Source organism: Streptomyces callyspongiae, from assembly GCF_047200695.1.
GTDB lineage: Bacteria > Actinomycetota > Actinomycetes > Streptomycetales > Streptomycetaceae > Streptomyces.
Window position 1 is genome coordinate 115344 of the sequence record NZ_JBJZOM010000007.1, and the last position, 115343, is coordinate 230686.

Consider the following 115343-nt stretch of genomic DNA (forward strand, 5'->3'; position numbering starts at 1 on the left):
ACCTCGCGCTGGCCGACCACATGGCCTTCCTGCGCTACAGCGACCGTCCGGGTGTCGTCGGCACCCTCGGCCGTATTCTCGGCGAGGCGGGCATCAACATCGCAGGCATGCAGGTTTCCCGTGCCACGGCGGGCGGCGAAGCCCTGGTGGCGCTCACGGTCGACGACACCGTGCCCCCGTCCGTCCTCACGGAGATCGCGGCCGAGATCGGTGCGACGTCCGCACGGGCTGTCAGCCTCGAGGAGTGACCAGACCCGGACGATCATCGCGGGCCCGGCGTGAGCGCCGGGCCCGCGATGCGTCTCAGCCCAACCGCGCGGCCTTCAGAGCGACATGGAGCAGCAGGCGGTCCGCACCGTCGTCGAGCCGCAGGCCTGTCAGCCGCTCCACCCGGCCCAGCCGGTAGTACAGCGTCTGCCGGTGGATGCCCAGATCGGCCGCGGTCCGTCCCGCTTGCCCCGCACGGTCCAGGAAGGCCTCGGCGGTCCGTGCCATTTCCCGCTGCCCCGGTTCGAACAGGTGCCGCACGGCCTCGTCCGGGGCGGCCGCCGCCGGGAGGCGGCCCAGAAGCCGGTACGGGCCGATGGCGTCCCACGCGACCACCCGGCCGAACCGCTCGGGCTCCGCTGCCGCGGCTCTCGCCGCGACCAGCGCCTCCTCCCAGGCGGCGGCCGCGGTGCCGGCCAGGTCGCCGCGGAGCGCGCTGACCCCGCCGAAGGCCTCCGCCGCGGTCCCCGCCGGTGACGCGGCTTCCGGTGTCCGCCCCGGTCCTCCGGCGCTCCCGGAGCCTCCACCACCGGACGGGGCCGCCAGGAGTCGCTTCGCCACCCCCTCCGCGGGAGCCAGCACCCCCGCCGCGCGCAGCCGCGTGAGCACGGCCAGCGCGGAGGACTCCGGCAGGGCGCACTGCGCGGCCACGCCGGGGATACCGGTGGGGCCGGCGGACGCGGACCCCCGCAGTTCGCCGACGTGCCACGGCCGGATCGCCACCATCGCCAGCGGAGCCGCGGCGACCGCTCCCGAGGTCGAGCGCAGCGCCTCCGCTGCCTCCGCCCGGCTGCCTGCCGGCCCGGTGAGCACTTCGCGGAGCAGTTCCCCTGCATGCGCACCGGCCCGGGCCTCCGCGGCCAGCAGCGCTCCGATGCGGGTGGCGGTCTGCTGCGCCCGCGCCACCCGCGGGTCGTCGAGCGCGGGTGCGCCGTCGTCGAGCAGCCACACGTAGCCGTACACGACACCTCCGTGCCGTACCGGAATGCAGAGCCGCCCGGTACGCACCCCCGCCGACGGGTCCGGCGGGATGCGGACCGGCGCCCGCGCCCGTGTGATGCCGAAGCTCTCGAACCACTTCCGCACCGCCGCGGTGGAGCGGCGCTGCAGGATCGACCGGGTGCGCACCGGGTCGAGGTCCGCGTCGGGCGCGCCTTCCTGGCCCTCGTGCGCTCCGAAGGCGATCAGGGTGAAGTCGCGGTCCTCCAGTGTCGCCGGGGTTCCCAGCGAGGCGGAGATGTCGTCGATCAGTGCCTGGTATTCCTCGCGCACCCGGCGCACCTCCTGTCCCTCGCGGTTCGGCACTGCTTCCCATTCTCATACATCTGTCTGAGATCGGGGACACGGATGCGTGACAGCTGTCGATGGCTCCCGTGCGGCGGGATCCTTAACTTTGCACGGTGGGCGACGCGGAACTGTCGCTCCCGGAAACACCGTGACACGTGGAGGTGCCCGTGCTGGGTCCCGTGCTTCTCGCCGCTGCGCGCAGCGACGCCATCCGTCGCGCCGTCTCGGCCGCGCCGGTCACCCGGCCGGTCGTCGACCGCTTCGTCGCAGGGGAACGGCTGGACCAGTCGCTCGCCGCGGTCCGTGCCCTGGCCGACAGCGGGCTCGAGATCACGCTGGACCATCTCGGCGAGGACATCACCGACCGTTCCGAGGCGGCCCGCAACCGTGACGCCTACCTCGCCCTCGCCGAAGCGCTGGCGGGCGAGGGGCTCGGCGAGCGCGCGGAGATGTCCGTCAAGCTCTCCGCCTTCGGACAGGCACTTCCCGGCGGGGAGGACATCGCGTACGGCAACGTCCTGCCGGTGGTGGAGGCGGCCGCCGAGGCGGGCACCACGGTCACTCTGGACATGGAGGACCACACCACGGTCGACTCGACGCTGCGCATCCTCGCCGAGCTCCGCACCCGCTTCCCGCAGACAGGTGCCGTGGTGCAGTCCTACCTTTTCCGCACCGAGGAGGACTGCCACGCGCTGGCAGGGGAAGGCTCCCGGGTGCGACTGGTGAAGGGCGCCTACCGGGAGCCCGCCGAGGTCGCGTACCAGGACAAGCACGAGGTGGACCGTGCGTACGTCCGGTGCCTGAAGATCCTCATGGCGGGGGACGGCTACCCGATGATCGGCTCGCACGACCCGCGGATGATCGCGATCACCCAGGAACTCGCCCGCGACGCGGGGCGCAAGAAGGACTCCTACGAGTTCCAGATGCTCTACGGGATCCGTGAGGCGGAGCAGGAGCGGTTGGCGGAAGCCGGGCACCGCATGCGGGTCTACGTCCCGTACGGCACCGACTGGTACGGCTACTTCATGCGCCGTCTCGCGGAGCGCCCGGCGAACCTCGCCTTCTTCCTCCGCTCGCTGGTGAGCCGCCGCTAGCCTCGGTGCGGGGCCGTCACCCCGGGCCCCGTACTCCGTCCTTGCCCCACGACAACATCGAACGCGAAGGAGCCCGCGACCCATGGACGCCGTGACCCACGTCCCCGCGCCGTACAACGAGCCGGTGCACACGTACGCCCCCGGCAGTGCCGAGCGCGCCCGGCTGGAGAAGAAGCTCAAGGAGCTCTCGGACAACCCGATCGACCTCCCCATGACCATCGACGGGCAGAAGCGCATGGGTGGCGGTGAGCGGGTCGAGGTGGTGCAGCCGCACAACCACAAGGCGGCCCTCGGCACCTACCGCAACGCCACGCGCCAGGACGCGCAGGAGGCGATCGACGCCGCGCTGGCGGCCGCGCCGGCCTGGCGTGCGATGTCCTTCGACGACCGTGCAGCCATCCTTCTGAAGGCCGCCGACCTGCTGTCCGGCCCGTGGCGCGAGACGATCGCCGCCTCCACCATGCTGGGACAGTCCAAGACCGCGCAGCAGGCAGAGATCGACGCGCCGTGCGAGCTGATCGACTTCTGGCGCTTCAACGTGCACTTCGCGCGGGAACTGCTCGCCGAGCAGCCGCCGATGCAGCCCAAGGGGATCTGGAACCGTCTGGACCACCGCCCGCTGGAGGGGTTCGTCTACGCGATCACCCCGTTCAACTTCACCGCGATCGCGGGCAACCTGCCGACCGCGCCGGCGCTGATGGGCAACGTCGTCGTGTGGAAGCCCTCGCCGACGCAGACGCACTCCGCCGTGCTGCTGATGGAGCTGCTGGAGGAGGCGGGCATGCCCAAGGGCGTGATCAACCTCGTGACCGGTGACGGCAAGGAGGTCTCCGAGGTCGCGCTCCCGCACCCGGACCTGGCGGGCGTCCACTTCACCGGCTCCACGGCCACCTTCCAGTACCTGTGGAAGGCCGTCGGCGAGAACATCGCCGGCTACAAGTCCTACCCGCGCCTGGTCGGCGAGACGGGCGGCAAGGACTTTATCGTCGCCCACCCCACCGTGGACCGCGCCATCCTCAAGACCGCCATCACCCGCGGTGCCTTCGAGTACCAGGGGCAGAAGTGCTCCGCCGCCTCGCGGGCCTACATCCCGCGGTCGCTGTGGGAGGACGGCTTCAAGGAGGAGCTGGCGGCCGAGGCGGACGAGCTCACGATGGGCGACGTCAGCGACCTGTCGAACTTCATGGGCGCCGTGATCGACGAGCGGGCGTTCGCGAAGAACAAGGCCGCGATCGACCGCGCCAAGGAGGACCCGAGCTGCGAGATCGTCGCGGGCGGGAGCTACGACGACTCGGTGGGCTACTTCGTGCGCCCGACGGTCATCGCCTGCTCCGACCCCGAGAACGAGCTGTTCTCCAAGGAGTACTTCGGGCCGATCGTCGCCGTGCACGTCTACGAGGACGGCGACTGGCACGCGATGCTCGACCAGATGGAGTCGGTCTCCTCCTACGCGCTCACCGGCGCGGTGCTCGGCCGGGACCGCCGTGCGGTCGCCGAGGCCTCCGACAGGCTGCGCTTCGCGGCGGGCAACTTCTACATCAACGACCGGCCCACCGGCTCCATCGTCGGGCAGCAGCCGTTCGGCGGCGCCCGCGCCTCGGGCACCAACGACAAGGCGGGCTCCAAGTTCAACCTGCTGCGCTGGATGTCGCCGCGGGCCATCAAGGAGACCATGGTCGCCCCGACCGACTACCGCTACCCGCACATGGACTGACCGTCCCGCGGTTCCGTGCGTGCGCCGGGCCCGTCCTCCCGCTTCCGGGAGGGCGGGCCCGGTCCGTTCGCCGGGTGCGTCCTCCGCCCGGCGAAGGCCGCTCCACGAACCCGCAGGTCACGGCACTCTCCGTCTCAGATAGTAGGAAGCCCGAGTAAAAACGAGACAGCACGGCTCCGGGCTTCTACCGTGGTGGAGAGCCGATACGCTTCGTCGCTCCACCAGCGACCGGCGGTCATGGCGCGGTGCTTCGAGCAGGTGACCCCTGCCGCACCCGGCGCCCCCGCCCCTTCCGGCGCGTTGCACTGCATTTCGCATCCCTCGCCCGAGGCACGCTGCCTCGACGCCCTGTGAAGGAGTTTCCCCATGGCTGAGACCGCACGCCGCCGCACCCGTCACGCCGCCGCCCGTCGGAGCACGCACGACAGCGACCGCAGGAACGCGGCCGCCGCCCTCCAGCGCGCCCTGGACCGCCGCGACAACGGCGGAGCGACCGGCCACTGATCGCGACGTCCGTCAGGAGCGTCGTCCTCCGACACGTCCGGTCCGGATCGTGGACAGTGCGTGTCGGAGGACGAGACGCCGCGTAGGGTCCCCGTCATGTCTCGCAGCATCAGCCTCGCAGCGATCCCCGGCGACGGGATCGGCCCGGAGGTCGTCGCGCAGGGCCTCAGGGTTCTCGACGCGGTCCTTCCGGCCGACACCAAGCTGGAGACCCGGTCCTACGATCTCGGTGCCGCCCGCTGGCACGCCACCGGGGAGACCCTCCCGGACGCCGAACTCGCCCGGCTCGCCGAGCACGACGCGATTCTGCTCGGTGCCGTCGGAGACCCGACGGTCCCCTCGGGCGTGCTGGAACGCGGGCTGCTGCTGAAGCTCCGCTTCGCCTTCGACCACTTCGTGAACCTGCGGCCCGCCCGCCTCTACCCGCGCTGCGACACCCCGCTGCAGGGGCGCCCGGACATCGACTTCGTGGTGGTCCGCGAGGGAACCGAGGGGCCCTACACCGGCAACGGCGGCAGCCTGCGGACCGGCACCGATGCCGAGGTCGCCACCGAGGTCAGCGTCAACACCGCCTACGGCGTCGAGCGCGTGGTCCGGGACGCCTACGAGCGGGCACGGTCCCGGCCGCGCAGGAAACTCACCCTGGTGCACAAGAACAATGTCCTGGTGCACGCCGGAGGCCTGTGGAAGGGCATCTTCGACCGGGTGGGTCAGGAGTACCCCGAGGTCACCACGGACTACCTGCACGTCGACGCCGCGACCATCTTCATCGTCACCGATCCCTCCCGGTTCGACGTGATCGTCACGGACAACCTCTTCGGCGACATCCTCACCGATCTGGCCGCCGCCGTGACGGGCGGCATCGGGCTCGCGGCCTCGGGGAACGTCAACCCCACCCGGACCTTCCCCTCCATGTTCGAGCCTGTGCACGGCTCCGCGCCCGACATCGCGGGGACCGGCAGGGCCGATCCGACCGCGACGGTCCTCTCCGTCGCCCTGCTTCTGCGCCACCTCGGGATGGATGCGGAGGCCGCCCGTGTCGAGGAGGCCGTCACGGCCGATCTGGGCGAACGGCCCACCGGGCGCAGCACCGAGGAGACGGGCGACGCGCTCCTCGCGCGCGTGACGGCCTGACGTGGTTCCGCCCGGCGCCTTGCCGGCGCTGGGCAACGGGGCGATCGGGTGCCACCATCTACGGCACGGCTCGCAGGGGCCGCGACACCCGGGTCCGCCCGAGGGCACCCCGCGCGCGATAATCGGATGCGGGGCCGCGCAGGGAGAGAAGCTCGGACGTCCTAGTACCGCAGGGCGACGGGGCCGCGGTCCGCCACGACACACACGAAGGACGCGCTCACATGACGACAACGCCCCGCATCGACTTCGACCTGAAGCCCTCAGCGCAGCCGCTGTCCGCCACGGAGCGCGAGGCCGTGCTCGCCGACCCCGGTTTCGGCCGGCACTTCACCGACCACATGGTCACCATCCGCTGGACCGAGGGCCGCGGATGGCACGATGCTCAGCTCGAACCGTACGCGTCGCTGTCGCTCGACCCGGCCAACGCCACCCTGCACTACGCGCAGACGATCTTCGAAGGCCTCAAGGCGTACCGCCAGGCCGACGGGTCCGTGGCCACGTTCCGCCCGGAGGCCAACGCCCGGCGCTTCCAGAACTCCGCGCGCCGGCTGGCCATGCCGGAGCTTCCGGTCGAGGCATTCGTGGAGGCCTGCGACATCCTGGTCCGGCAGGACCGCGACTGGGTTCCCAGCAAGAGCGAGCAGTCCCTCTACCTGCGCCCCTTCATGTTCGCCACCGAGGTCGGACTCGGCGTCCGTCCGGCCGGCGAGTACCTCTTCGTCATCATCGCCTCGCCCGCCGGCGCCTACTTCCCGCGCGGCGTGAAGCCGGTCTCGGTGTGGCTCTCCCAGGAGTACGTCCGTGCGGCCCCCGGCGGCATGGGCGAGGCCAAGACGGGCGGCAACTACGCCGCCTCCCTCGTGGCGCAGAAGGAGGCCGCCGCCCAGGGGTGCGACCAGGTCGTCTACCTCGACGCGCTGGAGCGCCGCTGGATCGAGGAGATGGGCGGCATGAACCTCTACTTCGTGTACGGCAGCGGCAGGGACGCGCGGATCGTCACCCCTGAGCTGACCGGCACCCTGCTGCCCGGCATCACCCGTGACTCGCTGCTCAGCATCGCCGAGGACCTGGGCTGCTCCACGGAGGAGGGGCGCATCTCCGCCGACGACTGGCGCCGCGGCAACGAGGACGGGACGCTGACCGAGGTCTTCGCCTGCGGTACGGCCGCCGTGATCACCCCGGTCGGTCAGGCGAAGTCCGCGGACGGCAGCTGGACCGTCGGGGACGGCGAACCCGGTGAGGTGACCATGAAGCTGCGCGAGCGGCTGCTCGCCCTCCAGACCGGCCGCGCCGAGGACCCGCACGGCTGGATGCACAGGATCGACTGACGCCCGTGGGTGGGACCGGTACGAGTGCGGCGGTCCCACCCTCGCCGCCCGTGCCGTTGCGCGGAACTGCCCACGAGCGCGTCCGTATCATGAGACCGCATGGAGAACCGGACAGACCTGTGCGAAGCTCACCCCGTGCTCTCGCTCACCATGATCATGGGTGACAGCGCGCCGGTCCGCCGTGGCTGCTGACCGCATCCGACCCGATGCGGCAGCGGGCACCGTGCCCTCCGACCCGCGCGCAGACCTCTCGCGACCGGCGAGGGGTCTTTTCGTTTCCGGCACCACCATGCCGGAGGACGTGGCGCGGAACGAGGGGCAGGTGGGGCCGAGCCATCCGGATCGCTTGTCCCGACAGGAGCCCGACCATCATGCCGAAGGACGTCCCCAGCGACGACTTCCACGTCTTCGACACCACGCTGCGCGACGGAGCCCAGCGCGAAGGCATCCATCTGAGCGTCGCCGACAAACTGACCATCGCCCGGCACCTGGACGACTTCGGCGTCGGATTCATCGAGGGAGGCTGGCCCGGGGCGAATCCGCGGGACACCGAGTTCTTCCGGCGCGCGGCGCGGGAGCTGGACCTCCGCCACTCCCTGCTCGTCGCCTTCGGCGCCACGCGCCGGCCCGGGGTGGCCGCCTCCGAGGACCCGCAGGTCACCGCGCTTCTCGATTCCGGAGCTCCGGTGGTCACCCTGGTCGCCAAGGCCCACAAGCGGCACGTCGAACTCGCCCTGCGCACCTCCCTGGAGGAGAACCTCGCGATGGTGCGGGACACTGTCGCCCACCTCCGCTCCCGAGGCCGGCGGGTCTTCGTCGACTGCGAGCACTTCTTCGACGGTCACCGCGCCGATCCGGCCTACGCCGAGCAGGTCGTGCGCGCGGCCCACGAGGCGGGCGCCGAGGTCGTCGTGCTGTGCGACACCAACGGGGGCATGCTCCCGGCCGACGTCCACGCGGTGGTGCGTGCGGTGGGCGCGGACACCGGTGCACGCCTGGGCATCCACGCCCAGGACGACACCGGCTGCGCGGTCGCCAACACGCTGGCCGCCGTCGACGCCGGTGCCACCCATGTGCAGTGCACCGCCAACGGCTACGGCGAGCGGGTCGGGAACGCCAACCTCTTCCCCGTCGTCGCCGCGCTCGAGCTCAAGTACGACCGCCGGGTACTCCCTCCCGGGGCGCTGACCGAGGCGACGCGCATCTCGCACGCCATCGCCGAAGTCGTCAATCTGACTCCGTCCACGCACCAGCCGTACGTCGGGACCTCCGCCTTCGCCCACAAGGCCGGCCTGCACGCCTCCGCCATCAAGGTCGACCCCGACCTCTACCAGCACATCGATCCCGAGTCGGTGGGGAACTCGATGCGGATGCTCGTCTCCGACATGGCGGGACGCGCCTCGGTCGAACTCAAGGGCAGGGAGCTGGGATACGACCTGGCGGGGGACCGCGATCTGGTGGGGCGCATCGTCGCGCGCGTCAAGGAGCAGGAGGCGCGCGGCTACACCTACGAGGCCGCGGACGCCTCGTTCGAGCTGCTGCTGCGCGACGAGGTCCACTCCGACGGGTCGGGCAGGGCCGCACGCTTCTTCCGTGTGGAGTCCTGGCGCGCCATCGTCGAGGACCGGCCGGACGGCACCCACGCCAACGAGGCCACGGTGCGCCTGTGGGCGAAGGGGGAGCGGCACGTGACCACGGGGGAGGGGAACGGCCCGGTCAACGCGCTGGACCGGGCACTCCGCAGTGGACTCGAGCGGATCTACCCGCAGCTGGCCCGGCTGGACCTCGTGGACTACAAGGTCCGCATCCTCGAGGGGCGGCACGGCACCGAGTCCACCACCCGCGTGCTCGTGACGACCTCCGACGGCACCGCGGAGTGGGCGACGGTCGGGGTGGCGGACAACGTGATCGCCGCGTCCTGGCAGGCACTGGAGGACGCCTACACCTACGGATTGCTGCGGGCCGGGGTCACCCCGCAGAGGTAGGGATCCGACAACCGGAACGTGTCACCGGCGCGTACGGGTGCAGCCGGGAAGGTGAACCGTGCGTGCCGGGTGTCCCTCCCGCGAGACTGTGAGGACTCCACAGAGGAAGCGCCTCGGAATGGGAGAGTTCAGTGGGTTGCCCGGTTCGGAGGGCATGGTTCTGTCCAGCACGGCCATGAAACACGCGCGGAGACTGTACGGATTGCACGACACCCGGAAGCGGTGTCGTTTCGTAGGGTCTGTACATGACCGATTTGCCTCAGGACTCCCGCGGCCGAGTGGCCGAACTGCACGCCATCCGCGAGGAGGCGCACCGTGGGCCGAGTGAGAAGGCGACCGAGGCGCAGCGCGCGAAGGGCAAGCTGACCGCGCGTGAGCGGATCGAACTGCTCATGGACGAGGGATCGTTCCGTGAGGTCGAGCAGCTGCGCCGGCACCGTGCCACCGGTTTCGGGCTCGAGGACAAGAAGCCGTACACCGACGGTGTGGTGACCGGCTGGGGAACCGTGGAGGGGCGGACGGTCTTCGTCTACGCCCACGATTTCCGCATCTTCGGCGGTGCGCTCGGAGAGGCGCACGCGACGAAGATCCACAAAATCATGGACATGGCCATCGCGGCGGGTGCGCCGCTGGTGTCGCTCAACGACGGTGCCGGCGCCCGGATCCAGGAGGGTGTCTCGGCGCTGGCCGGATACGGCGGGATCTTCCAGCGGAACACCAAGGCCTCCGGGGTCATTCCGCAGATCAGCGTCATGATGGGGCCCTGCGCCGGTGGCGCGGCCTACAGCCCGGCACTCACGGACTTCGTCTTCATGGTGCGGGACACCTCCCAGATGTTCATCACGGGTCCTGACGTGGTGCAGGCGGTCACCGGCGCGGAGGTCTCGCAGAACGGTCTGGGCGGCGCGGACGTGCACGCGGCGACCTCGGGCGTGTGCCACTTCGCGTACGACGACGAGCGGACCTGCCTGGAGGAGGTGCGCTACCTGCTCTCGCTGCTCCCGCAGAACAACCGGGAGAACCCGCCGGTGGTGGAGACCGAGGACGAGGTGGCCCGCCGCACGGAGATGCTGCTGGACCTCGTGCCGGTGGACGGGAACCGTCCGTACGACATGCGTGCGGTGATCGAGGAGCTCGTCGACGACGGCGAGTTGCTCGAGGTCCACGAGCGCTGGGCGGGGAACATCCTGTGCGTACTGGCGCGGATGGGCGGTCAGGTGGTCGGACTGGTCGCCAACCAGCCGCAGGTGCTGGCCGGGGTCCTGGACATCGAGGCCAGTGAGAAGGCGGCGCGCTTCGTGCAGATGTGCGACGCCTTCAACATCCCGATCGTCACGCTGCTGGACGTTCCGGGGTTCCTGCCGGGAGTGGACCAGGAACACGGCGGGATCATCCGGCACGGGGCGAAGCTGCTGTACGCCTACTGCAACGCGACGGTGCCGCGGATCTCGCTGGTGCTGCGCAAGGCGTACGGGGGCGCCTACATCGTCATGGACTCGCAGTCCATCGGGGCCGACCTGACGTTCGCGTGGCCGACCAACGAGATCGCGGTGATGGGCGCGGAGGGCGCGGCGAACGTGATCTTCCGTCGCCAGATCGCATCGGCCGACGACCCGGAGGCCATGCGGGCGCGCATGGTCAAGGAGTACAAGTCCGAGTTGATGCACCCCTACTACGCGGCGGAGCGCGGACTCGTCGACGACGTGATCGACCCCGCCGAGACCCGCCAGGTCCTGATCGACTCCCTCGCCATGCTGCGCACCAAGCACGCCGACCTGCCGTCGCGCAAGCACGGCAACCCGCCGCAGTGACGGCACCGACCTTCCCCGCCGCACCTCACCGAACGGAGACCGACGTGAGTACTGCATCCACGCCCCTGGTCCGTGTCGAGCGCGGACGCGCGAGCGACGAGGAGCTCGCCGCGGTCACCGCGCTGCTCATGGCCCGTGCGACCGCCCCGCGGCAGCCCGCCGGGGACCACGTGGCCGCTCCGGGACGCAGCAGGGCCGGCTGGCGGCGACTGGAGCGGAGCCCCGGGTTCCACGCCCCGCACAGCTGGCGTCACTGAGCGGCCCGCGCCCGCCGGGTGTGCGGTGGCGCACCCGGCACGGGTTCGACGCGCTCGGGCCCCGGACACGGAATCGTGTCCGGGGCCCGAGCGCGTTCGGTGCCGGGTCGGCCCTCGTCAGGCGTCCGAGGACTCGTTCAGCACGGTGCGGCGCGGATTGGCGGTCTGTGCGGGAAGCTCGCCGTCGGTGAGCTCTGCGGTGTTCCCGCGGGCGATCTCGTCCGCCGTGTCCAGGTGTGCGAGCGTGGTCCGGCGCGGGTTGGCAGTCGTCCGGTTGGCCATGGTGGTCTTCACGTCCTCGGTTCCCCAGCAGATCGCTTGTGATGGCGGCAGGATTGTTTCAGCACTGAGCGTAGGCCTGCTATTCCCCCGGGCTGTGCGCTTCAGACACCGCCCGGCTTGTGAGGTTGCTCACTTACTCACCCACAAAAGGGGCATATCGTGCCTCCCGTGGTGCCGAAGGAATCGGGGCAAACGTGGAGCACGCGGTCATTCGAGACTCAGTGCTCGCTACCGGGGCAGTGGAGCAGGTGGAGCTTCCCGTGTTGACAAGTCCGACATGGCGGGTGCTGTTCTCCACGGTGCGTGATCGTTTGCCTGCTTTGAGTCACCTGTGTCACGGGGCGGCCCGCAGCCCTTGTTGCTGGTCCGGCACTGTGCTGAAATTCCACGGACCGCCGCGGGAAGTCAGCCGGCGCGCAGGGGGCGCAGTGCAGCGCCGCGCGGCGGTGGAGCAAGGGGACGCGCCGGTCACTCACGATCGCCCAGGGGGCCCGGGAAACCCCCATGTCGATACCGTCCCGCTGCGCTGAGCGGAGGGACGCCTGGTCCAGAGGTTGCGACGCTAGTGCAGGGACGTTTCAAGAGGGATGGCAGCGCTGCGGGGGACCCGGAGCTGCGCGGTGTGACCGACCGCGGCTCGTCGCCCCGCCGCGGCCGGGAGAGCAGCTCCACGGCGGCCGTCCAGGACTCCGAAACCACCGAGACGCTCTCGGGCGGACGGCAGGCCGGTGACGGCAAGGCCGGTAGCAGGCCCAAGGGCCCCAGCGGTCCGGGCTCGCGGATGGCCCTGCGCAACTGGCACATCAGCACCCGGCTGGTCTCCCTGCTCGCGCTGCCCGTGGTCGCCGCCACCGCGCTCGGCGGCCTGCGTATCCAGGACTCCCGCGACAACGTCGAGCAGCTCGACAACATGCGGCTCCTCACGGAGATGACGGAGCACGCCACCGAGCTCGCCGCCGCGCTCCAGGAGGAGCGCGACAAGTCCGCCGGCCCGCTGGTCAGCACGGGCAACGAGAAGGACGATTCCGTCGTCGCCACCCGGGAGGCCACCGACCGGGCGCGCGAGGCCTTCACGGACGCCACCGGTGACCTCGACCCGAACGACGAGCGCCTGGCCGGCGTGAAGTCGACGGTGTACGTCATCAGCCGGCAGCTCGAGGAACTCCGCAGCATCCGCACGGGCGCGTACGAGAACCCGAAGTACGCCTCGCAGACCGTCGACCGCTACAGCCGTCTCATCAACTCCCTGCTCTCGCTCTCGCAGGACATGGCGCAGGCCACCAGCAATCCCGACATGATCCAGAGCACCCGGGCTCTGGCGTCCTTCTCCTCCGCCAAGGAGTACGCCTCGATCCAGCGCGCGATCATCAGCGCCGGACTCGCGCACAAGGGCGGCCCGGACCTCTCGGAGAACGACCGCCTCTACGCCAAGAGCGCCCTGGACTCCGAGGACGCGAACCTGCGGAGCTTCGAAGCCATCTACGGCTCGGAGGGCGCCCGCGAGCTGCTCGACCAGCTCGACGGCAGCACCATCAACACGGCGGCGGAGACCTACGCGAACCGCGTGCTCTCCTCCGAGACGGGGATCAAGCAGCGGCCCCGCTCCTACCTCGACTGGTACGACCAGGACACCAACAAGATCGAGGAAATGGAGAAGATCGAGTATTCGCTGCTGGACGAGATGGAGCAGCGGGCCCGTACGCTCCGTGCTCAGGCGCAGACCGATGCCTGGGTGAACGGTGTCCTCATCCTCCTCGTTCTCGGTATCTCCCTGGTCGGCGCCTTCGTGGTCGCCCGGTCCATGATCCGTTCGCTGCGCCGCCTCCAGGACACCGCACAGGACGTGGCGCGGCGGCGGCTTCCCGAGCTCGTCAAGCAGATGTCCGAGGCCGATCCGCAGGACGTCGACACCTCCGTCGACTCGGTCGGCGTCCACAGCCGCGACGAGATCGGCAAGGTCGCCTCGGCCTTCGACGACGTCCACCGGGAGGCCGTGCGGCTCGCCGGTGAACAGGCACTCCTGCGGGGCAACGTGAACGCGATGTTCACCAACCTCTCGCGCCGCAGCCAGGGCCTCATCCAGCGCCAGCTCTCGCTCATCTCGGAGCTGGAGTCGCGCGAGGCGGACCCGGACCAGCTGTCCTCGTTGTTCAAGCTCGACCACCTGGCGACCCGTATGCGGCGGAACGGCGAGAACCTGCTCGTCCTCGCGGGCGAGGAGCCGGGGCGCCGGTGGACCCGTCCGGTGCCGCTGGTCGACGTGCTCCGTGCTGCGGCCTCCGAGGTGGAGCAGTACGAGCGGATCGAGCTGAACGCCGTTCCCAGCACCGAGGTCGCGGGACGTGTCGTGAACGACCTCGTCCACCTGCTCGCCGAGCTGCTGGAGAACGCCACCTCCTTCTCCTCGCCGCAGACCAAGGTCAAGGTCACCGGTCACGCCCTGCCGGACGGCCGTGTGCTCGTGGAGATCCACGACACCGGCATCGGCCTCTCGCCCGAGGACCTCTCCGCGATCAACGACCGGCTGGCGAACCCGCCGACCGTGGACGTCTCCGTGTCGCGGCGGATGGGACTGTTCGTGGTGGGCCGCCTGTCGCTCCGGCACGGCATCCGCATCCAGCTGCGTCCCTCCGACTCGGGCGGCACCACGGCACTGGTCATGCTGCCGGTGGACATCGCCCAGGGCGGTGCGGGCGCCAAGGGCAAGGCGGGCGGCCGTCCCTCCGGCGGCGGCAAGGGCGGGGGCCTCGCCGCCGCCCTGCAGCGGGAGCCGCGCGGCACGTCGGACGCCTCGCACCCGGCAGCGGCGCAGAACCGGCCGGGCGCCCCGGCCCCGGACCGGAGCCAGGTGGGCGGTGGAGCCCCGCGTCCGGCGCTCTCGGGAGGGAACGACACCGCTCCCGGCACCCCGGGGCCTGCCGGTCTTCCCACCCGCCCCGGTGCCGGTGCTCCGGCCGGAGCAGGACCGGGAGCAGGACCGGCGGGGGCCGCCGGCACCACGGGACACCGGCCCACCGCTCCGCAGCAGCACACCAGCGGTGGACTGCCGGTGCGGGGCGGTTCCGCCGGCGGCGAGTTCCCCGGGGCCGGCAGCCAGGGCGCCGGCGCCTCTTCCCTGCCGCAGGGCGGTCCTGGCGACACCGCGCAGTTCGAACGCCCCGACTTCGACACCCCACTGCCGGGTGCTCCGGTCGCCGGGGGCCCGGAGGCGGGAAGGCCCAGCTGGGCCGCGCCGGACGCGCCGCGCGGCCACGACGAGCCCCGCCCCTCGGGCGAGTTCCCCACCGGTCCCCTCCCCGCGGGCGGGGCGCCGGGGCCGGGGCAGCAGGACACCGGCCGGTTCCCGGCCGCACCGTCGGACCGCGGCGACCTTGCCGCACCCACCGGCCCGTCGCCGGCGGCCGACCGGACGCCGATCTTCGAGTCCATGGAGTCGAACTGGTTCCAGGGCCCGGCCGCGGGCCGGGGATCCGCTGCTCCGCAGGCCGCCCAGCAGCCGGGACCGTACTCCGGCGATGCGCAGGCTTCCTCCCCGGGGATGTCGCCGCAGCAGCCCGCACAGAACTCCACGGGCGGCCCCAGGGAGACCGTGGACGCCCAGTGGGGGACGTCCCCCAACGACGACCGCTGGCGTCGGGCAGAGCAGCTCCGCCAGCCCTCCGCGGGAGGCGTCACCACCTCCGGGCTGCCGCGCCGGGTGCCTCGTGCCAACCTGGTTGCGGGAACAGCACAGCAGCAGTCCACGGCGCAGTCCGGTCCGCAGGTCTCGCGCGCGCCCGACGACGTGCGCGGACGGCTGACGAACCTCCGTCGTGGAATCCAGCAGGGACGCCAGGCAGGTTCGGAGAGCCGAGGCCTGGGTCCCACTCACCAGCAGGAGCGTTAGTTGAGTCCGATGAGCCAGGCGGCGCAGAATCTGAACTGGTTGATCACCAACTTCGTGGACAACACCCCCGGGGTGTCCCACACGGTGGTGGTCTCCGCGGACGGCCTTCTGCTGGCCATGTCCGAGGGTTTCCCGCGCGACCGAGCCGACCAGTTGGCTGCGGTGGCGTCCGGGCTGACCTCGCTCACGTCCGGGGCGTCGCGGATCTTCGAGGGGGGCACGGTGAACCAGACCGTGGTGGAGATGGAGCGCGGGTTCCTCTTCCTGATGTCGATCTCGGACGGCTCCTCGCTGGCCGTGCTCGCGCATCCGGACGCCGACATCGGCCTCGTGGGGTACGAGATGGCCCTGCTCGTGGACCGTGCGGGCAACGTCCTGACCCCCGACGTCCGTGCCGAGCTGCAGAGCAGCATCCTGAACTGACAACACGCTCCCCCCACATGAGCACCACAGTCCGCATTGCCGACAGAATGCCTCGCTCGGAGGAGCCATGATCCCGCCCCACGCGTCGCCCGATCCGTACGGTGGGCAGCGACAGCCGTACGGGGACGACGGCGAGCAGCCGCTGGTGCGTCCCTATGCCATGACGGGCGGCCGCACGCGCCCCCGTTACCAGCTGGCGATCGAGGCTCTGGTGAGCACCAGCGCCGACCCGGCGCACCTGCAGGGGCTGCTTCCGGAGCATCAGCGGATCTGCGGTCTGTGCATGGAGGTCAAGTCGGTCGCCGAGGTCTCGGCTCTTCTCTCCATCCCTCTCGGTGTCGCCCGGATCCTCGTGGCGGACCTCGCGGAGGCCGGAATGGTGGCGATCCACCAGCCGGGCGGGGGCACCGCCGAGCCCGGTGGCGCTCCGGACGTGACACTGCTCGAAAGGGTGCTCAGTGGACTTCGCAAGCTCTAGCGGCGGTGCTGCCGCCGGATCGACGACTTCCGCGAAGATCGTGGTGGCCGGTGGTTTCGGTGTGGGCAAGACGACTTTCGTCGGCGCGGTCTCGGAGATCGATCCGCTGCGTACCGAAGCCGTGATGACCTCCGCGTCGGCGGGAGTCGACGATCTGACGCACACGGCGGACAAGACCACCACGACGGTGGCCATGGACTTCGGTCGTATCACCCTGGACCAGGATCTGATCCTGTACCTGTTCGGTACGCCGGGTCAGGACCGGTTCTGGTTCATGTGGGACGACCTGGTGCGTGGTGCGATCGGCGCGGTGGTGCTGGTGGACACGCGGCGTCTTGCGGACTGTTTCCCGGCGGTGGACTACTTCGAGAACAGCGGTCTGCCGTTCGTGATCGCGCTGAACGGGTTCGACGGTCATCAGCCGTACACGCCGGAGGAGGTGCGCGAGGCGTTGCAGATCGGCCCGGACGCACCGATCATCACCACGGACGCGCGTCACCGCTCGGACGCCAAGTCGGCACTGATCATGCTGGTCGAGCACGCCCTCATGGCCCGCCTCCGTTAACTACGAGACGTCAAGTAGCCCCTCATCGTGATGAGTTGAGGGGCTACTTGTGCTGCTCACCTGTGGGTCAGGTGTGTTCTTCGCCATGCCCGCGGCTCGCTTCCGTAACGTTTCAGTAGCTTATTGACAGGCTGTCGACACAACGAGCGAGCGGAACGTTTCACGCTGCACACAAATGCTCTGCGGTATGCGGATTTTCTCCCTTGATGTCCGATAGATGCCCAGCGCGGAATCACCTCTCCCCGTCGCGTCAAGTGTTTGGAAAGAGGGGCTGTGACGTGCTGCAATTCGCTGAACTCAGCAGTAGTTACGGCTTCACCCATCCGACTGGTGGGCCGCGCGCCGAGAGGTGAGTAGTCGAGTGAGGCGTAGCAAGAAGGACTCCGCTCCGCAGGGCGCGGCCGAGTCGCGGGGCAACTTCACCCCGCCGACGCGCGGCACGGCCCGGCGCAAGCGGCCCGAACCACCGCCGAGTCCTCCCGAGAGCGGAAGCCGGCTGGCGGTGCGGAACTGGCGCGTGCCCACGAGGCTGAACGCGATCCTGCTGATTCCCGTGCTGGTCGCCCTCGTGTTCGGGGGCTTCCGGGTGCAAAGCTCGATCGAGACCTGGAACGAGGCGGAGGACGCCCAGGACATCGCGCAGCTGGTCGACGCCGCCTACGCGTACAGCAACGCGCTCCTGGACGAGCGCGACCGCTCCGCCGAGCCCCTCCTCGGAGACCGCCAGAACGCGCCCTCGGTGCGGAAACTGCGGGCAGCGACCGACCGCGCCAAGGAAGCCTTCGACGCGGAGGCCGCCGAGATGCCGGACAACGCGTCCCTCGAGCGCCGGCTGGAGACCTTCCGCGAGTCGGAGCCCACGCTGCAGCAGCTGCGCCGTGCGGCCTACACCGAGAAGCTCACCGGGGTGAAGACCGAGGAGGGCTACACCCGGGTCCAGCATTCCCTGATGGAGTTCGCCAACGAGCTCGGCCTCGGCTCCGGCAACGTGACCTCCTACGGCCGCTCCGTCTACGCCGTCTCCCTCGCCAAGGGTGCCGAGTCGCTGCAGCGCTCCATCGGCATGCACCTCCTGCTCGACCGCGCCGAGGACCCGCGGGAGCTGAAGAAGCAGCTCACCGCGTTCTCCTCGTACGCCTACCTGGAGGGCATCGCCGTCGAGGAGTTCGCCGGCGGCAGCCGCCCGGAGGACCTGGAACTGCTCAAGAGCCGGATGCGGCAGGCCGAGGAGGCCGGCAAGAAGAAGGTCGCCGCGGCGCAGCAGGCGGCGGAGGCCCAGGGCAAGCCCTTCGTCGCGCCGCCCGCCATGGACGACATGATCAAGGCGATCGCCAGCGGCGCGTCGCCGGAGGAGCTCCGGCAGCAGGGCATCACGCCGCAGACCTGGTTCGCGGCGGCGACCGGCAAGTTCGAGGCCTACCGCAGCGTCGAGAACGACCTCGTCGACGAGTCCGTCGCGGAGACCCAGCAGATCGCGGACGACGCGCTGGTCGACACGTTCGTGACGGGCGGCATCGTGCTGACCGCGCTCCTCGTCGCCTTCCTGCTGGCCCGGTTGATGGCCCGGTCGATGAGCCGCAGCATGCTCAACCTCCGGACCGCAGCCTTCGACGTGGCGGAGCAGCGCCTGCCCATGCTGGTCGACCAGCTGTCCCGCACCGACCCCGGACGGGTCGACACCCGGGTCGACCCGATCCCGATCAGCAGCACCGACGAGATCGGCGAGGTGGCCCGCGCCTTCGACCAGGTGCACCGGGAGGCCGTCCGGCTCGCCGCGGAGCAGGCCCTGCTGCGGGGCAATGTCAACGCGATCTTCACCAACCTCTCCAGCCGCAACCAGGGGCTCATCGAGCGCCAGCTGGCGCTGATCACGGACCTGGAGAACAACGAGGCCGACCCCGACCAGCTGGAGAGCCTCTTCCGCCTGGACCACCTGGCGACCCGCATGCGGCGGAACGGCGAGAACCTGCTCGTCCTCGCGGGCGAGGAGCCGGGGCGCCGGTGGACCCGTCCGGTGCCGCTGGTCGACGTGCTGCGTGCCGCCTCCTCCGAGGTGGAGCACTACGACCGCGTCGGCATGTCCGCCGTCCCGGAGAGCGAGATCCACGGCGACGTCGTCACCGACCTCGTCCACCTGCTCGCCGAGCTGCTGGAGAACGCGACCTCCTTCTCGTCGCCGCAGACGCGCGTCGACGTCGCAGCGACCCGGCTGCCCGACGGCCGGATCATGATCGAGATCCACGACAAGGGCATCGGCCTCACCGCGGAGGACTTCGCGGACATCAACCACAAACTGGCGAACCCGCCGACTGTCGACGCGGCGGTCTCCCGGCGGATGGGCCTCTACGTGGTGGGCCGCCTGTCGCTGCGGCACGGCATCCGGGTCCAGCTCCGGCCCTCCGGGGAGCAGGCGGGCACCACCTCGCTCGTCATGCTTCCGGAGGCCATCACCCACGGCGGTGGCGGCAACCCGGAGCAGGTCGACGAGGAGTTCACCGTCTCGCGGATCATGCAGGAGCAGCAGCCGGCCGCTCCGCAGCCCGTCTTCGACGGCCACCTGCGCTCGGCGGCCGAACTCGGCTTCGACGACTCGCGCTACTCCGGAGGTGCCCAGGAAGGCGCTCCCGCGGGCTTCCAGGGCCCTTCCGACTCGCTGGGGCGTTCCCGGATACGTGAGGAGCGGATGGCGGCGCTGGAGGCCCGGGAAGCGGGCCCCGAGTCCGGCGGGCCGTTCGGCGGAGCTCCCGGGGGGTCCGCTTCCCGGCCGCCCGAGGGCGACGCCTTCGCCCAGGACTTCCCGCAGCCGCCGCAGGCATTCCGCTCCGGCGGCGGGCGTGGATATGATCACGGGGCCCGGGGCCGTCACGAAGCGGAATCGGTGCCCGGCGTTCACGAAAGCACACCGGAACGCGTAGGCTTCGATCGTCCGGGCCCCTCACCGAGCAGCGCTCACTTCACGACCGGCGCGGGACTGCCGCGCCGTGACCGGGGAGAGTCGTTCGGAGGGGGACCGGCGGCGGAGCGTCAGGCCCAACCGGAACCTCCGTCCCAGCAGCCGCGGCAGGCAGTGCCGCAGCAGCCGGGATCTCCGGAGAACTCCGGTGACCAGTGGCGGTCGGCGAACGACGACCTCTGGCAGCGGGCCGGAAAGCTGCGCACCCCGCAGGCCGGCGGTGTCACGCACTCCGGCCTCCCGCGACGGGTGCCCAGGGCCAACCTGGTCGAGGGCACCGCCGAGCAGAGCTTGCAGGGCGGCCCCCAGGTCTCCCGGGCCCCGGAGGACGTGCGCGGCAGGCTGAGTAACCTGCATCGCGGCGTCCGCAGGGGACGCATCGCGAGCGATGCCCATCAGAATGACCGACAGGGCTTCGGCCCCGGCAGCACCTACGATCAGGAGCGTTAGTGTGAGCCCGATGAGCCAGGCGGCGCAGAACCTGAACTGGTTGATCACCAACTTCGTGGACAACACCCCCGGGGTGTCCCACACGGTGGTGGTCTCCGCCGACGGACTGCTCCTTGCGTTGTCCGAGGGCTTCCCCCGTGACCGAGCCGACCAGTTGGCTGCGGTGGCGTCCGGGCTGACCTCGCTCACGTCCGGGGCGTCGCGGATCTTCGAGGGGGGCACGGTGAACCAGACCGTGGTGGAGATGGAGCGCGGGTTCCTCTTCATCATGTCGATCTCGGACGGCTCCTCGCTGGCCGTGCTCGCGCATCCGGACGCCGACATCGGCCTCGTGGGGTACGAGATGGCCCTGCTCGTGGACCGTGCCGGCAGTGTCCTGACTCCGGATCTGCGGGCCGAGTTGCAGGGAAGCCTTCTCAACTGACCGGCCAATCAGCGACCAGCCCGTGCGCATTGCGCCTCGGCCCCATAGGGTGCCGTGGACGCGGACCCGCCGGAAGCCGAGGCAGTAACTGGTAGATGAGGCCCGCTGATCCGTGAGTCGGAGGAGGAAACGTGACAGCGTCACCGGGCGGCCCGTACAGCGGCCGCGACGAACAACAGGGCTCTCCCCTGAAGCGGTTCAACTTCCCCTCCGCTCCCAGCGAGCGCGTCCACGGCAGCCCCGCGCCCGAGCAGCAGCCGCACGAACCTGCGCAGCACTACGGTGAGCAACCGCCGCAGCGCTACGGGTCGCCCGAGCCGGCCCCGCAGCAGGGCCCGCCGTCACCTCCTCACAGGATCGAACCCATGCCACCGCCGCAACCCCGTTCCCCCGCCGACGACGGGAGTGGCCGGCACGGCCGCGGGGACGGCGACGGGCGGGCGGACCAGCAGCCGCTGGTGCGTCCCTATGCCATGACGGGCGGCCGCACCCGTCCCCGCTACCAGCTGGCCATCGAGGCCCTGGTGCACACCACGGCGGACTCCGCTCAGCTCCAGGGACAGCTTCCCGAGCACCAGCGGATCTGCCGGCTTTGCTACGAGATCAAGTCGGTCGCAGAGATCTCGGCTCTTCTCTCCATTCCCCTCGGCGTCGCCCGGATCCTCGTGGCGGACCTCGCGGAGGCCGGACTTGTCGCCATCCACCAGCCCGGTGGCGGCGACTCCGGCGCCGATGGCCAACCAGACGTGACACTGCTCGAAAGGGTGCTCAGTGGACTTCGCAAGCTCTAGCGGCGGTGCTGCTGCCCGTTCCACGACTTCCGCGAAGATCGTGGTGGCCGGTGGTTTCGGTGTGGGCAAGACGACTTTCGTCGGCGCGGTCTCGGAGATCAATCCGCTGCGTACCGAAGCCGTGATGACCTCCGCGTCGGCGGGCATCGACGATCTGACGCACACGGCGGACAAGACCACCACGACGGTGGCCATGGACTTCGGTCGTATCACCCTGGACCAGGATCTGATCCTGTACCTGTTCGGTACGCCGGGTCAGGACCGGTTCTGGTTCATGTGGGACGACCTGGTGCGTGGTGCGATCGGCGCGGTGGTGCTGGTGGACACGCGGCGTCTTGCGGACTGTTTCCCGGCGGTGGACTACTTCGAGAACAGCGGTCTGCCGTTCGTGATCGCGCTGAACGGGTTCGACGGTCATCAGCCGTACACGCCGGAGGAGGTGCGCGAGGCGTTGCAGATCGGCCCGGACGCACCGATCATCACCACGGACGCGCGTCACCGCTCGGACGCCAAGTCGGCACTGATCACGCTGGTCGAACACGCCCTCATGGCCCGCCTCCGCTGACAACCCGATCTCCTCACGTCGAGGTGGGGCACCGCTCGCACGAGCGGTGCCCCACCTCGACGTGCGAGGGGGTACCACCGGCGGTGAGCGCCGCACGTCGTGCGGAGGCAGCCGTGTCCTAGGCTGGGGTCCGCAATCCCCGAACCGCGATTGAGGACACCCGTGCGCATCGCCCGCTTCTCCCTCGACGGCAACGTCGCCTTCGGTCTCGTCGAGGGCGACGAACTCGAGATCATCAAGGGCCATCCCTTCGCCGACTTCGAGCGCTCGGGCCACAAGCTCCCGCTCGGCGCCGAGCAGGTCCGGCTGCTTTCGCCCGTGCTCCCCAACAAGGTCGTGGCCGTCGGACGGAACTACGCCGAGCACGCGGCCGAGCTGGGACACACCGTTCCCGAGGTCCCGGTCGTCTTCTTCAAGCCCTCCACGGCCGTGGCCGGCCCGGGCGACCCGGTCGTGTACCCGGGCTTCTCCTCGGAGGTCCACCACGAGGCCGAGCTGGCCGTGGTGATCGGTCGCATGTGCAAGGACGTGCCCCGGGAGCGCGCGCGTGACGTGATCCTCGGCTACACCTGCGCCAACGACGTCACCGCGCGTGACGTCCAGCGAGCGGAGGAGCAGTGGGCCCGGGCCAAGGGCTTCGACACCTCCTGCCCGCTGGGTCCCTGGATCGAGACGGATCTCGATCCTGCGGACGTGGCCGTGCAGTGCACGGTCAACGGCGAGCAGCGCCAGCTGGGGCGCACCAGCGAGATGGTCCGGTCCGTCGAGGACCTGATCGTCCACATCACCGGGGCCATGACGCTGCTTCCCGGCGACGTCATCCTCACGGGCACCCCCGCCGGGGTCGGCCCGATCACCGTCGGCGACGAAGTCGCCGTCACCATCGAAGGCATCGGCACTCTCACCAACAAGGTAGTCAACCGTGGCTGACGAAGAAGTCCGCGTCCGATTCTGTCCCTCGCCGACGGGCAACCCCCACGTCGGTCTGGTCCGCACCGCGCTGTTCAACTGGGCCTTCGCCCGGCACCACGGCGGCACCCTGGTCTTCCGTATCGAGGACACCGACGCCGCCCGCGACTCCGAGGAGTCCTACGAACAGCTCCTCGACGCGATGCGCTGGCTGGGCCTGGACTGGGACGAGGGGCCCGGTGTCGGCGGGCCTCACGCGCCCTACCGCCAGTCCGAGCGCATGGACGTCTACCGGGACGTGGCGCAGCGGCTGCTCGACGCGGGCCGCGCGTACCGCTGCTACTGCACCGCGGAGGAGCTGGAGACCCGTCGCGAGCGGGCGCGTGCCGAGGGCCGCCCGTCCGGCTACGACGGCCTGTGCCGTGAACTGTCCGAGGAGCAGGTGGCCGCCCACGAGGCGGAGGGCCGTTCCTCCATCGTGCGATTCCGGATGCCCGACGAGCCGATCACCTTCACCGACCTGGTGCGCGGCGAGATCACCGTCCGGCCCGAGAACGTCACCGACTACGGCATCGTGCGTGCCAACGGCGCCCCGCTGTACACCCTGGTGAACCCGGTCGACGACGCGCTGATGGAGATCACCCACGTGCTGCGCGGCGAGGACCTGCTCTCCTCCACGCCGCGGCAGATCGCCCTGTACCGGGCGCTCGCGGACATCGGGGTCGGCAAGGGCGCCGTCCCGTCCTTCGGCCATCTGCCGTACGTCATGGGAGAGGGCAACAAGAAGCTCTCCAAGCGTGACCCGCAGTCCTCGCTGAACCTGTACCGCGAGCGCGGCTTCCTGCCGGCCGGTCTGCTCAACTACCTGTCGCTGCTGGGTTGGTCGATCGCCGAGGACCGGGACATCTTCACGATGGACGAGATGGTCGCCGCGTTCGACATCGGGGACGTCAACGGCAATCCCGCCCGCTTCGACCTCAAGAAGTGCGAGGCGGTGAACGCGACGCACCTGCGGGAGATGCCCGTGGCGGACTTCTCGGCCGCCTGTGCCCCGTGGCTCGTCGAACCCCACGCCCCGTGGAAGCCCGAGGCGTTCGACCAGGCCGCTTTCGAGGAACTCGCCCCGCTGGCGCAGACCCGTCTCACGGTGCTCTCGGAGATCACGCAGAACGTCGACTTCCTGTTCCTCGAGGAGCCGGTCCGGGACGAGAAGTCGTGGCAGAAGGCGATGAAACCCGGCGCCTCCGACGTGCTGAGGTCGATCCACTCGCGGCTCGCCGGGCTGGAGGGCGAGACCTGGAAGGCGGAACCCCTCAAGGAGGCGGTGCTGGCCGCCGGCGAGGCGCACGGTCTCAAGCTCGGCAAGGCCCAGGCGCCGCTGCGTGTCGCGGTGACGGGCCGCACGGTCGGCCTGCCGCTCTTCGAGTCGCTCGAGACGCTGGGGCGGGAGCGCACCCTGGCCCGTGTGGACGCGGCACTGGCCAAGCTGGCGGCCCAGCCGGAGAACTGACCGGCGAACGGCCCCGTGCCGGGGGCGCGGCCCGCATCGGGCAGGCCGCGCCCCGCCCGGGAACCCGTTTTGGAGCACCGTCCACGATCAGGTAATGTTCTTCCTGTCGCCGAACGGGGCAGGCCGCAAAGGTCGAACCACCGGGAGGCGGCCACCCGGACAAAATCCCCACAGGGGGTTGCGTTTTGGTGGGCTATGGTGTAATTGGCAGCACGACTGATTCTGGTTCAGTTAGTCTAGGTTCGAGTCCTGGTAGCCCAGCGCGTTCTTGCGCGACATCAATGTTCGTCAAGATCGATGCCCCCGTTGTGTAGCGGCCTAGCACGCCGCCCTCTCAAGGCGGTAGCGCCGGTTCGAATCCGGTCGGGGGTACGGATCCTCGTACGAGGATCTTGGGTGAGCCCCCGTTGTGTAGCGGCCTAGCACGCCGCCCTCTCAAGGCGGTAGCGCCGGTTCGAATCCGGTCGGGGGTACTCGATCCCCGGATCGTCGGAGCCCTCCCGTGCGGGAGGGCTTTTTGGCGTTCCCGGTTCCGGGGCGTCCCGTCCGCGACGGTCCCGGAGCTGTCTCGCGCCCCGGGACGTCACGCTCAGCTGCCTCCGGTGCGCCTGAGGGACTCGCTCAGCCGCGCGGCCGCGTCCACGATCGCCTGGGCGTGCATCCGCCCCGGGTGGCGCGTCAGCCGCTCGATCGGCCCGGAGATCGAGACGGCCGCCACGACGCGGTGGGAAGGACCCCGCACCGGCGCCGAGACCGAGGCCACGCCGGGTTCCCGCTCGCCGATGGACTGCGCCCAGCCGCGGCGGCGCACTCCCGAGAGGGCCGTGGCCGTGAAACGCGCTCCCTGCAGGCCCCGGTGCAGCCGCTCGGGCTCCTCCCAGGCCATGAGGATCTGTGCGGCCGACCCGGCCTTCATGGGGAGCGTCGATCCCACGGGCACCGTGTCCCGCAGGCCGGAGAGCCGTTCCGCCGCCGCGACGCAGATGCGCATGTCGCCCTGCCTCCGGTAGAGCTGCGCGCTCTCGCCCGTCACGTCCCGCAGGTGCGTGAGCACCGGTCCCGCCGAGGCCAGCAGGCGGTCCTCCCCGGCGGCCGCCGCCAGTTCGCCGAGCCGCGGTCCGAGGGTGAACCGTCCCTGCATGTCCCGCGCCACCATGCGGTGGTGCTCCAGTGCCACCGCGAGCCGGTGGGCGGTCGGGCGTGCCAGCCCGGTCGTGCCGACCAGGCCGGCAAGGGTTGTCGGTCCCGATTCGAGCGCGCTGAGCACCAGAGCCGCCTTGTCGAGAACACCCACTCCGCTCGAAGTGCCGCTACCGTTGTCCATGCGTCGATACTTGCGTCTCAGAGTATGAAACGCAAGTTCGGTGTGCCGCGGAAAGGGCCAATCTGTAGGCACGGTCGCCCTCGGCGCACGGTGAGCGCGGGAGGCGAAGGGCCAACGACACGAGGCCGGCGACGCGGCCGGCCGGAGGGACAGCGATGGCACGGACACTCGCGGAGAAGGTCTGGGACGACCATGTCGTCCTGCGTGCGGAGGGCGAGCCCGACCTCCTCTACATCGACCTCCACCTGCTGCACGAGGTGACAAGTCCGCAGGCCTTCGACGGGCTGCGCAAGAACGGCCGCCGGGTGCGTCGCACCGACCTCACCCTCGCGACCGAGGACCACAACACCCCCACCCTCGACATCGACAAGCCCATCGCCGACCCGGTCTCGCGTGCCCAGTTGGAGACGCTGCGCAAGAACTGCGCCGACTTCGGCGTCCGCCTGCACCCGCTGGGCGACGTCGAACAGGGTGTCGTCCACGTGGTGGGACCGCAGCTGGGGCTCACCCAGCCCGGCACCACCGTGGTCTGCGGCGACAGCCACACCTCGACCCACGGCGCATTCGGTGCCCTGGCCTTCGGCATCGGCACCAGCCAGGTCGAACACGTGCTGGCCACGCAGACGCTGCCGCTGGCGCCGTTCCGGACCATGGCCGTCACCGTCCGGGGCGAACTCCCCGAGGACGTGACCGCCAAGGACCTCATCCTCGCCGTGATCGCCCGGATCGGCACCGGCGGCGGCCAGGGATACGTGATCGAATACCGCGGCGAGGCCATCGAGAAGCTTTCGATGGAGGCCCGGATGACCGTGTGCAACATGTCGATCGAGGCCGGTGCCCGCGCCGGGATGATCGCCCCGGACGACACCACCTTCGCCTACCTCCGGGGCCGGGAGCACGCTCCCGAGGGGGCCGACTGGGACGCCGCGGTCGCGTACTGGAGGACGCTGCGCACCGACGACGACGCGGTCTTCGACCATGAGGTCGTCATCGACGCCGACGAACTGGCGCCCTTCGTCACCTGGGGCACCAACCCCGGCCAGGGTGCACCGCTGAGCCGGTCCGTGCCGGACCCGGCCTCCATCGAGGACGAGAGCGAGCGCCACGCGGCCCGCAAGGCGCTGGAGTACATGGACCTCGCGCCGGGGCAGCGCCTCCGCGACATCCGCGTGGACACCGTGTTCGTCGGCTCGTGCACCAACGGGCGCATCGAGGACCTGCGTGCGGCAGCGGCCGTCCTGGAGGGTCGCAGTGTCGCCGACGGCGTCCGCATGCTCGTGGTCCCCGGCTCCGTACGGGTCTCCCTGCAGGCCGTGGAGGAGGGACTGGACCGGGTCTTCACCGCGGCAGGGGCCGAATGGCGGCACGCGGGTTGCTCGATGTGCCTCGGCATGAACCCCGACCAGTTGGAGCCGGGGGAGCGCTCCGCCTCCACCTCCAACCGCAACTTCGAGGGCCGGCAGGGCAAGGGAGGCCGGACGCACCTGGTCTCGCCCCAGGTCGCCGCTGCCACCGCGGTGCTGGGCCACCTCGCCTCGCCCGCCGACCTCGCCGACGTCTCTTCTCTCGTGGAGGCCTGAGCCATGGATGCTTTCACCGCACACACCGGGCGGGCCGTACCGCTGCGACGCAGCAATGTGGACACCGACCAGATCATTCCTGCCCACTGGCTGAAGAAGGTCACCCGCGACGGGTTCGAGGACGGACTCTTCGAGGCCTGGCGGAAGGACCCGGAGTTCGTCCTCAACCAGCCGCAGCACGCGGGCGGCACCGTGCTGGTCGCGGGCCCCGACTTCGGTACCGGATCGTCCCGCGAGCACGCCGTGTGGGCCCTCCAGAACTACGGCTTCCGAGCCGTGATCTCCTCCCGCTTCGCGGACATCTTCCGCGGCAACTCGCTGAAGAACGGTCTGCTCACCGTCGTACTCCCGCAGGAGGCGGTGGAGACGCTGTGGGAGACCCTGGAACGGCAGCCGGACGCCGAGGTCACCGTCGACCTGGAGCGCTGCACCGTCCTCGCCCCCGGTTTCGAGCAGGACTTCGGCCTCGACGAGAACGCTCGCCGGCGGCTGCTGGAGGGACTCGACGACATCAGTCTCACCCTGCAGCACGAGGAGGCCATCGCCGCGCACGAGGCCGACCGGTTGCCGTTCAAGCCGTCCACCCGGGCCGCCTGACCGAGGACACCGCAGGTCACCGGCCGCGCTCCGCGCCCTCCGCCCCGCCGGGCGGAGGGCGCGGACGCATGTTGGGTGCCCGCAAGGTGACAACTCGCCCCAGATGGCACAATCGGCACATGGACAGCGACGGTCAACTCGAGCTCTACGACCGACTCGCCGCCCGGCTGAAGGAAGCGCACACACGCGTCCGCACGTTGCGGGTCCCCGAGAGCGTGCGGGTGGCGTTGTCGCGGAAGCTGCTCGTCATCACGGCAGCGTCCAAGCACGACCTCGCGGACGCCGAACGGCGTCTGGAGGTGTTCATGGAGGACATCGACGAAGGGCGGTTCCCGGCCGAACGCGGTGACGGGGGCGCGGGTGCGGCTCCCGACAGCGCTTCGTGACGGTCGACTTCATTGCGGCACAAGGGTGATTCGCCCGTTTCGCGTTTGATTTGCGGTATATATCTGCCTACCGTGCGAAAAAGCTTGGACCCACATAGTTCCGGCACAGTCTGGTGAAGGGGTAGATGTGAACAAGGCGCAGCTCGTTGAAGCGATTCAGGATCAGCTCGGTGGGCGTCAGCAGGCCGCGGATGCGGTCGACGTCGTACTGGACGCCATCGTCCGCGCGGTGGTCGCGGGTGAACGCGTCTCCGTGACCGGGTTCGGTTCCTTCGAGAAGGTGGACCGCCCCGCCCGTTATGCACGCAACCCGCAGACCGGTGAGCGGGTGCGGGTCAAGAAGACCTCCGTGCCCCGTTTCCGGGCAGGCCAGGGGTTCAAGGACCTCGTGAGCGGAGCCAAGAAGCTTCCGAAGAACGACGTGGCGGTCAAGAAGGCCCCGAAGGGCAGCCTGTCCGGTGGCACTTCCACCAAGAAGGCCGCCACCAAGAAGGCGGCGGCGAAGAAGACCGCCGGTCGCAGGACCGCCGCGGCGAAGAAGACCACGGCGAAGAAGGCTCCCGCGAAGAAGACCACCGCCAAGAAGAGCACGGCGAAGAAGACCGCCGGCCGCAAGACGACGGCGGCGAAGAAGACCACGGCGAAGAAGGCTCCCGCGAAGAAGACCACAGCCAAGAAGGCCCCGGCCACCAAGAAGAGCACGGCGAAGAAGGCTCCGGCCCGCAGGTCGTCGGCGCGCAAGACCACCGCGAAGAAGACCACCGCCCGCAGGCGCTGAGGCGCTCGTGCCGCGAACCGCCGGGCCGGACTCCCACCGGGAGCCCGGCCCGCGGGCTGTTCGGGGGCCTGCGCCCGGACTACAGCGTCTGCAGGGTGACCAGCGTGATGCGGCGCTCGTCGGCCTCGCCCTCGACCTCGATGCGCACGCGCTGTCCCGGCCGCAGCAGGCGCAGCCCACCGGCATCGAAGGCCGCCGTGTCGAACGGCAGAGGCGTTCCGTCGTCCAGCAGTACGCTGCCGGACCGCGTCGCCGGGTCGTAGGTGTACGAGGTGGCCTGCATGTCCGGCAGCCTACGCCCCGGCGCCGCGAGCCGCGCGGCCGTGTGCGGTCCCACGCCCAGCTCCTGCGCCGCCCGCAGGTCACCCACGGTGTCCACGTCGCGGCGGACACTCGCCGCGTCGCCCGCCTCCAGCTCCACCGCGCCGGAAGCCCGGTGGCGTGCCCGTGAGAGGCCGCCGAAAGCGGGTGCCAGCAAGTGCCCCGGAAGCGCCGTCAGCAGCGTCGTCCCGATTCCCGCCGCATCCGGAAGACAGGCCCGCGAATGCCCGGCCGCCGCGGCCAGCACACCCGCCAGCTCCGCCGGGCGCAGCGCCGGCAGGTCCGCGCCCAGGGCCGCGACGCCCGCCGTGGTGCCGCCCGGTGAGGTACGAGCGGTCGCCGCGCCGTGCACCAGGGCCGGGTTGAGCCCCCGGCCCGGTACGTCCGGAACCGTCCGCGCGCCCAGAGCGGTGAGTTCCCGGGCGGCCAGCGGGTCGTCGGTCACGACCACCACACCGCGCACCGAGGGGCAGGCGAGTGCCGCGGCCACGGTGTCCTGCGCGAAGGACAGCGCGAACTGCCGGCGCGCGGTGTCGCCCACCGCCGCTCCCAGCCTGCTCTTCGCCCGCGCCAGCGGCTTGAGGGGCACGACCACGTTCCACTCGGCCCCTGCCCCGCACGTCCTCTCGCCCGTCATCCCGGCCATTGTCCCCTGCCACCCGTACTGTCCGCGGGCACCGGGGATACGGTGTGCACGACAGCCGTTCCGCTCGACAGGGGGACGCCCCGGCACCAGACTGGGCGGCTGTCCCGATCGGCCAAGAGGAGATGGTGTCCCGGTGTCCCGCCGCAAAATCGGCTTCTGGTACCGCCTTGCCGCGGTCTTGGTGAAACCGCCGCTGCTGGTGCTCTTCAAGCGGGATTGGCGCGGAAGGGAACACATTCCGGACGAGGGCGGATTTCTCACCGTCGTCAATCACAACTCCTATCTCGATCCGCTTTCCTACGCCCACTTCCAGTACAGCACCGGCCGCGTCCCCCGCTTCCTCGCCAAGGACTCCCTGTTCAGGAGCGGCCTCCTCGGCGGATTCCTGCGGCGTATGGGCCAGATTCCGGTGTACCGCGGCTCGGCGGACGCCGCGGGGGCGTTCCGCGCCGCCGTGGACGCCGTCGACGCGGGGGAGTGCGTCGCCTTCTACCCCGAGGGCACTCTGACCCGCGACCCGGAACAGTGGCCGATGGCGGGCAAGACCGGCGCCGCGCGGGTCGCTCTGCTGACCCGTGCGCCCGTCGTCCCCGTGGCGCAGTGGGGCGCCAACCTCGCGATGCCGCCGTACGCCAGGACCGGACGGCTCCGCCTGTTCCCGCGCAAGACCCTGGTGGTGCAGGCCGGGCCCCCGGTGGACCTGTCGCGTTTCCACGGCGAGGAGCCGACCGCCGAGTTGCTGCGCGAGGTGACAGAAGTACTGATGCAAGCCGTGACCGACCAGCTCGCCGACATCCGCGGGGAGGCACCGCCCGCCGAACGGTACGACCACCGCAAGGCCGCCGGGGAGTCGGCGGCGGGGCGGCGTGTCCGGTCCGCTCCGGCGGAACCGGCGTCACCCGCCGCGCGGACCCCGCAGCAGGCCTCCGCCGCGGAGGAGGGGGAGAACGCGTGACGCGTGCCGCCGTCTTCGGAACGGGCTCCTGGGGCACCGCGTTCGGAATGGTGCTCGCCGACGCGGGGTGCGAGGTGACGCTCTGGGGCCGACGCGCGGACCTCGCAGCCGCTGTCAACGAGACCCGCACCAATCCGGACTACCTGCCCGGCATCGAACTCCCGCCGAGCGTGCGGGCCACCACCGACCCGGCCGAGGCCGCGCGGGACGCGGACCTCACCGTCCTCGCCGTCCCCTCGCAGACGCTCCGGGAGAACCTCGAACGCTGGCAGCCGGTGCTGCATCCGGACACGGTGCTCGTCTCCCTGATGAAGGGCGTCGAACTCGGCACCGTGAAGCGGATGAGCGAGGTCATCGCCGAGATCACCGGTGCCGGACCGGACCGGGTGGCGGTCCTCAGCGGACCCAACCTGGCCAAGGAGATCGCGAGCCGGCAGCCGGCAGCCTCGGTCGTCGCCTGCCGCGACGAGGAGGTGGCGCGCCGCCTCCAGGCCGTGTGCCACACGCCGTACTTCCGCCCGTACACCAACACCGACGTGGTCGGGTGCGAGCTGGGCGGCGCGGTGAAGAACGTGATCGGTCTGGCCGTCGGTATCGCCGACGGCATGGGTCTCGGCGACAACGCCAAGGGATCGCTGATCACCAGGGGCCTGGCCGAGACCACGCGGCTCGGCCTCGCGATGGGTGCGGACGCGAGGACCTTCGCCGGCCTGGCAGGCATGGGGGACCTGGTCGCCACATGCTCCTCGCCGTTGTCCCGGAACCACGTCTTCGGCATCAACCTGGGGCGCGGCATGACGCTGGAGGAGACGGTCGCCGCCACGCGGCAGACCGCCGAGGGCGTCAAGTCCTGCCGGTCGGTGCTCGATCTGGCCGGGCGGCACGGCGTCGACATGCCGATCACCGAGACGGTGGTGAACATCGTCCACAAGGGCACACCGCCGCTGGTCGCCCTGAAGGAACTGATGTCGCGCAGTGCCAAGGCGGAAGGTGTCTGACAGGTACACCGGCGGACCCAGGCGGTAAAGTCGTCGCGATATGAGCAGCGAGACCCCCAGCCCCAGCTCCAGCACCGGTCCCGGCCCCGGCGGCGCGACCGGTGGGAAACCCCGGGTCGCCGTCGTCTTCGGCGGCCGAAGTTCCGAACACGGCGTCTCCGTCCTCACCGCGGGCGCCGTACTGGGCGCGATCGACCGCGAGAAGTACGAGGTCCTGCCGATCGGTATCACCGCCGACGGCCGCTGGGCGCTGACCGGGGACGACCCCGAGCGCATGGCCATCTCCGAACGGAGCCTCCCCGCGGTGGCAGAACTGGCCGAGTCCGACACCGGCGGTGTCGTGATGCCGCTCGACCCCGGCAGTCGCGAGGTGACGGTCGCGGAGCCGGGCCAGGTGCCCAAGGCCCTGGGCGAGGTGGACGTGGTCTTCCCGGTCCTCCACGGCCCCTACGGCGAGGACGGCACGCTGCAGGGCCTGCTGGAGCTCTCCGGCGTGCCCTACGTCGGCGCGGGCGTGCTCGCTTCGGCGGTGGGCATGGACAAGGAGTACATGAAGCGGATCTTCACGTCCTTCGGGCTCCCCGTCGGCCCGTACACGACGATCCGCCCCCGCGAGTGGGAGCAGGATCCTGCCGCCGCACGGAAGAAGATCGTGGACTTCGCCCAGGAGCACGGCTGGCCGGTGTTCGTGAAGCCCGCCCGCGCCGGCTCCTCCATGGGCATCAGCAAGGTCGCCGGCCTCTCCGGCGTCGACGACGCGGTGGAGGAGGCCCGCCGGCACGACCCGAAGATCATCGTCGAGTCGCTGCTGCGCGGCCGCGAGATCGAGTGCGGTGTACTGGAGTTCGAGGACGGGCCGCGGGCCAGCGTGCCCGCGGAGATCCCCTCCGTCGACGCGCACGACTTCTACGACTTCGAGGCCAAGTACATCGATTCGGCCTCCGGCATCGTCCCCGCCCCGCTGACGCCGGAGCAGACCGCCCGGGTCCGGGAGCTGTCCGTCGCGGCCTTCGAGGCGGTGTCCTGCGAGGGGCTGGTCCGGGCCGATTTCTTCCTGTGCGAGGACGGCGAGTTCGTCCTGAACGAGATCAACACCATGCCCGGCTTCACCCCGATCTCCATGTACCCGCGCATGTGGCGCGAGGCGGGCATCGAGTACCCCGAACTCGTGGACCGGCTGCTGCAGGCCGCACTCCGCCGCGCCACCGGACTGCGCTGAGCGCCCCGGCCCGGCCGGGGCGCCCCGGCCGGGCCGGGATCCGCCGGACGTGTCAGCCGTGCTGCGGCGGAACCGTCCGTTCGATCGGGTCGGCGAACGCGGTCAGCACGCCCACCTCGGGCGCGTAGGCGTCCGGAACCGTGACCTCGACGCGCGCCGCGCGGTCCGTGGTGGTGAACCGGTAGCCGTTCTCCCGCTGCTCCAGCAGCCAGGAGACCCCGTTCACGTCCACCGCTTCCGCCGTGGGGTTGTAGTGTTCACTCCCGGGCCTGAGGACGTCGGGCCTGGACACACCGCACCGCAGCTCCACCGAGGGATCCCCCCACGCCGCGGTGTACCGCGAGGCCGGCCGCGTGTCGACGGGATCCAGTCCCGTCACGCGCTCCGGCAAAGCCCGGTGCAGGGTGCGGCAGGCCACGGCCGCCCTGCCGGAGGGGTCGGGAGGGACCGGACCGGCACCGGCGCCGGTGATCGCGCCGCACCCCGCGAGTACGAGGCACACCCCGCAGAGGAGGAGGGGCGCACGGAGGAAAGGGGAACGGCGCGGTGCGACGCGGCACCGGACACCGTTCGGCCGTACACCGCGCCGGCGCTTCGGAGAACTCACCGGGCGAGCATAAACGGGAGCTAGAGATGGACCACGGGGCAGGTCAGGGTGCGCGTGATTCCCGCCACGCGCTGTACCTCGGCCACCACCAGGCGTCCCAGCTCGTCGACGGAGTCGGCCTGGGCGCGCACGATGACGTCGTACGGTCCCGTCACGTCCTCCGCCCTGAGGACGCCCTCTATCCCGCCGACGACCTCGGCGACGTTCGATGCCTTCCCGACCTCGGTCTGGATCAGGATGTATGCCTGTACCACGGGACCTCCAGGGCGGCTTCGAGGATCATGGGGGGCGGGGGAGCGCAACGGTACCGCGTCGCCGCCCGCACCGGGGAGCCCCGCGGAGCGGGTGCCGGTGACGGCGGGCGGCCCCGCCGGGCGGACGAGGCGGACCAGGTGCGCGAGAATCGCGAAAGGGCAGTGGCATGTTGAGTTCTCCGGGGGGACATCCGCATTCCCCCAGCACCGTTGCCGAACTCGGGGAGTTCGGGCTGATCCGGGCCCTCACCTCCCGGCTCGACACCACTCCCGCCGTTCATCTCGGTCCCGGTGACGACGCCGCCGTCGTCGCGGCGCCCGACAGGCGGGTGGTGGCGACGACCGACGTTCTGCTCGAAGGGCGGCACTTCCGCCGCGACTGGTCCACAGCGTACGACGTGGGCAGGAAGGCCGCAGCTCAGAACCTCGCCGACATCGCGGCCATGGGAGCCGTGCCCACCGCGCTGCTCCTGGGACTCGTCGTCCCCGCCGAACTCGCCGTGAACTGGCCGACGGAACTGATGGACGGCATCCGCGACGAGGCGCGCGTCGCCGCCGCGGCCGTCGTCGGCGGTGACGTCACGCGGGGCGACACGATCACCGTCGCCATCACCGCGCTCGGAGACCTCCGGGAGCGAGCGGCCGTCACCCGGTCCGGAGCCCGGGCCGGGGACCTGGTCGCCGTCGCCGGCTGGCTGGGCTGGTCCGCCGCCGGCCATGCCGTGCTGTCCCGCGGCTTCCGCTCGCCGCGCGCGTTCGTCGAGGCGCACCGCCGACCCGAGCCGCCCTACCATGCCGGACCTGCCGCCGCCGCCCTCGGCGCCACCGCCATGACCGACGTCAGCGACGGGCTCATCGCCGACCTGGGGCACATAGCGGCGGCCAGCAGGGTGCGCATCGACGTCCGGTCCCCGCAGCTCGACGTGCCGGTGCAGATGGCGGACATCGGCCAGGCCGTCGGCGTCGACCCGCTGCAGTGGGTGCTGACAGGAGGGGAGGACCACGCACTGGTCGCCACCTTCCCCCGCGACCGCAAACTCCCCGCCCGCTGGCGCGTCATCGGTGAGGTGCTCCCCGCCTCCGGGCCCTCCCGCGTGACAGTGGACGGTGCCTCCTGGGAACAGGCGGGCGGTTGGGACCACTTCGGCGCCGACCAGGAATGACCCACCGCGGCGGAGTGCCGTAGATTCCGGTCCATGACCACGCCGCCCCTCGCCCTGACCGTCGCCGGCTCCGACTCCGGCGGCGGCGCGGGCATCCAGGCCGACCTGAAGACCATGCTCGCGCTCGGTGTCCACGGCATGAGCGTGCTCACGGCCGTCACCGCCCAGAACTCCCAGGGTGTCCAGGGTGCCTGGGACCTGCCGGAAGAGGCCGTGCGCGCCCAGTTCCGCAGCGTGGTCGACGACATCGGGGTGCGCGCGGTGAAGACCGGCATGCTCTCCTCCGCCGCCCTGGTGCGGACCGTCGCCGAGTTGCTCGCTCCGCTGACCGCGCCCGTGGTGGTCGACCCGGTCGGCGTCTCCAAACACGGTGATCCGCTGCTCGCTCCGGAGGCGCTGGGTGCGGTTCGTCACGTCCTGCTGCCGACCGCGACCGTGGCGACACCCAACCTCGACGAAGTGGCGCAGCTCACCGGCGTACGGGTGCGGGAGGAGTCCGACATGCGACCGGCGGCCGCGGCGGTGCTCGCGCTCGGCCCGCGATGGGCCCTGATCAAGGGCGGCCACCTTTCCGGGGAGGCCGTCGATCTGCTGACCGACGGCACCGAGGAGCACTGGCTCCGGGCGCCGCGCCACGACAACCGGCACACTCACGGCACCGGCTGCACGTTGGCGGCGGCCGTCGCCGCCGAGCTGGCCCGGGACCGGACGGTGCCCGACGCCGTGGCGGCCGCCAAGGAGTACGTCACCGGTGCAGTCGCCGCGGGATTCCCGCTGGGCAGCGGCATCGGGCCCGTCGACCACGGCTGGCGGACCCGGAGCTGACCGGCCGGGGCCCGGAGGCAGGCGCACGAAAAAGCCGGCCCGCCACAGAGGCGGACCGGCTTTGCAGCAACCGGCGAGGTGACCGCGCTGACGTCAGCGCGAGACCTTGCCGGCCTTGATGCACGAGGTGCAGGCGTTGAGACGCTTCGGCGTCCCACCGATCACGGCACGCACGCGCTGGATGTTCGGGCTCCAGCGACGCGGCGTGCGGCGGTGCGAGTGGGAGATGTTGTTGCCGAAGCCCGGCCCCTTGCCGCAGACGTCGCAGTTGGCAGCCACGGGTCACTCCAAAGACTTCAGATGCGCTTACGGTGAATCCCGGCGTCGCAGGTTCAGGGGTCTGAGCCGCAGTGCCTGGGAAAAGTTCGTGCCCGGTCCACCCCGGGCAACCGGAGCAGCATACAACGGCTGCTCCCGAACAGTGAAACTAGCATGAACGTCACCCCGCCGACCCGCCATCCGAGGAGGACCTCCGTGCCGCACCCGCTCGACACCACTGCGGTACGGACCTGGTGCGGCCTCGCCCTCGAGGCCCTGCAGCGCGGGCGCGAGGAGATCGACACCATCAACGTCTTCCCCGTCGCCGACGGCGACACCGGCAGCAACATGTGCCTCACCATGGCCGCGGCCCACCGCGCCCTGGAGGAGGGCGAGGAGCACGGCGTCACGGAACACGCCCTGCGCACCGCCGCCCGCGGGGCACTGCGCGGAGCGTGCGGAAACTCGGGCACCATCCTGGCGCAGCTGCTCTGCGGGGCGGCGGAAGTCCTGGCAGCCCCGCGGCGGGAGCAGGACGCCGAACCGGCCGAACTGCTGCGCAAGGCGCTGTGCCGGGCCGCAGACGCGGCGTACGAGGCCGTGGCGCATCCCGTCGAGGGCACCATGCTCTCCGTGGCCCGTGCCGCGGCGGACGCCGCCGCGGGGGCGGACGGCGACGCGCCGGCCGTGGCCCGCGCCGCGTGCGAAGGCGCGCGCACCTCCCTCGCCGAGACCCCGCGGCAACTCGGCGTGCTCGCCCGGGCGGGCGTCGTCGACGCGGGCGGCAGGGGGCTCGTCGTCGTCCTCGACGCGCTGGCCGCCGCGCTCGCCGGTGAGTCCGCGCAGCACGGCCCCGCACCGGAGCCGCTCGGTGCGGACGCCCTCCACGACGCTCCGGACCCCGGGGGCCGCGACGCCGGCGGGGCCGTTCCGGAGTACGAGGTCATGTATCTGCTCGACGCCGAGGAGAGCGCCGTGCGGACGCTGCGCGGCCGGCTCGACGCCCTGGGCGACTCGCTGGTCGTCGTCGGCGGTGAGGGCCTGTGGAACGTCCACGTGCACGTCGACGACGCCGGCGCCGCGGTGGAGGCGGGTATCGCGGCAGGCCGACCGCACCGGATCCGGATCACCCACCTCGCCGGCACCGGCGCCAGCCACGACGACGACCCCCTCGGAGCGTGCACCCGTCCCGAGACGCCCGCCCGGGCCGTGGTGGCGGTGATCCGCGGCGAGGGACTGGCCGGCCTCTGCGAGGAAGCGGGCGCCACCGTCGTGCGTGCACCGGACGGAGTCGCCGGCGAGGTCGCACTGACCGCCGCGATGCGCGCCTGCGGCGCGCACGAGATCGTCCTGCTCCCCAACGATCCCGAGCTGCACGCCGCGGCGGTCCGGGCGGCCGAGGCCGCCCGCAGGGACGGCGCGCGGGCGGCGGTCATCCCCACCCGCGCCGCAGTGCAGGGCATCGCCGCCCTCGCCGTCCACGACCCCGCGCTGCGCTTCGACGAGGACGTCGTGGCGATGACCTCCGCCGCCGGCGCCACGCGTTACGGCGAAGTCGTCCTCGCGGAGCGGGAGTCGTGGACCATGGCCGGCATCTGCCAGGCCGGCGACGTCCTCGGGATGGTCGACGGGGATGTCGCCGTCATGGGCGACGACGTGGACCGGACGGCGGGCGAGGTGCTGGAGCGGATGCTCGCCGCGGGCGGCGAGATGGTGACCCTTGTCGTCGGCCCCCATGCGCCCGACGGGCTCGCCGGGCGGCTGGAGGAACAGGTGCGTCGGGGCCATCTCGGCGTCGACACCGTGGTGTACGAGGGCCGCGACGGTGCGGGCCTGCTGCTCGTCGGGGTGGAGTGAGGCGCTCTCCGCCACGTGCGCTCCGGCGCCGCCGCGCCGACGCGCCCCGTCGTCACCGGCATGGTGTGCAATGGTCACGTGCCCGCGCTCGACGAACCCCTGAAGAAGCTGCTCGGCGGCAACACCGCGAAGGTGATGGCCGAACACCTCGACCTGCGCACGGTCTCGGACCTGTTGCACCACTATCCGCGCCGCTACGCGGAACGCGGCGAACTCACCCGGCTCGCCGACCTGCCGCTGGACGAGCACGTCACCGTCGTCGCCCGCATCGCCGACGCCCGGGTGCACTCCTTCAACCGGGGCCGCGGGCAGCGGCTCGAGGTCAACCTCACCGACGGCAGCGGACGGCTCCAGCTGGTCTTCTTCGGCAGGGCCGTGTACGGGGCGAAGCAGAAGCTCCTGCCCGGCAGGCGCGGCATGTTCGCGGGCAAGGTCGGTGTCTTCAACCGCAAGCTCCAGCTGTCCCACCCCGAGTTCAAGCTCCTCGACGACGAGACGGACCAGGAGAGCGTCGAGCGGTTCGCGGGTGCCCTGCTGCCGCTGTACCCGGCCTGCGCCCAGCTCTCCTCGTGGAAGATCGAGCAGGCCGTGGACACCGTCCTGACGTCCCTGGAGGCGACAGGCTGGAGCGGCCTCACCGACCCGCTGCCCACCCGCCTGCGCGAGGAGCGCGGGCTGATCGGCCTGCCGGAGGCCCTCCGCAAGGTGCACCGGCCGCGCACCAAGGCAGACATCGAGGACGCGCGGGCACGGCTCAAGTGGGACGAGGCCTTCGTGCTGCAGACCGTGCTGGCCCGACGGCGCCTCGCCGACTCCCACCTGCCCGCGGCACCCCGCCGTCCCCGCGAGGGCGGCCTGCTGGACGTCTTCGACGCGCGCCTGCCGTTCACCCTCACCGAGGGCCAGCGGAAGGTGGGTCGGGAGATCGGCGACGATCTGGCCGCCGAGCACCCGATGCACCGCCTTCTCCAGGGCGAGGTCGGGTCCGGCAAGACCCTGGTCGCCCTGCGCGCGATGCTCACCGTCGTCGACGCCGGCGGTCAGGCCGCGCTGCTCGCGCCGACCGAGGTGCTGGCGCAGCAGCACCACCGCTCCGTCACAGGGATGCTGGGCGAGCTGGCGGAGGGCGGCATGCTGGGCGGTGCGGAGCAGGCCACCCGGGCGGTGCTGCTGACCGGCTCCATGGGTGCCGCCGCCCGCAGGCAGGCGCTCCTGGACGTGGTCACCGGGGAGGCGGGCATCGTGATCGGCACCCACGCGCTCATCGAGGACACGGTCCGGTTCCACGACCTGGGCCTGGTTGTCGTGGACGAGCAGCACCGCTTCGGCGTGGAGCAGCGGGACGCGCTGCGTTCCAAGGGCAGACAGCCCCCCCACCTCCTGGTGATGACCGCGACCCCGATCCCGCGCACCGTCGCCATGACGGTCTTCGGCGACCTGGACACCTCCGTGCTCGACCAGTTGCCCGCCGGGCGTTCCGAGATCGCGGGCCACGTGGTGCCCGCCGCCGACAAGCCGCACTTCCTCGCCCGTACCTGGGAGCGGGTGCGGGAGGAGGCCGAGGCGGGGCACCAGGCGTACGTGGTCTGTCCGCGGATCGGCGACGAGGACGAACCGGCTGACGCGGCTCCGGCCGCGGGTGACGGGAAGGGCGACGGGGCGGGCGACGGCGAGCGCCGGCCGCCACTCGCCGTGCTCGACGTGACGGAGCAGCTCGCCTCCGGGCCGCTGTCGGACCTGCGGGTGGCGGCCCTGCACGGCCGGATGCAGCCGGACGCCAAGGACGCGGTGATGCGCCGCTTCGCCGCGGGGGAGATCGATGTCCTGGTGGCGACCACCGTCATCGAGGTCGGGGTCGACGTACCCAACGCGACCGTCATGGTGATCATGGACGCCGACCGTTTCGGGGTCTCCCAGCTGCACCAGCTGCGCGGCCGGGTGGGCCGGGGCTCCGCCGCGGGCCTGTGCCTGCTGGTGACCGAGGCGCACGAGGCCTCCCCGGCCCGGGCCCGGCTCGACGCCGTCGCCCGTACCCGGGACGGCTTCGCGCTCTCCCGCATCGACCTGGAGCAGCGCCGCGAGGGCGACGTGCTGGGCCAGGCGCAGTCCGGCGTGCGCTCCTCGCTGCGGATGCTGTCGGTGATGGAGGACGAGGAGGTGATCGCGGACGCGCGCCGCGAGGCCGCCGCGGTCGTCGCCGCCGACCCGGAACTGGCGGACCATCCGGAGCTCCGCACCGCACTCGATGCCCTGCTCGACAAGGACCGGGCCGCCTACCTCGACAAGGGTTGACGGGCCGCGTGCCGTCCGGAACGCCGCGGCAACGCCATATCGTGGTGTCGGCAGCCGTTGCCACGGGACGGTCTGCCGAGTCCCGCCCCGCGACGGAGGAACCGAGTACATGACCCGCGTGATCGCCGGTACTGCCGGCGGACGACGGCTGGCGGTGCCCCCCGGCACCGGAACCCGTCCGACGTCGGACCGCGCCCGGGAGGGCATGTTCTCCAGCTGGGAGGCCCAGCTCGGTGGCCCCGCCGCCTGGCGGGGACTGCGGGTGCTGGACCTGTACGGCGGCTCCGGAGCGGTCGGCCTGGAGGCCCTGTCCCGGGGTGCCTCGCACGCCCTGCTGGTCGAGGCCGACCAGCGGGCCGCCCGCACCATCCGCGAGAACGTCCGCACGCTCGCACTCCGCGGCGCGGAAGTGCGCGCCGCGAAGGCCGAGCAGGTCCTGGCCGGCCCCGCACCGGCCGAGCCCTACGGACTGGTGTTCCTGGACCCGCCCTATGCCGTCGCCGACGACGAACTCCGCGAGATCCTCCTCACACTCCGCAACGAGGGGTGGCTCGCCGCCGAGGTGCTCGTCACCGTGGAACGCAGCACCCGAGGTGGGGTCTTCGACTGGCCGGAGGGCTTCGTCGGGCTGCGTTCCCGCAGGTACGGCGAGGGCACGCTCTGGTACGGTCGCGCAGCCTCACGGGAGGGCACTCCCCAGTCATGCTGAGTTCCGAGAGCGAGGAAACGCCAGTGCGTCGCGTCGTCTGTCCCGGGTCGTACGATCCCATCACCAACGGACACCTCGACATCATCGGCCGGGCCTCGAAGCTCTACGACGTCGTGCACGTCACGGTGATGATCAACAAGTCCAAGCAGGGCGTCTTCGGCGTCGACGAGCGGATCGACCTGATCCGGCAGGTCACGGCGCACTACGGGAACGTCGAGGTCGAGGCCTTCCACGGCCTCCTGGTGGACTACTGCAAGCAGCGCGACATCCCCGCCATCGTGAAGGGTCTGCGGGCGGTCAGCGACTTCGACTACGAGCTCCAGATGGCCCAGATGAACAACGGGCTCTCCGGGGTCGAGACGCTCTTCGTCCCGACGAACCCGACGTACTCCTTCCTCTCCTCCAGCCTGGTCAAGGAGGTCGCCACCTGGGGCGGCGACGTCTCCCACCTGGTGCCGGCGCCCGTGCTCGCCGCCCTGCGGGAGCGTCTCTCGAAGCCGTAGCCGGAGGGTGCGCGGCCGCCCGGCGCCGCCCGTAGGGGTGGCTGCCGAGGCATCCGCTGTCGGACCGGGGCGCTCGGGCCGTACAGTCGCACCCGTGGACGTACAGCAAAGGATCGACGAGATCGTCGCCACCGTCGAGGGTGCGCGGGCCATGCCCATGTCGGCCTCCTGCGTGGTGAATCGGGCCGAGCTGCTCGCCATGCTGGAGGACGTGCGGGAGGCGTTGCCCGGTTCGCTCGCCCAGGCCGAGGAGGTGCTCGGCGGACGCGAACAGGTCGCCGCGGAGGCGCAGCAGGAGGCCCGGCGCATCATCGAATCCGCGCAGGCAGAGCGCGAGAACCTCGTCGCGGGGACCGAAGTGGCGCGCCTGGCCCAGCAGGAGTCGGAGCGCATCCTGGCCGACGCCCGCCGGGAGGCGGAGGAGATCCGGGTCGAGGCCGACGACTACGTCGACAGCAAGCTGGCCAACTTCGAGGTCGTGCTGAGCAAGACGGTCGGCTCCGTCGAACGCGGCCGGGAGAAGCTGCTCGGCAGCGGCCCGGGGGCCGAGGCGTGGGGCGAGGACTACGCGGAGGACGCTCCGGAGCGCACCGCTGATCCCGACGAGCTGCGGCACCGTGCCGACGAGTACGTGGACGCCCGCCTCGGCTCCGTCGCCGCCGTACTGCACAAGACCCTCGAGGCGGTCGGGCGCGGCCGCCAGAAGCTCGTGGGGCACCGCCCGTCGGACGAACTCGGTGCGCACATGGCGGCCCAGGACGGTGCCGGGGAGCAGGTGCCGCACACCAGCGACGCCGACTACCTCGCCGGTCTGGCCGAGGTGCCGGGAGCGGGAACGCCGGAACAGCCCGAACCCGCGACGGTCCGGCCGGCGTTTCCCTCGCCGCAGCAGCAGCCGATGCCCGGCGCCGTCCAGCAGCCCGGGGCGGACGATCCGTACGAGGCGGTCGCCGCGGCGGGTGCGCCGATGGACGCCTACTACGGGCAGGTGCCGCAGCAGCCGATCCCTCCCGAGGCCGGCCCCCCGGGGTACCTGCCGCAGGACCCGTACTACGGGCAGATGCCGCAGCAGGCCTACGGGGCGCCGTACCAGCCGCAGCAGAGCGCGCCCCTGGACGAGACCAGCTTCTTCGACACCGGCATGATCGACCTGGAGCAGGTCGCCCGGTACGAGCAGGCCCACCAGGCGCAGCAGGAGTACCCGCAGCCTGCCTACGGACAGCAGCAGGGCGGGTACGGGCAGCAGGAGTACGACTGGAACGCCGGCCAGGGTTACCCGCCGGGCTACGACCCGCGGTACGGGGGCGACGGCCGCCAGTGATCGTGCGGCCTCCCGGGCACCGGATTGGGCCTCGGGAGGTCGGTCCAGTATCCTGGCTCCTCGGCCGTACCAGCGCCCGCAATCGGGCTGCCCGGACGGCGTCCGTACCGCCCCGGCGGCGCGGACGAACGTCGTACATTCCGTAGAAGGCAGGAAGCTCTGAACGCCCCGCTCGATCCCCGCAACCCACTCGTGTTCGACACACGCGAGCTGGGGCGGCGACCCGGTGCGATGAAGCGCCTGTCCCGCACGGTGCCGGCCCCCGCCGATCTGGGGGTCGAGTTCCTCGGGGTGCCGCGGGACGCCGAGGTGGAGCTGGACCTCCGTCTGGAGTCGGTCATGGAAGGGGTGCTCGTCACGGGCACCGCCCATGCGCCGCTGCGGGGGGAGTGCGTAAGGTGTCTGGAACCGCTGGAGCAGGAGGCCGAGGCGGACTTCCAGGAGATGTTCTCCTACCCCGACGCCGACGCCGACGACCGGAGCCGCTCCTCGGCGGACACCGGCGACGACGCCGAGGAGGAGGACACGCTCTTCCTCGAGGGTGACCACTTCAACCTCGAGTCCGTGCTGCGCGACGCGGTGGTGCTGTCACTGCCGCTGCAGCCGGTGTGCCGGGACGACTGTCCGGGCCTGTGTCCCGAGTGCGGGGCACGGCTCGCGGACGAGCCGGACCACGAGCACGACGACGCCGTCGACATCCGTTGGGCGGCACTGCAGGGACTCGCCGAGACCATCCGGGACGGCGAGAAGGACGATCAGAACGGCGCCGCACCCGACGCCGACGAGAAGCAGGAGAAGTAGCCGTGGCTGTTCCGAAGCGGAAGATGTCGCGCAGCAACACGCGCCACCGCCGGTCGCAGTGGAAGGCTGCGGTCCCCACCCTGGTGAAGTGCGAGCGCTGCCAGGAGCCGAAGCAGCAGCACATCGCGTGCCCGAGCTGCGGCACCTACAACAAGCGTCAGGTCCTCGAGGTCTGATCGGCGGGTGACACGCTCCATGTCAGACGCCACGACGCCGAACGAGGCGACCCAGGCGGAAGAGGTGGACGCGGCCTCGTCCCTCGCGCTTCTGGAAGGGCGGCTCGGGTATCGACTCGAGTCCGCCCTTCTGGTGCGTGCGGTGACACACCGTTCGTACGCCTACGAGAACGGCGGGCTGCCCACCAACGAACGTCTGGAGTTCCTGGGGGACTCCGTCCTCGGCCTCGTCGTGACGGACACGCTCTACCGGACCCACCCGGACCTGCCCGAGGGCCAACTGGCGAAGCTCCGGGCCGCGGTGGTGAACTCCCGCGCACTCGCCGACGTGGCGCGCGGCCTGGAACTCGGCTCCTTCGTCCGTCTGGGGCGTGGCGAAGAGGGCACCGGCGGCCGTGACAAGGCGTCGATCCTCGCGGACACGCTGGAGGCCGTCATCGGCGCGGTCTACCTGGACCAGGGCCTGGAGGCCGCCTCGAAGCTGGTGCACCGGCTCTTCGATCCGCTGATCGAGAAGTCCGCCGGTCTCGGCGCCGGCCTCGACTGGAAGACCAGCCTGCAGGAACTGACCGCCGCCGAGACCCTGGGCGTTCCGGAGTACGCGGTCACCGAGAGCGGGCCGGACCACGAGAAGACCTTCACGGCTGCCGCCCGCGTCGGTGGTGTCACGTACGGCACCGGCACCGGCCGCAGCAAGAAGGAGGCGGAACAGCAGGCCGCGGAGGCCGCCTACCGCGCGATCCACGCCGCAGCCGCGTCCTCGGACGACGCGTCGGCGGCGACGCCCGCGTCCTCCGCCGTCGAGCAGCCGCCGTCCTGACACCGCTCGCGGCCGCAGCGCCGCCGGGGCTGCCGCGCCCCCGGTGCCGGGCCGCGGCGCCTGTGCCGTTCATCCGAGGAGAAGCGTTGCCGGAGCTGCCCGAGGTCGAAGTCGTCCGGCGCGGCCTGGCCCGGTGGGCGGGCGGACGGCGCGTCGACTCCGTCGAGGTGCGCCACCCGCGGTCCGTGCGGCGGCACGTCGCGGGGGCCGCGGACTTCGCGGCCCGGCTGACCGGCCGCACGCTCGGCGCGGCCCGGCGCCGCGGGAAGTACCTGTGGGTGCCCCTGGCGGGCGAGGACTCGGCCGTGCTCGCCCACCTCGGCATGAGCGGGCAGCTGCTGATCCAGCCGGAGGGCGCCCCCGAGGAGCGGCACCTGCGGGTCCGCGTGCGGTTCGCGGACGACACCGGCACCGAGCTCCGCTTCGTCGACCAGCGCACCTTCGGGGGGCTCTCGGTCCACCCGGTGGCCGACGGCAGCACCGACGGACTGCCCGACGTCATCGCCCACATCGCCCGGGACCCGCTCGACCCCGAATTCGACGAGGCAGCCTTCGCCGACGCGCTGCGCCGGCGCCGTACGACAATCAAGCGGGCACTTCTCGACCAGTCCCTGATCAGTGGCGTGGGCAACATCTACGCCGATGAGGCGCTGTGGCGCGCCCGACTGCACTACGAGCGCCCGACGGCGACGCTGCGCCCCGCCGCGGTGGCGGAGCTCGTCGGCCACGTCCGCGACGTGATGCAGGCCGCCCTTGCGGAGGGCGGAACGAGCTTCGACAGCCTGTACGTCGACGTCAATGGCGAGTCCGGCTACTTCGAGCGGTCGCTCGACGCCTACGGCCGCGAGGGCGAGCCCTGCCGCCGCTGCGGGACGCCGATGCGCCGACGCGCCTGGACCAACCGATCGAGCTACTTCTGCCCGCAGTGCCAGCGTCTCCGCGCACCGCGCGGCACCGGCCCCGCCGGGAGTCGGCTGGACGATCCGGCGCAGGCCTGAGCGCTGCTGCCGGCCGTCCCGGCGGAGGACCGGCCCGGTCACCGCCGTCCTCAGTAGCCGAAGTCCTGGGTCCACCACGGGCCGCCCTGCCCGAAGTGGGCGCCCACCCCCAGGGTCGTGAAGTCGCAGTTCAGGATGTTCCTGCGGTGGCCGGAGCTGTTCATCCAGGAGTCCATGACCGCCGCGGCGTCCTGCTGGCCCATGGCGATGTTCTCGCCACCCAGGTCGTCGATCCCGGCCTGCTCGGCCCGGTCCCACGGATCGCGGCCGTCCGGTGTGGTGTGGGAGAAGTAGTCGCGCGCCGCCATGTCCTCGCTGTGGTCCTCCGCCAGCGTGGCCAGCTCCCCGTCGGCCTTCACGGGCGCGCAGCCCGCGCGTTCCCGTTCGTCGTTCACCAGGTCCAGGACCCGGGATTCCGCAGTCGCTCCGGGGTCTTCCCCGCCGCCCGCTCGGGAGGAGGCGCCGGTCGTCCCGCCGTCGGTCCGGGGCGTGTCCGACGAACGCTCGCCGCCGGAGGTCGGGCCTGCCGTCCCGCTACCGTCGGGGTTCTTCGAGGCGGGTGTGCTGGGCGAGGGAGGCGTCGGCCGGTCCGACCCGGTGCTCGGTGCGGTCGGCTGCGGTGAACCCGTCCCGGAGGGGGCGGCCCGCCGATCCAGATCCTCCCGGGCGGCCGACCGGGAGGCGCGGTCGCTGGGCCCCGAGGAGCCGCCCCGGGGCGCGGCGTGCGATGCTCCGCCGGCCTGCACGCTCTTGTGGCCGTGGTCGTTCGAGAGCGTGAAACGGTCCCCGATGCCGGGGACGAGGCCCGAGGTCACCGCGACCACGCCCAGGGCGAGTGCGGCGGCGGCCCCCAGCAGCCCGGTGCGGATCGGCGGTGGGGACGCCGCCGGTCCTGCACGGTGCCGTCCGTGCGCCCTCTCCGGCCGCGTCTCCGCGGCCTCAGGCTGCTCCGGGTGGGCTGCCGGAGGGGGCGTGGTGGCGCGTCTGTGGCGGCCCATCTGCTGCGGTCCTCACATCGCTCGACAGAGAAATGATCACCCATTCGGGTGATTTCGTTGTCCGGGAGAGTACGGCATCCCCGTGGAGCCCGCTGTGGTTCGGCCGACAGGAGCACGCCGCGGCGCGACCGGTAGCGTGCCCGCATGGCGACGACGATCGGGACGACCGGGACGACCGCGGAGGCGGTCCGGATGACGGCATGGGTGCGCGGCCGGGTGCAGCGCGTCGGGTTCCGCTGGTTCACCCGGGAGGAGGCCCTGCGCATCGGCCGCCTCGCAGGCTTCGCCGTCAATCTGGGCGACGGGCGGGTCCACGTCGTCGCCGAGGGGGCACCCGAACACTGCGAGGCGCTGCTGCGCTGGTTGCGTGCGGGGGACACGCCCGGGGAGGTGGAGGGCGTGACGGAGATCTGGGGATCCCCCCGCGGGGGGTACGACGGATTCGAGATCAGGTGAGGTGCGGCCGTCCGGGAACCGGTTGCCTTTTCCGTTCCGGCGTGCAAGGCTGCGGCAGCAGGTGATCTCCGCAGACCACCCGGGATGCCGCCCCCGGCCGCGCCGAGCCGCCGACGAAGGGCCCCCGGGTGGCGGAGTGTGATCGTGTTGACCGTCCCCGTTTTTGGTGAGACTCTGGGATTACCCCGCGCACCTGGTTACGTCTGGCTGCAAGGCGACAACTGCACAGCAGACATCGCGGGTGCGATTCCCTCACGACCCACCACCGTGCCGGTCGGTCATTCAGTGTGGAGGACCATCCATCATGGCAAAGGCGCTTCTCGGTTACGTCGGCGGTTCCGACCCCCGAGTCCTCGCCGAGATGCGGCGGCTTCAGCAGCGCGTCCAGGACCTCGAATCCGAGCTCGTGAGGGTTCAGGCCGAGAAGGACGCGCTGTCCGCCGCTTCACGTCGCGAAGACTCGCTGCTCGAAGGCATCGACGTATCCTCGGCGGAGCCTGCGCTGACCTGATTCCGGCCCGCGGGCCGGGCGGGCAACGCCAACCGCTGAGAGAAATCAAGGGACGCTCCGGCGTCCCTTCGTCGTGTCCGCTCCCTCCCTGCGCTGCCGCCGACTACCGTACGTCCCCGCGCCGCTTACCGTCTGATGTGCCCTCGTGGTGGCGCACCGAAACCCGGGCGGTGGATCGGGCGTGCCGCGCGGCGCGGACCGGTCATTGCGGACACCCGGGGCGGTAGAGTCCCTCGGCGTGCACCTCAAGAGCCTGACACTGCGGGGCTTCAAGTCGTTCGCCTCCGCGACCACGCTGCGCTTCGAGCCCGGCATCACCTGCGTGGTCGGCCCCAACGGCTCCGGAAAGTCCAACGTGGTGGACGCCCTGTCCTGGGTGATGGGAGAGCAGGGCGCCAAATCGCTGCGCGGCGGCAAGATGGAGGACGTCATCTTCGCCGGCACCACCGGGCGGCCGCCGCTGGGCCGCGCCGAGGTCTCGCTCACCATCGACAACGCCGACGGCGCACTGCCGATCGACTACGCCGAAGTCACCCTCACGCGGATCATGTTCCGCAACGGCGGCAGCGAGTACCAGATCAACGGCGACACCTGCCGGCTCCTGGACATCCAGGAACTGCTCTCCGACTCCGGCATCGGGCGCGAAATGCACGTCATCGTCGGTCAGGGGCAGCTCGACGGAGTGCTCCACGCCGACCCCACCGGCAGACGCGCCTTCATCGAGGAGGCCGCGGGAGTCCTCAAGCACCGCAAACGCAAGGAGAAGGCGCTGCGGAAGCTGGACGCCATGCAGGCCAACCTCGCCCGGGTGACGGACCTCACCGAGGAACTGCGCCGTCAGCTCAAGCCCCTCGGCCGGCAGGCGGCCGTCGCACGCCGCGCGCAGGTCATCCAGGCCGACCTGCGCGACGCCCGCCTCCGGCTGCTCGCGGACGACCTGGTCGGGCTGCGCGAGGCGCTGCGCACCGAGGTCGCCGACGAGGCGGTGCTGAAGGAGCGGCGCGAGACGGCCTGGGCGGCGCTCAAGGCGGCGGAGAGGCGCGAGGCCGACCTCGAGCAGGAGGTCCGCACCCTCACCCCCCGGCTGCACCGCGCCCAGGAGACCTGGCAGGAACTCTCCCGGCTCGCCGAACGTGTGCGCGGCACCGTCAGCCTGGCCGACGCGCGAGTCAAGAGCGCCACCTCGCAGCCGGAGGAGGAGCGGCGCGGCAGGGACCCGGAGGACCTGGAGCGCGAGGCGGAGCGCGTACGGGAGCAGGAGGCGGAGCTGGAAGCGGGCCTGGAGGCCGCCTCCAACGCGCTCGACGACACCGTGTCGCACCGCGCCGAGCTGGAGCGGCGGCTGCACGACGAGGAACGTCGCCTCAAGGACGCCGCACGCGCGATCGCCGACCGCCGCGAGGGTCTCGCACGCCTCAACGGACAGGTGAACGCGGCACGCAGCAGGGCGGCCTCGGCACGGTCGGAGATCGAACGTCTCTCGTCCTCCCACGAGGACGCTCAGCGCCGCGCGGCCGCGGCACAGCAGGAGCACGAGGCGCTCCGGGCCGAGGTCGACGGGCTGGACGCCACCGACCGGGCGCTGGTCGAGGCCCACACGCGGGCCAAGGAGGAACTCGCCGATGCCGAGGCCGCAGCCGGGGCGGCACGCGACGCGGCCTCCGACGCGGAGCGCGAGCACGCCGCCACCTCCGCGCGCCACGACGCGCTGGCTCTCGGCCTGCGCCGCAAGGACGGTTCCGAGGCACTCCTCGCCGCTCGCGAGCACCTCACCGGACTGCTCGGGCCGGCCGCGGAACTCCTCACCGTCCGCTCCGGCTACGAGATTCCCGTCGCTGCTGCCCTGGGCGCCGCTGCCGACGCGCTGGTCGTCTCGGACCGAGCGACCGCCTCGGAGGCGCTGCGACTGCTCCGCAAACAGGAGTCGGGCCGGGCGGCGATGCTGCTCGCGGACCCCTCCGCGGACGTGCCCGGGGATGCGGTGGGCCCCGTTTTCCCGGTGGGAACGGCCGCGGCGGAACTGGTGACCGGCCCGGACGACGTGATGCCGGCTGTGCGGCGGCTGCTGCACGCGGTGGTCGTCGTGGACACGCTGGAGGACGCCGAACGACTGGTGCGCCGCCTCCCGGAAGCTGTCGCCGTGACGGCCGAGGGCGACACCCTCGGGACGCACTTCGCGCAGGGCGGTTCCGCGGGAGCGCCCAGCCTGCTGGAGGCGCAGGCCGCGGTCGACGAGGCGGCGGCGGAACTGGCGGAGCTGACGGCGCGCTGCGAGCAGACCGCGCGGGCGCGGGAGCGTGCCGTCGAGCAACGCCGGGCGTGCGCTGCTCGGTTCGAGGAGCTGGGCAGCCGCCGCAGCGCGGCCGACCGGGAGAAGTCGCAGGTCGCCGGCCGTCTCGGCACACTCGCCGGCCAGGCCCGCGCCGCGGCGGACGAGGCGGAGCGTACGGCTGCTGCGGTGTCTCGTGCGGAGGAGGCCCTGCAGCAGGCCGTTGCGGAGGCCGAGGAACTCGCCGAACGGCTGGCCGTCGCCGAGGAGGCCCAGGAGGACGACGACGAGCCCGACACCTCGGTCCGCGACCGGTTGGCCGCGGACGGGGCCAACGCGCGCCAGACCGAGATGGAGGCCCGGCTCCAGGTCCGCACGCACGAGGAGCGCGTCAAGGGGCTGGCGGGACGTGCCGACTCCCTCCTGCGGGCGGCGCGGGCCGAACGGGAGGCCCGAGTTCGCGCCGAGGCGCGACGCGCCCGGGCACAGCATGAGGCGGAGGTCGCGGCAGCGGTGGCCTCCGGGGCGCGGCAGTTGCTGGCCCACGTCGAGGTCTCGCTGGAGCACGCCCGTCAGGAGAAGGACCGCGCCGAGCAGGTGAAGGCGGAACGCGAGCAGACTCTCGTCGCCGAGCGGAACCGGGGCCGCGAGCTGAAGGAGGAGCACGACAAGCTCACGGACTCGGTCCACCGGGGCGAGGTGCTCGGAGCCGAGAAGCGGATGCGCATCGAGCAGCTGGAGACACGGGCGCTGGAGGAGCTGGGAGTCGAGCCCGCCGGGTTGGTCGCGGACTACGGGCCCGACCGGATGGTGCCGCCGTCCCCGCCGGCCGAGGGCGAGGAGCTGCCCGAGGATCCGGAACACCCCAGGAACCAGCCGGTGCCGTTCGTCAGGGCGGAGCAGGAGAAGCGTCTCAAGGCGGCGGAGCGGGCCTACAACAGACTGGGGAGGATCAACCCGCTGGCGCTGGAGGAGTACGCGGCACTGGAGGAGCGCCACCGCTTCCTCAGCGAACAGCTGGAGGACCTCAGGAAGACGCGGGCGGACCTCCTCCAGGTCGTCAGGGAGGTCGACGAGAGGGTCGAGAAGGTCTTCACGGAGGCGTACCACGACACCGCCCGCGAGTTCGAGGGCGTCTTCTCCCGGCTCTTCCCCGGTGGTGAGGGGCGACTGGTGCTCACCGACCCGGAGGACATGCTCACCACGGGCGTGGATGTGGAGGCCCGACCGCCGGGGAAGAAGGTGAAGCGGCTCTCGCTGCTGTCCGGCGGCGAGCGCTCGCTGACCGCCGTGGCGCTGCTGGTGTCCATCTTCAAGGCCCGGCCGAGCCCGTTCTACGTGATGGACGAGGTCGAGGCCGCGCTGGACGACACCAACCTGCAGCGGCTGATCCGGATCATGGAGGAGCTGAAGGACAGTTCGCAGCTCATCGTGATCACTCACCAGAAGCGGACGATGGAGGTCGCGGACGCGCTGTACGGCGTGTCGATGCAGGGCGACGGCGTCTCCAAGGTGATCAGTCAGCGGCTGGCGTGAAGTCCGGGGCACGCCCTGTGCGTATGTTCTTCACAGGATGAAGCGAGCTTGTGCGAAAGAGGGGATTCACTGTGGTGTAACCCACCCTTGACTTCGAGTAATGAAGACATAGTCTCTGCGGAGCCGCTCTCACGTTCAAATGGAGAACTCCGTGACCAGCACCCCCACGGTGTCCGCCGGCGCTGACACAGCGCGCCCACGGCACCTGAGTCATGTCGTCTTCATCGCCGCGGCGGCGGCGATGGGCGGTTTCCTGTTCGGCTACGACAGCTCCGTGATCAACGGAGCCGTGGTCGCGATCCAGGAGCGCTACGCCGTCGGCTCGGAGCTGCTGGCACAGGTGATCGCCGCGGCTCTCATCGGGTGCGCCATCGGCGCGGCCACCGCCGGCCGATTGGCCGACCGGCTCGGCCGCATCCGCGTCATGCAGTGTGCCGCTGTGCTCTTCACCGCCAGCGCCGTCGGCTCGGCGGTGCCCTTCGCCCTGTGGGACCTCGCCGTGTGGCGTGTGCTGGGCGGCGTGGCCATCGGCATGGCCTCCGTGGTGGCCCCGGCCTACATCGCCGAGGTGGCACCGCCCGCCTATCGCGGGCGTCTCGCCTCGTTCCAGCAGGCCGCCATCGTCATCGGCATCGCCGTCTCGCAGCTGGTGAACTTCGGCATCCTCGACCTCGCCGGCGGTGACCAGCGCGGAGAGATCGCGGGCCTGGAGGCCTGGCAGTGGATGCTGGGGATCATGGTGGTCCCTGCCGTCGTCTACGGCCTGCTGACCTTCGTCATACCCGAGTCCCCCCGCTACCTGATCGCTGCCGGACGCACGGCCGACGCACGCGGTGTCCTCGCGCGCGTCGAGGGGGAGGGGCCCCACCTGGAGCCGCGCATCACGGAGATCCAGGAGTCCATGCGCAGCGAGCGCAAGCCCACGCTGCGCGACCTGCTCGGCGGCCGCTTCGGGCTGCTGCCGATCGTCTGGGTCGGCATCGGGCTCTCCGTCTTCCAGCAGCTGGTCGGCATCAACGTGATCTTCTACTACAGCGCCTCGCTGTGGCAGTCGGTCGGCATCGACCCCTCGAGCTCGTTCTTCTACAGCTTCACCACCTCGATCATCAACATCGTCGGCACCGCGATCGCCGTCCTGCTGGTCGACCGCGTGGGCCGCAAGCCGCTGGCCCTCGTCGGCTCCGTGGGCATGGCCGCCTCGCTCGGCCTCGCGGCCTGGGCGTTCTCCGCCAAGTCCGGTGCCGGCGACAACATCACCCTGCCCGACCTGCAGGGCACCGTGGCGCTCGTCGCCGCGCACGCCTTCGTGCTGTTCTTCGCCCTCTCGTGGGGCGTGGTGGTCTGGGTCCTGCTGGGGGAGATGTTCCCCAGTCGCATCCGGGCCGCCGCCCTCGGCGTCGCCGCAGCCGCCCAGTGGGTGGCCAACTGGCTGATCACCGTCAGCTTCCCCAGCCTGTCCGACTGGAACCTGGCCGGTGCCTACCTGATCTACACGGTCTTCGCCCTGCTCTCGATCCCCTTCATCCTCAAGTGGGTGCCGGAGACGAAGGGCAAGGCGTTGGAGGAGATGGGCTGAAGCCCCGCCGCCCGTTCCTCGCACGCCTGCTGCCCCGGTTCATCCCCGAGCCGGGGCGGCAGGCTTTCCGGCACGTTCTGGAATACTTGGCCGGAATCCCGTCACCGGCACCGACCGGTCCTCCCGTGTGAAGAAAGGCAGCGATGGACATCGTCATCCTGGCCGCCGTGATCGTCGTGCTCGCGCTCCTCGCGACCGCCGGGCTCGTGGTCACCGGCCGGAAGAAGAAGACCGCCGGACCACGGGAGTCCGCCGCCCCCACCGCTCCGCCCGCGGAGCCGCACATCGGCGAGGACGCCGAGACCGCGCTCGAGGAGCCGCGCAGGACCATCGAGGAGGTCGGGCTCCCCGAGCACGCCGAGGACGAGGCGCCCCCCGTCGAGGCGGCGGAGGCCGCCACCGCTCCGGAGCTGGAGACCCCGGAGCCCACGGCCGGACGCCTGGTACGGCTGCGTTCCCGGCTGTCCCGCTCGCAGAACGCGCTGGGCAAGGGCCTCCTCACGCTGCTCTCCCGCGAGCACCTCGACGAGGACACCTGGGAGGAGATCGAGGACACCCTGCTCACGGCGGACGTCGGCGTGGCGCCCACCCAGGAACTCGTGGAACGACTGCGGGAGCGGGTGAAGGTGCTCGGCACCCGCACGCCGGAGGAGCTGCGCGGCCTGCTGCGCGAGGAGCTGCTGACACTCGTCGGCCCCGACGAGGACCGCACCGTCCACACCGAGACGCGGGGCGGCACCGACCGGCCGGGCGTGGTGCTCGTGGTGGGTGTCAACGGCACCGGCAAGACCACGACCACCGGCAAGCTCGGACGCGTCCTCGTCGCGGACGGCAAGTCCGTCGTACTCGGTGCGGCCGACACCTTCCGCGCGGCCGCCGCCGACCAGCTCCAGACCTGGGGCGAACGCGTCGGAGCCCGCACTGTCCGCGGACCCGAGGGCGGCGACCCCGCGTCCGTCGCCTTCGACGCCGTCAAGGAGGGCACCGACGAGGGTGCGGACGCCGTGCTCGTCGACACCGCGGGGCGCCTCCACACCAAGACCGGCCTCATGGACGAACTGGGCAAGGTCAAGCGGGTCGTGGAGAAGCACGGCCCCGTCGACGAGGTACTGCTCGTCCTCGACGCGACGACCGGTCAGAACGGTCTGGTGCAGGCCCGGGTCTTCGCCGAGGTCGTCGACATCACCGGCATTGTGCTCACCAAGCTCGACGGCACGGCCAAGGGCGGCATCGTGGTGTCCGTACAGCGGGAGCTCGGGGTGCCCGTGAAGCTCGTCGGCCTCGGTGAGGGGGCCGACGACCTCGCACCCTTCGAGGCGGAGGCGTTCGTCGACGCCCTGATCGGCGAGTAGCGAGCAGGACCGGCGCGTCAGCCGCCGCTCGGCAGCCTGAGGGCGGCCGAGCGGTGGCTGACGTAGGCGAGCGTGCCCAGCAGCAGACGCGCCTCGGGCAGGACCGGTGCCTGCCCGAGGCCCGGAGGGCGAACCCAGCGCACCGGGCCCAGACCTGCATGGTCCGAGGGCGGCGCGGTGATGTGGGCCCCGGCGCCGAGGCACCGCAGGTCCAGCCCGGTGTCGTCCCAGCCCGTCCGGTACAGCAGCGCCGGCATCGCGTCGGCGGCCCCCGGTGCGACGAGGAACCAGCAGCGTCCGTGCGGCGCGGCCGCGACCGGTCCGAGAGGCAGCCCCATCCGTTCCAGTCGGGCCAGCGCACGCCGGCCGGACTGCTCGGAGACCTCCAGGACGTCGAAGTGCCGTCCGGCCGGCAGAAGCATCGTCGCCCCCGGCGTCCGGGCCCACGCGCGGCACGCCTCGTCCAGCGCGGCTCCGGCCGGCACCCGGGCTCCGCCCGGCAACGGATGGGCTCCCGGCGTCGGGCAGGCCGCCGTGCCGCACGAGCATCGTGTCCGTCCACCGGAGCGCACGACCCGTGCCCCCGGTGCGACGTCCCAGCCCCACAGGCCCGTGTACTCCGCCACTGCCGTTCCTTCGGGGGTCCGGCTGCGGCGCCGCGCGCCGGGGCGCAGGTCCCGCGCCCCGCGCCTCTCCCGCAGACCACTGCCGAGTACGCCGATCGAGAAGCCCATCAGACCTTCTTTCGAGGGTCCACCGGACGCGGCCGGTGGGAGAATCGGATCCTTGCTCCCGAGAGAGCCGCACCGCCCGCCCGAACCGCAGATTCCGGCCGGTGCGGCACGTTCGGGTGCGGGAACCGGTGCGGTGTCCCCGCGTGCCGACGCGAGGGTGACATCACGCTTCCTCCAACGGGTGCCGGGTGCCGAGGGTTACGACCGCCGGTCACGTCCGGCGGGCGGAGAGCGACGGGAGTGCGGTTCCGGGGCGGGGCGTTACGGAACTGTCTCCTCGTCAAGTCAACCGTGTGTGCCGTGCAGAGGGTTCATTCGAAGGGGTGGCGAATGGTGGCGTTTCCGCTCTCGCCCTCGCGTGACGGTGATCGTAGGATTACTTTCGGTGCACATGACGGTGACATCGCTCAGCGACAGCACGAACCGGACGCGATCCGACGCCGGCCGTCGCCGAGCCGGATGGGGGCGTGACACGTGACCGGCGACGGTGGCGGTTCCGGCGGCGCGGAGAAGCGCCCGAACGAGCAGCTCGGCTCGTGGTTCGTACGCAGCGGCTGGTCGAAGGGCGAGCTGGCGCGCCAGGTGAACCGGCGTGCCCGGCAGATCGGTGCGCCCCACGTCAGCACCGACACCTCCCGGGTGCGGCGCTGGCTCGACGGCGAGCAGCCACGGGAGCCGATCCCGCGCATCCTCTCCGAGCTGTTCTCCGAGCGGTTCGGCTGCGCGGTCCCGGTGGAGGAGCTCGGCCTGCGGCCGGCGCGCCGCACGCCCACCGCCTCCGGCGTCGACCTCCCGTGGGCGGGACCGGAGACGATCCAGCTGATCAGCGAGTTCTCACGCAGCGACCTCATGCTGGGGCGCCGGGGCTTCCTCGGCCCCTCCCTCGCCATGGCGGCCGGTCCTGCGCTCGTCGAGCCCCTGCAGCGCTGGCTCGTGCCGGCACCCGGCGGCCCCACCCCGGGCCCCCCGAGCCCCTCCGGCGCGGGGCCGTCCGGCGGTCCGGCCCCCGGCGGTTCCGGCGCCGCCGTGCTGCCCGTTCCCGCGCAGACGCGCGGCCCCGGAAGCGACGGCGTCCGGCGCCCTCCGCTGTCCGAACCGGAACTGGAACTGCTGGAGCAGACCACGGTCATGTTCCGCAGATGGGACGCCCAGTGCGGCGGCGGGCTGCGCCGCAAGGCCGTGGTCGGCCAGCTGCACGAGGTCACCGAACTCCTCCAGGAACAGCAGCACCCGGCCCGCATCACCGCCCGCCTCTTCCGGGTGGCGGCGGAACTCGCCGAACTGGCGGGCTGGATGACGTACGACACCGGGATGCAACCCACCGCGCAGAAGTACTTCGTCCTCGCCCTGCACGCCGCGAAGGAGGCGGGCGACCGGCCGCTCGGCTCCTACATCCTCTCCAACATGGGCCGGCAGATGATCCACCTCGGACGCCCCGGGGACGCGCTCGAACTCGTCCACCTCGCCCAGTACGGCAGCAGGGACGGCGCCACCGCCCGCACCCAGGCCATGCTCCACGCGGTCGAGGCCCGCGCCTACGCGAACCTGGGGCAGCCCGGCAAGTGCCGCCGGGCCGTCCGGATGGCCGAGGAGACCTACGAGGACCGGGAGCGGTCCTGCGCCGAACCCGACTGGATCCGCTTCTTCTCCGAGGCGGAACTCCAGGCGGAGATCGCGCACTCCTACCGCGACCTCGCCTACTCCTCGGACCGCAGCCCCACCTACGTCTCCCTCGCCGAACCCGCCATGCAGCGAGCCGTCGAGCTGTTCGGCCAGGAGACCGGACAGGGCGGCGGCCATCAGCGCAGCTACGCCCTGAACCTCATCGGGCTGGCGAGCGTGCACCTCCTCCAGCGGGACCCGGAACGGTGCGCCTCCAGGGCGGGCGAGGCGGTGGACGTCGCCCGCCGGCTCCGGTCCGAGCGCGTCAACAACCGCCTCCGCAAGACCAGCGCGACGGCCTCGCGCGAGTTCGGGCAGGTCCCGGAAGTGGCGCGGCTCGCCGAACGACTCGCCGGAGAACTCCCGCAGGGAGGCGCCGCGGCGGCCGGTTGAGCCGCCGCCACCGACACCGGCCGCGACGCCGCCCCGGACTGCCCGACCAGGCTCCCCCGCCAGGTCACCACGGGTGGCGTCGCGGCCGGCCCCGTGCCGGAACCCCCGATTCACCTGCGCGTAACACGGCAGGCCGGTTCGTCACGACCGCGAAACAGCGCACGGCGCCGGTCGAAACGCGCCCACGGGACTCTGAGGCCCTGGGACATGCGTCCCCACCCGGCCCCGGCGCAAGGAGACACCCACAGTGAACGGCGCGGATACCGCATTCGTTTTGATCAGCGCAGCGCTGGTCATGGTGATGACGCCCGGCCTCGCCTTCTTCTACGGAGGCATGGTCAGGGTCAAGAGCACGCTGAACATGCTGATGATGTCGTTCGTCTCGCTCGGCGTCGTGAGTGTGCTGTGGGTGCTCTACGGCTACTCGCTCACCTTCGGCACCGACCACGGCGGCGTCATCGGCGGGCTGGAGCACCTCGGACTGCGGGGCATCTCGGTGGACACCCTCACCGGCGGGAACGAGGGCATCCCCGTGTTCGCCTTCGTCCTCTTCCAGCTCATGTTCGCCGTCCTCACACCCGCACTGATCAGCGGCGCGCTCGCCGACCGCGTGAAGTTCGGGGCCTGGACGCTGTTCGTGGCGCTCTGGGCGACCCTGGTCTACTTCCCGGTCGCCCACTGGGTCTGGGCCGAGGGCGGTTGGCTGTACGAACTGGAAGTCATCGACTTCGCCGGCGGCACCGCCGTCCACATCAACGCGGGCATCGGGGCGCTCGCCGCCGTGCTGGTCGTCGGCCGCCGCATCGGCTTCCGCAAGGAAGCGATGCGCCCCCACAGCCTTCCCCTGGTCATGCTCGGCGCGGCCCTGCTGTGGTTCGGCTGGTTCGGCTTCAACGCCGGATCGGCGCTCGCCGCGGACGGCACCGCCGCCACCATGGCCCTCAACACCCAGGTCGCCACGGGGGCCGCCATGCTCGGGTGGCTGGTGTACGAGCGGATCCGGCACGGCGCCTTCACCACACTGGGCGCGGCCTCCGGTGCCGTCGCCGGCCTCGTCGCCATCACCCCCGCCGGAGCTGACGTCAGCGCGCTGGGCGCCGTCCTCATCGGTCTCGTCGCGGGCGCGGTGTGCTCCGCCGCCGTCAGCCTCAAGTACCGCCTCGGCTACGACGACTCGCTCGACGTGGTCGGAGTCCACCTCGTCGGCGGCGTCATCGGAACCCTCCTCGTCGGCTTCCTCGCCGTCGGGGGCCTCGGCGGCCCGGGGCAGTTCGGCAAGCAGGCCGTCGGCGCCTTCTCCGTCATGGCGTTCTCCTTCGTGGTGTCGTGGCTGCTGGCGAAGCTGATCCAGTCGACCATCGGCTTCCGGGCCGGGGAGGACGAGGAACGGACCGGCGTCGACCAGGCGTTCCACGCGGAGACCGCGTACGACTTCAGCGCCGTGGGCGCCACGGCCGCCGCACGCGGCGGGGTGACCGGCCGCGGCGCCGGCACCTCGGCACCGGCCGCCACGACCTCGCAGAACACGAAGAACAAGAAGGTGGACGCGTGAAACTCATCACCGCTGTCATCAAGCCGCACTGCCTCGACGAGGTCAAGGACGCCCTCCAGACCTTCGGCATCCACGGACTGACCGTCACCGAGGCCAGCGGGTACGGCCGTCAGCGCGGCCACACCGAGGTCTACCGCGGCGCCGAGTACACGGTGGACCTCGTGCCCAAGGTGCGCGTCGAGGTCCTCGTCGAGGACAACGACGCCGAGCAGCTGGTCGAGGTGGTCGTCAAGGCGGCCCGCACCGGGACGATCGGCGACGGCAAGGTGTGGACCGTGCCCGTGGACACCGCCGTCCGTGTCCGCACCGGCGAACGCGGACCGGACGCCCTGTAGTGCCCTCCGCGCCCGGACGCCGAGGCGTCGCGACCGGCCCCGCCCCGACATCACGGGGACGGGGCCGCGGGTCCGGGGTTGCCCCGGGGGCCGAGCCCGGATCGCAGCCGCCCGCCGCCGGCTCCTCGGCCCCCTCGGACCCGTCCGCGCGGTACGCCGCACGCCGCCGGGCCGTTCTCGGCGGCGCCGTCCCCGCAGGCCCCGCCCGCCGCAGGACCCTCGCCACCGACACCGACCACTGGCTCGCCGCCCTCCACGACCGGCAGCCGGAGCCCGGCACCGCTCTGGTCGCCCTCGGCGGATACGGACGCCGCGAACTCTCCCCGGGCAGCGACCTCGACCTGCTGCTGCTCCACGACGGCGCACCGGCAGCCCGGGTCGCCGCACTCGCCGACCGCCTCTGGTACCCCGTCTGGGACGCCGGGGTACCGCTCGACCATTCGGTACGCACTCCGACCGAGGCCCGCAACGCCGCAGCGCGGGACCTCCGCGTCCAGCTCGGGCTCCTCGACGCCCGGCACCTCGCCGGAGACCCGGAGCTCACCCGACGCCTGCACTCCACCGCCCTCGCGGACTGGCGCGCCCACGCCCCCCGACGGCTCCCCGAACTCCTCGACCTCGTGCACGCACGGGGCGACCGCCATGGCGAGCTGCGCTTCCTCCTGGAGGGCGATCTCAAGGAAGCGCGGGGCGGACTCCGCGACGCGACGGCCCTGCGTGCCGTCGCCGCGTCCTGGCTCACCGACGCCCCCCGTCGGGGCCTCGCGCAGGCCCGCACCGCCCTCCTCGACGTGCGCGACGCACTCCACCTCGCCACCGGCCGCTCCGCCGACCGGCTGCTCCTCCAGGACCAGCCCAGGACGGCCGCCGCACTGGGCCTTCCCGACGCGGACGCGCTGCTGCGCCATGTCTACGAGGCCGCCCACACCATCGGGTACGCCTCCGACAGCACCTGGCGGGACGTCTCCCGCATCCTGAGAGCGAGGTCCGCCCACGCCGTCCGGAACGTGCTGCCCGGTCGCCGCACGGCGCGCCGTTCCGCGGCCGGAGGCGGGCCCCGGACCCCGCTTGCCGACGGTGTCGTCGCGTACGACGGCGAGGCATCGCTGGCCCGCACCGCCCGCCCCGAGGACGACCCGGTACTGCCGCTGCGCGCCGCGGCCGCCGCCGCGCGCGCGGGCCTGCCGCTCAACCCGTCGGCGCTGCGCCGCCTCGCCCGCTCCACGGCCGCGCTCCCCTCCCCGTGGCCGGGCCGGGCGCGCCGCGAACTCGTCTCGCTTCTCGGCGCCGGACGGCCCGCCGTGCGCATCTGGGAATCGCTCGACGCTGCGGGTCTCGTCACCTCGCTGCTCCCGGAGTGGGAACACGTCAGGTGCCGTCCGCAGCGCAACCCGGTGCACCGCTGGACCGTGGACCGTCACCTGTGCGAGACCGCCGCGCAGGCGGCCGCACTGACCCGCCGGGTGCGCCGTCCGGACCTGCTGCTCGTCGCCGCGCTGCTCCACGACATCGGCAAGGGCCGACCGGGCGACCACTCGGTCGCCGGCGCGGCGGCCGCCCGGGGGATCGCCGCACGCATGGGGTTCTGCGCTGCGGACACGGAGGTGATCGGGACGCTCGTCCGCCATCACCTGCTCCTGGCGGAGACCGCGACCCGGCGGAATCTCGACGATCCCGCCACGCTGCGGACCGTCGCCGCCGCGGTCGGCCGGAAGGGGACGCTGGATCTGCTGCACGCCCTGACCGAGGCGGACGCCCTCGCCACCGGGCCGGCCGCGTGGTCCGCCTGGCGCGCCCACCTGGTGTCCGACCTGGTGGAAAGGGTCTCCGCCGTGCTGGGGGGCGAGGCAGCACCCGAACCGCCCGACCCGGACGGGGCCGACGCGCGGAGCCGGGACGTCGCGGCGGAGGCCGTCCGCACCGGCGGCCCGGCGCTGGCACTCGACAGGGGACGTCACGGTGCACGCCTGCTGGTCGCGCTCCCGGACCGGCAGCACGCACTGTCCACGGTGGCGGGGGTCCTGGCGCTGCACCGCCTCACCGTCCGCTCGGCCGCCGTGCACCTGCTCGACGGAGCGCACGACCGGCGGACGGTGGGGGAGGCAGGCGGCTCCGCGGTGCTGGTGCTCGACTGGAGCGTGGCTGCCGAGTACGGCGACCCGCCCTCGGCGGAGCGGCTCCGTGCGGATCTGGTGCGCGCGCTCGACGGTGGCCTGGACCTTCCGGCCCGGCTGGCGGAGCGCGAGGCCGCCTACCGCACGCCCCGGCGTGATGCCATGGCCGCTCCGCCGCAGGTCGCCGTGGCGCACGCGGGCTCGTCCCGGGCCACCGTGATCGAGGTCCGGGCGCAGGACGCGCCGGGACTGCTCCACCGGGTGGGGCGTGCCCTGGAGCGGACGGGCGCCCGCGTGCGCAGCGCCCATGTCGGCACGCTCGGTGCGGACGCGGTCGACGCCTTCTACGTCACCGACGGCGTGGGCGCGCCGCTGCCCGACGGGGACGCCGCCGACCTCGCCCGGCGGGTCGCGCGGGCGCTGACGGACCGGGAGCACGAGGGGCGGGTCGACCAGGGCACCTGACCGCTGCCCGTGGGGGCGGATACCCTTGGGGGTCGACCACCGCACCACATCCGACGCGAAGGATCCGCGACCGCCGTGTTCGACACTCTCTCCGATCGCCTCGCAGCGACCTTCAAGAACCTCCGGGGCAAGGGACGTCTCTCCGAGGCGGACATCGACGCCACGGCACGCGAGATCCGCATCGCCCTGCTGGAGGCGGATGTCGCGCTTCCCGTCGTCAGGGCGTTCATCAAGCAGGTCAAGGAGCGTGCTCTCGGCGCCGAGGTCTCCCAGGCGCTGAACCCCGCACAGCAGGTCGTCAAGATCGTCAACGAGGAGCTCGTCGGCATTCTCGGCGGCGACACCCGTCGGCTCCGGTTCGCCAAGAACCCCCCGACGGTGATCATGCTCGCCGGCCTGCAGGGAGCGGGCAAGACGACGCTCGCCGGCAAGCTCGGCCGGTGGCTCAAGGCACAGGGCCACACGCCGATGCTGGTCGCCTGCGACCTCCAGCGGCCCAACGCCGTCAACCAGCTCTCCGTGGTCGCCGAGCGCGCCGGCGTGGCGGTCTTCGCGCCCGAGCCGGGCAACGGCGTCGGGGATCCGGTGAAGGTCGCGGAGGACTCCGTCGCCCACGCGCGGGACAAGCAGCACGACGTGGTCGTCGTCGACACCGCCGGACGTCTCGGCATCGACGAGGAACTGATGCGCCAGGCGGCCGACATTCGGGACGCCGTCAGCCCCGACGAGGTGCTGTTCGTCGTCGACGCCATGATCGGCCAGGACGCGGTCACCACCGCCGAGGCCTTCCAGGAGGGCGTCGGCTTCGACGGTGTGGTGCTCTCCAAGCTGGACGGCGACGCCCGCGGTGGTGCCGCCCTGTCGGTGGCGCAGGTCACCGGCAAGCAGATCATGTTCGCCTCCAACGGCGAGAAGCTGGACGACTTCGACGCGTTCCATCCGGACCGCATGGCGTCCCGCATCCTCGGCATGGGCGACATGCTGACCCTCATCGAGAAGGCCGAGCAGACCTTCAGCCAGCAAGAGGCCGAGAAGATGGCGGCCAAGCTGGCGAAGGGGCCGAAGGAGTTCACCCTCGACGACTTCCTGGCGCAGATGGAGCAGGTCCGCAAGATGGGCTCGATCTCCAAGCTGCTCGGCATGATGCCCGGCATGGGCCAGATGAAGGACCAGATCAACGACCTGGACGAGCGCGAGGTCGACCGCACCGCGGCCATCATCAAGTCCATGACGCCGGGCGAGCGCGCGGAGCCGACGATCATCAACGGCTCCCGGCGGGCCCGTATCGCGCGCGGTTCCGGCGTGGACGTGAGCGCGGTGAAGAACCTCGTCGAGCGTTTCTTCGAGGCGCGCAAGATGATGTCCAAGATGGCTCAGGGCGGCGGCATGCCGGGCATGCCGGGGATGCCGGGCATGGGCGGCGGCTCGAAGAAGAAGGGCAAGCAGCCGAAGAAGGCGAAGGGGAAGCGCCAGTCGGGCAACCCGATGAAGCGCAAGCAGCAGGAGCAGGCGGCGGCGCAGCGGCGTGCCGAGGGCGGCCAGGGCGGGGCGTTCGGGCTGCCGGGGGCGGGCAAGGACGCCGGTGACTTCGAACTCCCGCAGGAGTTCAAGGACATGCTCCCGCCCTCGTGACGCGCACGGGAAGCGGGGCGCACGGGGGATGATGTGACGCATGCGTGTCTACATCCGCCCTCCGCTACCCGAGGACGAGCAGGCCTACAGCGAGGCCGTCGTCCGTTCGGCGGAGCACCTCAGGCCGTGGAACCCGGTGGAACCGGACGGTCTTCCCGACCTTCTCCGCCGTCAGGGACCGGTGCTGCGAACGTTCCTCGTCCTCGACCGTCAGGACGACGGCCTCGTCGGGCGGGTGAACGTCGCCAACATCGTGCGGGGCCGCTTCCGCAACGCCTCACTCGGCTACGACAGCTTCCTGCCCCACGCGGGGACCGGGCGCATGACCGAAGGCATGCGGCTCATCCTGGACCACTGTTTCGCCGCGGGGGGCGAGGGCCTCGGGCTGCACCGGCTGGAGATCAACGTGCAGCCCGGGAACACGCGGTCGCTGGCCATGGCCCGACGGCTCGGGTTCCGCCACGAGGGGTTCTCCCCGCGGATGCTCTTCCTGGAGGGGGCCTGGCGCGACCACGAGCGGTTCGCGCTCACGGCCGAGGAGTGGCCCACGCCCGCCTGACCGCCACCGCCCCGTCGTCAGACCCGTGCGACGACGTAGCGGAACAGGTTCGGCATCCACACCGTCCCGTCGCCCCGGCGGTGGGGCGCGAGGGCGTCGTTGATCTCCTCGCGCACCCGTTCCTCGTCGGCATCGCGGAGGGCCGCGTCGTAGAGTCCGGTCGACAGCAGCCCGCGTACCGCGCTGTCCGGGTCGGCGTACCCGAAGGGGCAGGACACGCGGCCCGAACCGTCCAGTCGCAGGCCGGCGGTGCGGGCGAGGACCTCCAGGTCGTCGCGGCCGCCCTGCTGCCAGCTGCCGGGAGCCAAGACGGGCGAGAGGCCGTCGGGCGGCGACTCGGCGATCCTGGCCGCCACCCGCAGCACCGAGGCCGCCGCGCACCGTTCGGGCGGGCCCCAGCCCGCGAGCACCACCGGTGTTCCCCGGTCGAGCGACGCGGCGAGGCCCGCCAGGGCTCCGGGACCGGGCAGCCGGTCGAAGGCGGTGACCACGGTCGGTCGGGGAGCGTGCAGCGGCACGTCCTCGGGGCGCGCGCGGAGCAGAGTGACGTTCCACCCGGGTCGTCCGCCGCCGGGCCCCGGGCTCAGGCGCTCCCGTGCGAGAGCCAGCCGCGTCCCGTCCGCTTCCACCCCGGTGACCGTCGCTCCTCGTGCCGCGGCGAGCAGCAGCGCCAGCCCCGAGCCGCATCCGAGGTCGAGGAGGTGCGTCTGCGGCCCCACCTCCAGCCGGTCGTGGACGGCCTCGTAGAGCGGGACGAGCATCCGCTCCTGGATCTCGGCCCAGTCGCGGGCGCGCTGCGGCTGGTGGGGGACGAGCGTGGGTGTCATTCGGGCCTCGCTCCGCTGTCGTTCCGTCGTCGTAAGGCCCCCCGGCGCCCGGCATCGCCGTGCTCCGCCGTAGCATGCGCCGCAGCGTGCCCTCGCTCGGTGCGAGGACCGGCGCGACGTCATGCTAATCGGGCCCTGCGGCCCCGGCATCCGGGAACCGGTCCGTCCGCGCGTGCGTCGTAGCGGACGCCGGGGAGTGCACGTTCCCTCCTCGCGTCGCCGGAGCAGTACCGAATCCGCGGTACGTCCCCCGATGCGATGAGTGCGCGACCCCTCCGCGAATCGGCGCTTACGACCTCGTTCGCGCCCATCGGAGTGAACTGACCGGTACGTGCAAAAAAACTAGGATGGCACCCAATCGGAACACCAGGCCCCCTTCGCTCGTTCATCACGACGTGAGCACGACACCACCTGTCCTCGCCGCCGAACTGGCAGCCGCGTGGGCCGACATCCAGCGGCACCACCCCGAGCTGCCCGACCTGGCCGCGCCCGAATCGCTGATCGGAGAGTCCTCGTCCGCCTGCGGCGCCGAGCTCTCCTTCGAACGGCTGCTCCACGAGGCCGTGCACGGAATCGCCGCGTCGCGCGGCGTCCGTGACACCTCGCGGGCAGGCCGCTACCACAACCGACGATTCCTCGCGATTGCCGAGGAGTTGGGGCTGGAGCACTCCGAGGAGCCGCACCCGAGCAGCGGCTTCTCGCTGGTGACCCTCACCCCGGCGACGCGCCGCCGCTACCGCTCCACGGCGGAACGTCTCCAGCGCGCCGTGGCGGCACACAACGCCGCCACCACCACGGAAGGAGGACGCAGTTTCCGCGGCCCCGCCGCGCGGCACGGCTCATCCGGTGGAGGCGTGCGGGTGAAGGCGGTCTGCGAGTGCGGGCGCAACGTCCGGGTCGTCCCCTCCGTGCTGGCGCAGGCACCCATCATGTGCGGCGCCTGCGGCAAGCCCTTCCGGATCCCGGACGAGGTGTCCCAGGGGTCGATGGCGGTCGCCGGCTGAGCAGGCCGGCCCACTCGGGCGTCGTCACGCCGGCCGGCGTCGGCGCCCGGGTCGGTGCTGCATGCGCGCGGGGGCGTCGGCGGTTCCCGGCGGACCTGCACGGGTGTCCGGCTCATGGCCCGAGGCCCCCGGGTTCGGCCCGCGGAGCCCGATGTGGCATCATGGTCCGCTGTACTCGGCAGCCGTCAAGGACCCCTCTCTCCTCCGGCTGACGCGTCCGTCGGACATCCGGACACCACAACCCCACGTGGACGTACCGCGGTGTCCCACCACGTCAAGACCAGGAGACACCACACCCGTGGCAGTCAAGATCAAGCTGAAGCGACTGGGCAAGATCCGTTCGCCGCACTACCGCATCATCGTTGCCGACTCGCGCACCCGCCGTGACGGCCGGGCCATCGAGGAAATCGGTCTGTACCACCCGGTGCAGAACCCCTCGCGCATCGAGGTCGACTCCGAGCGCGTCCAGTACTGGCTGGGCGTCGGCGCGCAGCCGACCGAGCCGGTCCAGGCCATCCTGAAGGTCACCGGCGACTGGCAGAAGTTCAAGGGCCTGCCGGCCCCGGAGCCGATGAAGGTCGCCGAGCCGAAGGCCGACCGGAAGGCCCTCTTCGAGGCCGCCGCGAAGGAATCCGCGGACGAGCCCAAGGGTGAGGCCATCACCCCCAAGGCCAAGAAGTCCGACAAGGGCGAGAAGAAGGCGGACGAGGCCAAGGCCGACTCCGCCGAGGCCGCCTCCGAGTCGACCGAGGCCTGAGGATGCTCGAGGAGGCCCTCGAGCATCTCGTGAAGGGCATCGTCGACCACCCCGAGGAAGTGCAGGTCGCCTCGCGCAACCTGCGCCGCGGGCGCGTGCTCGAGGCCCGGGTGCACCCCGAGGATCTCGGCAAGGTGATCGGCCGCAGCGGTCGCACCGCTCGCGCGCTCCGGACCGTCGTGGGAGCACTCGGCGGCCGCGGTGTCCGCGTCGACTTCGTCGACGTGGACGAGATCCGCTGAGGGCGACACCGCACCACCGGCAGCGGCCGGGAACGGGCTTCGGCCGTCGTTCCCGGCCGCTGCCGCGTTCCGGCGGCTGCCGGAGCACGAAGAAGCGACGTCGAAGGGGAACACAGACACCGTGCAGCTCGTAGTCGCGCGCGTCGGCCGCGCCCACGGGATCCGCGGCGAGGTCACCGTGGAGGTCCGCACCGACGAGCCGGAACTCCGGCTTGCGCCGGGGGCGCGTCTCGCGACCGACCCGCCGTCGGTCGGGCCGCTCACCATCGAGAGCGGCCGCGTCCACAGCGGTCGGCTCCTGCTGCGCTTCGCGGGAGTGACGGACCGCACCGCCGCCGAGGCGCTGCGCAACACGCTGCTCGTCGCCGAGGTGGACCCCGAGGAGCGCCCGGAGGACCCGGAGGAGTTCTACGACCACCAGTTGGTGGACCTGGACGTCCTCACCCGCGACGGGCACGCCGTCGGCCGCGTCGAGGAGGTGGCGCACCTTCCGGCGCAGGACCTCCTGGTGGTGCGGCGGCCCGACGGCGGCGAGGCCCTCATCCCGTTCGTCACCGAGATCGTGCCCGAGATCGACCTCGCTGCCCAGCGGATCGTGGTCGATCCGCCCCCGGGCCTGCTGGAGGAGGAAGGCGGCCTCCCATGAGGGTCGACGTCGTCACGATCTTCCCGGAGTACCTGGAACCGCTGAACCTCTCCCTCGTCGGCAAGGCCCGCACCGCGGGCGTCCTGGACGTACGGGTGCACGACCTGCGGGACTGGACGCACGACCGCCACCACACCGTCGACGACACCCCCTACGGCGGCGGTCCGGGCATGGTGATGAAGCCCGAGCCCTGGGGCGAGGCACTCGACGACGTCCTCGCCTCCGGACCTCCGGACACCGACCCGCCCGTGCTGGTCGTCCCCACACCGAGCGGCCGGCCCTTCACCCAGCGCGTCGCCGTCGAACTCGCCGCCGCGCCCTGGGTGGTGTTCACCCCCGCCCGCTACGAGGGCATCGACCGCCGGGTCGTCGAGGAGTACGGCAGCCGCCTCGAGGTCCGCGAGGTCTCGGTGGGGGACTACGTGCTGGCAGGCGGTGAGGCGCCCGTGCTGGTGATGGTTGAGGCCGTCGCCCGACTGCTGCCCGGCGTCCTGGGCAACGCCGCGTCCCACCAGGACGACTCCTTCGCCCCCGGACCGATGGCGGGGCTCCTGGAGGGGCCGGTGTACACCAAGCCGCCCCGGTGGCGCGACCGTGACGTTCCCGAGGTGCTGCTCAGCGGCCACCACGGAAAGATCGCCCGCTGGCGCCGCGACCAGGCTCTCGCCCGCACCAGCGCCAACCGCCCGGAACTGATCGAGGACGGTGACCCGGACGCGTTCGACCGCCACGACAGGGCGACGCTCGCCGCCCTGGGCTGGGAGCGGGAGCCCTCGGGCCGATTTGGGCGGACGCGCGAGCCCGTGGAAGAATGAGTCGCTGCCCCGAACCGGTGCGCGACCCTGCCACAGGGGGACCGACGCCCGCCGGAGCGGGGCGACCACCCACACAACACCACGTTCCGTCGATGGCCTGTGGCATCGGCGAGGAAAGCAGACAGTCATGTCCCACCTGCTCGACAGCGTCGACGCCGCTTCGCTGCGCACCGACATCCCCTCCTTCCGCCCGGGCGACACCGTCAACGTCCACGTGCGCGTCATCGAGGGCAACCGCTCCCGTGTGCAGCAGTTCAAGGGCGTCGTGATCCGCCGCCAGGGCGACGGCATCCGCGAGACCTTCACCGTGCGGAAGGTCAGCTTCAGCGTCGGTGTCGAGCGCACCTTCCCGGTGCACACCCCGATCGTCGAGAAGATCGAGGTCGTCACCCGCGGTGACGTCCGCCGCGCGAAGCTCTACTACCTCCGCAACCTGCGCGGCAAGGCCGCCAAGATCAAGGAGAAGCGCGAGAACTGATCGCGTCGGTGCGAACGGAACGCGACCGCGTCGAAGAGCCCGGGAAGGGTCCTCGGCGTCGGTCGCGTTCTTTGCGTCGCCCGGCCGCGCTCGCCGCGGTGCCGATCGTGCTCTTGCTGGTCAGCACCTTCGTGAGGCAGCCTTATGCGATCCCCAGTTCGTCGATGGCACCGACCCTGCAGGCGGGGGACCGCGTCCTGGTCTCCACGACCGCCTACCGTTTCGGCGGCCGTCCCGAGCGCGGGGACGTGGTGGTGTTCGACGGCAGAGGGTCCTTCCTCCCGGAGGAGGCCGGAGGTCCGAGCGGGCCCCTCGGCCTGCTGCACGGGGCGGGATCCGCTCTCGGCCTGACGGACCCGCCGGGAACGGAGTACGTGAAGCGGGTCGTCGGGATCGGCGGAGACCGCGTCCGATGCTGTGACGAGCGGGGGAGGCTGCTGGTGAACGGTGACCCGGTCACCGAGTCGTATCTGCACCCGGGGGACGCACCCTCCGCGGTGCGCTTCGACGTCGTCGTCCCCGAGGGCAGGCTGTGGGTGATGGGCGACCACCGGTCGGCCTCCAGCGACTCCCGCGACCACCTCGGCGACCCCGGCGGCGGCACCGTCCCGCTGGAGCGCGTGACCGGCCGTGTCGAGTCGGTCGCCTGGCCCCCGGACCGCTGGACCCTCCTCCCGCCCGGACGATCCGTCGCGAAGACGGGTACCCATGGGTAAGCGCGGCCGCAGGGCCTCCGGCCACCACCGGCACGCCGACCGGCAGCCGCCGGAGCACCCTGCCGAGCACCTCGCCGAATCCTCCGCCACCCTGCGGGGCCCGGGTGAGGGCAGGGCCGACCGCCGCCGCGCGGCGAAGCGGATCAAACGACGCAGACGCCTGTCGGCGACCAAGGAGGTCCCGCTCCTCATCGGCATCGCCCTGGTGATCGCGCTGTTCCTGAAGACCTTCCTGGTACAGGCGTTCGTGATCCCCTCGGGCTCTATGGAGCAGACCATCAGGATCGGCGACCGCGTACTCGTCGACAAGCTGACCCCGTGGTTCGGCGACCGTCCCGAACGGGGCGACGTCGTGGTCTTCGAGGACCCCGGAGGCTGGCTCGGCGGCGAGCGGCAGCCGGAGCCGGCTCCCCTCGGCATCAAGCAGCTCAAGGACGCCCTGACCTTCATCGGGCTGCTCCCCTCGGCCGACGAGCAGGACCTCATCAAACGTGTGGTCGCCGTGGGAGGGGACCGCATCCGCTGCTGCGACGCCGACGGCCGGATCATGGTGAACGGCGTCCCGCTCGACGAGCCGTACCTCTACCCCGGCAACCAGCCCTCGAAGATCGAGTTCGACGTGACCGTTCCCCGCGGGAGGGTCTTCGTGATGGGCGACCACCGGGGCAACTCCGCGGACTCCCGGTACCACCTCGACGGACCCGGGCACGGTACGGTCCCGGAGGAGTCGGTCGTCGGCAGCGCCATCGTGGTGGCCTGGCCCGTCGGCCACTGGCAGCGGCTCTCCGAGAACGAGGTCTTCGCCGCGGTGCCGGACCGGGGAGGGCCGACCGCCACCGCACAGAAGGCCGAGAGAAATCGATGGAGTGGGCCCCCGACCCCTGGGGAACTCTCGCTCGTTGTCTCTGTGGTGGGTCTGGCCCGGTATCGGGACCGACGAAAGCGCAGTGTGAGGAGTGAGAGTGGGGGACATGGGCGTCGGCGCGCTGTCCGGTCACGGCGATCCCGAGCGGAAGGGGAGGGGCACTCCGCCGGTGATGAGCGACGAGCGGCCACCCCCGGGGGAAGGTGAGGCGGACCAGGTGGGCACCCCGCAACAGGAGGACGGCCCGGAACGGCAGGGCCGCGGCAGGCCGAAGGAAGGGCGGCCGTTCTGGAAGGAACTGCCGCTGCTGGTCGGTATCGCCCTCGTGCTCGCCCTGCTGATCAAGACGTTCCTGCTGCAGGCGTTCTCCATCCCCTCCGAGTCGATGCGGGACACCCTCAAGATCGGTGACCGCGTCCTGGTGGACAAGCTCACCCCCTGGTTCGGCGGCGAGCCCGAGCGCGGTGAGGTGGTCGTCTTCCACGACCCGGGCGACTGGCTTCCGCAGATGCCGAACGACCAGAACGCCCTGCAGAAGGTCTTCAGCTTCATCGGCCTGATGCCCTCGGCGGACGAGCGGGACCTCATCAAGCGCGTCATCGCCGTCGGAGGCGACACGGTCTCCTGCACCGCGGGCGGACCGGTGAAGGTGAACGGCACGGCACTGGACGAGCCCTACCTCAAGCCCGGAAGCACGCCCTGCGACGACAAGCCCTTCGGTCCGGTCACCGTGCCCGAGGACCACATGTGGGTGATGGGCGACAACCGCCAGAACTCGCGGGACTCGCGCTACCACCGGAACGGACCCGGCGGCGGCATGGTCCCGGTGGACGAGGCCATCGGCCGCGCCGTCGTCGTGGCGTGGCCGCTCGACCACTGGTCCACGCTTCCCGTACCGGACACCTTCGCCCGGAAGGGCATCGAGTCCAAGGCGTCCCAGGCGGCCCCCGCCGCCCTCGGCCTCGTCGGCGCGACTCCTCTCGTCCTGCTGCGCCGCCGCCGGCGCCGGACGGCCGACTGAAACCGCGGACCGCCTGCTCGGGGCCGCACCACGCACTGCGCGGTGCGGCCCCGAGCGGTGTTGCTCCGCCTCGGCCGCCCACAGTGGTTGACGGGTCGGCGGAACGCCGCGTTCCTGCACCGATAGGGTGCGCCCAGACACCGGCAGGGCGGACCGGCTCGCGGACCGTCGCCGGCAGCGACGTGGCGACGACCCCGGGAGCACAGGGATGGGCAACGCGACAGGCACGGGCGGCAGCACCCGACAGGCGGGCGCCCGTGGGAACAGGAGCAGCCTGGGGGAGACGCTCTCCGGCATCGCCGTGGCCCTCGGCTGCGTCCTGTTCCTCGGTGGCTTCGGCTGGGGCGCCCTGGTGTACCAGCCCTACACCGTGCCGACCGACTCGATGGCCCCCACCATCGAGGCGGGCGACCGTGTCCTGGCCGAACGCATCGACGGCGGAGAGGTCCGCCGGGGCGATGTGGTGGTCTTCTACGACTCCGTCTGGGGCAACGTCCCCATGGTCAAGAGGGTCGTGGCGGTGGGAGGCGACCGCGTGGCCTGCTGCGACGACGGAGGCCGGATCACCCTGAACGGCACTCCGGTCGAGGAACCGTACCTGGAGGGCGACGGTCCCGCTTCCCAGGGAGGCTTCGACGAGAAGGTGCCGCAGGGGCGGCTGTTCCTCCTCGGGGATCATCGGGTGAACTCCCAGGACTCACGGATGCGGCTGCAGGGGGACGCCGAACACTGGGCGGTCCCCCGGTCGGCCGTACGGGCGCGGGTGGACGCCGCGGTGTGGCCTGCGGAGGAGGTCGGCATGCTGGCGCGACCGGCCGGTTTCGCGGCTCTGCCGGGCGGCGTCTCGGAGCCCGGGCCTCTGCTGCCGGTACTGGGCGCGGTGGTCCTGGGAACCGCCCTCATCATGGGCGGCGCGGCACACGGGCCCGTGTCGCGCCGGTCCGCGGCGGCGTCACGCCGCCGCCGCGGCTGACGCACAATAGGGGGACGCACGGCTGAAGGGGAACACGCCATGAGCGCCGAGGACCTCGAGAAGTACGAGACCGAGATGGAGCTCAAGCTCTATCGCGAGTACCGCGACGTCGTCGGGCTCTTCAAGTACGTGATCGAGACCGAACGCCGCTTCTACCTGACCAACGACTACGAGATGCAGGTGCACTCCGTCCAGGGCGAGGTGTTCTTCGAGGTGTCCATGGCCGATGCCTGGGTGTGGGACATGTACCGGCCGGCCCGGTTCGTGAAGCAGGTGCGCGTGCTGACCTTCAAGGACGTCAATGTCGAGGAGCTCAACAAGAGCGAACTCGACCTTCCGGAGGACTCCGGCTTCAAGGGCTGAGCAGCCAGGCCCGCACCGTCCTCGCACTTCCCCGTCCCCACCCTGCAGCACCCCGTCCCACTCGAACGGGTGAGGGCGTTGTCCACAGTCGGCGTGCTGTCCACAGAACTCCGCGGGGCACCCGGAAAACCCTCCACCTCCGTCACTCTCGGTGATGGAGGTGGTGCATGTGAACGCCCGAGAAGCGCTCGGCCGCTACGGAGAGGATCTGGCCGCCCGGCGGCTGCGTTCCGCAGGGATGGCCGTACTGGAACGGAACTGGCGGTGTTCCGCGGGCGAGATCGACATCGTCGCCCGGGACCGGGACGCCCTGGTGGTCTGCGAGGTCAAGACGCGCCGCGCCGGCGGGCACCAGCACCCGATGGCCGCGGTGACACCCGCCAAGGCGGCACGCCTGCGCCGACTCGCTGCCCGCTGGCTCAGCGAACGATGGCTCGTGCGGTACGGCAGACCGCCCGCCGGAGGACTGCGCCTGGACCTCGTCGGCGTGCTCCTGCCCGGCCGGGGCGCACCCGTGGTGCAGCACGTCAAGGGGGTGGCCTGATGGGGTTCGCCCGCACCCACTCGGTCGCACTCGTCGGCGTGGAAGGAGTACCCGTCGAGGTGCAGGCCGACCTCGAGCCGGGCATCGCGCACTTCACCCTGGTCGGCCTTCCGGACAAGAGTCTGGTCGAGAGCCGCGACCGGGTTCGTGCCGCGGTGGTGAACTCCGGGGAGGAGTGGCCGCAGAAGAAGCTCACCGTCGGCCTCAGCCCGGCGTCCGTGCCGAAGAGCGGCAGCGGCTTCGACCTCAGTGTGGCCTGCGCCGTCCTCGGCGCGGCCGAGCGCATCGACCCGCGGGCCCTCGCCGAGGTGATGATGTTCGGGGAGCTCGGACTGGACGGCCGGGTGCGGCCGGTGCGGGGCGTCCTCCCCGCGGTGCTGGCCGGGGCCCGGGCTGGCTGCCGACGTGTCGTGGTGCCGGAACCGGCGGCTGCCGAGGCCGCGCTCGTGCCCGAGGTCTCCGTTCTCGCGGTGCGGAGCCTTCGCCAGCTGATCGCCCTTCTCACCGGCGAGCCGGTACCGGAGGAGGAGCAGAGCCCGGACGAGTGCGCACCCGACCCACTGGGCCCGGCGACCGGGACAGGGCTCGGCACCGCACCGACGGCGAACGATCCGGCGCTCGACCTCGCCGACGTGGCCGGGCAGGGGGCGGCACGGGCCGCCCTCGAGGTCGCCGCGGCCGGCCGTCACCACCTCTTCCTCAGCGGCCCGCCGGGCGCGGGCAAAACCATGCTGGCCGAACGTCTTCCGGGCCTGCTGCCCGGACTGACCTCCGAGGAGGCCCTGGAGGTCACCGCCGTCCACTCGGTCGCCGGCGCGCTCCCCGGCCGGCACCCGCTCGTGGAGCGTCCGCCGTTCTGCGCACCGCACCACTCGACGACCATGGCCGCTCTGGTCGGCGGGGGCACCGGTATGCCGCGTCCGGGTGCAGTCTCCCTCGCCCACCGGGGTGTCCTTTTTCTCGACGAAGCTGCCGAGTGCAGCGCCAGAGTCCTCGACGCCATGCGCCAGCCCCTGGAGTCCGGGCAGGTGGTCGTGGCCCGGGCCGGCGGCATGATGCGCATGCCGGCCCGCTTCCTCCTGGTCCTCGCCGCCAATCCCTGCCCGTGCGGGAGGCACGGCCTGCGCGGCGGCAGCTGCGAGTGCCGCCCGTCGACCGTACGGCGTTACCAGGCACGGCTGTCCGGTCCGCTCATGGACCGGATCGACCTGCGGGTCGCCGTGGAACCGCTGGCCCGTTCCGAGCTGGAGGCCGCCGGTTCGGGAGAGCGCAGCGCCGCCGTGGCCGCACGCGTCCTGGCTGCACGGGAGCGGGCGGCCACCCGGTTCGCCGGCACGCCCTGGACGACCAACCAGGAGGTCCCCGGCCACGCCTTCCGTTCCCGCTGGCCGTTGGCAGCCGGAGTCCTGTGCCGCGCCGAGGAGGAGATGGAGCGCGGCCTGCTCACCACCCGCGGCCTGGACCGGGTGGTGCGGGTGGCGTGGACCGTCGCCGATCTCGCCGGCCACGACCGTCCCACGGCCGAGGACGTCGAGTGCGCCCTGGAGCTCCGGACCGGCATCCGTCGCGGCGCCCTCCCGGGGGCGGTCCGGTGACGGCACCGTCGGCGGCCACAGGAACCGTCACCGCCACCGAGCGGAGGGCGCGGGCAGCCCTCACGCGGATCGCCGAGCCGGGAGACCCGGCGGTGGGGGAACTGCTGGCCACGCTGGGGCCGGACGAACTGGTCCGTCGGCTGGAACGGCACGACGCCCGACCGGAGGGTACGCCGCCGCACCGCTGGGACGGCCTGCGGGAGCGGGCCCGCAGGGCGCTGCCGGAGACGGACCTCGGCGCCGCGGCAGCGGTGGGCGCCCGATTCGTCTGCCCCGGGGACGCCGAGTGGCCGCGGCAGCTGGACGATCTCGGAGCCGCCCGGCCCTACGGCCTCTGGGTGCGGGGTACGCCCTCGCTGCGGCTGTGGGCGGTGCGTTCGGTCGCGGTCGTGGGTGCCCGCGCCTGCACCGACTACGGTGCCCACGTGGCCGCCGGCCTGGGTTCCGGGCTGGCCGCCAGGGGCTGGACGGTGGTCTCGGGTGCGGCCTACGGCGTGGACGGTGCCGCGCACCGCGGTGCCCTGTCCGGCGCCGGTGCCACGATCGGCATCCTGGCCTGCGGTGTCGACACGGCGTATCCGGCGGGGCACACCGAGCTGATCCGCCGCATCGCCGAGCAGGGACTGCTGGTCGCCGAACTTCCTCCGGGACAACACCCGAGCCGCAGCCGCTTCGTGCTGCGGAACCGCGTCATCGCTGCGCTCACCCGCGGCACCGTGGTGATCGAGGCGCGTTCGCGCAGTGGCTCCCTGGTGACGGCGCATCGCGCACGGGACCTCGGCCGCCTCGTGATGGGAGTGCCCGGGCCGGTCACCTCCGGTCTCTCGGCCGGAGTCCACCACCTGCTGCGGCAGGACGGCGTGCTCGTCACGAACCCCGACGAAGTGGTCGAGATGGTCGGAGTCATGGGGGAGCTCGCTCCCGAGCGGCGCGGACCGGTGCTGCCGCGCGATCTGCTGCCTCCCGAGACGGCCAGGGTGCTGGAAGCCCTGCCCGCGCGAGGCGCCCTCGACCTCGGGCAGCTCGCGGTGGCGGCCGGCATGGCGCCCGATCGCGTGCGGGCACGGCTTCACGAGTTGCGCGCACTCGGACACGTCGAAGCGGTGGGCGGGCGCTGGATGCTGGGCCCGCGCCCGGACAGGGGACCGCAGCCACGCCGGGCCACATAGGCGAGGTACACCATCGAGTGACACTGCGGTCCTTGAACTGCGGCTCCCGGGTGAAAGGCTGACGCTGGTGCGCGGAGCCGTGGGTCTCCGCGTTCGGCTGCGGCGCCCGCTCAGCCAGCGACATCGCTCCCGGGCGCGTCCGGCGGAACGTATCTGCGCATGCCGCGGCGGAGTTCTGCTGCGGAACGCGACGGGGTGGTCACGCTACGCTCACGACAACGGAAGATTCCAGCAGCAACGACTCAAGGCGACGCATGCCCCAGCACAACTCCGGGCCGGACCGCACGGCCGCCGGCGCAGGGCCGGTCGCCGTCGAGGAGGCGACGACCGGCCCTGCGCCCGGCTCTCTCGACGAGCTGTGGCGTTCGTACAAGTCGACGGGTGACGACCGTCTCCGCGAACAGCTGATTCTGCACTACTCGCCGCTGGTCAAGTACGTCGCCGGCCGAGTCAGTGTCGGGCTGCCGCCCAACGTCGAGCAGGCGGATTTCGTCTCGGCGGGAGTCTTCGGCCTGATCGACGCGATCGAGAAGTTCGATCCCGACCGTTCCATCAAGTTCGAGACCTACGCCATCACCCGCATCCGCGGCGCCATGATCGACGAACTGCGTGCGATGGACTGGATCCCCCGTTCGGTGCGTCAGAAGGCCCGCGCTGTGGAGCGGGCGTACGCGACGCTGGAGGCGGCTCTTCGCCGCAGCCCCTCGGAGGCCGAGGTCGCGGCCGAGATGCAGATCCCCGTGGAGGAGCTCCACGCGGTGTTCAGCCAGGTATCGCTCACCAACGTGGTGGCGCTCGAGGAACTGCTGCACGTCGGCGGGGAGAGCGGTGACCGGCTCAGTCTCGTGGACACGCTCGAGGACACCGCGGCGGACAACCCGGTGGAGGTCGCCGAGGACCGTGAACTGCGTCGGCTGCTGGCCCGGGCGGTGAACACGCTGCCCGAGCGCGAGAAGACGGTGGTGACCCTCTACTACTACGAGGGGCTCACGCTGGCGCAGATCGGCCAGGTGCTCGGCGTCACCGAGAGCCGGGTCAGCCAGATCCACACCAAGTCGGTGCTGCACCTGCGGGGCAAGCTCGCCGAAGCGGGTCGCTGAAACGCCCCCGCCGTCCGTAGAGTGGGCGGATGCCCAGGATTCGAGCGGCTTCCGTGGCCGAGCACCGGACGATGCAGCGCGAGGCACTGCTGGACGCCGCGCGGTCTCTGCTCTCCGACGGAGGGGCCGAGGCGCTCACCTTCCCGGCCCTGGCGCGCCGCACGGGTCTTGCCCGCTCCTCCGTCTACGAGTACTTCCGCTCCCGCGCCGCGGTCGTCGAGGAGTTGTGCGCCGTCGACTTCCCCGTCTGGGCGGCGGAGGTCGAGGCAGCCATGAACGCCGCCGACGAGCCGCTCGACCGCGTGGAGGCGTACGTGCGCAGCCAGCTCGGCCTGGTCGGTGACCGTCGCCATCGAGCGGTGGTGGCGATCTCGGCAGGGGAGCTGGACGCCGGTGCGAGGGAGCGGATCCGAGCCGCGCACGGATCTCTGATCACGATGATCGTCGATGCTCTCGCAGCACTCGGCCACCGGGAGCCGCAGCTCACGGCCGTGCTCCTGCAGGGGATCGTGGACGCGGCGGTCCGGAGGATCGAGCTCGGCGCCGCGGAGGACCCGGAGCAGATCACCGGAGCGGCAGTCGCCCTGGTGACGTCCGGCGTTCGCGGCTGACGGCTCCGCCGGGGGGAACCGTGCGATCCGGCCGGTCGTGCCGGCCCTGCCGGGCCGGTCCGTCCCCCGCGGACCGGGGCCGCGGCCGAGGAGTCCGCGGTGTGCGGGTCCGAGGGGACCGGCAGACCGAGGAACGGCAGCAGCCTCACCTGCCCGGCCCTGAGTATGTGCGGCGGCAGCAGGGAGAGGGGGTCGAGATAGCGCTCGCCCCGCAGCAGTCCCCAGTGCAGGCAGGCTCGGGTGCAGTGGAACGGGCGCCGCTGGACCCTCCCGAGGACGCTTCCGGGCCGCACCGTGTCTCCCACCGTCACCGAGGCGCGCACCGGCTCGAAGGTCACCCGAAGCCGTGGCTCACCGGTCCCCGCCAGCGCCACGGTGACCACACCCCGGCCCGCCACGGGGCCCGCGAACGTCACACGGCCCGCACCGACGGCCCTCACCTCCGCCCCCGCCGTCGTGGCGAGGTCGACACCCCGATGGCCCGCGGCCCAGGGGGCCGGCGGCGGGTCCCAGGCCCCGAGGAGCAACGGGCGGGGAGCTCCGGGCCGCCCGGACACCGGCCACTGTGCTCCTTCGGCGGGCGCCGCACGGGCGGGCGCAGGTGGGCACAGCAGGAGGGCCGCGCAGAGCAGCCCGATCCGGGAGAGGCGTCCGGTGTTCATGGCCCGAGCGTGCCCGGTGCGGTACGTCGCCCCGGCGCTGTCGACGGATCTGTGGACGGACGGGCACATGGGGAAAAGTCGGTCACCCCCGTGAAGGTGGTTCCGCGTGGTCGCAGGCAGTTCCGCCGGTCCCGTACACTTCTGGTGGCGATCCGGGTCACCGGGTCGACTTCGCACGCCCCGCCACCCTCACCCGGTGGCCGCGTATCTCGGTCCTCGGAAGGCCTCTCACCAGGAACTTCCCAGGCACAACGCGCCCGGGGCGTCAGGCGCGGCGCCCACCCGGGCGACCGCGGGACAACCGAGACACAACCAAGGAGAACGGCCATGGCCGTCGTCACGATGCGGGAGCTGCTGGAGAGCGGCGTCCACTTCGGGCACCAGACCCGCCGCTGGAACCCGAAGATGAAGCGCTTCATCTTCACCGAGCGCAACGGCATCTACATCATCGACCTGCTCCAGTCGCTGTCGTACATCGACCGCGCCTACGAGTTCGTCAAGGAGACCGTCGCCCACGGCGGCTCCATCATGTTCGTCGGCACCAAGAAGCAGGCCCAGGAGGCCATCGCCGAGCAGGCCACCCGCGTGGGCATGCCCTACGTGAACCAGCGCTGGCTCGGCGGCATGCTGACCAACTTCTCGACCGTCTACAAGCGTCTGCAGCGGCTCAAGGAGCTCGAGCAGATCGACTTCGAGGACGTCGCCGCGTCGGGTCTCACCAAGAAGGAGCTGCTGGTCCTCTCCCGCGAGAAGGCCAAGCTGGAGAAGACTCTGGGCGGTATCCGCGAGATGCAGAAGGTGCCCAGCGCCGTCTGGATCGTGGACACCAAGAAGGAGCACATTGCCGTCGGAGAGGCGCGCAAGCTCAACATCCCGGTCGTCGCGATCCTGGACACCAACTGCGACCCCGACGAGGTCGACTACAAGATTCCGGGCAACGACGACGCGATCCGCTCCGTCACCCTGCTGACCCGGGTCATCGCCGACGCCGCCGCCGAAGGCCTGATCGCGCGCTCCGGCGGTGCCGAGAGCAAGGGCGAGAAGGCCTCGGGCGAGCCGCTCGCCGAGTGGGAGCGCGAGCTCCTCGAGGGCGACAAGGGCGAGGCCGCCCAGAAGCCTGCCGCCGAGGCCAAGGCCGAGGAGAAGGCTGAGGAGAAGGCCGAGGAGAAGCCGGCCGAGGCTTCCGCCGAGCCCAAGGCCGAGCAGGCCTGACGGTCCGACGCGGACGCGTGGGCGGGGAGTGAGGCGGGAACCGCGGGTTCCCGGCCTCGCTCCCCGCGCACGGATCACTCTCATCGACTTCGGGAAGAGAAAGCACCGACATGGCGAACTACACCGCCGCTGACGTCAAGAAGCTTCGCGAGCTGACCGGCGCCGGCATGATGGACTGCAAGAAGGCGCTCGACGAGGGCGAGGGCAACGTCGACAAGGCCGTCGAGATCCTCCGCGTCAAGGGCCAGAAGGGCGTCGCCAAGCGCGAGTCCCGCACGGCCTCCAACGGCGCGGTCGTCGCCCGTATCGCGGACGACAACACCTCCGGTGTGCTGGTCGAGCTGAAGTGCGAGACGGACTTCGTCGCCAAGGGCGACAAGTTCCTCGCCGTCGCCGATGCCATCGCGGCCCACGTCGCTGCCACCTCCCCGGCCGACACCGCCGCGCTCCTCGCCTCCGAGATCGAAGCGGGCAAGACCGTGCAGGCGTACGTCGACGAGGCCAATGCCAACCTCGGCGAGAAGATCGTCCTGGACCGCTTCGCCGAGTACTCCGGCGGCTTCGTCGCCTCCTACCTGCACCGCACCAGCCCGGACCTGCCGCCGCAGGTCGGCGTCCTGGTCGAGCTGGACAAGGAGAACGCCGAGATCGCGAAGGACGTCGCGCAGCACATCGCGGCCTTCGCCCCGCGGTTCCTCTCCCGCGAGGAGATCCCCGAGGAGACGGTGGAGAACGAGCGCCGCATCGCCGAGGAGACCGCCCGCGAGGAGGGCAAGCCCGAGCAGGCCCTCCCGAAGATCATCGAGGGTCGCGTCAACGGCTTCTTCAAGGAGAACTGCCTCCTGGACCAGCCGTTCGCGAAGGACAACAAGAAGTCCGTCCAGAAGATCCTGGACGAGGCCGGCGTTGCGCTGAAGCGCTTCGCGCGCTTCCGGGTCGGCGCCTGAGGCGGACGGCACACGCCGTCCCGCCGCATGCCTGGCCCACGGGCCCCGTCCCGACCCGCTAGGGTCGGGGACACGGCAGCTGAACGCGAGGAGGCCATTGCCTGACGGAGCCGAGAGGATCCCCGGCAGTGGCCTCCTTCGTATGCACGAGGAGATCTCCCCATGACCCATGACAACGACACCGACAAGGACCACCGGCGTCGCTTTCTGCTGAAGCTGTCCGGCGAGGCGTTCGCCGGAGGCGGAGGTCTGGGGGTGGACCCGGACATCGTGCACAAGATGGCGAGGGAGATCGCCGCCGTGGTTCGGGAGGGCGCGGAACTCGCCGTTGTCATCGGTGGTGGCAACTTCTTCCGTGGCTCGGAACTCCAGCAGCGCGGCATGGAGCGTGCACGCTCCGACTACATGGGCATGTTGGGTACCGTGATGAACTGCCTCGCCCTCCAGGACTTCCTGGAGCGGGAGGGCATCGACTCGCGTGTCCAGACCGCGATCAGCATGGGCCAGGTGGCCGAGCCGTACATCCCCCTGCGCGCCATCAGGCACCTGCAGAAGGGGCGCGTCGTCATCTTCGGCGCCGGTATGGGCATGCCCTACTTCTCCACCGACACCACGGCCGCGCAGCGCGCACTGGAGATCAACGCCGAGGCCCTGCTCATGGGCAAGAACGGCGTGGACGGTGTCTACGACTCCGACCCGGCGAGGAATCCGGACGCGGTGAAGTTCGACGCCCTGGAGTACGGCGAGGTCATCACGCGCGATCTCCGCGTCGCCGACGCCACCGCCGTCACACTGTGCCGCGACAACGACCTGCCGATCCTCGTCTTCGAGTTGCTGGGCGAGGGGAATATCGGACGTGCGGTGAAGGGTGAGAAGATCGGCACCCTGGTGAGCAGCCAGGGCAGCCGCGGCTGACATTCGACTCCCGACTCACCGGCTGTGCCGTGCTGTTGACCAGTCGTCGGCCCCGCGGCACGTGACAAGACAGGCTCATTCACCCATACCCAGGAGCACGTGGTGATCGAAGAAACCCTCCTCGAGGCCGAGGAGAAGATGGAGAAGGCGGTCGTCGTCGCCAAGGAGGACTTCGCCGCGATCCGCACCGGTCGTGCCCACCCGGCGATGTTCAACAAGATCGTCGCCGAGTACTACGGCACGATGACGCCGATCAACCAGCTGGCGTCGTTCTCCGTGCCCGAGGCGCGGATGGCGGTCGTGACGCCGTTCGACAAGAGCGCGCTGCGCAACATCGAGCAGGCCATCCGGGACTCCGACCTGGGCGTCAACCCCTCGAACGACGGCCACATCATCCGGGTGGTGTTCCCCGAGCTGACGGAGGAGCGCCGCCGCGAGTTCATCAAGGTCGCGAAGTCCAAGGGCGAGGACGCCAAGATCTCGATCCGCAGCGTCCGTCGCAAGGCCAAGGAGGCCATCGACAAGTTCATCAAGGACGGCGACGTCGGTGAGGACGAGGGCCGGCGGGCGGAGAAGGAGCTCGACGACACCACGTCCAAGCACGTGGGGCAGATCGACGAGCTCCTCAAGCACAAGGAAGCCGAGCTGCTCGAGGTCTGAGGCAAGGTTTTCGTGAACGACTCTTCCTGGGGGGCTCCGTCGCCGGGCACCGGATTCTCCGGCCCGCCCGGCCAGGCGCCCGCACCGGTCCCTCCCTCGGGTGCGCCCGCTCCCGTACCGGGGGGACCCGCCCGCGGCGACGACCCCGTGCCGACCCGGCCGGTCCCCGTCGTGCCGGCCCCGCCGACCGGTGCCTCGGGCACCGACGGCGGCGGCGAACCGGGCCGCAGCGAGAACGGCGGTGAGGGCTCAGTGGGCGACGGCAGAGGTGGAGACGGGCACGACGCCGGTCACGCCGGTCCGGAACCGAAGAAGGTGCGCAAACGGGCAGGCCGTGACCTGCGCGCCGCCATAGGGGTCGGCCTCGGGCTCGGCGCCGTCATCATCGCCTCGCTCTTCGTCTTCAAACACCTCTTCGTGGGAGTGGTCGTCCTCGCGGTGGTCGTCGGGCTGTGGGAGCTGACCTCCCGGCTGTCCGAGCGCAAGGGCATCCGCGTGCCGCTCCCGGTGCTTGCGGTGGGCGGCGCAGCCATGGTGCTGGGCGGCTACGTGTGGGGCGTCCGCGGAGCCTGGATCGCCATGGCCGTCACGCTCCTGGGAGTGCTCCTGCAGCGCATGGCCCAGGCGCCGCAGGACTACCTGCGGGACGTGTCCGCCGGGGTCTTCGCCGCCTTCTACGTTCCCTTCCTGGCCACCTTCGTTGCTCTGATGCTCGCCGCGGAGGACGGCGCGTGGCGTGTCCTCACCTTCCTCCTGCTGACCGTCGTCAGCGACACCGGTGCGTACGCCGTGGGGTGGCGGTTCGGCACCCGCAAGCTCGCCCCGTCGATCAGTCCGGGGAAGACCCGCGAGGGCCTGTTCGGTGCCGTCTCCTTCGCCATGGTGGCGGGTGCCCTGTGCCTGGAGTTCGCCATCGAGGGCGGCACGTGGTGGGAGGGGCTGATCCTGGGCTTCGCGGTCGCCGTCAGCGCCACACTCGGCGACCTCGGCGAGTCCATGATCAAGCGGGATCTGGGGATCAAGGACATGGGCACCCTGCTGCCCGGTCACGGCGGCATCATGGACCGTCTCGACTCGCTCCTCCCGACCGCACCTATCGCCTGGCTCCTGTTCGTCCTGTTCACCGGCACCGGCTGACTCCTTCGGGGCAGGCCGATCCGGGCCCTGTGTCGCAACAGCCGCTCCGGATCGGTCGGGGCGCCGCGTCGCCCCGAGCGCTGTCGTGTCTCGGCAGGGTGGCCGGGGTGACCCACATTGCACTCCGCCGGGCCGGGGCGTTCCTGGACGATCTGCCACACTGGAGCGGTTATGCCTGCACCCGGAGAACTGACATTCGTCGCACCGCGCGGAGCCGCGAAGCCCCCGCGGCACCTTGCGGACCTCTCGCCCCGCGAGCGGAAGGAAGCCGTCTCGGCGCTGGGGGAGAAGCCGTTCCGCGCGAAGCAGCTGTCGCAGCACTACTTCGCCCGCTACGCGCACGACCCGGCCGAGTGGACGGACATCCCGCTGGCGGCGCGCGAGCGCCTCGCCGCGGAGCTGCTTCCCGAGCTGATGAACGTGGTGCGGCACATCAGCTGCGACGAGGACACCACGCGCAAGACGCTGTGGCGGCTGCACGACGGCACCCTGGTCGAGTCGGTCCTCATGCGGTACCCGGACCGGGTCACCATGTGCATCAGCTCCCAGGCCGGCTGTGGCATGAACTGCCCGTTCTGCGCCACCGGCCAGGCCGGGCTGGACCGGAACCTGTCGACGGCGGAGATCGTGCACCAGATCGTCGACGGTATGCGGGCGCTGCGGGACGGCGAGGTCCCCGGTGGCCCGGCGCGGCTGTCGAACATCGTCTTCATGGGTATGGGCGAGCCGCTCGCCAACTACAAGCGGGTGGTCGGCGCCATCCGCCGCCTGACGGACCCCGAGCCGGACGGCGTCGGGCTGTCGCAGCGCGGTATCACCGTGTCGACCGTGGGGCTCGTCCCGGCCATGCTGCGGTTCGCGGACGAGGGTCTGAAGTGCCGTCTCGCGGTCTCCCTCCACGCGCCCGACGACGAACTCCGCGACACGCTCGTCCCCGTCAACACCCGCTGGAAGGTCCGCGAAGTCCTGGACGCCGCCTGGGAGTACGCCGAGAAGTCCGGGCGCCGCGTCTCCATCGAGTACGCGATGATCAAGGACATCAACGACCAGGCGTGGCGGGCCGATCTGCTGGGGAAGCTGCTCCGTGGCAAACCGGTGCACGTCAACATGATCCCTCTCAACCCGACGCCGGGCTCGAAGTGGACGGCCTCCCGTCCCGAGGACGAGCGGGAGTTCGTCCGGATTCTCGAGTCGCACCGGGTGCCGGTCACGGTCCGGGACACCCGCGGCCAGGAGATCGACGGCGCCTGCGGGCAGCTCGCCGCCACCGAGCGCTGACGGGATCCGGTCGGCCGGGGACGGCTGGTACCGTACAACCGTATTTCCATCCGACAGGGGAGCGCGTGCAGCGCTGAGAGTGCGGTGAGTCCGCAGACCCTCGAACCTGGCCCAGGTCATGCTGGGTAGGAAGATCGGTTCGCACCTCTCGTGCTGCCTGCGCGCGTTCACCTCCAGGTCCCGGACGGGACGCGGGAAGAAGGCTGCAGGAATGAAGCACACCGCCACCACCGCCCTCGCCGTTGTGCTGGGCGCGTCGCTGCTCACGGGCTGCGGCGGCTCCGCCGACCCCTCCGGGGGCGGTGGCGACGGCTCCCGGACTGTCACTTTGGTCACCCACGACTCCTTCGCGGCGTCGAAGAAGGTGCTCCGGGAGTTCACCGACCGCACCGGATACGAGGTGGAGGTCCTGCGCTCCGGCGACGCCGGGTCCACCGTCAACCAGGCCGTGCTGAACAAGGGCAACCCGCAGGGCGATGTGCTCTTCGGTGTCGACAACACGCTGCTGTCCCGGGCCGTGGAGAACGGTATCTTCGCCCCGCACCGTGCGAAGGGCCTGGCGAAGGTGCCGCGGACGTACCGGCCCGCCTCCGCGAAGAACCTGGTCACCCCGGTGGACACCGGCGAGATCTGCGTCAACTACGACCGCGGCTGGTTCGACGAGCACGACCTCGAACCCCCGCAGACCCTCGCGGACCTCGCCGAACCTCGGTACGAGAACCTCCTCGTCACCGAGAACGCCGCCACGTCCTCGCCCGGCCTGGGCTTCCTGCTCGCCACGGCCGCCGAGTACGGCGACGAGGGTTGGAAGGACTACTGGAAGAAGCTCCGCGCCAACGGTGTCGAGGTCGTCGACGGGTGGGAGCAGGCCTACTACGACCGGTTCAGCGGGTCCGCCGGCGGCGAGGGCAAGGGCGACCGCCCGCTGGTCGTGTCCTATGCCTCCAGCCCGCCCGCCGAGGTGCTCGGCAAGGATCCCCTGCCCGAGCAGGCGCCGACCGGTGTCGCCGAGGGCACCTGCTTCCGGCAGACCGAGTACGCGGGCCTGCTCGAGGGTGCGGAGAACGAGAAGGGCGGCCGGGCACTCCTGAACTTCCTGATCGGCACGTCCTTCCAGGAGGACCTGCCGCTCCGGATGTTCGTCGAGCCGGTCCGCGAGGACGCCGAACTCCCCGCGGTGTTCACCGAGTACGGCGCCGACGTGAAGGAGCCCGCGACGATGGATCCGAAGCGGATCGCCGACAACCGCGAATCCTGGGTCAAGGCGTGGACCTCGCTCGTCCTGAGGTAGTCGGCGCCACCGCCCGGGAGCCCCGCCGTGCGGAACGACGACGGGGCTCCCGCGCGGCGGTGCGCTGCGCCCTGCTGGCCGTCCCCGTCGCCTTCTTCGGCGTGTTCTTCGCCTATCCGGTGGCGACGATCACGCTGCGGGGGCTGACGGAGGACGGGCAGTGGCACCTGGCCCGCGTCGCGGAGGTGCTCGGCGGGACGGGGACACCGGGAGTGCTGTGGTTCACCCTGTGGCAGGCGCTGGCCTCCACCGGTCTCACGCTCCTCGTCGCCCTGCCCGGTGCCTATCTGTTCGCCCGCTTCGACTTCCCCGGGAAGCAGGTGCTGCGGGCGCTGGTCACGGTGCCGTTCGTGCTGCCGACCGTCGTCGTCGGGTCCGCCTTCCTCGCCCTTCTCGGCCGGGGCGGCGTCCTCGACCAGGCCTGGGGGCTGCGCCTCGACACCGGCGTGTGGGCGATCCTGATCGCGCACGTCTTCTTCAACTACGCGGTGGTCGTGCGCACCGTGGGCGGGCTGTGGGCGCAGCTCGACCCCCGGCAGGAGGAGGCCGCCCGCCTGCTCGGTGCGAGCGCCCTCGGCGCCTGGCGCCGCGTCACTCTGCCCGCCCTCGCCCCGGCCCTCGCCGCCGCGGCACTCATGGTCTTCCTCTTCACCTTCACCTCGTTCGGAGTCGTCCAGGTTCTCGGCGGGCCGCGGTACGCCACCCTCGAGGTCGAGATCTACCGGCAGACCGCTGCCCTCCTGGATCTGCCGACCGCTGCCGTCCTCACGCTGCTGCAGTTCGCGGCCGTGGCGGTGCTGCTCGCCGTGCATGCCCGGACGGTCCGCCGCCGCGAGACGGCGCTCGCCCTCGTCGACGCCCGCCGCACGGCACGCCGTCCCCGCGGCCCCGCCCAGTGGGCCTTCCTCTGGTCGCACCTGGCCCTGATCGCCGTGCTGCTCGCCGCGCCGCTCGTGGTCCTCGCCGCCCGGTCCCTCCACAGCGGCGGCGACTGGGGGTTCGCTTTCTACCGGGCGCTGCTGCACCACGACGGGGACAGCGCCTTCCTGGTGGCTCCTGCCGAGGCGATCGGCAACTCGCTCGCCTTCGCTGCCGTCGCCACCGCTGTCGCGCTGCTCGTCGGCGGGCTCGCCGCCGCCGCGCTCACCCGGCGCGCGGGCCGTCTGGTGCGTGGGTTCGACGCCCTGCTGATGCTTCCGCTGGGAACCTCCGCAGTGACGGTCGGCTTCGGGTTTCTGATCGCGCTCGACGAGCCCCCGCTGGACCTGCGCTCCTCGTGGGTCATTGTGCCGCTCGCGCAGGCCCTGGTCGGTGTCCCGTTCGTGGTCCGCACGCTGCTGCCGGTGCTGCGGGCGGTGGACGTACGTCTCCGGGAGGCCGCGGCCGTGCTCGGTGCCTCGCCGTGGCGTGCCTGGCGCGAGGTGGATCTTCCGCTCGTCCGGCGGGCGCTCCTCGTCGCCGCAGGCTTCGCTTTTGCCGTCTCCCTGGGGGAGTTCGGCGCGACGGTGTTCATAGCCCGTGCCGACAACCCCACGCTGCCGGTCGCCGTCGCCCGCTTCCTCGGAAGGGCCGGCGAACTCAACTACGGGCAGGCCATGGCGATGAGCACCGTCCTGATGGTGCTCTGCGCCGTCACGCTGCTCGCGATGGAGCGCCTGCGCCCCTCCGACAACCGCACCGGGGAGTTCTGATGCTGCAACTGGACGGTGTCACCGTCCGCTTCGACGACCGGACGGCACTCGACGCGGTGCGGTGCGAGGTGGCCGACCACGAGATCGTCTGCGTGCTCGGGCCGAGCGGCAGCGGCAAGTCGACGCTGCTCCGGGCGGTCGCCGGGCTGCAGGAGATCGATGCGGGACGGGTGCTGCTCTCCGGGCGGGACCAGCACGGAGTGCCGCCCCACAAGCGGGAGGTGGGCCTGATGTTCCAGGACCACCAGCTCTTCCCGCAGCGGGACGTGGCGGGCAACGTCGCCTTCGGTCTGCGCATGCGCGGCGCCGACCGCGCCGCGCGGGCGGCCCGCGTCGCCGAGTTCCTCGACCTGGTGGGACTGCCGGGAGCGCAGCGCCGCCCGGTCGCGTCGCTGTCCGGCGGGGAGCAGCAGCGGGTGGCGCTGGCACGGGCCCTCGCTCCGAGCCCTCGGCTGCTGATGCTCGACGAGCCGCTGGGACAGCTCGACCGCAGTCTCCGCGAGCACCTCGTCGTCGAACTCCGCGGCCTGTTCCGCCGTCTGGGCACCACGGTGCTGGCCGTCACCCACGATCAGGGCGAGGCCTTCGCGCTCGCCGACCGGGTGCTGGTGATGCAGGACGGACGGGTGGCGCAGGCCGGTTCGCCGCTGGAGGTGTGGCAGCAGCCGGCGTCCGAATTCGTGGCCCGTTTCCTCGGGTTCGAGAACGTGGTCGGCGCGACGGTGGGCGACGAGGTGGCGGACACCCCGTGGGGCAAGGTACCGGTGCCCGGCGGCTCGCCGCGGGGCGAGCACCGGCTGCTGGTGCGGCCGGGCGGAGTACGGCTGACGACGGTGGAGGACGGCCTGCCCTGCACGGTCACCGGCCGCACCTTCCGGGGCGGGCCTGCCTCGGCAGTCTCCGTGATGCTCCAGCCGGAGAACGCGCCGGCCCTGGAGGCGTCGTGCGCCCTTCCGGCGGCGCCCCGCACCGGCGCGAGGGTGGGCGTCGCCTTCGACGCCACCGATGTCGTCGTACTGCCGGCCGGCTCCTGCCCCGTCGATCCGCCCGGAGCCGACGGGCGGTGACGTCGTGTCCGCCTCCCCGGCCGGCCGCGGCGCCTGCGGGCGGTGATCATCCGGTCAGCGGGAGTGCGGCGAGCCGGCCGACCACCCAGGCCAGGGGGGCGAGAGCGAGCAGCAGCACCGTCGCGCGCAGGGCTGCCGCCCGGCGCAGCAGTGCACGCGGGGCGCCGAGTTGCAGCAGGATGGTGGTGGCGGGTGCCCGCCAGGCCCGCGATTCCGCGGCCGCGGCGAGTGCGCTGCCCGCGGCGCAGCACATCACCAGCAGCGCTCCGAGCAGTGTGAGAGGCCCATACACGGGTTCGGCGGTCAGGGCCTCGGCGGCCGCGGTGCCCTGCCGGGCCGCGGGGCCGCCGTACAGCTGGAGCGCGGTCAGGGTTCCGGCTGCGACCGCACAGAGCACGCCGACCGGGCGCCCGATGTGCTCGGCGTCCTCCTGGAGCACCCGGCCGGACAGCAGCCGGAGGGCGCCCGGCCGGCCGAAGGCAATGAGCCGCCCGCACAGGTGCGTGAGGCCCGGTCCGGCCAGCACCAGGCCGACGGCGGCCAGGAGCCAGCCCGCGACGACGCCGGGCGGAGTGTCGTGCAGGGTGCCCGGCAGCGGCACCAGCCAGGTGTCGCCCGCTGCGCCCTGCCGCGAGGTGCGGGTGGCGATGCTCCCGATGGCCAGTCCCGTCGCGGTGAGGGCCGCACCCCACGGCAGCCCTGCCGGTGTCGGCGTCGGGGGAGTGTCGGCGAGTGCGGGGGCGTCCGCCGCGGAGGGTGCGGTGGCGGCGACGGCGCTCCGCGGGCCCTCCTTGCCGCCGCGCTCCAGCGACCGTGGCCGGAGGGCGACCAGGCATGTCGCCGCGGCGGAGAGCGGGACCAGGAGGAACAGCAGCAGCACCGCCCCGACGGGCAGGCCGGTTCCGCCGCCGAGTACGTCGGAGGCGGCCCCGGCGAACGGCAGACTCGTGAGGTGGCCGCGGAGCAGCAGGAAGAGCAGCAGGGCGACGGTGCTGCCGACGAGGCAGGAGGCCGCTGCGGAGGCCGCTGCGAGCAGCGGCATGCGGGAGGGGCCCATGCCGGCGGCGTCCAGGCCGTTCAGGGCCCGGCGGCTGATCTCGCTCCGGACCACGGTGAGGGCGAGGTGCAGGGTCGTGGCCAGCGGTACCAGGCACCACAGGAGACGGGCCGGTCCGTCTCCCGCGGGTCCCGGGTGCGCGGTGGCGTGTCCCAGGGTGCCGAGCAGGAGGAATGTGGCGGCGGCCGCGGCGGCCGCCAGCAGCAGCCGACGCAGCAGCGCGGACGGTGTGGCGCCGCGGACTAGACGGAGAGCGAGCACGCCGTGCTGCCCTCCGTTTCGCGAGCCGTGGTGCTGTGGGTGCGGCGTCCGTCCACCAGGGTGATGGTGCGGTCGACGAAGGAGTGTTCGCCCTCGGCGCTGCGTGCTCCGGGGGGTGAGGGCGGGTCGTCGCGCCCGGTGGTGCCCGCGGCGGGGCCGTGCGTGGTGAGGACCACGGTGATGCCGTGCGATCGTGCGGCGGTGGTGAGGGTGCGGAGGGCCTGGAGCCGGTCGGTCTGGTGGAGCGGTGCGGTGGGTTCGTCGGCGAACAGGACGGCCGGCGAGTGGACCAGGGAACGGGCGATCGCGACCCGTTGGCGCTGTGCCTGCAGCAGTGCCGACGGCCGCTTCCGGGCGCAGTCGCCGACGTCGAGCCGTTCGAGCCATTCGTGGGCCGCCCGGCGTGCCGTTCGGTTGCTGACGCCGCTGAGCAGCAGTGGCAGGGCGGCGTTCTCCCAGGCGTTCAGTTCCGGTACGAGGTGCGGTTCGCTGCCGACCCAGCCGAAACGTTCGCGGCGCAGGCGTTCACGGGAGTGGAGCCCCAGGGTGTGGACGGGCACGCTGTTGAACCAGACTTCGCCCTCGTCCGGCAGCAGGCGGCCGGAGAGGCAGGACAGGAGAGTGGACTTGCCGCTGCCGCGCGGGCCGGTGACGGCGGCGATCTCGCCGGTGCGGATTCCCAGGGTGATGCCCTGGAGTGCCGGGGAGCCGTCGTGCGCGTACGTCAGTCCGCGGGCCCACAGCACGTCGTCGTCCGGCGGGGCCGTATGGGAAGGCATCTCTACTCACCTCTGCTCCGCTGGTGGACACCCCTGCGCCAGGGGTGTCTCGCGGACCGCCGGGGTCCGCGGGTTCGCGCACCGCAACGCGCCGCGTTCCTCCTCCGCCGTGCGGTGCTCGGACCCGCCCGTTCCGCCGGACCGGTCCGATCCGTATGACAACCCCTAGAACGACCGTCCGGGGTCTCGGTCACTGGCACCGTAGGGACAGAGAGGGGGGAGAAGAGGTGAGGCTCGGCGCGTGCCGCGCCGAGGACCGTCCATATGGACGCATTGTCTGCCCGCTGTGTCTCCCGGTGTCCCCCCGTCGTCACGGCGACGGGATCCCGGCCTCGTGTCCCCGGCGGGAGGGCGAGCGTTCCGGTCGTGCGGGGAGGCGACGGCGGCCCGAAGCGCCGTTCCCATGGTTAGGCTGGACGTCTCACCCATCGGACCACTGACAGGAGGGGTGCCAAGTGAACGCCGAGCTGCGTCGCCTGCGCAACTACATCGACGGCGACTTCCGGGACGCCGCCGACGGGCGTACCACCGAGGTGATCGACCCGGCGACCGGCCAGGCCTACGCGACGGCGCCGCTCTCGGCGGCGGCCGACGTCGACGCGGCCATGGCCGCGGCCGAAGCCGCGTTCCCCGCGTGGCGGGACGCGACCCCGGGGATCCGCCAGCGCGCGATCCTGAAGATCGCCGACGTGCTCGAGGCGCGGCAGGACGAGCTGCTCGCCGCGGAGTGCGGGAACACGGGCAAGCCGCTCGAGCTGACCCGGCAGGAGGAACTGCCGATGATGCTCGACCAGATCCGGTTCTTCGCCGGTGCCGCGCGCATGCTGGAGGGCAAGGCCGCGGGCGAGTACATGGAGGGGCTCACCTCCTTCGTGCGCCGCGAACCGGTGGGTGTCTGCGCACAGGTCGCCCCGTGGAACTACCCGATGATGATGGCCGTGTGGAAGTTCGCCCCCGCCCTGGCGGCCGGCAACACGGTCGTGCTGAAGCCCTCGGACACCACCCCCGCCTCCACGGTCTTCCTCGCCGAGGTCATCGGAGGCGTGCTGGCCGACATGGACCTGCCGCGCGGCATCTTCAACGTGGTCTGCGGCGACAGGGACACCGGCCGTCTGATGGTCGAACACCCGGTGCCCGCCATGGCCTCGATCACCGGGTCCGTCCGCGCGGGCATGGAGGTCGCGGGCAGCGCCGCCAAGGACCTCAAGCGCGTGCACCTGGAGCTGGGTGGCAAGGCGCCGGTGGTCGTGTTCGACGACGCCGACATCCCCGCCGCGGTCGAGGGCATCCGGGACGGCGGGTTCTTCAACGCGGGCCAGGACTGCACCGCGGCCACCCGCGTCCTGGTCCAGGAGAACGTGCACGACGAGTTCGTCTCCGCCCTCGCCAAGGCCGCGGCCGAGGTCAGGACCGGCGACCTCACCGACGAGGACTGCTTCTACGGCCCGCTCAACAATGCCACGCACCTGGCGAAGGTCAGCGGTTTCGTCGACCGCCTCCCGGCGCATGCCAAGGTCGAGGCGGGCGGTGAACGCGTCGGGGACAAGGGCTACTTCTACGCTCCGACCGTGGTCTCCGGTCTGAAGCAGGACGACGAGATCGTCCAGAACGAGGTCTTCGGCCCCGTCATCACCGTGCAGTCCTTCTCCGACGAAGAGCAGGCGGTGAAGTGGTCCAACGATGTGGAGTACGCGTTGGCCTCCTCGGTGTGGACCAAGGACCACGGCCGGGCCATGCGGATGTCCAAGGCGCTGGACTTCGGCTGCGTCTGGATCAACACCCACATCCCGCTCGTCGCCGAGATGCCGCACGGCGGCTTCAAGAAGTCCGGGTACGGCAAGGACCTGTCCGCGTACGGCTTCGACGACTACACACGCGTCAAGCACGTCATGACGGCCCTCTGACCGCCGACCCGCACCTCGGGCTCCGCCGGGCCCGGGCACCGCTTGCGGTACCCGGGCCCGCGTCGTCTTCAGGCGGACGTCACCGGGCCGCGCTCCCAGGAGCGCAGGTGGGTGTCCATCTCGCCGCACAGCCGTTCCTTGCCCGCAGGGTCCAGGAACGAGGCCCGCACCGCGTTCTTCGCCAACTCCGTCACGCCGGCGGCGTCCAGCCCCAGCAGCCGTGCGGCGATCGCGTACTCCTGGTTCAGGTCGGTGCCGAACATCGGCGGGTCGTCGCTGTTGATGGTCACCATGACGCCGGCCCGCACCAGGTCCGCCAGCGGGTGCTCGTCCAGCGTCTCCACGGCCCGTGTCGCGATGTTGGAGGTCGGGCACACCTCCAGGGGGATGCGGTGCTCGGCCAGGTGCGCCAGCAGTTCGGGGTCCTTGACGCTGCTCGTGCCGTGACCGACGCGTTCGGCGCGCAGTGAGGTCAGCGCGTCCCACACCGTCTCCGGGCCCGTCGTCTCGCCCGCGTGCGGCACGCTCCGCAGCCCGGCGGCGATGGCACGGTCGAAGTGGGGCTTGAACTGCGGACGCGGTACGCCGACCTCCGGGCCGCCGAGCCCGAACGACACCAGACCGTCGGCACCGAGCGAGGAGTCGGTCGCGATGCGGGCCGTCTCCTCGGCGGCGGGCAGCCCCGCCTCCCCGGGGATGTCGAAGCTCCAGCGCAGCACCACACCGAGGTCCCGCTCGGCCTGGTGGCGCGCCTCCTCGATGGCCTCCACGAACGCGGCGTCCGGTATGCCGCGGCTGGTCGAGCTGTACGGGGTGACCGTCAGCTCCGCGTACCGGATCTGCTGACGCGCCATGTCACGCGCCACCTCGTAGGTGAGCAGCCGGACGTCCTCCGCGTCCCGGACCAGATCCACGACGCTCAGGTAGAGCTCGATGAAGTGCGCGAAGTCGCGGAAGGTGAAGTACTCCGCGAGACGCTCCGGGTCGGTGGGCACCGGGGAGTCCGGGTGGCGCTCGGCGAGTTCGGCAACGATACGGGGGGAAGCCGAACCGATGTGGTGGACGTGCAGCTCGGCCTTGGGCAGGCCGGCGATGAAGGCGGTCAGGTCGGACAACGAAGCCTCCGGGGTAGGTGTCCGGGTCATCGTAGGCATCGGCCGACGGACGCATAGCATGACGGTATGCAACGGCAGGAGGGGACATGACAGGCGAAAACGGCGGGCACGGCGTGCCGGAGGGCAATCCGGCGGACCCGTGGGCGCCGCCGGAGAAGCGTGTGGGGCTGAGCAAGGAGTCCGGGCAGCCGTCCGGTGGTGCCGCGCCCGGGAGCACCCCGCCCGGTCCGGGCGCCGAGTCGGTCGGGCCGCCGCCGCCGGCTCCGGACGGGGCGTTCCCGCCCCCCGTCTCCCCGGCCGGCTACGGCAGCGGCGCGGGCTACGGGGGGTACGAGGGCTACGGAGGGTACGGCGGCTACCCGGGGTACGGCGGTCACGGCACGGCCTGGGCCGGCGCACCGCTGCCGAAGGGCAGCGCGGTGGCATCGATGGTGCTCGGCATCATCGGACTCGTGGTGATCTCCTCCTGCTGGGGGGCCTTCCTCGGTCTCCTCGTCGCCCCGGTGGCGCTCGTGCTCGGCGTCAGCGCCCGGCGCAAGGCGGACCGTGGTGAGGGAGGAGGGCGTTCCCAGGCCACCGCAGGCTTTGTCATGGGCATCGTCGGGACGGTCCTCGCGGTGCTGATCGTGCCGTTCCTGATCTGGGTCCTCATGCACCTGGACGAGTTCGAGGGCGGCCCCGGCGGTCCCGGCACCTACGACGCGCGTTCCCGGGTCGCGGCCGCGACCCGCTGACGGCCGCGAGCAGGCCCAGCCCGGCCACGACGGCCCCGGCCAGTGCCCCGCCGGCCACCACGTCGGTCAGCCAGTGGTAGCCGCGCAGGACCAGCCCGGCGGCGGTCCAGGTCGCCGCCAGTGCGGCGCACACCGGCGCCGCACGCGGCGCCCGGTGCGCCCACAGCAGGGCGAGGACCCCGTAGGCCGCCCCCGCCGTCAGGGTGTGCCCCGACGGGTAGTAACCGGCGTAACCGGCCAGCGGGGCACCGTCCGGGCCGGGACGCGCGAACAGTTCCTTCAACGGAAGGGCCAGTGCCGGCACCGACAGGGCCGCGAGCACCGCGAGCAGGATCGGTTCCCAGGACCGGCGCCGCCGCGCAGTGACGACTGCCCCTGCGGCGAGTGCCGTCCCGGCGATGTGCGGGGCACCGAGATCGGCGCCGAACTCCGCCAGGCGAGCGGACGGGCCGTGCGAGGCAGGGCTCCCGGCGAGCGCGTCCCGCACGGCCACGTCCGCCACCGCCAGCGGTCCGGTGACCGCCACCTGCAGGCTGACCGCGGCGAACACCGCGAGGAGGAGGCCGATGACGAGCGCATACATGACGGTCGGCCGCCCAGGAACAGGGGGGAAGGTTCCTGGACGGCCGCAGGGACCGGGACTCCGCCCGCCCCGGGGGGTATGGGGCGCGCGGGCGTCCGATCTGTGAGGAGTGTGCGCGGAGGCACGGCCGGGCCCGCTTCGGGGAAAAAGCGGCACGGCTTTCATCTGTGACGACACTACGCCGCCCCGGCTCCGCTGGACATGCGCCTCACGGACCCGGCGCTGTGCTCGCACAGATTCTTCACGCAGGTGGGGGTGCTGGTGGGCGCGCCGCTCCGGGCGCCTGCCACGGGCCGTCGCCCGCGCCCGGAGCGGAGTCCGGCGGGCGGCCTCGTCAGCGCGCCGCCAGCGCCCCCTCGAGGACGTCGAGGCCCTCGTTCAGCAGGTCCTCGCCGATGACCAGCGGCGGCAGGAAGCGCATCACGTTGCCGTAGGTGCCGGTCGTCAGCACCAGCAGGCCCTCCTGGTGGCACGCCTTCGCCAGCGCCGCGGTGGCCTCCGGGTCCGGCTCCTTCCCGCCCGGCTTCACCAGCTCGATCGCGATCATCGCACCGCGGCCGCGCACCTCGCCGATGACGTCGTACTGCTCGGCCAGCTTCTGCAGCCGGGGCTTCATGATCTCCTCGATCCGCCGCGCGCGGGCCGCCAGGTCCTGCTCGCGCATCGTCTCGATGGCGCCGAGCGCAGCGGCGCACGCCACAGGGTTGCCGCCGTAGGTGCCGCCGAGACCCCCGGCGTGCGCCGCGTCCATGATCTCGGACCGCCCCGTGACGGCCGCGAGGGGCAGACCTCCCGCAATGCCCTTCGCCGTGGTGATCAGGTCCGGCACGACCCCCTCGTCCTCGCACGCGAACCACCGGCCGGTGCGGCAGAAGCCGGACTGGATCTCGTCCGCCACGAACACGATGCCGTTGTCCTTCGCGTACCGCTCGATGCGGGGCAGGAAGCCCTTGGCGGGCTCGATGAACCCGCCCTCGCCCAGCAGAGGCTCGATCACGATCGCCGCGACGTTCTCCGCCCCGACCTGCTTGGCGATCTGGTCGATGGCCTGGTCCGCCGCCTCCTCCGCGCAGTTCTCCGGGCCGGTCAGCCACCGGTAGGGGTACGCCACCGGCACCCGGTACACCTCGGGGGCGAACGGGCCGAAGCCGTGCTTGTACGGCATGTTCTTCGAGGTCAGCGCCATGGTCAGGTTCGTGCGGCCGTGGTAGCCGTGCTCGAACACCACCACGGCCTGCCGCTTCGTGTACGCCCGGGCGATCTTCACGGCGTTCTCCACCGCCTCGGCGCCCGAGTTGAACAGCGCGGACTTCTTCGCGTGGTCGCCCGGCGTCAGCTCCGCGAGCTGCTCGCACACCTCGACGTACGGCTCGTACGGCGTCACCATCACGCAGGTGTGCGTGAAGGCCTCCAGCTGCGCCCCGGCGCGGCGCACCACCTCGGGCGCGCTGTTGCCGACCGAGGTCACGGCGATTCCGGAACCGAAGTCGATGAAGGAGTTGCCGTCCACGTCCTCGAGCACGCCGCCGCTCGCCCGCTTCGCGAACACCGGCATCACGGTGCCGACGCCGCTCGCCACGGTCGCCTGCTTGCGGGCCATCAGCTCCTGCGACTTCGGACCGGGCACGGCGGTGACCAGGCGGCGCTCCTGGGGCAGGGCCCCGCCGTGCGGATCGGTCATCGTGGTCATAGGGGTCTCCTCAGGAGGAAGTGGTGTGCGTCACCCGCAGGCTAGGCCCTGCGCATCGGGTGGCACATGCACCGCCACGGAGTAGTCCGGGCGACCGGTTGGCCAGGACGGCACGTTGCCGCGCGCCTTCCGTTGCGAGTCGGGGGAGGCCGGGGAGGGCACGCGGCCCGCCGTCGTTCTGCTCCGGCAGCGTGCGTGGGCAGCAACTCGCGTCGCAGCGGACTAGATTGGGTACCGGACCGCGCACGTACGCCGTAGCCGATCAGGGGTGGAGCACGCGATGGAGACCGGGCCCTCCCCACGGGGGCAGCACCACGAACGCGGCATCGACGAGGGAGCAGCCGCCGCCGGAGCGCCGCCCCGCATCCCGCCGCAGCCCAGTGTGCCTCCCGCTCCCACCGCGCCGCCCGCGTCGGGGCCCCCGCTCGCGGACTGGCTCCGCACTCCCCGTCCTCCGGCCGAGCCGGGCATCTGGCGCTGCGGCCATCAGCCGCTGCCTCCGGAGGACCCCGACCGCACACCCACCCGCCAGCTCCTCGGCGGCGCCGTCGTGGCGTTCCTCATCGGCTGGCTCGTGTGGTCGCTGCTGTGGAACGGCTACCTGGGCGACTACTGGCTCTGGCCGCTGTACGTCCTCACCCCCGACTCCTGGGGCGGCTCGATGCTCCTGGTGGTGGCGACCTACACCTACTACGGTCTCGTCGTCGCCGGCCTGGCCGCCGTCTTCGGGCGCCTCGGTCACTGGGGCGAGCTGTGGCGGCGCGCCTCCGCCGGCGCCCGGCGCACGCGCACGCCCCCGCACCGCACCGCACCGCCCGTTCCCGAACCCCACGAGGACCCGGCCGCCTGGCCCGGCCTGCGGGCCCTGGGGCCGCGGGCCGCCGCAGCCGCCGACCGGCTCTCCGCCGAGGCACTGTCCGGGGCGATGAGCGACGTCGACCACGCCCGCCTCACCCGCGCCGTGCAGGAAGCGCGAACGCACCCGGGCGGGCCGGAAGCGCTCAGCGAGGAGGTGCTCCGGTACGGCTCGGCCGCCCGCACCCACCCCTCGGGCACCCGCGACCTGCCGCGTCGCGCCGCCCGGCACGATCTCGCGCTGCGCCAGGTCCGCATCGGCACCGCCGCCGTCGACCCGCGCAACCCGCAGGCCTACCGGGGTGCCGGACTGGCCCTCGACCCGGACGTACTCGGCACGTCCGCCCTCGTCGTCGGCCCGGCAGGCTGCGGCAAGACCAGCCGTGTGGTCCGGCCGGCCGTGGAGTCGCTGTGCCTGCAGGCCCTCGCCGGGCAGGCAGCCGTGGTAGCCGTCACCGGCTCGGGGGGTTCCCCCCTCCCGGAGGAGGCCTTCGACGTCGTCGTCCGCCCCGGCAGGCCGGACTCCGCCCACGACCTCGACCTCTACGGCGGGACCGACGACCCGGACGAGGCCGCGGGCATGCTGGCCGAGGCTCTCGTGGGCGACCTCGCGGCCGGGCTGCCCGGCGGGGACAGCCGCAGGGCAGCGACCACGCTCGCCCAGCTCATCGGCCCGTTCCGCGCCGCGCACGGCCGGTTCCCCGCCGTGCCGGAGCTGCGCGAACTGCTGGACGGCTCGACGGAGGCCCTCACCGCACTCCGCGACGCGCTGCGCTCCGCGCCCGCCGCGGGAGACGTCTCCCAATTGCGGGAACTCGACGCCTACGCGCGCCAGCTCGGGCGTCCTGGTGATCCGGGGTCGCTGCTCGCGGACCGTGTCGCGCTGCTGGACCGGCCGGCCTTCGCGGACTTCTTCGTCCCCGACGGCGCCGCCGCCGATCGCCGCAGCCGGGCGTCCGGGGCGCGCCGCGCCCCGCGCCCGTTCTCCCTCCGCGCGCTGGAACACCCCCTCCGTGTGCGGATCGACCTTCCCGAGCGCGGCCACGCCGAGGCGTCCCGCATCCTCGCCCGCCTCGTGCTGGCCCAGTTCACGGACTGCGTCCTCGCCCGCGAGGACCGCTCCCTGTTCGCCGGACTCGTCCTCGACGACGCGGACGGCACCGTCACCCCGCGGTCGCTGCGCGGCCTCCAGCGGCTGCGCAGCGGCCACGCGGGCGTGCTGCTCACGCTGCGGGCGCTGGACGACGTGCCGGAGACGCTGCGTGCACCGCTGCTCGGCGCCGTCGGCTGCCGGATGGTGTGTGCCGGCGTGACGCCGTGGGACGCGGAGCGCTTCGCCGAGGTGTGGGGCACCGAATGGGTGCAAACCCGCGACGTGACCAACCGGCAGCTCGTCTCGGACGAGCCCCTGACCCGGCTCCTGCACGGCATCCGGCGGCTCGCCACCGGCCGCCACGTCACCGCGGAGTCCGTCACCGTGCGCACCGTCCAGCGGCAACGCTGGTCGGCGTCCGACCTCGCCAACGAGGTCCGGGCGGGGCACGCGGTCCTCTCCTTCACGACGGTGCGAGGGCACCGCACCCCACCGGTGCTGGCCCGCCTCGGGGAATGAGCCGCGGCACGGCCGGCCGGCCCCCGGCGGCGGTACGGTGAGGACGTTATGCCTCCCACCCTTGCCGCGCTCGTGCAGCACTCCGCGCTCCGGCTGTCCGTGCTCGCAGGACAGGACAGGCTGGACACACCCGTCCGCTGGGCGCACGCCAGCGAACTCGCCGACCCCACGCCGTATCTGGACGGCGGCGAACTGCTGCTGATCACCGCGCTCAAACTCGACGCCGAGGACCCGGAGGCCATGCGGGCCTACGTCCGCCTGCTCTCCGCGAGCGGCGTGGTCGGCCTGGGCTTCGCCGCGGGCGTCAACTACGAGAAGGTGCCGGACGCGCTTGTCGAGGCGGCCCGGGAAGCGGACATGCCGCTGCTGGAGGTGCCGCGCCGCACCCCGTTCATCGCCATCAGCAAGTTCGTCTCGGCCTCCATCGCCGCCGAGCAGTACCAGGCCGTCACCACCGGGTTCGACGCCCAGCGCGACATGACCTCCGCCGCCCTCTCCCACGACGGCCCCACCGCGCTCCTGGGGCGTCTCGCCGCCCACGTCGGCGGCTGGGCCGCGCTGTACGACGCCACCGGCGCCGTGGTGGCCGCCGCGCCGCCGTGGGCGGCGAGACGCGCCGCCCGGCACGCGGCCGAGGCGGAGCGGCTGCGGGACCGGCCCGCACCGGCCAGCGGCGTGGTCAGCGGGCCCGAGGCCGGGGACGACCGGGTGGAACTGCAGTCGATCGGCACCGGCCGCCGCGCCGAGGCCGTACTGGCCGTCGGCACGGCGGCACCGCCCGGAACCGCAGAGCGCTACGCGGTCCACTCGGCCGTCGCACTGCTCACCCTCACCACGGAACGCTCCCGGGCGCTCCAGGAGGCGGAGCAGCGCCTCGGCGCCGCCGTGGTGCGGATGCTGATGTCGGGCGAGGCCGACCACGCGCGGGCCGTCGCGGGCCGCCTGTACGGCGGGCTGCTGGACGCCCCGCTGCGCGTCGTTCTCGCGGAGCCGCTGTCCGGCCCGGCCTCCCGCCGCCGTGCGGCGGGAGGAGGAGCCGCCGGACCGCGCGACGCGCGCGCGGCCTCCGTCCCGGACGGCTTCCTCTCCGGGGAGCTGACCGCGCCGGAAGCCGGAGAGCTCGCCGACCTCGCCGACCTCGTCGAGACGGCGGCGGCCCGCAGCGGGGAAGCCGTGCTCGTGGTACCCGACGGCGAGCGCCTGGTGGTCCTCGCGTCCGACGGCGGTGCCGCCGCGGCCGCCTGCGCCCGCTACGCGTCCCGCTGCGAGGCGGAGCGCACCGGGAACGGCCGCCTCGCGGGCCGTGACGCCGGCCCGGCGGCCGGTGCCACCGTCATCGGCGTCTCCGCCCCCGCCGGGCCGGCGGGCGTCGCCGTCGGATTCCACCAGGCCGAACAGGCCCTGTCGGTGGCCCGCCGCCGCGGTACCGCGCTGGTCGAGCACGAGGACGTCGCCGCGGGCTCCGTGCTCCCGCTCCTCGCCGACGACGCGGTGCGGGCGTTCGCCGACGGCCTGCTGCGCAGGCTGTACGAGCACGACGCCCACGGCCGCGGGGACCTGGTCGCCTCACTGCGCGCCTGGCTGTCCCGGCACGGCCAGTGGGACGCGGCCGCCGCCGACCTGGGCGTCCACCGCCACACGCTGCGCTACCGGATGCGGCGCGTGGAGGAGATCCTCGGGCGCTCCCTGGACGACCCTGACGTGCGCATGGAGCTCTGGCTGGCGCTCAAGGTCACCTCCTGAGACGGGCCGTGCGAGCACCGGGAGCCGACCCGGGACCCGCGTCACGACGGGCGAGTACAAAGCGGAGCATGCCGGGGGCCGAACTGGCCGCGTCGGACAATCAACGATCCGCCCCGGGCGGCCTACCGTTGACACCGAGGAAACGCACCATCCCCACCATTTCGGAAGGGCCGGGATCCACTGTGCCAGTCAACGAAGCCGCCACTCACCCGTTCTGGCTCGCCGGCCGGCAGGCCACCGGCGAGGCGACCTTCGACGTCACGTCTCCCTGGGACGGCCGCCTCGTCGGCACCGTGAGCGTCCCCACCGAGTCCCAGGTCGAAGAGGCGGTGGCCGCCGCGGCCGCCGTCGCCGACGAGTTCGCCGCGACGCCCGCCCACGTCCGCGCGGCGGCGCTGGACCACCTCTGCCGCCGCGTCACCGAGCGCGCCGACGAGATCGCCGAGCTCATCTCCGCGGAGAACGGCAAGCCCATGAAGTGGGCCAAGGGCGAAGTGGGCCGGTGCATCTCCGTCTTCCGCTGGGCCGCCGAGGAGGCGCGCCGCTTCAACGGCGGCACCGCCCAGCGGCTCGACTCGGACGCGGGCGGGAACGGCCGCCTCGCCCTGACCCGCCGCTTCCCCCGTGGCCCGGTCCTGGGCATCGCACCGTTCAACTTCCCGCTGAACCTGTGTGCCCACAAGGTCGCCCCCGCGCTCGCCGTCGGCACGCCGATCATCCTCAAGCCCGCCCCGGCCACGCCGCTCTCCGGTCTCCTGATCGGCGAACTCCTCGCGGAGACCGACCTGCCTGCCGGCGCGTGGAGCGTGCTGCCCGTGCCGAACGACCGGATGCCCGCACTCGTGAAGGACGAGCGGCTGCCGGTCATCTCCTTCACCGGCTCCGGCCCGGTCGGCTGGTCGCTGGTGGACGCCGTGCCGCGCAAGCACCTCACCCTGGAGCTCGGCGGGCAGGGCGCCGCGATCGTGCTGTCCGACTACTCCTCGGACGCCGACCTGGACCACGCCGCGCAGCGCATCGCCATGTTCTCCAACTACCAGGGCGGCCAGTCCTGCATCTCCGTGCAGCGCGTCATTGCCGACACCTCGGTGTACGACCGACTCGTGCCGCGTGTGGTGGCGGCCGTCGAGGCGCAGGTCACGGGTGACCCGTCCGACCCGGCGACCGAGGTCGGCCCGCAGATCAGCGAGGACGCCGCGCAGCGCATCGAGTCCTGGGTGGACGAGGCGGTCGCCGCGGGCGCGAAGCTGCTCACCGGAGGCAAGCGGGACGGTGCCTCCTACAGCCCGACCGTGCTGGAGGACGTGCCGCGCGACACGCAGATCGGTTGCGAGGAGGTCTTCGGCCCGGTCCTCACCCTGACCAGGGTGGACGGCGAGGAGGCCGCCTGGGCGGCGGCCAACGACTCGATCTACGGCCTGCAGGCGGGCGTGTTCACCCATGACGTCCGGACGGCCTTCCGCGCCCACCGCGCCCTCGAGGTCGGCGGAGTGATCATCGGCGACGTCCCCTCGTACCGCGCCGACCAGATGCCGTACGGCGGGGCGAAGCAGTCCGGCGTCGGCCGCGAAGGCGTGCAGTTCGCCATGGACGACTACACCTACGAGCGGGTCATGGTGCTCACCGGCCTGGAACTCTGAGGCGCACGAGCACGAGGGGCGGGGCACCGGTGCGGTGCCCCGCCCCTCCGCCGTTCCGGTGCTCCGCGCCGCGCCGGGGCCCCGGCCCGGGCGGCGTTCCGTGGCCGGGCGGGTGGGCTGCTCGCGTGGGGAACCGATAGGAATCGCGCGTTTCGGGTACATACCGTCGAGCAGCACCCCGTCATCAGTGCGAGAGCGTGAGGTGAGCACGCGTCATGACTGTCACGGAACGCGAAGCGCGAGAAGTGGCCGAGGCCGCGCGGGAACAGGACTGGCGCAAGCCGAGCTTCGCCAAGGAACTGTTCCTCGGCCGGTTCCGGCTCGATCTCGTCCATCCGCACCCGGAACCGGACCCGGAGGTCGTACAGCGTGGCGAGGACTACCTGGCGAAGCTGCGCACCTTCTGCGAATCGAGCATCGACGGCGCCCTGATCGAGCGGGAGTCCCGGATCCCCGACGAGGTCGTCAACGGCCTCAAGGACCTCGGCGCACTCGGCATGAAGATCAGCACCGAGTACGGCGGCATGGGCCTGTCGCAGGTCTATTACAACAAGGCGCTGGCGCTCGTCAGCTCCGCGAGTCCCGCGGTGGGGGCGCTGCTCTCGGCACACCAGTCGATCGGCGTGCCCCAGCCGCTGAAACTCTTCGGCACCCAGGCCCAGCGGGACGTGTTCCTGCCGCGGTGCGCGACCACGGACATCTCCGCGTTCCTGCTGACCGAGCCGGACGTCGGCTCGGACCCGGCCCGGCTCGCCACCACGGCGGTCCCCGACGGGGACGACTACGTGCTCGACGGCGTCAAGTTGTGGACCACCAACGGTGTCGTGGCAGACCTGCTGGTCGTGATGGCCCGGGTGCCGAAGAGCGAGGGGCACCGCGGCGGCATCAGCGCCTTCGTGGTCGAGGGGGGCTCCGAGGGCATCACGGTGGAGAACCGGAACGCCTTCATGGGGCTGCGCGGCATCGAGAACGGCGTCACGCGCTTCCACCGGGTCCGGGTCCCCGGGGCCAACCTCATCGGCAAGGAGGGCGACGGACTCAGGATCGCCCTCACCACCCTGAACACCGGACGCCTCTCGCTGCCCGCCACCTGCGTCGGGGCGGGCAAGTGGTGCCTGAAGATCGCCCGCGAATGGACCGGTGCCCGGGTCCAGTGGGGCAAGCCCGTCGCGGAGCACGAAGCGGTCGGCGCCAAGATGTCCTTCATCGCCGCCACCACCTTCGCGCTGGAGGCGGTGGTCGACCTGTCCTCGCAGATGGCGGACGAGGACCGCAACGACATCCGCATCGAAGCCGCACTGGCGAAACTGCTCGGCAGCGAGATGGCCTGGCGGATGGCCGACGACCTGGTGCAGATCCGCGGCGGCCGCGGCTACGAGACGGCCGAGTCCCTCGCCGCCCGTGGCGAGAGGGGCGTCCCCGCGGAGCAGCTGCTGCGCGACATGCGCATCAACCGGATCTTCGAAGGTTCCACGGAGATCATGCACCTGCTCATCGCCCGGGAGGCCGTGGACGCGCACCTGTCCGTGGCCGGCGATCTGATCGCTCCGGACGCCTCGCTGTCGGACAAGCGCAGAGCCGCCCTCGCCGCGGGCGGCTTCTACGCGCGCTGGCTGCCCAAACTCGTCGCCGGGCCCGGTCAGCTGCCCCACTCCTACGGCGAGTTCGGCGCCCTCGCGCCGCACCTGCGGTACGTCGAGCGCACCGCGCGGAAGCTGGCGCGGTCGACGTTCTACGCCATGTCGCGCTGGCAGGGGAGGATGGAGACCAAGCAGAACTTCCTGGCCCGCATCGTCGACATCGGCGCCGAACTCTTCGCCATGAGCGCGGCCTGCGTCCGTGCGGAGAGGATGCGGCGCGACGGCGAGAACGGCAGGGCGGCACGCCAGTTGGCCGACGCCTTCTGCCGCCAGTCGCGTCTCCGCGTGGAGGAGTCCTTCGACCGGCTCTGGGACAACACCGACGACCTCGACCGCTCCGTGGTCGAGGGCATCCTCGCCGGCACCTACACCTGGCTGGAGGAAGGGGTCCTCGACGCCTCCACCGACGGCCCGTGGATCGCCGAGGCGGCCCCCGGCCCGTCGGGGAAGCAGAGCGTGCGCCGACCGTTGCGCTGACCCCACCCGTCCCGGTCGGCGTGACCCGCCTCCCGCATCCTTCGGGGGCGCGGGAGGCGGGTCACGCCGTACCGGCCGCCAGCCGGTGGCACACGCCGGCCACACCGGACCGCACCGTTGCCGGATCCTCCGTGTTCAGCCCGTGCGTCACCTCGTGCCAGGGCCCCAGCCGGTGCCGCAGCAGGGAACGCGCCCGCAGCTCCGGCGTGACGCCGTACTCCGCGGCGAGCGCGGCGGCGAAGGCACGGGGTGTGCCGTGCAGCGCCCACGCGAGGTCGATGGCCGGGTCGCCGATGTGCGCGTCGCCGAAGTCGATGACGCCGCTCAGCACGCCACCGTCCGCGAGCATGTGTTCGGGACCCAGATCACCGTGCACGAGACGGCCTGCCGGGCACGAGGTCGACTCTTCGACCAGTGCCCGCCCCGGTGCCCGGAGCTCCACCGGCAGCAGCGGCACCACCCGCGCCAGGAAGTCGTCGGCGGTCGTCGCCCGTACCCGAGCCGCCTCTCGGTCCGAAGGGGCCCCGTGCCGCACGGCCCCGGTGGGGGAGACGGCGTGGAGGGCCCGCAGGAAGCGGCCCAGTCCGTGCCCGTGCCGGGCCCGAGGACGTGCGACCGGGCCGCCCGGCACCAGCACGTGCCGCACTGCCAAGGATGCGCCCGGGAGGCGGTGGGGCACCGGCACGGGCAGCGGCAACTGCGGTGCGAGCCACGGCATCAGCCGCGTCTCCATGCACAGCTGCCGCTCCACCTCCGGTCGCCGCGGTCGCCGCTCCACCCAGCGGCCGTCCACCAGCCGCGCCTCGCTGTCCCAGCCTCCGGAGAAGTCGGAGAGGATCGTCATGCGCCCGGTGCAGCAGAACGGCACACGCCCGCCCCACCCGTTTTCCGGGCGCTGCTGACCCGTCCGGGCGATCTTCGGGCAGCGTTCCGCCCCGACCGGGCGTACATGGCGGCCGAGGACGGTTTGAGCCCCGGTGTCGGGGTGGTACGGCTCTCGCCCGTCCCGCCGCGGGGCCACGTCCCAGCGCCGTGCGCCGCGGCTCCCCTCGGCACGGAGGGCTCCATGCGCCTCATGCTCGTTCACCCGAGCGCCCTGATGTACTCGGAGATCTTCCTCCGCCTGGAGCCGCTCGGGCTCGAACGGGTGGCCGCGGCTGCCCGTGACGCGGGTCATCAGGTGCGTGTCGTCGACCTCCAGGTGCTGCCGCGGAAACTGCTGGAGCGGGAGCTGCGCGCGTTCCGTCCCGAGGTGCTGGGCGTTTCCCTGAACTATCTCGCGAACGTCCCGGAGGCCATCGACCTCGCCCGGGCGGCGAAGGCGTCGGTGCCCGGGTGCTTCGTCTTCTTCGGCGGCCACAGCATTTCCTTCCTCGGCGAGCATGTACTGGCGCAGGCCGACGGAGCGGTGGACGCCGTCGTCCGCGGAGAGGGCGAACCGGCCGTCGAGCCGCTGCTGGAGGCCGTGCGGGACGGTGCCGCGCACTCCGTACCGGGCGTCGTCACGCGCGAGGGCCGCGGTCCCGCGCCCCGGATGCTCGACGGGATCGACGCGCCGCGGCCCGCCCGCGATCTGATGCGGCGGCGGAACCGCTACTTCATCGGGGAGCTCGATCCCTGCGCGTCCATCGAGTTCACCCGCGGCTGCCCCTGGGACTGCTCCTTCTGCTCCGCCTGGACCTTCTACGGCCGCAGCTACCGTCGCGCCGCTCCGGAGGCCGCGGCCGAGGAGATGGCGTCCATCCGGGAGCCCAACGTCTTCATCGTCGACGACGTGGCCTTCATCAAGCCCGAGCACGGCAACGCCATCGCTGCCGAACTCGAGCGCCGCCGCATCCGCAAGCGGTACTACCTGGAGACCAGGGCGGACGTGCTGCTGCGCAACGAGGAGGTCTTTGCCCGCTGGACGCGCCTCGGGCTGCGCTACATGTTCCTCGGCATGGAGGCCCTCGACGCCGAGGGCCTGGACATGTTCCGCAAGCGGGTCAGCCCCGACGACAACTTCCGCGCTCTGGAGCGGGCCCGCAAGCTCGGCATCAACGTCGCCATCAATCTGATCGTGGACCCCGACTGGGACGAGGAACGCTTCCGCCTGGTGCGGGAGTTCGCGCTGTCCGTGCCGGAGATCGTGCACCTCACCGTGATGACCCCGTACCCCGGCACGGAGATCTGGCACACCGAGGCGCGCAAGCTCACCACCCGCGACTACCGGCTCTTCGACATCCAGCACGCCGTCGTGCCGACCCGGCTCCCGCTGAAGGACTTCTACCGCGAACTCGTCCGCACCCAGGCGGTCATCAACCGCAAGCATCTCGGCCTGTCCACGGCATTCGGCGCGCTGGGCGTGCTGGGACGCAACCTGGCCCGCGGCCAGACGAACTTCGCTCGCATGCTCTGGAAGTTCGGACGGGTCTACAACGCGGACCGGCAGTTCCGCGACCACGCACGGCACGTGGAGTTCGAGCTGCCCGTGCCGGAGCACCGCGAGGCGCCGGGACGCAAGGAACTCTTCATCCACGCGGTGGACCGTCCCTCGACACGCACCCGCTGAGGCCCTGCTCCGGCCGGATGCTCGGCCGTCGGCGGGCGGGCACGCCACCGCCGCTGCACGGCACCTTCCCGGCACCAGACACAATGGGGGGATGACGGACCTCCTCGCAGACCCGCACGCGCGCTGTCCCGCCGAACCGCCCGCGTCCGGCGGGCCCCGGGACATCGTGATCCTCGGCTCCACCGGCTCGATCGGCACGCAGGCCGTGGACGTCGTGCTGAGCAACCCGGACCGCTTCCGGGTGACGGGCCTCTCCGCCAACGGCGGACGGGTCGCCGAGCTCGCCGAGCAGGCGCGGACGCTTCGGGTCGACACCGTGGCCGTCGCCCGCCCGGACAAGGCCGACGCACTGCGCGAGGCGCTGCGGGCGGCATACGGTGCCGGGGAGCCGCTTCCGGAGGTGCTCGCGGGACCGGACGCCGCCGCGGACCTGGCCGCCTCTCCCTGCCACACTGTCCTCAACGGCATCACCGGCTCCATCGGCCTCGCCCCGACGCTGGCGGCGCTGCGGGCGGGGCGGATGCTGGCCCTCGCCAACAAGGAGTCCCTGATCGTCGGCGGGCCGCTGGTGAAGGCGCTGGCGAAGCCCGGGCAGATCGTTCCCGTCGACTCGGAGCACTCCGCGCTGTTCCAGGCGCTCATGGGCGGCACCCGCGGCGAGGTGCGCAAGCTGCTGGTCACCGCCTCCGGCGGACCGTTCCGCGGCCGCACCCGCGAGGAACTCGCCGATGTCACACCCGCCGAGGCCCTGGCGCACCCCACCTGGGCCATGGGCCCGGTGATCACCGTCAACTCCGCGACCCTGGTCAACAAGGGTCTGGAGGTCATCGAGGCCCACCTGCTGTACGACATCCCGTTCGACCGCATCCAGGTCGTCGTGCACCCGCAGTCCGCGGTGCACTCCATGGTCGAGTTCACCGACGGCTCGACACTCGCCCAGTGCGGACCGCCGGACATGCGGCTGCCCATCGCGCTCGGCATCGGCTGGCCCGAACGGGTACCGGACGCGGGGCCGGTGTTCGACTGGACCACCGCGATGTCCTGGGAGTTCCTGCCACTGGACGACAAGGCCTTCCCCGCCGTGCCGCTGGCCTGCCGTGTCGGCGCGCTCGGCGGCACCGCACCCGCCGTCTACAACGCGGCGAACGAGGAGTGCGTGGAGGCGTTCCTCGCGGGTGGGCTGCCCTTCACGGGAATTGTCGATACCGTCGCCTCTGTGGTCGAGGAGCACACGAGTACCTCGACGGGAGGCACCGACCTGACCCTGGACGGTGTCCTGGAGGCCGAGGCCTGGGCGCGGACCCGCGCCCGCGAGTGGGCGGCCCGGACGGCGGCAGTGGAGGCACGCGCATGACGCTCCTGATGTGGATTCTCGGCATAGTCGTCTTCGCGTTCGGCTTGCTGATCTCCATCGCCTGGCACGAGCTCGGCCATCTGACGACAGCGAAGATGTTCGGCGTCCGGGTTCCGCAGTACATGGTCGGGTTCGGCCCGACGATCTTCTCCCGGCGCCGGGGCGAGACCGAGTACGGCATCAAGGCGATCCCGCTCGGCGGCTACATCCGCATGATCGGTATGTTCCCGCCCGGCGACGACGGCAAGGTGCGGAAGCGTTCCACCTCTCCGTTCCGCGGCATGATCGAGGACGCCCGCGAGGCGGCTTACGAGGAGCTGCAGCCCGGCGACGAGACCCGACTGTTCTACACGCGCAAGCCGTGGCGGCGCGTCGTCGTCATGTTCGCCGGGCCGTTCATGAACCTCCTGCTCGCCGTGGTGGTGTTCCTCGGCGTCCTGATGACCTTCGGCGTCAACACCACGACGACCACCGTCGCCAGTGTCGGTGACTGCGTTCTGCCCGCCTCGGCGGACCCCGGCCGGAAGTGCCCGCGCGGCGCCGCCGACACGCCGGCCGAGAAGGCGGGGCTGCGCCCCGGCGACACCTTCCTCGCGTTCAACGGCCGGAAGGTCACCGAATGGGACGAGCTGCGCGACGAGATCCGCGACACGACCGGAAGCGCGACCATCCTCGTCGAGGGCAAGAACGGTGAGCGCCGCACCCTCCACGCCCAGTTGGTGAAGAACCGGGTCGCGGCGATAGACGAGAACGGCCGTCAGATCGAGGGCGAGTACGTCACCACCGGATTCCTGGGGTTCCGGCCTGCAGGCGGCGTCGTCGAGCAGACCTTCCCGCAGGCCGTCGACCGCATGGGCGGCATGATGGTCATGGGCTTCGAGGCCCTGGTGGATCTGCCGTCCAAGGTCGACGACCTGTGGGCCGCGACCTTCGGTGACGCCGAACGCAAACAGGACTCCCCGATGGGGGTCATCGGCGCCGCGCGCGTCGGCGGTGAGATCTTCGCCCTCGACATCCCCGCGACGTACCAGATCGCGATGATGTTGCAGATGGTGGCGCTGTTCAACCTGTCGCTGTTCCTGTTCAACATGCTGCCGCTGCTCCCGCTGGACGGCGGGCACATCGCGGGAGCGCTCTGGGAGTCGCTGCGCCGGGGTGTCGCCCGGGTGCTGCGGAGGCCGGACCCGGGGCCGTTCGACGTCGCCAAGCTGATGCCCGTCGCCTATGTCGTCGCCGGAGTGTTCGTCTGCTTCACGCTGCTCGTGATGGCCGCCGACATCGTCAACCCGGTCCGGCTGACGGGGTAGCCGACTGCGAGAGCCGCCGGTCACCCTCCGGCACTCACTCGTTCGGGCGCGCGGCCGCATGAGTTTGCGGGGCGCGATGTGCTTCGCGCACTGCCCGTGTCGTAATCTCGGCTCCGGCGCCACGTGGCGCCGGAGCCCGCTCGACGATCTCGGGCCCATGATCCAGACCTTGGGGTTGCACCGCCGATGACAGCGATTTCGCTCGGAATGCCGGACGTACCGACCAAGCTCGCCGACCGCCGCGTCAGCCGGAAGATCCAGGTGGGCCCGGTGGCCGTGGGCGGTGACGCACCGGTCTCGGTGCAGTCCATGACCACCACCCGCACCGCGGACATCGGCGCGACGCTGCAGCAGATCGCCGAGCTCACCGCCTCCGGATGCCAGATCGTGCGCGTCGCCTGCCCGACCCAGGAGGACGCGGACGCACTCCCGACCATCGCCCGGAAGTCGCAGATCCCGGTCATCGCCGACATCCACTTCCAGCCGAAGTACGTCTTCGCCGCGATCGACGCGGGCTGCGCGGCCGTCCGGGTGAACCCGGGCAACATCAAGCAGTTCGACGACAAGGTCAAGGAGATCGCGGCCGCTGCCTCCGGCGCGGGCATCCCGATCCGCATCGGCGTCAACGCCGGCTCGCTCGACCGGCGGCTGCTGGAGAAGTACGGCAAGGCCACCCCCGAGGCGCTGGTGGAGTCCGCGCTGTGGGAGTGCTCCCTGTTCGAGGAGCACGACTTCCGCGACATCAAGATCTCGGTCAAGCACAACGACCCGGTCGTGATGATCAATGCTTACCGGCAGCTCGCCGCCCAGTGCGACTACCCGCTGCACCTCGGTGTCACCGAGGCCGGTCCCGCCTTCCAGGGCACCATCAAGTCCTCGGTGGCGTTCGGCGCGCTGCTGTCCGAAGGCATCGGCGACACCATCCGCGTCTCGCTCTCCGCGCCGCCCGCCGAGGAGGTGAAGGTCGGCATCCAGATCCTCGAGTCCCTCGGCCTGCGGCAGCGCAGCCTGGAGATCGTCTCCTGCCCGTCCTGCGGCCGCGCCCAGGTGGACGTCTACAAGCTCGCGGACGAGGTCACCGCCGGACTGGAGGGCATGGAGGTGCCGCTCCGCGTCGCGGTGATGGGCTGTGTCGTCAACGGTCCCGGCGAGGCCCGCGAGGCCGACCTCGGTGTCGCCTCCGGCAACGGCAAGGGCCAGATCTTCGTCAAGGGCGAGGTCATCAAGACCGTCCCCGAGTCGAAGATCGTCGAGACGCTGATCGACGAGGCCATGAAGATCGCCGAGCAGATGGAGAAGGACGGCGTCGAGTCCGGCGAGCCATCGATCTCCGTCGCCGGCTGAACCGCTCCGGGCCCGGGGGACCCGCCCTCGACCCCAGCGCCCCTCGACCCCAGCGCCCCGGGACCCTGCCGACCCGCGGTCCCGGGGCGCGGTCGTGCGGCGGTGCACGGGGCGATCCGGTGCCGCACCCGGGCCGTCCGCCCGTCCCGGAGGCACTCCGTCCCCACCGGCGCCGGGCTAGGGTGGACTCCCGCCGGTCCACGCAGGCGACCGGCGGTCTCCGGCCCCCCGTCACGGCGAGCGAGGCGCACGTGCTGACGACCACCTCGACCAGGGTCCTCGACCCCGACGAGCTCGACGCGGCCCTGACCGTGCTGCGGCGTGAACCGGTCAACAACGCCTTCGTCGCCGCCCGCGTGCAGACCGCCGGTCTGGATCCCTGGCGGCTCGGCGGCGAAATGTGGGGCTGGTTCCGCCACGGCAGGCTGGAGGCCCTGTGCTACGCGGGTGCCAACCTCGTTCCGCTCTGCGCGGGTGACGAGGCCGTCCGGGCCTTCGCCGAGCGGGCACGGCGGCAGGGCAGGCGGTGTTCCTCGATCGTGGGTCCCGCGGTTCCCACCGGCGCCCTTTGGTCCCGTCTGCAGCGCCACTGGGGCCCGGCACGGGAGGTGCGGGCGCACCAGCCGCTGATGGCCACCGAAACGATTCCCCCCGACGTCGCCCCCGACCCGTCGGTCAGGCGGGTCCGCAAGGACGAGATGGACATCGTCATGCCCGCCTGCGTCGCGATGTTCACCGAGGAGGTCGGCATCTCGCCGCTCGCCGGGGACGGCGGTCTCGTCTACCAGGCACGCGTCGCCGAACTCGTCGGCACGGGGAGGTCGTTCGCCCGCATCGAGGACGGCAGGGTGGTGTTCAAGGCGGAGATCGGTGCCGCCACGCCCCACGCCTGTCAGATCCAGGGCGTCTGGGTCGCCCCCGAGCACCGCGGCAGGGGACTGGCGGAGGCCGGCATGGCGGCGGTGCTGCGGTACGCCCTGCGCGATGTCGCTCCCGTGGCGAGCCTCTACGTCAACGACTACAACCTGCCCGCGCGGGCGGTGTACCGCAGGGTCGGCTTCCGCGAGGTCGGCGCTTTCATGAGCGTCCTGTTCTGACCGGGCCGGCCCGGTGTCCCGGACCTAGTAGCCTCCCCGCCATGCGGCACACTTCCGGCGAGCACCGCCCGGACCCCCGACCGGTGGACATCGGCCCCCTCGACCTCTCCGCACGCGTCGACGAGGCACTCGCCGTGCAGGCCCTCGCGTTCGGGCTGACGGACGACGAGGTGGCGGTGCGCCGCCACATCGTGACGCGTCACGCCGGCATGCGGGGAGCCCGCGCGCTGGGGGCCACCACAGAGAACGACCGGCTCGTCGGATTCGTCTATGGCATGCCCAACGACCGCACACAGTGGTGGTCGACCGTGGTCCACCCCTACCTGCGGCAGGCGGGGCACGCCGACTGGCTCAGCGACGCCTTCGCCGTCACCGAACTGCACGTGCACCCCGCGTTCCAGCACCGCGGTATCGGGCGTGCCCTGATCACGCGGCTCACGGATGCCGCGGAGGAGCCGCGCTCCATCCTCTCCGCGATCGACACCGACTCCCCGGCCCGTGCGCTGTACCGCTCCCTGGGCTACCGCGATCTCGCCGACCGGGTGCAGTTCCCTTCCGCGACGTCCCTGTACGTCGTGATGGGCGCCCGGCTGCCGCTGCGGCACCGGTGAGGGCGGCTCCCACGCGGCACCGGGACGCGGCCCGCGGCAAACGCATTTCCGCCCGGCAGCGGTGAACGGCTAACCTCCTGTTCCACCGCGTTCCTTCGCACACAGCACCTCATCCCGGCAGGAGAATCCCGATGGCAGCCCGAGTCCAGCGTCTGTCCCACTCGATGCTGAAGACGCTGCGCGACGACCCGGCCGACGCCGAGACGCTCAGCCACAAGCTGCTCGTCCGCGCCGGATACGTCCGTCGCGCCGCGGCGGGCATCTGGACCTGGCTGCCGCTCGGCAAGCAGGTTCTGGAGAACGTGGCCCGCGTCGTGCGCGAGGAGATGGACGCCATCGGCGCCCAGGAGGTGCAGCTGCCCGCACTTCTGCCGAAGGAGCCCTACGAGCAGTCCGGCCGCTACGAGGAGTACGGCGACCTCCTCTTCCGCCTCAAGGACCGCAAGGGCGGCGACTACCTGCTCGGTCCCACCCACGAGGAGATCTTCACCCAGGTCGTCAAGGACCAGTGCTCGTCCTACAAGGACCTGCCGGTGATGATCTACCAGATCCAGACCAAGTACCGCGACGAGGCCCGCCCCCGCTCCGGCATCCTGCGGGGCCGCGAGTTCACCATGAAGGACTCCTACTCCTTCGACGTCAGCGACGAGGCCCTGGAGGAGTCCTACCGACTCCACCGTCAGGCCTACCAGCGGATCTTCGAACGTCTCGGCATGGACTACCGCATCGTCTCCGCGGTCTCGGGAGCCATGGGCGGCTCCGCGTCCGAGGAGTTCCTCGCGCCCGCCGCGGCGGGCGAGGACACCTTCGTCGACTGCCCGTCCTGCGGCTACGCGGCCAACACCGAGGCCATGACCACGGTGGTGCCCCCGGTGGAGGGTGCGGAGCATCCGCCCGTCGAGGAACTCGACACCCCCGACACCCCGACGATCGAGACGCTCGCCGAGCACCTGGGAATCCCCGCCTCCGCCACCCTGAAGAACCTGCTCGTCAAGGTCGACGGAGAGATCACCGCGGTGGCCGTCCCCGGCGACCGCGAGGTCGACCTGGGCAAGCTCGCGGAGCACCTGGCGCCGGCCGAGGTCGAACTCGTCACCGCCGAGGACTTCACCGATCGCCCCGACCTCGTCCGCGGCTACGTCGGCCCGCAGGGCGGCATGGCCGGCAAGGCCTTCCGCTACCTCGCCGACCCGCGCGTCGCTCCCGGCACCAGCTGGGTCACCGGGGCCAACAAGCCCGACACCCACGCCCGGAACGTGGTCTGCGGCCGGGACTTCGACGTCGACCGGTACCTCGACGTCGTCGTGGTGGAGCCCGGCGACCCCTGCCCGAAGTGCGGCCAGGGCATCACGCTCGACCGCGCGATCGAGATCGGCCACATCTTCCAGCTCGGCCGCAAGTACGCGGACGCCTTCGAGCTGGACGTGCTGGGGCAGAACGGCAAGCCGGTGCGCGTCACCATGGGCAGCTACGGCGTCGGTGTCTCCCGCGCCGTGGCCGCACTCGCCGAGCAGACCGCCGACGACAAGGGACTGTGCTGGCCCCGCGAGGTCGCACCCGCCGACGTGCACGTCGTCGCGGCCGGCAAGACCGCACAGACCGAGGCGGCGCTGGACGTCGCGGAGCGGCTGGGCGCCGCCGGCGTGCGGGTGCTGGTGGACGACCGTGCGGGTGTCTCGCCCGGCGTGAAGTTCACCGACGCCGAACTCATCGGGGTGCCGACGATCCTGGTGGCAGGCCGCGGCGTGAAGGACGGTCTGCTCGAACTGAAGGACCGCAGGACCGGCGAGCGCGAGGAACTCCCGTTCGCCGAGGCCGTCAGCCGCCTGGCCGCACGCGTCTGACCGTCCGTGTGCCCGGGTGGGCCCGGCGGAGCACCGGCTCCGCCGGGCCCACCCGCCGCACGGCGGCTCCCGGCCGTCAGAGCCAGCCCGCGAACTCCAGCAGCGCCTCGCCGTCCAGCCGGTCCCCCCGTGCGATGTGCCGGATGCCCGACTCCACCGCCCGGTACAGCGCCCAGCCCCGCAGCCTCTCGGGGTCCACCTCCAGGGAGTCCGCCAAAGCGTGCAGCCTCCTGCGCGTCACGGCCGGCGCCCCTGCCGAGGCCATCAGGTCGTGCAGCCGGTCGCGCACCAGCCGCGCCAGGTCGTAGGCGACCTCGCCCACCAGCGGCTCCGGTCCGACCGTGAGCCAGGGCGCGCGCTCGGCGTCCGCGGAGAGCACCGCGCCCTGCCGGAAGTCGCCGTGCAGCAGA

At 71.9% G+C, this 115343-nt stretch carries 102 protein-coding genes, 3 tRNA genes and 2 pseudogenes (2 of these 107 cut by a window edge); 89 read left to right on the forward strand and 18 right to left on the reverse strand.

Annotated elements, in window-relative coordinates:
* A protein-coding gene (gene serA, locus ACL06G_RS08675; RefSeq protein ID WP_412785234.1) for a phosphoglycerate dehydrogenase crosses the window boundary here: on the forward strand, window positions 1–248 show its 3' end. It extends 1342 nt beyond the left edge of the window; the window shows 248 of its 1590 coding nt (coding positions 1343–1590); the start codon falls outside the window, past its left edge; the stop codon is at window positions 246–248.
* Between the two features lie 55 nt (window positions 249–303).
* Here the strand turns inward: serA and ACL06G_RS08680 are convergent, their stop codons facing one another.
* A complete protein-coding gene (locus ACL06G_RS08680) occupies window positions 304–1539 on the reverse strand; it encodes a helix-turn-helix domain-containing protein (RefSeq protein ID WP_412835717.1) in 1236 nt (411 codons plus the stop codon).
* A gap of 182 nt (window positions 1540–1721) precedes the next feature.
* Between ACL06G_RS08680 and ACL06G_RS08685 the strand changes: the two genes are divergently transcribed.
* The 8 genes from ACL06G_RS08685 to ACL06G_RS08720 all read left to right on the forward strand — a co-directional run bounded on the left by ACL06G_RS08685 (window position 1722) and on the right by ACL06G_RS08720 (window position 11381).
* Window positions 1722–2648, forward strand: coding sequence for a proline dehydrogenase family protein (locus ACL06G_RS08685; protein WP_412835678.1), 927 nt, complete (start codon window positions 1722–1724; stop codon window positions 2646–2648).
* Window positions 2649–2730: 82 nt separating this feature from the next.
* Complete coding sequence (pruA, locus tag ACL06G_RS08690; protein WP_412785232.1) at window positions 2731–4362, forward strand: L-glutamate gamma-semialdehyde dehydrogenase; 1632 nt, start codon at window positions 2731–2733, stop codon at window positions 4360–4362.
* A 366-nt stretch (window positions 4363–4728) separates the two neighbouring features.
* Window positions 4729–4866, forward strand: a complete 138-nt coding sequence (locus ACL06G_RS08695; RefSeq protein WP_412785231.1) for a hypothetical protein — start codon at window positions 4729–4731, stop codon at window positions 4864–4866.
* A gap of 96 nt (window positions 4867–4962) precedes the next feature.
* Complete coding sequence (locus tag ACL06G_RS08700) at window positions 4963–6000, forward strand: 3-isopropylmalate dehydrogenase (RefSeq protein WP_412835679.1); 1038 nt, start codon at window positions 4963–4965, stop codon at window positions 5998–6000.
* Window positions 6001–6221: 221 nt separating this feature from the next.
* Window positions 6222–7328, forward strand: coding sequence for a branched-chain amino acid aminotransferase (locus tag ACL06G_RS08705; protein ID WP_412835680.1), 1107 nt, complete (start codon window positions 6222–6224; stop codon window positions 7326–7328).
* A gap of 371 nt (window positions 7329–7699) precedes the next feature.
* On the forward strand, window positions 7700–9313 hold the full coding sequence (gene cimA, locus ACL06G_RS08710) for a citramalate synthase (protein WP_412785228.1): 1614 nt from the start codon (window positions 7700–7702) through the stop codon (window positions 9311–9313).
* 245 nt (window positions 9314–9558) lie between these two features.
* Window positions 9559–11124: an acyl-CoA carboxylase subunit beta gene (locus tag ACL06G_RS08715; RefSeq protein ID WP_412785227.1), complete on the forward strand. Its 1566-nt coding sequence runs from the start codon at window positions 9559–9561 to the stop codon at window positions 11122–11124.
* 44 nt (window positions 11125–11168) lie between these two features.
* Window positions 11169–11381 (forward strand): acyl-CoA carboxylase subunit epsilon, encoded by a 213-nt coding sequence (locus tag ACL06G_RS08720; protein WP_412785226.1) that lies wholly within the window; start codon window positions 11169–11171, stop codon window positions 11379–11381.
* 117 nt (window positions 11382–11498) lie between these two features.
* On the opposite strand, the gene ACL06G_RS08725 is transcribed toward ACL06G_RS08720, so the two are convergent.
* Window positions 11499–11675 carry a hypothetical protein gene (locus ACL06G_RS08725; RefSeq protein ID WP_412835681.1) on the reverse strand — a complete coding sequence of 59 codons (177 nt, stop codon included), beginning with the start codon at window positions 11673–11675 and terminating at the stop codon, window positions 11499–11501.
* Between the two features lie 553 nt (window positions 11676–12228).
* Between ACL06G_RS08725 and ACL06G_RS08730 the strand changes: the two genes are divergently transcribed.
* The 13 genes from ACL06G_RS08730 (at window position 12229) to ACL06G_RS08790 (ending at window position 25090) form a co-directional block, all read left to right on the forward strand.
* A complete protein-coding gene (locus ACL06G_RS08730; protein ID WP_412835682.1) occupies window positions 12229–15549 on the forward strand; it encodes a sensor histidine kinase in 3321 nt (1106 codons plus the stop codon).
* 9 nt (window positions 15550–15558) lie between these two features.
* Window positions 15559–15972, forward strand: coding sequence for a roadblock/LC7 domain-containing protein (locus tag ACL06G_RS08735; RefSeq protein WP_412785279.1), 414 nt, complete (start codon window positions 15559–15561; stop codon window positions 15970–15972).
* 67 nt (window positions 15973–16039) lie between these two features.
* Window positions 16040–16450 (forward strand): DUF742 domain-containing protein, encoded by a 411-nt coding sequence (locus tag ACL06G_RS08740; RefSeq protein ID WP_412785223.1) that lies wholly within the window; start codon window positions 16040–16042, stop codon window positions 16448–16450.
* Window positions 16431–17015, forward strand: coding sequence for a GTP-binding protein (locus ACL06G_RS08745; RefSeq protein ID WP_412785222.1), 585 nt, complete (start codon window positions 16431–16433; stop codon window positions 17013–17015). The genes ACL06G_RS08740 and ACL06G_RS08745 overlap by 20 nt, the downstream gene beginning before the upstream one ends.
* 361 nt (window positions 17016–17376) lie before the next feature.
* On the forward strand, window positions 17377–20418 hold the full coding sequence (locus ACL06G_RS08750; RefSeq protein ID WP_412835683.1) for a sensor histidine kinase: 3042 nt from the start codon (window positions 17377–17379) through the stop codon (window positions 20416–20418).
* Window positions 20419–20428: 10 nt separating this feature from the next.
* The gene (locus tag ACL06G_RS08755; protein ID WP_412785220.1) at window positions 20429–20842 is read left to right on the forward strand and encodes a roadblock/LC7 domain-containing protein; all 414 of its coding nucleotides are present in this window, start codon (window positions 20429–20431) and stop codon (window positions 20840–20842) included.
* A 131-nt stretch (window positions 20843–20973) separates the two neighbouring features.
* Complete coding sequence (locus tag ACL06G_RS08760; protein ID WP_412785219.1) at window positions 20974–21633, forward strand: DUF742 domain-containing protein; 660 nt, start codon at window positions 20974–20976, stop codon at window positions 21631–21633.
* Window positions 21614–22198 carry a GTP-binding protein gene (locus tag ACL06G_RS08765; protein WP_412785218.1) on the forward strand — a complete coding sequence of 195 codons (585 nt, stop codon included), beginning with the start codon at window positions 21614–21616 and terminating at the stop codon, window positions 22196–22198. The genes ACL06G_RS08760 and ACL06G_RS08765 overlap by 20 nt, the downstream gene beginning before the upstream one ends.
* 162 nt (window positions 22199–22360) lie before the next feature.
* Window positions 22361–23128, forward strand: a complete 768-nt coding sequence (locus ACL06G_RS08770; RefSeq protein WP_412785217.1) for a fumarylacetoacetate hydrolase family protein — start codon at window positions 22361–22363, stop codon at window positions 23126–23128.
* Window positions 23121–24617: a glutamate--tRNA ligase gene (gene gltX, locus ACL06G_RS08775; RefSeq protein WP_412785216.1), complete on the forward strand. Its 1497-nt coding sequence runs from the start codon at window positions 23121–23123 to the stop codon at window positions 24615–24617. The genes ACL06G_RS08770 and gltX overlap by 8 nt, the downstream gene beginning before the upstream one ends.
* 189 nt (window positions 24618–24806) lie before the next feature.
* A tRNA-Gln gene (locus tag ACL06G_RS08780) sits at window positions 24807–24878 on the forward strand.
* A 38-nt stretch (window positions 24879–24916) separates the two neighbouring features.
* A tRNA-Glu gene (locus ACL06G_RS08785) sits at window positions 24917–24989 on the forward strand.
* 28 nt (window positions 24990–25017) lie between these two features.
* Window positions 25018–25090 (forward strand) — tRNA-Glu (locus tag ACL06G_RS08790).
* Window positions 25091–25206: 116 nt separating this feature from the next.
* Here ACL06G_RS08790 and ACL06G_RS08795 read toward each other — a convergent pair.
* Window positions 25207–25941 (reverse strand): IclR family transcriptional regulator, encoded by a 735-nt coding sequence (locus tag ACL06G_RS08795; protein WP_412785215.1) that lies wholly within the window; start codon window positions 25939–25941, stop codon window positions 25207–25209.
* 155 nt (window positions 25942–26096) lie between these two features.
* Between ACL06G_RS08795 and leuC the strand changes: the two genes are divergently transcribed.
* The 4 genes from leuC to ACL06G_RS08815 all read left to right on the forward strand — a co-directional run bounded on the left by leuC (window position 26097) and on the right by ACL06G_RS08815 (window position 29282).
* The gene (leuC, locus tag ACL06G_RS08800) at window positions 26097–27521 is read left to right on the forward strand and encodes a 3-isopropylmalate dehydratase large subunit (protein WP_412835684.1); all 1425 of its coding nucleotides are present in this window, start codon (window positions 26097–26099) and stop codon (window positions 27519–27521) included.
* Between the two features lie 3 nt (window positions 27522–27524).
* Entirely contained in the window at window positions 27525–28118 is a 594-nt protein-coding gene (leuD, locus tag ACL06G_RS08805; RefSeq protein ID WP_412785213.1) for a 3-isopropylmalate dehydratase small subunit, read from the forward strand.
* 119 nt (window positions 28119–28237) lie between these two features.
* Window positions 28238–28504 carry an SCO5555 family protein gene (locus tag ACL06G_RS08810; RefSeq protein ID WP_412785212.1) on the forward strand — a complete coding sequence of 89 codons (267 nt, stop codon included), beginning with the start codon at window positions 28238–28240 and terminating at the stop codon, window positions 28502–28504.
* Window positions 28505–28631: 127 nt separating this feature from the next.
* Window positions 28632–29282: an HU family DNA-binding protein gene (locus ACL06G_RS08815; protein WP_412785211.1), complete on the forward strand. Its 651-nt coding sequence runs from the start codon at window positions 28632–28634 to the stop codon at window positions 29280–29282.
* A gap of 304 nt (window positions 29283–29586) precedes the next feature.
* Here the strand turns inward: ACL06G_RS08815 and cofC are convergent.
* Window positions 29587–30249 (reverse strand): annotated as a pseudogene (gene cofC, locus ACL06G_RS08820) (2-phospho-L-lactate guanylyltransferase); the annotation flags it as partial.
* A 133-nt stretch (window positions 30250–30382) separates the two neighbouring features.
* Between cofC and ACL06G_RS08825 the strand changes: the two are divergent.
* From ACL06G_RS08825 to ACL06G_RS08835, 3 genes are read left to right on the forward strand one after another with little or no spacing between them, the layout of a single operon-like run.
* The gene (locus tag ACL06G_RS08825) at window positions 30383–31204 is read left to right on the forward strand and encodes a lysophospholipid acyltransferase family protein (protein WP_412785210.1); all 822 of its coding nucleotides are present in this window, start codon (window positions 30383–30385) and stop codon (window positions 31202–31204) included.
* Complete coding sequence (locus tag ACL06G_RS08830; protein ID WP_412785209.1) at window positions 31201–32202, forward strand: NAD(P)H-dependent glycerol-3-phosphate dehydrogenase; 1002 nt, start codon at window positions 31201–31203, stop codon at window positions 32200–32202. The genes ACL06G_RS08825 and ACL06G_RS08830 overlap by 4 nt, the downstream gene beginning before the upstream one ends.
* Before the next feature lie 40 nt (window positions 32203–32242).
* Window positions 32243–33421, forward strand: coding sequence for a D-alanine--D-alanine ligase family protein (locus ACL06G_RS08835; protein WP_412835685.1), 1179 nt, complete (start codon window positions 32243–32245; stop codon window positions 33419–33421).
* A 52-nt stretch (window positions 33422–33473) separates the two neighbouring features.
* Here the strand turns inward: ACL06G_RS08835 and ACL06G_RS08840 are convergent, their stop codons facing one another.
* Both ACL06G_RS08840 and ACL06G_RS08845 read right to left on the reverse strand, forming a co-directional pair.
* Window positions 33474–34028 (reverse strand): DUF3515 domain-containing protein, encoded by a 555-nt coding sequence (locus tag ACL06G_RS08840; protein WP_412835686.1) that lies wholly within the window; start codon window positions 34026–34028, stop codon window positions 33474–33476.
* A gap of 20 nt (window positions 34029–34048) precedes the next feature.
* The gene (locus ACL06G_RS08845; protein WP_412785206.1) at window positions 34049–34282 is read right to left on the reverse strand and encodes an Lrp/AsnC ligand binding domain-containing protein; all 234 of its coding nucleotides are present in this window, start codon (window positions 34280–34282) and stop codon (window positions 34049–34051) included.
* Window positions 34283–34449: 167 nt separating this feature from the next.
* Here ACL06G_RS08845 and ACL06G_RS08850 point away from each other — a divergent pair, with 167 nt between their 5' ends.
* Window positions 34450–35445 (forward strand): thiamine-phosphate kinase, encoded by a 996-nt coding sequence (locus ACL06G_RS08850; RefSeq protein WP_412785205.1) that lies wholly within the window; start codon window positions 34450–34452, stop codon window positions 35443–35445.
* A 33-nt stretch (window positions 35446–35478) separates the two neighbouring features.
* Complete coding sequence (gene thiD, locus ACL06G_RS08855; RefSeq protein ID WP_412785204.1) at window positions 35479–36270, forward strand: bifunctional hydroxymethylpyrimidine kinase/phosphomethylpyrimidine kinase; 792 nt, start codon at window positions 35479–35481, stop codon at window positions 36268–36270.
* 93 nt (window positions 36271–36363) lie between these two features.
* Here the strand turns inward: thiD and rpmB are convergent, their stop codons facing one another.
* Window positions 36364–36549, reverse strand: a complete 186-nt coding sequence (gene rpmB, locus ACL06G_RS08860) for a 50S ribosomal protein L28 (RefSeq protein WP_412785203.1) — start codon at window positions 36547–36549, stop codon at window positions 36364–36366.
* A 153-nt stretch (window positions 36550–36702) separates the two neighbouring features.
* Between rpmB and ACL06G_RS08865 the strand changes: the two genes are divergently transcribed.
* From ACL06G_RS08865 to mutM, 9 genes are all read left to right on the forward strand, one after another.
* Complete coding sequence (locus tag ACL06G_RS08865) at window positions 36703–38385, forward strand: DAK2 domain-containing protein (protein WP_412785202.1); 1683 nt, start codon at window positions 36703–36705, stop codon at window positions 38383–38385.
* A gap of 60 nt (window positions 38386–38445) precedes the next feature.
* Window positions 38446–40677 (forward strand): ATP-dependent DNA helicase RecG, encoded by a 2232-nt coding sequence (recG, locus tag ACL06G_RS08870; RefSeq protein WP_412785278.1) that lies wholly within the window; start codon window positions 38446–38448, stop codon window positions 40675–40677.
* A 109-nt stretch (window positions 40678–40786) separates the two neighbouring features.
* On the forward strand, window positions 40787–41386 hold the full coding sequence (gene rsmD, locus ACL06G_RS08875; protein WP_412785201.1) for a 16S rRNA (guanine(966)-N(2))-methyltransferase RsmD: 600 nt from the start codon (window positions 40787–40789) through the stop codon (window positions 41384–41386).
* A gap of 23 nt (window positions 41387–41409) precedes the next feature.
* Window positions 41410–41889: a pantetheine-phosphate adenylyltransferase gene (coaD, locus tag ACL06G_RS08880; protein WP_412785200.1), complete on the forward strand. Its 480-nt coding sequence runs from the start codon at window positions 41410–41412 to the stop codon at window positions 41887–41889.
* Between the two features lie 94 nt (window positions 41890–41983).
* On the forward strand, window positions 41984–43210 hold the full coding sequence (locus tag ACL06G_RS08885) for a F0F1 ATP synthase subunit B (RefSeq protein ID WP_412785199.1): 1227 nt from the start codon (window positions 41984–41986) through the stop codon (window positions 43208–43210).
* Window positions 43211–43402: 192 nt separating this feature from the next.
* A complete protein-coding gene (locus tag ACL06G_RS08890; protein ID WP_412835687.1) occupies window positions 43403–44011 on the forward strand; it encodes a YceD family protein in 609 nt (202 codons plus the stop codon).
* 2 nt (window positions 44012–44013) lie between these two features.
* Window positions 44014–44187: a 50S ribosomal protein L32 gene (gene rpmF / locus ACL06G_RS08895; protein ID WP_023527756.1), complete on the forward strand. Its 174-nt coding sequence runs from the start codon at window positions 44014–44016 to the stop codon at window positions 44185–44187.
* A gap of 19 nt (window positions 44188–44206) precedes the next feature.
* Window positions 44207–45007, forward strand: a complete 801-nt coding sequence (gene rnc / locus ACL06G_RS08900; RefSeq protein WP_412785197.1) for a ribonuclease III — start codon at window positions 44207–44209, stop codon at window positions 45005–45007.
* Window positions 45008–45093: 86 nt separating this feature from the next.
* The gene (gene mutM, locus ACL06G_RS08905; RefSeq protein ID WP_412785196.1) at window positions 45094–46005 is read left to right on the forward strand and encodes a bifunctional DNA-formamidopyrimidine glycosylase/DNA-(apurinic or apyrimidinic site) lyase; all 912 of its coding nucleotides are present in this window, start codon (window positions 45094–45096) and stop codon (window positions 46003–46005) included.
* A gap of 50 nt (window positions 46006–46055) precedes the next feature.
* On the opposite strand, the gene ACL06G_RS08910 is transcribed toward mutM, so the two are convergent.
* Complete coding sequence (locus tag ACL06G_RS08910) at window positions 46056–47003, reverse strand: CAP domain-containing protein (protein WP_412835688.1); 948 nt, start codon at window positions 47001–47003, stop codon at window positions 46056–46058.
* Window positions 47004–47147: 144 nt separating this feature from the next.
* Here ACL06G_RS08910 and ACL06G_RS08915 point away from each other — a divergent pair, with 144 nt between their 5' ends.
* The 5 genes from ACL06G_RS08915 (at window position 47148) to ftsY (ending at window position 54703) form a co-directional block, all read left to right on the forward strand.
* Window positions 47148–47459: an acylphosphatase gene (locus ACL06G_RS08915; protein ID WP_412835689.1), complete on the forward strand. Its 312-nt coding sequence runs from the start codon at window positions 47148–47150 to the stop codon at window positions 47457–47459.
* Window positions 47460–47763: 304 nt separating this feature from the next.
* A complete protein-coding gene (locus ACL06G_RS08920; RefSeq protein WP_412785193.1) occupies window positions 47764–47970 on the forward strand; it encodes a hypothetical protein in 207 nt (68 codons plus the stop codon).
* A gap of 238 nt (window positions 47971–48208) precedes the next feature.
* Window positions 48209–51775, forward strand: a complete 3567-nt coding sequence (gene smc / locus ACL06G_RS08925) for a chromosome segregation protein SMC (RefSeq protein WP_412835690.1) — start codon at window positions 48209–48211, stop codon at window positions 51773–51775.
* A gap of 151 nt (window positions 51776–51926) precedes the next feature.
* Window positions 51927–53351, forward strand: coding sequence for a sugar porter family MFS transporter (locus ACL06G_RS08930; protein WP_412785191.1), 1425 nt, complete (start codon window positions 51927–51929; stop codon window positions 53349–53351).
* Window positions 53352–53494: 143 nt separating this feature from the next.
* Window positions 53495–54703 (forward strand): signal recognition particle-docking protein FtsY, encoded by a 1209-nt coding sequence (ftsY, locus tag ACL06G_RS08935; protein ID WP_412785190.1) that lies wholly within the window; start codon window positions 53495–53497, stop codon window positions 54701–54703.
* A gap of 17 nt (window positions 54704–54720) precedes the next feature.
* On the opposite strand, the gene ACL06G_RS08940 is transcribed toward ftsY, so the two are convergent.
* Window positions 54721–55437 carry a bifunctional DNA primase/polymerase gene (locus ACL06G_RS08940; RefSeq protein ID WP_412835691.1) on the reverse strand — a complete coding sequence of 239 codons (717 nt, stop codon included), beginning with the start codon at window positions 55435–55437 and terminating at the stop codon, window positions 54721–54723.
* Between the two features lie 474 nt (window positions 55438–55911).
* Between ACL06G_RS08940 and ACL06G_RS08945 the strand changes: the two genes are divergently transcribed.
* The 6 genes from ACL06G_RS08945 (at window position 55912) to ACL06G_RS08970 (ending at window position 64149) form a co-directional block, all read left to right on the forward strand.
* Complete coding sequence (locus ACL06G_RS08945; RefSeq protein WP_412785188.1) at window positions 55912–57492, forward strand: NsdA family TPR-like regulatory protein; 1581 nt, start codon at window positions 55912–55914, stop codon at window positions 57490–57492.
* 247 nt (window positions 57493–57739) lie between these two features.
* A complete protein-coding gene (locus tag ACL06G_RS08950) occupies window positions 57740–59044 on the forward strand; it encodes an ammonium transporter (RefSeq protein ID WP_412785187.1) in 1305 nt (434 codons plus the stop codon).
* Entirely contained in the window at window positions 59041–59379 is a 339-nt protein-coding gene (locus ACL06G_RS08955) for a P-II family nitrogen regulator (RefSeq protein WP_412835692.1), read from the forward strand. The genes ACL06G_RS08950 and ACL06G_RS08955 overlap by 4 nt, the downstream gene beginning before the upstream one ends.
* Entirely contained in the window at window positions 59379–61958 is a 2580-nt protein-coding gene (locus ACL06G_RS08960) for a [protein-PII] uridylyltransferase (RefSeq protein ID WP_412835693.1), read from the forward strand. Before ACL06G_RS08955 ends, ACL06G_RS08960 begins: the two co-directional genes overlap by 1 nt.
* Before the next feature lie 75 nt (window positions 61959–62033).
* Window positions 62034–63590 (forward strand): signal recognition particle protein, encoded by a 1557-nt coding sequence (ffh, locus tag ACL06G_RS08965; RefSeq protein WP_412785184.1) that lies wholly within the window; start codon window positions 62034–62036, stop codon window positions 63588–63590.
* Window positions 63591–63630: 40 nt separating this feature from the next.
* Window positions 63631–64149 (forward strand): GNAT family N-acetyltransferase, encoded by a 519-nt coding sequence (locus ACL06G_RS08970; RefSeq protein ID WP_412785183.1) that lies wholly within the window; start codon window positions 63631–63633, stop codon window positions 64147–64149.
* Between the two features lie 17 nt (window positions 64150–64166).
* Here ACL06G_RS08970 and ACL06G_RS08975 read toward each other — a convergent pair whose 3' ends face one another.
* Window positions 64167–64976 (reverse strand): class I SAM-dependent methyltransferase, encoded by an 810-nt coding sequence (locus tag ACL06G_RS08975; protein WP_412785182.1) that lies wholly within the window; start codon window positions 64974–64976, stop codon window positions 64167–64169.
* A gap of 347 nt (window positions 64977–65323) precedes the next feature.
* On the opposite strand from ACL06G_RS08975, the gene ACL06G_RS08980 reads away from it, so the two are divergent.
* From ACL06G_RS08980 to ACL06G_RS09055, 16 genes are all read left to right on the forward strand, one after another.
* Window positions 65324–65980 (forward strand): hypothetical protein, encoded by a 657-nt coding sequence (locus ACL06G_RS08980; protein WP_412785181.1) that lies wholly within the window; start codon window positions 65324–65326, stop codon window positions 65978–65980.
* 298 nt (window positions 65981–66278) lie between these two features.
* Window positions 66279–66737 carry a 30S ribosomal protein S16 gene (gene rpsP, locus ACL06G_RS08985; RefSeq protein WP_412785180.1) on the forward strand — a complete coding sequence of 153 codons (459 nt, stop codon included), beginning with the start codon at window positions 66279–66281 and terminating at the stop codon, window positions 66735–66737.
* Between the two features lie 2 nt (window positions 66738–66739).
* Entirely contained in the window at window positions 66740–66979 is a 240-nt protein-coding gene (locus ACL06G_RS08990) for an RNA-binding protein (RefSeq protein ID WP_412785179.1), read from the forward strand.
* A 121-nt stretch (window positions 66980–67100) separates the two neighbouring features.
* Window positions 67101–67625, forward strand: coding sequence for a ribosome maturation factor RimM (rimM, locus tag ACL06G_RS08995; RefSeq protein WP_412785178.1), 525 nt, complete (start codon window positions 67101–67103; stop codon window positions 67623–67625).
* Window positions 67622–68440 (forward strand): tRNA (guanosine(37)-N1)-methyltransferase TrmD, encoded by an 819-nt coding sequence (trmD, locus tag ACL06G_RS09000; RefSeq protein WP_412785177.1) that lies wholly within the window; start codon window positions 67622–67624, stop codon window positions 68438–68440. Before rimM ends, trmD begins: the two co-directional genes overlap by 4 nt.
* 127 nt (window positions 68441–68567) lie before the next feature.
* Window positions 68568–68918 (forward strand): 50S ribosomal protein L19, encoded by a 351-nt coding sequence (rplS, locus tag ACL06G_RS09005; RefSeq protein ID WP_412785176.1) that lies wholly within the window; start codon window positions 68568–68570, stop codon window positions 68916–68918.
* On the forward strand, window positions 68915–69634 hold the full coding sequence (lepB, locus tag ACL06G_RS09010) for a signal peptidase I (RefSeq protein ID WP_412835718.1): 720 nt from the start codon (window positions 68915–68917) through the stop codon (window positions 69632–69634). The genes rplS and lepB (ACL06G_RS09010) overlap by 4 nt, the downstream gene beginning before the upstream one ends.
* Entirely contained in the window at window positions 69627–70706 is a 1080-nt protein-coding gene (lepB, locus tag ACL06G_RS09015) for a signal peptidase I (RefSeq protein WP_412785175.1), read from the forward strand. The genes lepB (ACL06G_RS09010) and lepB (ACL06G_RS09015) overlap by 8 nt, the downstream gene beginning before the upstream one ends.
* On the forward strand, window positions 70606–71520 hold the full coding sequence (gene lepB / locus ACL06G_RS09020; RefSeq protein ID WP_412785174.1) for a signal peptidase I: 915 nt from the start codon (window positions 70606–70608) through the stop codon (window positions 71518–71520). The genes lepB (ACL06G_RS09015) and lepB (ACL06G_RS09020) overlap by 101 nt, the downstream gene beginning before the upstream one ends.
* Window positions 71521–71728: 208 nt before the next feature.
* Window positions 71729–72493 carry a signal peptidase I gene (lepB, locus tag ACL06G_RS09025; protein WP_412785173.1) on the forward strand — a complete coding sequence of 255 codons (765 nt, stop codon included), beginning with the start codon at window positions 71729–71731 and terminating at the stop codon, window positions 72491–72493.
* 39 nt (window positions 72494–72532) lie between these two features.
* Window positions 72533–72856 carry a DUF2469 domain-containing protein gene (locus tag ACL06G_RS09030; protein ID WP_260221599.1) on the forward strand — a complete coding sequence of 108 codons (324 nt, stop codon included), beginning with the start codon at window positions 72533–72535 and terminating at the stop codon, window positions 72854–72856.
* 169 nt (window positions 72857–73025) lie between these two features.
* Entirely contained in the window at window positions 73026–73400 is a 375-nt protein-coding gene (locus tag ACL06G_RS09035; protein WP_412835694.1) for a YraN family protein, read from the forward strand.
* Window positions 73400–74995, forward strand: coding sequence for a YifB family Mg chelatase-like AAA ATPase (locus ACL06G_RS09040; protein ID WP_412835695.1), 1596 nt, complete (start codon window positions 73400–73402; stop codon window positions 74993–74995). The genes ACL06G_RS09035 and ACL06G_RS09040 overlap by 1 nt, the downstream gene beginning before the upstream one ends.
* Window positions 74992–76164 carry a DNA-processing protein DprA gene (dprA, locus tag ACL06G_RS09045; protein WP_412785170.1) on the forward strand — a complete coding sequence of 391 codons (1173 nt, stop codon included), beginning with the start codon at window positions 74992–74994 and terminating at the stop codon, window positions 76162–76164. The genes ACL06G_RS09040 and dprA overlap by 4 nt, the downstream gene beginning before the upstream one ends.
* Before the next feature lie 254 nt (window positions 76165–76418).
* The gene (gene whiG, locus ACL06G_RS09050) at window positions 76419–77264 is read left to right on the forward strand and encodes an RNA polymerase sigma factor WhiG (RefSeq protein ID WP_412785169.1); all 846 of its coding nucleotides are present in this window, start codon (window positions 76419–76421) and stop codon (window positions 77262–77264) included.
* A gap of 53 nt (window positions 77265–77317) precedes the next feature.
* Entirely contained in the window at window positions 77318–77875 is a 558-nt protein-coding gene (locus ACL06G_RS09055) for a TetR/AcrR family transcriptional regulator (RefSeq protein ID WP_412835719.1), read from the forward strand.
* Window positions 77876–78075: 200 nt separating this feature from the next.
* On the opposite strand, the pseudogene ACL06G_RS09060 reads toward ACL06G_RS09055, so the two are convergent.
* Window positions 78076–78606 (reverse strand): annotated as a pseudogene (locus ACL06G_RS09060) (peptidoglycan DD-metalloendopeptidase family protein); the annotation flags it as partial.
* Window positions 78607–78864: 258 nt separating this feature from the next.
* Here ACL06G_RS09060 and rpsB point away from each other — a divergent pair.
* The 9 genes from rpsB to ACL06G_RS09105 all read left to right on the forward strand — a co-directional run bounded on the left by rpsB (window position 78865) and on the right by ACL06G_RS09105 (window position 88735).
* Window positions 78865–79749 carry a 30S ribosomal protein S2 gene (gene rpsB / locus ACL06G_RS09065; protein ID WP_412785168.1) on the forward strand — a complete coding sequence of 295 codons (885 nt, stop codon included), beginning with the start codon at window positions 78865–78867 and terminating at the stop codon, window positions 79747–79749.
* Between the two features lie 110 nt (window positions 79750–79859).
* Window positions 79860–80696: a translation elongation factor Ts gene (tsf, locus tag ACL06G_RS09070; protein ID WP_412785167.1), complete on the forward strand. Its 837-nt coding sequence runs from the start codon at window positions 79860–79862 to the stop codon at window positions 80694–80696.
* Between the two features lie 162 nt (window positions 80697–80858).
* A complete protein-coding gene (gene pyrH, locus ACL06G_RS09075) occupies window positions 80859–81611 on the forward strand; it encodes a UMP kinase (RefSeq protein ID WP_412785166.1) in 753 nt (250 codons plus the stop codon).
* 102 nt (window positions 81612–81713) lie between these two features.
* A complete protein-coding gene (gene frr, locus ACL06G_RS09080) occupies window positions 81714–82271 on the forward strand; it encodes a ribosome recycling factor (protein WP_412785165.1) in 558 nt (185 codons plus the stop codon).
* A 12-nt stretch (window positions 82272–82283) separates the two neighbouring features.
* Window positions 82284–83408 carry a phosphatidate cytidylyltransferase gene (locus ACL06G_RS09085; RefSeq protein ID WP_412835696.1) on the forward strand — a complete coding sequence of 375 codons (1125 nt, stop codon included), beginning with the start codon at window positions 82284–82286 and terminating at the stop codon, window positions 83406–83408.
* Window positions 83409–83579: 171 nt separating this feature from the next.
* On the forward strand, window positions 83580–84686 hold the full coding sequence (gene rlmN / locus ACL06G_RS09090; protein WP_412835697.1) for a dual-specificity RNA methyltransferase RlmN: 1107 nt from the start codon (window positions 83580–83582) through the stop codon (window positions 84684–84686).
* 211 nt (window positions 84687–84897) lie between these two features.
* The gene (locus ACL06G_RS09095) at window positions 84898–85977 is read left to right on the forward strand and encodes a thiamine ABC transporter substrate-binding protein (RefSeq protein ID WP_412785162.1); all 1080 of its coding nucleotides are present in this window, start codon (window positions 84898–84900) and stop codon (window positions 85975–85977) included.
* On the forward strand, window positions 85953–87668 hold the full coding sequence (locus tag ACL06G_RS09100) for an ABC transporter permease (protein ID WP_412835698.1): 1716 nt from the start codon (window positions 85953–85955) through the stop codon (window positions 87666–87668). Before ACL06G_RS09095 ends, ACL06G_RS09100 begins: the two co-directional genes overlap by 25 nt.
* Window positions 87668–88735, forward strand: a complete 1068-nt coding sequence (locus tag ACL06G_RS09105; RefSeq protein WP_412835699.1) for an ABC transporter ATP-binding protein — start codon at window positions 87668–87670, stop codon at window positions 88733–88735. Before ACL06G_RS09100 ends, ACL06G_RS09105 begins: the two co-directional genes overlap by 1 nt.
* Before the next feature lie 46 nt (window positions 88736–88781).
* Here ACL06G_RS09105 and ACL06G_RS09110 read toward each other — a convergent pair whose 3' ends face one another.
* Both ACL06G_RS09110 and ACL06G_RS09115 read right to left on the reverse strand, forming a co-directional pair.
* The gene (locus ACL06G_RS09110) at window positions 88782–90053 is read right to left on the reverse strand and encodes a hypothetical protein (RefSeq protein WP_412785159.1); all 1272 of its coding nucleotides are present in this window, start codon (window positions 90051–90053) and stop codon (window positions 88782–88784) included.
* Window positions 90035–90832 (reverse strand): ABC transporter ATP-binding protein, encoded by a 798-nt coding sequence (locus tag ACL06G_RS09115; RefSeq protein ID WP_412785158.1) that lies wholly within the window; start codon window positions 90830–90832, stop codon window positions 90035–90037. Before ACL06G_RS09115 ends, ACL06G_RS09110 begins: the two co-directional genes overlap by 19 nt.
* A 455-nt stretch (window positions 90833–91287) precedes the next feature.
* On the opposite strand from ACL06G_RS09115, the gene ACL06G_RS09120 reads away from it, so the two are divergent.
* Window positions 91288–92736 carry a gamma-aminobutyraldehyde dehydrogenase gene (locus ACL06G_RS09120; RefSeq protein WP_412785157.1) on the forward strand — a complete coding sequence of 483 codons (1449 nt, stop codon included), beginning with the start codon at window positions 91288–91290 and terminating at the stop codon, window positions 92734–92736.
* A gap of 68 nt (window positions 92737–92804) precedes the next feature.
* On the opposite strand, the gene ACL06G_RS09125 is transcribed toward ACL06G_RS09120, so the two are convergent.
* Complete coding sequence (locus ACL06G_RS09125; protein WP_412785275.1) at window positions 92805–93851, reverse strand: adenosine deaminase; 1047 nt, start codon at window positions 93849–93851, stop codon at window positions 92805–92807.
* An 86-nt stretch (window positions 93852–93937) separates the two neighbouring features.
* Here ACL06G_RS09125 and ACL06G_RS09130 point away from each other — a divergent pair, with 86 nt between their 5' ends.
* A complete protein-coding gene (locus tag ACL06G_RS09130) occupies window positions 93938–94585 on the forward strand; it encodes a DUF4190 domain-containing protein (RefSeq protein WP_412785156.1) in 648 nt (215 codons plus the stop codon).
* Here ACL06G_RS09130 and ACL06G_RS09135 read toward each other — a convergent pair.
* Both ACL06G_RS09135 and gabT read right to left on the reverse strand, forming a co-directional pair.
* Entirely contained in the window at window positions 94500–95168 is a 669-nt protein-coding gene (locus ACL06G_RS09135) for a phosphatase PAP2 family protein (RefSeq protein WP_412785155.1), read from the reverse strand. The two genes, ACL06G_RS09130 and ACL06G_RS09135, sit on opposite strands and share 86 nt — an antisense overlap.
* A gap of 334 nt (window positions 95169–95502) precedes the next feature.
* Entirely contained in the window at window positions 95503–96849 is a 1347-nt protein-coding gene (gene gabT / locus ACL06G_RS09140) for a 4-aminobutyrate--2-oxoglutarate transaminase (RefSeq protein WP_412785274.1), read from the reverse strand.
* 289 nt (window positions 96850–97138) lie between these two features.
* On the opposite strand from gabT, the gene ACL06G_RS09145 reads away from it, so the two are divergent.
* The 4 genes from ACL06G_RS09145 (at window position 97139) to ACL06G_RS09160 (ending at window position 104825) form a co-directional block, all read left to right on the forward strand.
* Entirely contained in the window at window positions 97139–99325 is a 2187-nt protein-coding gene (locus ACL06G_RS09145; protein WP_412835700.1) for an ATP-binding protein, read from the forward strand.
* 48 nt (window positions 99326–99373) lie between these two features.
* A complete protein-coding gene (locus tag ACL06G_RS09150) occupies window positions 99374–101068 on the forward strand; it encodes a PucR family transcriptional regulator (protein ID WP_412785153.1) in 1695 nt (564 codons plus the stop codon).
* A 182-nt stretch (window positions 101069–101250) separates the two neighbouring features.
* Complete coding sequence (locus ACL06G_RS09155) at window positions 101251–102708, forward strand: aldehyde dehydrogenase family protein (RefSeq protein WP_412785152.1); 1458 nt, start codon at window positions 101251–101253, stop codon at window positions 102706–102708.
* 215 nt (window positions 102709–102923) lie between these two features.
* A complete protein-coding gene (locus tag ACL06G_RS09160) occupies window positions 102924–104825 on the forward strand; it encodes an acyl-CoA dehydrogenase family protein (RefSeq protein ID WP_412835701.1) in 1902 nt (633 codons plus the stop codon).
* 61 nt (window positions 104826–104886) lie between these two features.
* Here the strand turns inward: ACL06G_RS09160 and ACL06G_RS09165 are convergent, their stop codons facing one another.
* Entirely contained in the window at window positions 104887–105669 is a 783-nt protein-coding gene (locus ACL06G_RS09165; RefSeq protein ID WP_412835702.1) for a phosphotransferase, read from the reverse strand.
* 222 nt (window positions 105670–105891) lie between these two features.
* On the opposite strand from ACL06G_RS09165, the gene hpnR reads away from it, so the two are divergent.
* From hpnR to ACL06G_RS09200, 7 genes are all read left to right on the forward strand, one after another.
* Entirely contained in the window at window positions 105892–107376 is a 1485-nt protein-coding gene (gene hpnR / locus ACL06G_RS09170; protein ID WP_412835703.1) for a hopanoid C-3 methylase HpnR, read from the forward strand.
* 91 nt (window positions 107377–107467) lie between these two features.
* Window positions 107468–108730, forward strand: a complete 1263-nt coding sequence (gene dxr, locus ACL06G_RS09175) for a 1-deoxy-D-xylulose-5-phosphate reductoisomerase (protein WP_412785148.1) — start codon at window positions 107468–107470, stop codon at window positions 108728–108730.
* Window positions 108727–110037 (forward strand): M50 family metallopeptidase, encoded by a 1311-nt coding sequence (locus ACL06G_RS09180; RefSeq protein WP_412785147.1) that lies wholly within the window; start codon window positions 108727–108729, stop codon window positions 110035–110037. The genes dxr and ACL06G_RS09180 overlap by 4 nt, the downstream gene beginning before the upstream one ends.
* A gap of 186 nt (window positions 110038–110223) precedes the next feature.
* Complete coding sequence (gene ispG / locus ACL06G_RS09185; RefSeq protein ID WP_412785146.1) at window positions 110224–111381, forward strand: flavodoxin-dependent (E)-4-hydroxy-3-methylbut-2-enyl-diphosphate synthase; 1158 nt, start codon at window positions 110224–110226, stop codon at window positions 111379–111381.
* A gap of 251 nt (window positions 111382–111632) precedes the next feature.
* Window positions 111633–112478 carry a GNAT family N-acetyltransferase gene (locus tag ACL06G_RS09190; protein ID WP_412785145.1) on the forward strand — a complete coding sequence of 282 codons (846 nt, stop codon included), beginning with the start codon at window positions 111633–111635 and terminating at the stop codon, window positions 112476–112478.
* A gap of 41 nt (window positions 112479–112519) precedes the next feature.
* Complete coding sequence (locus ACL06G_RS09195; protein WP_412785144.1) at window positions 112520–113089, forward strand: GNAT family N-acetyltransferase; 570 nt, start codon at window positions 112520–112522, stop codon at window positions 113087–113089.
* A gap of 131 nt (window positions 113090–113220) precedes the next feature.
* Complete coding sequence (locus ACL06G_RS09200) at window positions 113221–114933, forward strand: proline--tRNA ligase (RefSeq protein ID WP_412785143.1); 1713 nt, start codon at window positions 113221–113223, stop codon at window positions 114931–114933.
* A gap of 76 nt (window positions 114934–115009) precedes the next feature.
* Here ACL06G_RS09200 and ACL06G_RS09205 read toward each other — a convergent pair whose 3' ends face one another.
* Window positions 115010–115343, reverse strand: partial view of an aminoglycoside phosphotransferase family protein gene (locus tag ACL06G_RS09205; RefSeq protein ID WP_412835704.1) — the 3' portion only. The gene runs 584 nt beyond the window's last position; the window shows 334 of its 918 coding nt (coding positions 585–918); its start codon lies beyond the right edge, outside the window — the gene reads right to left on this strand; the stop codon is at window positions 115010–115012.

Coding starts and splice junctions, on each gene's coding strand:
- ACL06G_RS08755 (WP_412785220.1), top strand. CDS start 20,429: ATGAGCCAGGCGGCGCAGAACCTGAACTGGTTGATCACCAACTTCGTG.
- rplS (WP_412785176.1), top strand. CDS start 68,568: ATGTCCCACCTGCTCGACAGCGTCGACGCCGCTTCGCTGCGCACCGAC.
- whiG (WP_412785169.1), top strand. CDS start 76,419: ATGCCCCAGCACAACTCCGGGCCGGACCGCACGGCCGCCGGCGCAGGG.
- ACL06G_RS08940 (WP_412835691.1), bottom strand. CDS start 55,437: ATGGGCTTCTCGATCGGCGTACTCGGCAGTGGTCTGCGGGAGAGGCGC.
- ACL06G_RS08740 (WP_412785223.1), top strand. CDS start 16,040: ATGATCCCGCCCCACGCGTCGCCCGATCCGTACGGTGGGCAGCGACAG.
- thiD (WP_412785204.1), top strand. CDS start 35,479: ATGACCACGCCGCCCCTCGCCCTGACCGTCGCCGGCTCCGACTCCGGC.
- trmD (WP_412785177.1), top strand. CDS start 67,622: ATGAGGGTCGACGTCGTCACGATCTTCCCGGAGTACCTGGAACCGCTG.
- lepB (WP_412785175.1), top strand. CDS start 69,627: ATGGGTAAGCGCGGCCGCAGGGCCTCCGGCCACCACCGGCACGCCGAC.
- ACL06G_RS08850 (WP_412785205.1), top strand. CDS start 34,450: ATGTTGAGTTCTCCGGGGGGACATCCGCATTCCCCCAGCACCGTTGCC.
- lepB (WP_412785173.1), top strand. CDS start 71,729: ATGGGCAACGCGACAGGCACGGGCGGCAGCACCCGACAGGCGGGCGCC.
- rlmN (WP_412835697.1), top strand. CDS start 83,580: ATGCCTGCACCCGGAGAACTGACATTCGTCGCACCGCGCGGAGCCGCG.
- pruA (WP_412785232.1), top strand. CDS start 2,731: ATGGACGCCGTGACCCACGTCCCCGCGCCGTACAACGAGCCGGTGCAC.
- dxr (WP_412785148.1), top strand. CDS start 107,468: ATGACGGACCTCCTCGCAGACCCGCACGCGCGCTGTCCCGCCGAACCG.
- ACL06G_RS09105 (WP_412835699.1), top strand. CDS start 87,668: ATGCTGCAACTGGACGGTGTCACCGTCCGCTTCGACGACCGGACGGCA.
- leuD (WP_412785213.1), top strand. CDS start 27,525: ATGGATGCTTTCACCGCACACACCGGGCGGGCCGTACCGCTGCGACGC.
- ACL06G_RS09130 (WP_412785156.1), top strand. CDS start 93,938: ATGACAGGCGAAAACGGCGGGCACGGCGTGCCGGAGGGCAATCCGGCG.
- ispG (WP_412785146.1), top strand. CDS start 110,224: ATGACAGCGATTTCGCTCGGAATGCCGGACGTACCGACCAAGCTCGCC.
- lepB (WP_412785174.1), top strand. CDS start 70,606: ATGGGCGTCGGCGCGCTGTCCGGTCACGGCGATCCCGAGCGGAAGGGG.
- gabT (WP_412785274.1), bottom strand. CDS start 96,849: ATGACCGATCCGCACGGCGGGGCCCTGCCCCAGGAGCGCCGCCTGGTC.
- ACL06G_RS09095 (WP_412785162.1), top strand. CDS start 84,898: ATGAAGCACACCGCCACCACCGCCCTCGCCGTTGTGCTGGGCGCGTCG.
- tsf (WP_412785167.1), top strand. CDS start 79,860: ATGGCGAACTACACCGCCGCTGACGTCAAGAAGCTTCGCGAGCTGACC.
- ACL06G_RS08795 (WP_412785215.1), bottom strand. CDS start 25,941: ATGGACAACGGTAGCGGCACTTCGAGCGGAGTGGGTGTTCTCGACAAG.
- ACL06G_RS08705 (WP_412835680.1), top strand. CDS start 6,222: ATGACGACAACGCCCCGCATCGACTTCGACCTGAAGCCCTCAGCGCAG.
- ACL06G_RS08735 (WP_412785279.1), top strand. CDS start 15,559: ATGAGCCAGGCGGCGCAGAATCTGAACTGGTTGATCACCAACTTCGTG.
- ACL06G_RS08865 (WP_412785202.1), top strand. CDS start 36,703: ATGAACGTCACCCCGCCGACCCGCCATCCGAGGAGGACCTCCGTGCCG.
- ACL06G_RS09030 (WP_260221599.1), top strand. CDS start 72,533: ATGAGCGCCGAGGACCTCGAGAAGTACGAGACCGAGATGGAGCTCAAG.
- recG (WP_412785278.1), top strand. CDS start 38,446: ATGGTGTGCAATGGTCACGTGCCCGCGCTCGACGAACCCCTGAAGAAG.
- ACL06G_RS09165 (WP_412835702.1), bottom strand. CDS start 105,669: ATGACGATCCTCTCCGACTTCTCCGGAGGCTGGGACAGCGAGGCGCGG.
- ACL06G_RS09180 (WP_412785147.1), top strand. CDS start 108,727: ATGACGCTCCTGATGTGGATTCTCGGCATAGTCGTCTTCGCGTTCGGC.
- ACL06G_RS09195 (WP_412785144.1), top strand. CDS start 112,520: ATGCGGCACACTTCCGGCGAGCACCGCCCGGACCCCCGACCGGTGGAC.
- ACL06G_RS08835 (WP_412835685.1), top strand. CDS start 32,243: ATGAGCAGCGAGACCCCCAGCCCCAGCTCCAGCACCGGTCCCGGCCCC.
- ACL06G_RS09200 (WP_412785143.1), top strand. CDS start 113,221: ATGGCAGCCCGAGTCCAGCGTCTGTCCCACTCGATGCTGAAGACGCTG.
- ACL06G_RS08695 (WP_412785231.1), top strand. CDS start 4,729: ATGGCTGAGACCGCACGCCGCCGCACCCGTCACGCCGCCGCCCGTCGG.
- ACL06G_RS08920 (WP_412785193.1), top strand. CDS start 47,764: ATGGCAAAGGCGCTTCTCGGTTACGTCGGCGGTTCCGACCCCCGAGTC.
- ACL06G_RS08915 (WP_412835689.1), top strand. CDS start 47,148: ATGGCGACGACGATCGGGACGACCGGGACGACCGCGGAGGCGGTCCGG.
- ACL06G_RS08700 (WP_412835679.1), top strand. CDS start 4,963: ATGTCTCGCAGCATCAGCCTCGCAGCGATCCCCGGCGACGGGATCGGC.
- rnc (WP_412785197.1), top strand. CDS start 44,207: ATGTCAGACGCCACGACGCCGAACGAGGCGACCCAGGCGGAAGAGGTG.
- rpsB (WP_412785168.1), top strand. CDS start 78,865: ATGGCCGTCGTCACGATGCGGGAGCTGCTGGAGAGCGGCGTCCACTTC.
- hpnR (WP_412835703.1), top strand. CDS start 105,892: ATGCGCCTCATGCTCGTTCACCCGAGCGCCCTGATGTACTCGGAGATC.
- ACL06G_RS09160 (WP_412835701.1), top strand. CDS start 102,924: ATGACTGTCACGGAACGCGAAGCGCGAGAAGTGGCCGAGGCCGCGCGG.
- cimA (WP_412785228.1), top strand. CDS start 7,700: ATGCCGAAGGACGTCCCCAGCGACGACTTCCACGTCTTCGACACCACG.
- ACL06G_RS09040 (WP_412835695.1), top strand. CDS start 73,400: ATGGGGTTCGCCCGCACCCACTCGGTCGCACTCGTCGGCGTGGAAGGA.
- leuC (WP_412835684.1), top strand. CDS start 26,097: ATGGCACGGACACTCGCGGAGAAGGTCTGGGACGACCATGTCGTCCTG.
- ACL06G_RS08810 (WP_412785212.1), top strand. CDS start 28,238: ATGGACAGCGACGGTCAACTCGAGCTCTACGACCGACTCGCCGCCCGG.
- ACL06G_RS08910 (WP_412835688.1), bottom strand. CDS start 47,003: ATGGGCCGCCACAGACGCGCCACCACGCCCCCTCCGGCAGCCCACCCG.
- ACL06G_RS08970 (WP_412785183.1), top strand. CDS start 63,631: ATGCGTGTCTACATCCGCCCTCCGCTACCCGAGGACGAGCAGGCCTAC.
- rsmD (WP_412785201.1), top strand. CDS start 40,787: ATGACCCGCGTGATCGCCGGTACTGCCGGCGGACGACGGCTGGCGGTG.
- ACL06G_RS09115 (WP_412785158.1), bottom strand. CDS start 90,832: ATGCCTTCCCATACGGCCCCGCCGGACGACGACGTGCTGTGGGCCCGC.
- ACL06G_RS09150 (WP_412785153.1), top strand. CDS start 99,374: ATGCCTCCCACCCTTGCCGCGCTCGTGCAGCACTCCGCGCTCCGGCTG.
- ACL06G_RS08990 (WP_412785179.1), top strand. CDS start 66,740: ATGCTCGAGGAGGCCCTCGAGCATCTCGTGAAGGGCATCGTCGACCAC.
- ACL06G_RS09135 (WP_412785155.1), bottom strand. CDS start 95,168: ATGTATGCGCTCGTCATCGGCCTCCTCCTCGCGGTGTTCGCCGCGGTC.
- ftsY (WP_412785190.1), top strand. CDS start 53,495: ATGGACATCGTCATCCTGGCCGCCGTGATCGTCGTGCTCGCGCTCCTC.
- ACL06G_RS08975 (WP_412785182.1), bottom strand. CDS start 64,976: ATGACACCCACGCTCGTCCCCCACCAGCCGCAGCGCGCCCGCGACTGG.
- pyrH (WP_412785166.1), top strand. CDS start 80,859: ATGACCCATGACAACGACACCGACAAGGACCACCGGCGTCGCTTTCTG.
- ACL06G_RS09145 (WP_412835700.1), top strand. CDS start 97,139: ATGGAGACCGGGCCCTCCCCACGGGGGCAGCACCACGAACGCGGCATC.
- ACL06G_RS08715 (WP_412785227.1), top strand. CDS start 9,559: ATGACCGATTTGCCTCAGGACTCCCGCGGCCGAGTGGCCGAACTGCAC.
- ACL06G_RS08980 (WP_412785181.1), top strand. CDS start 65,324: ATGGCACCCAATCGGAACACCAGGCCCCCTTCGCTCGTTCATCACGAC.